Source organism: Streptococcus sp. SR4 (assembly GCF_000517725.1).
GTDB lineage: Bacteria > Bacillota > Bacilli > Lactobacillales > Streptococcaceae > Streptococcus > Streptococcus salivarius_F.
The window spans coordinates 57,672-151,279 of record NZ_AZYW01000046.1 but is presented as its reverse complement, the minus strand read 5'-3'; the positions used below and the strand labels follow the sequence as shown (position 1 = coordinate 151,279).

General features: G+C 39.8%; 83 protein-coding genes and 2 pseudogenes (1 of these 85 only partly in view). 68 read left to right on the top strand and 17 right to left on the bottom strand.

Features of this window, described 5'->3' with window-relative positions:
• Positions 1 to 251 precede the first annotated feature (251 nt).
• From cls (HMPREF1519_RS05440) to smc, 8 genes are all read left to right on the top strand, one after another.
• Positions 252 to 1,802, top strand: coding sequence for a cardiolipin synthase (gene cls, locus HMPREF1519_RS05440; protein WP_176550440.1), 1,551 nt, complete (start codon positions 252 to 254; stop codon positions 1,800 to 1,802).
• 80 nt (positions 1,803 to 1,882) lie between these two features.
• Complete coding sequence (locus tag HMPREF1519_RS05435; RefSeq protein ID WP_037611427.1) at positions 1,883 to 2,395, top strand: GNAT family N-acetyltransferase; 513 nt, start codon at positions 1,883 to 1,885, stop codon at positions 2,393 to 2,395.
• 134 nt (positions 2,396 to 2,529) lie between these two features.
• Positions 2,530 to 4,104: a cardiolipin synthase gene (cls, locus tag HMPREF1519_RS05430; RefSeq protein WP_037611426.1), complete on the top strand. Its 1,575-nt coding sequence runs from the start codon at positions 2,530 to 2,532 to the stop codon at positions 4,102 to 4,104.
• 15 nt (positions 4,105 to 4,119) lie between these two features.
• Complete coding sequence (locus HMPREF1519_RS05425) at positions 4,120 to 4,773, top strand: DNA alkylation repair protein (RefSeq protein WP_037611423.1); 654 nt, start codon at positions 4,120 to 4,122, stop codon at positions 4,771 to 4,773.
• A gap of 296 nt (positions 4,774 to 5,069) precedes the next feature.
• Complete coding sequence (locus HMPREF1519_RS05420) at positions 5,070 to 6,146, top strand: aspartate-semialdehyde dehydrogenase (RefSeq protein ID WP_013990424.1); 1,077 nt, start codon at positions 5,070 to 5,072, stop codon at positions 6,144 to 6,146.
• A 222-nt stretch (positions 6,147 to 6,368) separates the two neighbouring features.
• Positions 6,369 to 7,304, top strand: coding sequence for a 4-hydroxy-tetrahydrodipicolinate synthase (gene dapA / locus HMPREF1519_RS05415; protein WP_013990425.1), 936 nt, complete (start codon positions 6,369 to 6,371; stop codon positions 7,302 to 7,304).
• Between the two features lie 157 nt (positions 7,305 to 7,461).
• The gene (gene rnc / locus HMPREF1519_RS05410; RefSeq protein ID WP_002885331.1) at positions 7,462 to 8,151 is read left to right on the top strand and encodes a ribonuclease III; all 690 of its coding nucleotides are present in this window, start codon (positions 7,462 to 7,464) and stop codon (positions 8,149 to 8,151) included.
• Positions 8,152 to 8,153: 2 nt separating this feature from the next.
• On the top strand, positions 8,154 to 11,687 hold the full coding sequence (smc, locus tag HMPREF1519_RS05405) for a chromosome segregation protein SMC (protein ID WP_037611421.1): 3,534 nt from the start codon (positions 8,154 to 8,156) through the stop codon (positions 11,685 to 11,687).
• A gap of 392 nt (positions 11,688 to 12,079) precedes the next feature.
• Here the strand turns inward: smc and HMPREF1519_RS05400 are convergent, their stop codons facing one another.
• Both HMPREF1519_RS05400 and HMPREF1519_RS05395 read right to left on the bottom strand, forming a co-directional pair.
• The gene (locus HMPREF1519_RS05400) at positions 12,080 to 12,625 is read right to left on the bottom strand and encodes a DUF3278 domain-containing protein (protein ID WP_037611419.1); all 546 of its coding nucleotides are present in this window, start codon (positions 12,623 to 12,625) and stop codon (positions 12,080 to 12,082) included.
• A gap of 26 nt (positions 12,626 to 12,651) precedes the next feature.
• Positions 12,652 to 12,849, bottom strand: a complete 198-nt coding sequence (locus HMPREF1519_RS05395) for a helix-turn-helix transcriptional regulator (protein WP_037611417.1) — start codon at positions 12,847 to 12,849, stop codon at positions 12,652 to 12,654.
• 439 nt (positions 12,850 to 13,288) lie between these two features.
• Here HMPREF1519_RS05395 and pheS point away from each other — a divergent pair, with 439 nt between their 5' ends.
• From pheS to HMPREF1519_RS05370, 5 genes and pseudogenes are all read left to right on the top strand, one after another.
• On the top strand, positions 13,289 to 14,332 hold the full coding sequence (gene pheS, locus HMPREF1519_RS05390; RefSeq protein ID WP_022496471.1) for a phenylalanine--tRNA ligase subunit alpha: 1,044 nt from the start codon (positions 13,289 to 13,291) through the stop codon (positions 14,330 to 14,332).
• A gap of 16 nt (positions 14,333 to 14,348) precedes the next feature.
• Positions 14,349 to 14,867 (top strand): annotated as a pseudogene (locus HMPREF1519_RS05385) (GNAT family N-acetyltransferase).
• Positions 14,868 to 15,168: 301 nt separating this feature from the next.
• The gene (gene pheT / locus HMPREF1519_RS05380) at positions 15,169 to 17,577 is read left to right on the top strand and encodes a phenylalanine--tRNA ligase subunit beta (RefSeq protein ID WP_022496468.1); all 2,409 of its coding nucleotides are present in this window, start codon (positions 15,169 to 15,171) and stop codon (positions 17,575 to 17,577) included.
• A gap of 67 nt (positions 17,578 to 17,644) precedes the next feature.
• Positions 17,645 to 18,226 (top strand): hypothetical protein, encoded by a 582-nt coding sequence (locus HMPREF1519_RS05375; RefSeq protein ID WP_022496467.1) that lies wholly within the window; start codon positions 17,645 to 17,647, stop codon positions 18,224 to 18,226.
• A gap of 91 nt (positions 18,227 to 18,317) precedes the next feature.
• Positions 18,318 to 18,656: an ATP cone domain-containing protein gene (locus HMPREF1519_RS05370; protein ID WP_002891184.1), complete on the top strand. Its 339-nt coding sequence runs from the start codon at positions 18,318 to 18,320 to the stop codon at positions 18,654 to 18,656.
• A gap of 41 nt (positions 18,657 to 18,697) precedes the next feature.
• Here the strand turns inward: HMPREF1519_RS05370 and HMPREF1519_RS05365 are convergent, their stop codons facing one another.
• Positions 18,698 to 19,963, bottom strand: coding sequence for an aminotransferase-like domain-containing protein (locus HMPREF1519_RS05365; RefSeq protein WP_037611415.1), 1,266 nt, complete (start codon positions 19,961 to 19,963; stop codon positions 18,698 to 18,700).
• 159 nt (positions 19,964 to 20,122) lie between these two features.
• Here HMPREF1519_RS05365 and HMPREF1519_RS05360 point away from each other — a divergent pair, with 159 nt between their 5' ends.
• The 6 genes from HMPREF1519_RS05360 (at position 20,123) to nox (ending at position 26,018) form a co-directional block, all read left to right on the top strand.
• Entirely contained in the window at positions 20,123 to 20,653 is a 531-nt protein-coding gene (locus HMPREF1519_RS05360) for a DUF5067 domain-containing protein (protein WP_022496466.1), read from the top strand.
• A gap of 137 nt (positions 20,654 to 20,790) precedes the next feature.
• Positions 20,791 to 21,300 (top strand): ECF transporter S component, encoded by a 510-nt coding sequence (locus HMPREF1519_RS05355; RefSeq protein WP_004182063.1) that lies wholly within the window; start codon positions 20,791 to 20,793, stop codon positions 21,298 to 21,300.
• Entirely contained in the window at positions 21,301 to 22,158 is an 858-nt protein-coding gene (locus tag HMPREF1519_RS05350) for a pyridoxamine kinase (protein ID WP_022496465.1), read from the top strand.
• Positions 22,148 to 22,678: an ECF transporter S component gene (locus tag HMPREF1519_RS05345; RefSeq protein ID WP_022496464.1), complete on the top strand. Its 531-nt coding sequence runs from the start codon at positions 22,148 to 22,150 to the stop codon at positions 22,676 to 22,678. Before HMPREF1519_RS05350 ends, HMPREF1519_RS05345 begins: the two co-directional genes overlap by 11 nt.
• A gap of 138 nt (positions 22,679 to 22,816) precedes the next feature.
• Positions 22,817 to 24,355, top strand: a complete 1,539-nt coding sequence (locus HMPREF1519_RS05340; RefSeq protein WP_037611413.1) for an ABC-F family ATP-binding cassette domain-containing protein — start codon at positions 22,817 to 22,819, stop codon at positions 24,353 to 24,355.
• Between the two features lie 289 nt (positions 24,356 to 24,644).
• Positions 24,645 to 26,018, top strand: a complete 1,374-nt coding sequence (nox, locus tag HMPREF1519_RS05335; protein ID WP_037600755.1) for a H2O-forming NADH oxidase — start codon at positions 24,645 to 24,647, stop codon at positions 26,016 to 26,018.
• A gap of 90 nt (positions 26,019 to 26,108) precedes the next feature.
• Here the strand turns inward: nox and HMPREF1519_RS05330 are convergent, their stop codons facing one another.
• Positions 26,109 to 27,095, bottom strand: a complete 987-nt coding sequence (locus tag HMPREF1519_RS05330; protein WP_022496720.1) for an L-lactate dehydrogenase — start codon at positions 27,093 to 27,095, stop codon at positions 26,109 to 26,111.
• A gap of 220 nt (positions 27,096 to 27,315) precedes the next feature.
• Between HMPREF1519_RS05330 and gyrA the strand changes: the two genes are divergently transcribed.
• The 5 genes and pseudogenes from gyrA (at position 27,316) to HMPREF1519_RS05305 (ending at position 33,471) form a co-directional block, all read left to right on the top strand.
• A complete protein-coding gene (gyrA, locus tag HMPREF1519_RS05325) occupies positions 27,316 to 29,784 on the top strand; it encodes a DNA gyrase subunit A (RefSeq protein ID WP_037611411.1) in 2,469 nt (822 codons plus the stop codon).
• Positions 29,784 to 30,545: a class A sortase gene (locus tag HMPREF1519_RS05320; protein WP_004182361.1), complete on the top strand. Its 762-nt coding sequence runs from the start codon at positions 29,784 to 29,786 to the stop codon at positions 30,543 to 30,545. The genes gyrA and HMPREF1519_RS05320 overlap by 1 nt, the downstream gene beginning before the upstream one ends.
• A 37-nt stretch (positions 30,546 to 30,582) precedes the next feature.
• Positions 30,583 to 30,984, top strand: a complete 402-nt coding sequence (gene gloA2 / locus HMPREF1519_RS05315) for an SMU1112c/YaeR family gloxylase I-like metalloprotein (protein ID WP_022496718.1) — start codon at positions 30,583 to 30,585, stop codon at positions 30,982 to 30,984.
• A gap of 114 nt (positions 30,985 to 31,098) precedes the next feature.
• Complete coding sequence (locus HMPREF1519_RS05310) at positions 31,099 to 32,067, top strand: DUF1002 domain-containing protein (protein WP_004182053.1); 969 nt, start codon at positions 31,099 to 31,101, stop codon at positions 32,065 to 32,067.
• Between the two features lie 118 nt (positions 32,068 to 32,185).
• Positions 32,186 to 33,471: pseudogene (locus tag HMPREF1519_RS05305) on the top strand (NRAMP family divalent metal transporter).
• Between the two features lie 125 nt (positions 33,472 to 33,596).
• On the opposite strand, the gene HMPREF1519_RS05300 reads toward HMPREF1519_RS05305, so the two are convergent.
• The 4 genes from HMPREF1519_RS05300 to yghU form a co-directional block, all read right to left on the bottom strand.
• A complete protein-coding gene (locus HMPREF1519_RS05300; protein WP_003093591.1) occupies positions 33,597 to 33,839 on the bottom strand; it encodes a type B 50S ribosomal protein L31 in 243 nt (80 codons plus the stop codon).
• Positions 33,840 to 33,945: 106 nt separating this feature from the next.
• Positions 33,946 to 34,878, bottom strand: coding sequence for an FAD:protein FMN transferase (locus HMPREF1519_RS05295; RefSeq protein ID WP_037611409.1), 933 nt, complete (start codon positions 34,876 to 34,878; stop codon positions 33,946 to 33,948).
• Positions 34,865 to 35,809, bottom strand: a complete 945-nt coding sequence (locus HMPREF1519_RS05290; protein WP_004182107.1) for a DHH family phosphoesterase — start codon at positions 35,807 to 35,809, stop codon at positions 34,865 to 34,867. Before HMPREF1519_RS05290 ends, HMPREF1519_RS05295 begins: the two co-directional genes overlap by 14 nt.
• A gap of 80 nt (positions 35,810 to 35,889) precedes the next feature.
• A complete protein-coding gene (yghU, locus tag HMPREF1519_RS05285) occupies positions 35,890 to 36,678 on the bottom strand; it encodes a glutathione-dependent disulfide-bond oxidoreductase (RefSeq protein ID WP_022496714.1) in 789 nt (262 codons plus the stop codon).
• A 175-nt stretch (positions 36,679 to 36,853) separates the two neighbouring features.
• Between yghU and add the strand changes: the two genes are divergently transcribed.
• From add to dltD, 15 genes are all read left to right on the top strand, one after another.
• On the top strand, positions 36,854 to 37,864 hold the full coding sequence (add, locus tag HMPREF1519_RS05280) for an adenosine deaminase (protein WP_004182124.1): 1,011 nt from the start codon (positions 36,854 to 36,856) through the stop codon (positions 37,862 to 37,864).
• A 184-nt stretch (positions 37,865 to 38,048) separates the two neighbouring features.
• Positions 38,049 to 38,645 carry a thymidine kinase gene (locus HMPREF1519_RS05275; protein ID WP_021144015.1) on the top strand — a complete coding sequence of 199 codons (597 nt, stop codon included), beginning with the start codon at positions 38,049 to 38,051 and terminating at the stop codon, positions 38,643 to 38,645.
• A 37-nt stretch (positions 38,646 to 38,682) separates the two neighbouring features.
• Entirely contained in the window at positions 38,683 to 39,762 is a 1,080-nt protein-coding gene (gene prfA / locus HMPREF1519_RS05270; RefSeq protein ID WP_004182370.1) for a peptide chain release factor 1, read from the top strand.
• Entirely contained in the window at positions 39,759 to 40,592 is an 834-nt protein-coding gene (gene prmC, locus HMPREF1519_RS05265; RefSeq protein ID WP_022496713.1) for a peptide chain release factor N(5)-glutamine methyltransferase, read from the top strand. Before prfA ends, prmC begins: the two co-directional genes overlap by 4 nt.
• Positions 40,579 to 41,184 carry an L-threonylcarbamoyladenylate synthase gene (locus HMPREF1519_RS05260; protein ID WP_037611406.1) on the top strand — a complete coding sequence of 202 codons (606 nt, stop codon included), beginning with the start codon at positions 40,579 to 40,581 and terminating at the stop codon, positions 41,182 to 41,184. The genes prmC and HMPREF1519_RS05260 overlap by 14 nt, the downstream gene beginning before the upstream one ends.
• Positions 41,185 to 41,276: 92 nt before the next feature.
• The gene (gene glyA, locus HMPREF1519_RS05255) at positions 41,277 to 42,527 is read left to right on the top strand and encodes a serine hydroxymethyltransferase (RefSeq protein WP_002891158.1); all 1,251 of its coding nucleotides are present in this window, start codon (positions 41,277 to 41,279) and stop codon (positions 42,525 to 42,527) included.
• Between the two features lie 5 nt (positions 42,528 to 42,532).
• Entirely contained in the window at positions 42,533 to 43,510 is a 978-nt protein-coding gene (locus tag HMPREF1519_RS05250) for a nucleoid-associated protein (protein ID WP_037611404.1), read from the top strand.
• Position 43,511: 1 nt separating this feature from the next.
• Complete coding sequence (locus HMPREF1519_RS05245; RefSeq protein ID WP_037611402.1) at positions 43,512 to 44,123, top strand: lysozyme family protein; 612 nt, start codon at positions 43,512 to 43,514, stop codon at positions 44,121 to 44,123.
• 30 nt (positions 44,124 to 44,153) lie between these two features.
• Entirely contained in the window at positions 44,154 to 45,893 is a 1,740-nt protein-coding gene (locus HMPREF1519_RS05240) for an ABC transporter ATP-binding protein (protein WP_037611400.1), read from the top strand.
• Positions 45,883 to 47,631: an ABC transporter ATP-binding protein gene (locus HMPREF1519_RS05235; RefSeq protein WP_037611399.1), complete on the top strand. Its 1,749-nt coding sequence runs from the start codon at positions 45,883 to 45,885 to the stop codon at positions 47,629 to 47,631. Before HMPREF1519_RS05240 ends, HMPREF1519_RS05235 begins: the two co-directional genes overlap by 11 nt.
• A gap of 176 nt (positions 47,632 to 47,807) precedes the next feature.
• A complete protein-coding gene (locus HMPREF1519_RS05230) occupies positions 47,808 to 47,939 on the top strand; it encodes a teichoic acid D-Ala incorporation-associated protein DltX (RefSeq protein ID WP_002885174.1) in 132 nt (43 codons plus the stop codon).
• A gap of 8 nt (positions 47,940 to 47,947) precedes the next feature.
• Positions 47,948 to 49,498: a D-alanine--poly(phosphoribitol) ligase subunit DltA gene (dltA, locus tag HMPREF1519_RS05225; RefSeq protein WP_037611398.1), complete on the top strand. Its 1,551-nt coding sequence runs from the start codon at positions 47,948 to 47,950 to the stop codon at positions 49,496 to 49,498.
• Positions 49,495 to 50,742: a D-alanyl-lipoteichoic acid biosynthesis protein DltB gene (gene dltB, locus HMPREF1519_RS05220; protein WP_037611396.1), complete on the top strand. Its 1,248-nt coding sequence runs from the start codon at positions 49,495 to 49,497 to the stop codon at positions 50,740 to 50,742. The genes dltA and dltB overlap by 4 nt, the downstream gene beginning before the upstream one ends.
• A gap of 17 nt (positions 50,743 to 50,759) precedes the next feature.
• Positions 50,760 to 50,999 (top strand): D-alanine--poly(phosphoribitol) ligase subunit DltC, encoded by a 240-nt coding sequence (gene dltC, locus HMPREF1519_RS05215; RefSeq protein WP_002891149.1) that lies wholly within the window; start codon positions 50,760 to 50,762, stop codon positions 50,997 to 50,999.
• Positions 50,992 to 52,260: a D-alanyl-lipoteichoic acid biosynthesis protein DltD gene (dltD, locus tag HMPREF1519_RS05210; protein ID WP_037611395.1), complete on the top strand. Its 1,269-nt coding sequence runs from the start codon at positions 50,992 to 50,994 to the stop codon at positions 52,258 to 52,260. The genes dltC and dltD overlap by 8 nt, the downstream gene beginning before the upstream one ends.
• 147 nt (positions 52,261 to 52,407) lie before the next feature.
• Here dltD and HMPREF1519_RS05205 read toward each other — a convergent pair whose 3' ends face one another.
• Together HMPREF1519_RS05205 and pabB are read right to left on the bottom strand one after the other, a co-directional pair.
• Positions 52,408 to 55,044, bottom strand: a complete 2,637-nt coding sequence (locus tag HMPREF1519_RS05205) for a calcium-translocating P-type ATPase, PMCA-type (RefSeq protein WP_037611393.1) — start codon at positions 55,042 to 55,044, stop codon at positions 52,408 to 52,410.
• Positions 55,045 to 55,259: 215 nt separating this feature from the next.
• Positions 55,260 to 56,990, bottom strand: a complete 1,731-nt coding sequence (gene pabB / locus HMPREF1519_RS05200; protein ID WP_022496702.1) for an aminodeoxychorismate synthase component I — start codon at positions 56,988 to 56,990, stop codon at positions 55,260 to 55,262.
• 146 nt (positions 56,991 to 57,136) lie between these two features.
• Between pabB and HMPREF1519_RS05195 the strand changes: the two genes are divergently transcribed.
• The 3 genes from HMPREF1519_RS05195 (at position 57,137) to metF (ending at position 61,049) form a co-directional block, all read left to right on the top strand.
• On the top strand, positions 57,137 to 57,487 hold the full coding sequence (locus tag HMPREF1519_RS05195) for a hypothetical protein (protein ID WP_004182017.1): 351 nt from the start codon (positions 57,137 to 57,139) through the stop codon (positions 57,485 to 57,487).
• Between the two features lie 253 nt (positions 57,488 to 57,740).
• Positions 57,741 to 59,990, top strand: a complete 2,250-nt coding sequence (metE, locus tag HMPREF1519_RS05190) for a 5-methyltetrahydropteroyltriglutamate--homocysteine S-methyltransferase (protein ID WP_022496701.1) — start codon at positions 57,741 to 57,743, stop codon at positions 59,988 to 59,990.
• Positions 59,991 to 60,173: 183 nt separating this feature from the next.
• A complete protein-coding gene (gene metF, locus HMPREF1519_RS05185; protein ID WP_022496700.1) occupies positions 60,174 to 61,049 on the top strand; it encodes a methylenetetrahydrofolate reductase [NAD(P)H] in 876 nt (291 codons plus the stop codon).
• 138 nt (positions 61,050 to 61,187) lie between these two features.
• On the opposite strand, the gene HMPREF1519_RS05180 is transcribed toward metF, so the two are convergent.
• The 4 genes from HMPREF1519_RS05180 to HMPREF1519_RS05165 all read right to left on the bottom strand — a co-directional run bounded on the left by HMPREF1519_RS05180 (position 61,188) and on the right by HMPREF1519_RS05165 (position 64,810).
• Positions 61,188 to 62,906: a phospho-sugar mutase gene (locus HMPREF1519_RS05180; RefSeq protein ID WP_037611391.1), complete on the bottom strand. Its 1,719-nt coding sequence runs from the start codon at positions 62,904 to 62,906 to the stop codon at positions 61,188 to 61,190.
• An 81-nt stretch (positions 62,907 to 62,987) separates the two neighbouring features.
• The gene (locus tag HMPREF1519_RS05175; protein WP_022496698.1) at positions 62,988 to 63,560 is read right to left on the bottom strand and encodes an ECF transporter S component; all 573 of its coding nucleotides are present in this window, start codon (positions 63,558 to 63,560) and stop codon (positions 62,988 to 62,990) included.
• Positions 63,561 to 63,588: 28 nt separating this feature from the next.
• Positions 63,589 to 64,134, bottom strand: a complete 546-nt coding sequence (gene coaC / locus HMPREF1519_RS05170; protein ID WP_022496697.1) for a phosphopantothenoylcysteine decarboxylase — start codon at positions 64,132 to 64,134, stop codon at positions 63,589 to 63,591.
• Positions 64,127 to 64,810: a phosphopantothenate--cysteine ligase gene (locus tag HMPREF1519_RS05165; RefSeq protein WP_022496696.1), complete on the bottom strand. Its 684-nt coding sequence runs from the start codon at positions 64,808 to 64,810 to the stop codon at positions 64,127 to 64,129. The genes coaC and HMPREF1519_RS05165 overlap by 8 nt, the downstream gene beginning before the upstream one ends.
• A 194-nt stretch (positions 64,811 to 65,004) precedes the next feature.
• Between HMPREF1519_RS05165 and HMPREF1519_RS05160 the strand changes: the two genes are divergently transcribed.
• The 3 genes from HMPREF1519_RS05160 (at position 65,005) to HMPREF1519_RS05150 (ending at position 68,952) form a co-directional block, all read left to right on the top strand.
• Complete coding sequence (locus HMPREF1519_RS05160) at positions 65,005 to 66,675, top strand: formate--tetrahydrofolate ligase (RefSeq protein ID WP_004182072.1); 1,671 nt, start codon at positions 65,005 to 65,007, stop codon at positions 66,673 to 66,675.
• 197 nt (positions 66,676 to 66,872) lie between these two features.
• The gene (locus tag HMPREF1519_RS05155) at positions 66,873 to 67,547 is read left to right on the top strand and encodes a response regulator transcription factor (protein WP_022496695.1); all 675 of its coding nucleotides are present in this window, start codon (positions 66,873 to 66,875) and stop codon (positions 67,545 to 67,547) included.
• A complete protein-coding gene (locus tag HMPREF1519_RS05150; RefSeq protein WP_004182392.1) occupies positions 67,537 to 68,952 on the top strand; it encodes a sensor histidine kinase in 1,416 nt (471 codons plus the stop codon). Before HMPREF1519_RS05155 ends, HMPREF1519_RS05150 begins: the two co-directional genes overlap by 11 nt.
• 77 nt (positions 68,953 to 69,029) lie before the next feature.
• Here HMPREF1519_RS05150 and rpsT read toward each other — a convergent pair whose 3' ends face one another.
• Entirely contained in the window at positions 69,030 to 69,266 is a 237-nt protein-coding gene (gene rpsT, locus HMPREF1519_RS05145) for a 30S ribosomal protein S20 (RefSeq protein WP_004182129.1), read from the bottom strand.
• 69 nt (positions 69,267 to 69,335) lie between these two features.
• A complete protein-coding gene (gene coaA, locus HMPREF1519_RS05140; protein ID WP_022496694.1) occupies positions 69,336 to 70,256 on the bottom strand; it encodes a type I pantothenate kinase in 921 nt (306 codons plus the stop codon).
• A gap of 112 nt (positions 70,257 to 70,368) precedes the next feature.
• Between coaA and HMPREF1519_RS05135 the strand changes: the two genes are divergently transcribed.
• The 8 genes from HMPREF1519_RS05135 to HMPREF1519_RS05100 all read left to right on the top strand — a co-directional run bounded on the left by HMPREF1519_RS05135 (position 70,369) and on the right by HMPREF1519_RS05100 (position 78,101).
• Positions 70,369 to 70,959, top strand: coding sequence for a class I SAM-dependent methyltransferase (locus HMPREF1519_RS05135; protein WP_014633038.1), 591 nt, complete (start codon positions 70,369 to 70,371; stop codon positions 70,957 to 70,959).
• Positions 70,956 to 72,233, top strand: a complete 1,278-nt coding sequence (locus HMPREF1519_RS05130) for a pyrimidine-nucleoside phosphorylase (RefSeq protein ID WP_022496693.1) — start codon at positions 70,956 to 70,958, stop codon at positions 72,231 to 72,233. The genes HMPREF1519_RS05135 and HMPREF1519_RS05130 overlap by 4 nt, the downstream gene beginning before the upstream one ends.
• A 33-nt stretch (positions 72,234 to 72,266) precedes the next feature.
• A complete protein-coding gene (deoC, locus tag HMPREF1519_RS05125; RefSeq protein WP_022496692.1) occupies positions 72,267 to 72,929 on the top strand; it encodes a deoxyribose-phosphate aldolase in 663 nt (220 codons plus the stop codon).
• On the top strand, positions 72,916 to 73,314 hold the full coding sequence (locus HMPREF1519_RS05120; protein WP_022496691.1) for a cytidine deaminase: 399 nt from the start codon (positions 72,916 to 72,918) through the stop codon (positions 73,312 to 73,314). The genes deoC and HMPREF1519_RS05120 overlap by 14 nt, the downstream gene beginning before the upstream one ends.
• A gap of 67 nt (positions 73,315 to 73,381) precedes the next feature.
• Complete coding sequence (locus tag HMPREF1519_RS05115; protein ID WP_277619134.1) at positions 73,382 to 74,446, top strand: BMP family lipoprotein; 1,065 nt, start codon at positions 73,382 to 73,384, stop codon at positions 74,444 to 74,446.
• A gap of 98 nt (positions 74,447 to 74,544) precedes the next feature.
• A complete protein-coding gene (locus HMPREF1519_RS05110; protein ID WP_022496690.1) occupies positions 74,545 to 76,083 on the top strand; it encodes an ABC transporter ATP-binding protein in 1,539 nt (512 codons plus the stop codon).
• The gene (locus HMPREF1519_RS05105; RefSeq protein WP_004182077.1) at positions 76,076 to 77,143 is read left to right on the top strand and encodes an ABC transporter permease; all 1,068 of its coding nucleotides are present in this window, start codon (positions 76,076 to 76,078) and stop codon (positions 77,141 to 77,143) included. The genes HMPREF1519_RS05110 and HMPREF1519_RS05105 overlap by 8 nt, the downstream gene beginning before the upstream one ends.
• Before the next feature lies 1 nt (position 77,144).
• The gene (locus tag HMPREF1519_RS05100) at positions 77,145 to 78,101 is read left to right on the top strand and encodes an ABC transporter permease (RefSeq protein WP_022496689.1); all 957 of its coding nucleotides are present in this window, start codon (positions 77,145 to 77,147) and stop codon (positions 78,099 to 78,101) included.
• 92 nt (positions 78,102 to 78,193) lie between these two features.
• Here HMPREF1519_RS05100 and HMPREF1519_RS05095 read toward each other — a convergent pair whose 3' ends face one another.
• On the bottom strand, positions 78,194 to 78,829 hold the full coding sequence (locus HMPREF1519_RS05095) for an MBL fold metallo-hydrolase (RefSeq protein ID WP_022496688.1): 636 nt from the start codon (positions 78,827 to 78,829) through the stop codon (positions 78,194 to 78,196).
• Positions 78,830 to 78,924: 95 nt separating this feature from the next.
• On the opposite strand from HMPREF1519_RS05095, the gene HMPREF1519_RS05090 reads away from it, so the two are divergent.
• From HMPREF1519_RS05090 to whiA, 15 genes are all read left to right on the top strand, one after another.
• Entirely contained in the window at positions 78,925 to 81,411 is a 2,487-nt protein-coding gene (locus HMPREF1519_RS05090; RefSeq protein ID WP_022496687.1) for a bifunctional DnaQ family exonuclease/ATP-dependent helicase, read from the top strand.
• Positions 81,412 to 81,568: 157 nt separating this feature from the next.
• Entirely contained in the window at positions 81,569 to 82,051 is a 483-nt protein-coding gene (locus tag HMPREF1519_RS05085; protein WP_004182029.1) for a cell wall elongation regulator TseB-like domain-containing protein, read from the top strand.
• Positions 82,052 to 82,055: 4 nt separating this feature from the next.
• Positions 82,056 to 83,237, top strand: coding sequence for a pyridoxal phosphate-dependent aminotransferase (locus tag HMPREF1519_RS05080; RefSeq protein ID WP_022496686.1), 1,182 nt, complete (start codon positions 82,056 to 82,058; stop codon positions 83,235 to 83,237).
• Positions 83,238 to 83,273: 36 nt separating this feature from the next.
• Positions 83,274 to 84,620 carry an asparagine--tRNA ligase gene (asnS, locus tag HMPREF1519_RS05075; protein WP_002891115.1) on the top strand — a complete coding sequence of 449 codons (1,347 nt, stop codon included), beginning with the start codon at positions 83,274 to 83,276 and terminating at the stop codon, positions 84,618 to 84,620.
• Between the two features lie 26 nt (positions 84,621 to 84,646).
• On the top strand, positions 84,647 to 85,054 hold the full coding sequence (locus tag HMPREF1519_RS05070; protein WP_022496685.1) for a hypothetical protein: 408 nt from the start codon (positions 84,647 to 84,649) through the stop codon (positions 85,052 to 85,054).
• A 108-nt stretch (positions 85,055 to 85,162) separates the two neighbouring features.
• On the top strand, positions 85,163 to 85,543 hold the full coding sequence (locus tag HMPREF1519_RS05065; RefSeq protein ID WP_002891112.1) for a RidA family protein: 381 nt from the start codon (positions 85,163 to 85,165) through the stop codon (positions 85,541 to 85,543).
• A 173-nt stretch (positions 85,544 to 85,716) separates the two neighbouring features.
• The gene (gene queC, locus HMPREF1519_RS05060) at positions 85,717 to 86,370 is read left to right on the top strand and encodes a 7-cyano-7-deazaguanine synthase QueC (protein ID WP_037611388.1); all 654 of its coding nucleotides are present in this window, start codon (positions 85,717 to 85,719) and stop codon (positions 86,368 to 86,370) included.
• Positions 86,370 to 86,813, top strand: coding sequence for a 6-carboxytetrahydropterin synthase QueD (gene queD / locus HMPREF1519_RS05055; RefSeq protein ID WP_037611387.1), 444 nt, complete (start codon positions 86,370 to 86,372; stop codon positions 86,811 to 86,813). Before queC ends, queD begins: the two co-directional genes overlap by 1 nt.
• Positions 86,806 to 87,522, top strand: a complete 717-nt coding sequence (gene queE / locus HMPREF1519_RS05050) for a 7-carboxy-7-deazaguanine synthase QueE (RefSeq protein ID WP_004182409.1) — start codon at positions 86,806 to 86,808, stop codon at positions 87,520 to 87,522. The genes queD and queE overlap by 8 nt, the downstream gene beginning before the upstream one ends.
• 122 nt (positions 87,523 to 87,644) lie before the next feature.
• Positions 87,645 to 88,136 carry a preQ(1) synthase gene (gene queF / locus HMPREF1519_RS05045; RefSeq protein WP_037611386.1) on the top strand — a complete coding sequence of 164 codons (492 nt, stop codon included), beginning with the start codon at positions 87,645 to 87,647 and terminating at the stop codon, positions 88,134 to 88,136.
• A 256-nt stretch (positions 88,137 to 88,392) separates the two neighbouring features.
• Complete coding sequence (locus HMPREF1519_RS05040; protein ID WP_037611383.1) at positions 88,393 to 90,462, top strand: CAP domain-containing protein; 2,070 nt, start codon at positions 88,393 to 88,395, stop codon at positions 90,460 to 90,462.
• Between the two features lie 126 nt (positions 90,463 to 90,588).
• On the top strand, positions 90,589 to 91,359 hold the full coding sequence (locus tag HMPREF1519_RS05035; protein WP_037611382.1) for a DUF1003 domain-containing protein: 771 nt from the start codon (positions 90,589 to 90,591) through the stop codon (positions 91,357 to 91,359).
• Positions 91,340 to 92,230, top strand: coding sequence for an RNase adapter RapZ (gene rapZ / locus HMPREF1519_RS05030; protein ID WP_037611380.1), 891 nt, complete (start codon positions 91,340 to 91,342; stop codon positions 92,228 to 92,230). Before HMPREF1519_RS05035 ends, rapZ begins: the two co-directional genes overlap by 20 nt.
• Positions 92,227 to 93,201 (top strand): YvcK family protein, encoded by a 975-nt coding sequence (locus tag HMPREF1519_RS05025; RefSeq protein ID WP_002891102.1) that lies wholly within the window; start codon positions 92,227 to 92,229, stop codon positions 93,199 to 93,201. Before rapZ ends, HMPREF1519_RS05025 begins: the two co-directional genes overlap by 4 nt.
• Positions 93,198 to 93,608 carry the start of a DNA-binding protein WhiA gene (gene whiA, locus HMPREF1519_RS05020; protein ID WP_022496679.1) on the top strand. Its footprint extends 501 nt past the window's final position, so only the first 411 of its 912 coding nucleotides appear in the window; the start codon lies at positions 93,198 to 93,200; its stop codon lies beyond the right edge, outside the window. Before HMPREF1519_RS05025 ends, whiA begins: the two co-directional genes overlap by 4 nt.

The following is a 93,608-nucleotide window of genomic DNA, read 5'->3' as shown; positions in this document are numbered from 1 at the left end:
TCTCGACAATCCAAAGACAAATTGAGAGGCTAGGACTTTTGTCCCAGCCTCATAATTTTGAGAAACATTCGTAAAATCCATTTGTTTCGGTAATCCATTTCGTCCTATATGTTAGTTCTTTTCAGATAAATGTGGTGTTTATCTGAGCCTAACATAGATGGCTTTTTCTGTCTTGCTTAATTTTACAAATTTGGTTATAATAAGATTAATTAAAAAGGGAAAGGAGTCATGCTATCAAAAACGAAGCTAAAATTGAACGTCTTTATGATAAGAGTCGTCGTGGCTTTCTTCGTGGAATCTTTAGTCGTGCTACGATTATCTTCTTAATCATCTTACTGCAGCTTGTTGTTGTGGCCATGTCTTACCTCTGGTTGCATCAATATAGGATATACCTGCAAGTTACAGAAGTAGTCCTTCGTATTCTGGCCATTATTTATCTCTTTCAAAGTGATATGGAGTCGACGGCTGTAAATACATGGCTCCTGATAGTCTTGCCTTTCCCTATTATCGGAACCTTGCTCTTGGCTTATACGAAACTTGATATAGGTTACACAGGGATGAAGCGTGCTATTCAGAGCAATATTGACCGCAGTTCTGGTATTCTGAAACAAGATAATCAGGCCCTCGAAGAGCTTAAACAGCGTCACACCAGCAACTATAACTTGGTCCAATATCTTGAAAATGTGAACGGTTCCTTTCCAGTTTATCGTGACACGAAGACGACCTATTTCCCAAGTGGTGAAGCCAAGTTTGAGGAAATGAAGAAACAGCTCCTTAAAGCAGAGAAGTACATTTTCTTGGAATATTTCATCATTGGTGAAGGTGAAATGTGGGGTGAAATCCTAGCAATCTTGAAACAAAAGGTTCAAGAAGGGGTGGAAGTTCGAGTCCTGTATGACGGTATGAATGAATTTTCAACTTTGAGTTTTGACTATAAGAAACGATTGGAAAAAATTGGCATTCAATCTCGAGTTTTTGCATCGGTAACCCCTTTCCTGTCAACCTATTACAATTACCGTGACCATAGGAAAATCTTGCTGATTGATGGTAAGGTTGCTTTCACAGGCGGGGTTAATTTAGCTGACGAGTATATCAACAAGATTGAGCGTTTCGGTCATTGGAAAGATACTGCCTTGATGCTGGAGGGCCCAGCGGTTGATACTTTTTTAGTTCTCTTTCTTCAGATGTGGACCTATTCTAACGAAACTTTAGATGTTACGCCGTATATGGTTGAACATAAGGCGTTTGATACCCCTGGCTTTGTTGTTCCTTATGGGGATATTCCATTGGACAAGGATAAAGTTGGTGAGAATGTCTATATTGACATCCTTAACCATGCGCGTGATTTTGTTCATATCATGACACCTTATCTTATTTTGGATGGTGAACTACTCCATGCTCTCAAGTTTGCGGCTGAGCGTGGGGTAGACGTTAGTATCATCATGCCTGGTATTCCTGATAAAAAATCAGCTTACTACCTAGCTAAGACCTACTACCCAACACTGCTAGCCTCTGGCGTTAAAATCTATGAGTACACACCTGGATTTATTCATGCCAAGATCTTTGTAAGTGATAATAGTCGGGCTGTTGTAGGAACGATTAATTTAGATTACCGAAGTCTATATCATCATTTTGAGTGTGCGACCTATCTCTATAGGACTTCTTCGGTTCTTGCTATTGAGGAAGATTTCCAAGCGACAAAAGACCAGTGTCACCGAGTCAGCACGACTGACGTTGAAAAACTTCCATTCCATCAAAAGGCCTTAGGCTTATTGACCAAACTAGTGGCGCCATTGATGTAATGTCAATTTTTGTAAGAAGAGGGTTGAGCCCTCTTTTTTTATAGTATAAAATAAAGATAATGAAGTCGAAGGAGAAAATGATGTTAACCATTCGTCCAGCCAACTTGGCTGATGCACAAGCTATTCAGGTCATCTATGCACCCTATGTTGAGAAGACGGCCATTACCTTTGAATATGAAGTTCCCAGTGTTCAAGAATTTGAGAATCGTATCAATAAAACCCTTGAAACTTACCCTTATCTGGTCGCTGAAGAGGATGGACAAGTTCTCGGATATGCCTATGCTTCAACCTACTATGCCCGGACAGCTTATAATTGGACAACTGAATTGTCCATCTATTTGCATGAAGATGCCCGTGGTCGAGGTCTGGGAAGTCAGCTCTATGATGCTCTTGAAGAGGAACTTGAACAACGGGGCTTTTTGCGATTCTTAGCCTGTATTGCTGTTCCGAACGAGGCTAGCATTGCTATGCATGAAAAACGTGGTTATGTCCAAGTTGCTCATTTTCCAAAAGTGGGCTACAAGTTTGAGCAATGGCATGATATTGTCTGGATGCAAAAGACCTTAGATGGTCCTGTCAGGAAAATACGGTAGGAGGCTAGAAATGTCTAGTCAAAGTCGACAAATTGATTGTGTCATTTGCCCACGCCAGAATGATACTAATAATTGAAAAATCGTAGAAAAAGCTCTGAACTGTGAGCTAATTTCTTTGTACTAAAGGAGCCTATATGTCCCAAGAAATAAGTGCCCGGCTATTGCCTCAGAAGCCGTCTAAATGGGCTAAAATTCTACTTAATCGTAAGGTACCTATTTTCCTGTTTTTCTTACTAGAATTGGCCTTTCTTGTCTTTTCATATATTAGCCTACAAGAGCATTTCCCATCCATTATCTTATGGGAACACTTATTGAGTGTTTTTACCTTCTTTTATTTGCTCAATCGTTCCATGGACTCCCGTTCCAAACTTTCTTGGTTGATAATCATTGCCCTCTTTCCCATTTTTGGGACCGCCTTGCTCTATTTTTCGCTCGCTGATTTTGGTGTCAGACGTTTGAAAAAGCGTCTTGTGGAAGCAACAGTTCAGGCTTCAGACTATTTGGCTACCGAGCCAGAGGTTGAGGACTATCTGTCTCATAGCGATAGGCAACTGCAAAGACTGGCTTATTTTCTGGAGCATAGTCCTGCTCATTTTCCAATTTATAGAGATACTAAGGTGACTTATTTCCCACTTGGAGATGACATGCTTCCGTCCTTGTTAAAGGATTTGAAAAAGGCAGAGCGTTATATCTTCATGGAGTATTTCATCATTGATGAAGGCATCATGTGGGGAGAGATATTAGCCATCTTGGAGGAGAAGGCTAAGGCAGGACTGGACGTTCGTGTTATGTTTGATGGGATGAATGAGATGACCACCTTATCCTACGATTATATCGAGAGGTTACACAAGGTTGGTATTAAAGCTCAGACCTTCTCACCAATTAAGCCAGTTTTATCGACCTATTACAACTATCGAGACCACCGGAAAATAACAGTGATTGATGGTCAAGTTGGTTATACCGGTGGCGTTAATATTGCTGATGAGTATGTCAATAAACGAGAGCGTTTTGGTCATTGGAAGGATACTGCGATTCGATTAGACGGCTCAGCAGTACAAACTCTCAAGGCTCTCTTTTTGACCATGTGGTCAGTGACTGGAGTTGATGATCCAGCTGATATGGAGCGATATCTACAAGAAAAGCCTCAAAAAAGAGAGAGTCAAGGCTTTGTTCTTCCTTATGGTAATTCGCCATTGACTTATCACAAAGTCGCAGAGAATGTTTACCTACATCTTTTAAATACATCCACTAATTATGTTTATATTATGACTCCTTATCTGATTTTGGATGACGAATTGGTTCGGGCCATGACCTTTGCGGCCAGACGAGGTGTGGATGTACGTATCATTATGCCAGGGATTCCTGATAAACAGTATGCCTTTGATATTGCTACGACTTACTTTAAAGTCTTGTTGGATGCTGGTGTCCGCATTTTCCGCTATACGCCAGGTTTTGTCCATGCTAAAGTTTATGTTTCTGATGCCAACCAAGCTGTTGTAGGTACTATTAATACAGACTACCGTAGTCTTTATCAAAATTTTGAAAATGGGATTTATCTCTATAAAAATTTGGAAGTGATCAAAATTGAACAAGATTTTGAGAAAACGCAAGCTCTTTCAGAGGAAGTTACTTTGGAGAGTTTGTCTAAAATGCCTCTAGTTCATCGTTTGAGTGGTTATCTCTTTTCTTTGATAGGACCTTTGATGTAATATAGGAGAACTCATATGGATGCAAAAATCCTTTTAAAACTGTTAGAAGATCAAGCTGATCCAGCTAAAGTACCACACATGGAAGCCTATATGAAAAATAAATTCAGGTTTCTTGGCGTTCAAAAAACAATTCTCAGAAAGATTGAAAGAGAGTTTTTTAAGCCTTTCATTAAGGATCCAATTGATTGGAATTTTGTGGAAGAGTGTTGGCAGCAACCCTACCGTGAGTTTCAATATATTGCTATGGATTATCTGGACAAAAAGAAGAAGGAGCTTAGACCAGAAGTTTTTCCAAAGCTGAAACAGTTAGCTCAGACCAAGTCCTGGTGGGACAGCATAGATCAATTAGACCGTATTATCGGGGAGATTACTTTTCACTATCCAGAAACCAAGGATATCATGCGCCAATGGAGTCTGGATGAGGATTTTTGGTTGAGACGTATTGCCATTGACCACCAGCTTATGCGTAAAGAATTGACAGATACAGATCTCTTAGCTGAGGTTATTTGTAATAACTTTGGACAGACTGAGTTTTTCATTAACAAGGCTATCGGTTGGAGTTTGCGCAATTACTCAAAGGTAAATCCTGATTGGGTTCGGGCTTTTATTGATCAACATGCTAGTCAAATGTCATCTCTTAGCATTCGTGAGGGAAGTAAGTATTTATAGAAATCAAGAGCTTGACTCTGTCGTTCAATATGCTAGAATAGAAACATGCGATGAGTCGATTGGCTCTTTAGAGCCTTTTGCGCTGAGGAGGTCTACATTAGATTGTAACGCAGGAGCGGACCTTGAGTAGTTGTGTGAACCTGCTACTCTCATCGAAAGATGCCTCCTATCCCTTACCATTTGGTAGGGGATTTTTTCTTTATTCTTGGCGTTTTAACCCTTTTCAACTGGGCTTAAACGTAGTATAATAGATTCACTAAACTAAATTGATAGAAAATTCCGAAAGAGGTTTTACTATGGGATACACAGTTGCTGTTGTCGGTGCTACAGGTGCCGTCGGTGCTCAAATGATCAAAATGTTGGAAGAATCAACACTTCCAATCGATAAAATTCGCTACCTTGCGTCTGCACGTTCTGCAGGGAAAGTCTTGCAATTTAAAGGACAAGATGTGACTATCGAAGAAACGACTGAAGACGCATTTGAAGGTGTAGATATTGCACTTTTCTCAGCTGGTGGATCTACCTCTGCTAAATATGCACCATACGCTGTTAAAGCTGGTGCAGTAGTCGTTGATAATACATCTTACTTCCGTCAAAACCCAGATGTACCATTGGTTGTACCTGAGGTCAATGCACATGCACTTGATGCTCACAACGGTATTATCGCTTGCCCTAACTGCTCAACGATTCAAATGATGGTTGCCCTTGAGCCAGTTCGTCAAAAATGGGGCTTGGACCGTATCATCGTGTCAACTTACCAAGCCGTATCAGGTGCTGGTATGGGAGCAATCCTTGAAACACAACGTGAGTTGAAAGAAGTTTTGAATGACGGCGTTAACCCACGTGATGTTAAAGCTGAAATCTTGCCATGTGGTGGTGATAAGAAACACTACCCAATCGCCTTCAATGCCTTGGCTCAAATCGATGTCTTCACTGAAAATGACTACACTTACGAAGAAATGAAGATGACAAACGAAACTAAGAAAATCATGGAAGACGATAGCATTGCTGTATCAGCAACATGTGTGCGTATTCCAGTCTTGTCAGCTCACTCAGAGTCAGTCTATATTGAAACAAAAGAAGTGGCACCAATTGACGAAGTGAAAGCTGCTATTGCAGAATTCCCAGGTGCAGTCCTTGAAGACGACGTTGCTAACCAAGTCTACCCACAAGCCGTTAATGCTGTAGGTTCACGTGATACATTCGTCGGACGTATCCGTAAAGACTTGGATGCTGAAAAGGGTATCCACATGTGGGTTGTTTCAGATAACCTCCTTAAAGGTGCCGCTTGGAACTCAGTCCAAATCGCAGAAACACTCCACGAACGTGGTTTGGTTCGCCCAACCTCAGAATTGAAATTTGAATTGAAATAGGGAGCGAAATAGAAATCAGTAAGGAATCAGTGTTGTATTAAAATACTAAAATCAAGCTGAATCCTATAAAGCAGAGAGACTTCTCTCTGTTTTTTTTGTCTATTAGCCATCAAATGGAAACAATCAGTCCTCACGTTTTCAGAAAATTGTCAACTTATCTGTCTGACTTGTCAAAATTATGGTAAAATGGAAAGGATTAGAAAACGGTTGAAGGAGAATATTATGTCAATTGATCAATTAAGAGATGTCAAACTGATCACAGCCCTTATTACACCTTTCCACGAAGATGGCTCAATCAATTATGATGCCCTTCCAGAATTGATTGAGCATCTTTTGGCTCACCATACAGAAGCTCTTCTTTTGGCGGGAACAACGGCTGAAAGTCCAACACTTACTCACGATGAGGAGTTGGAACTCTTTGCGGCTGTTCAGAAAATTGTTAATGGACGTGTGCCATTGATTGCTGGTGTCGGTACCAACGATACACGCGACTCTATCGAGTTTGCTAAAGAAGTTGCCAAATTTGGTGGTTTCGCAGCTGGTCTTGCTATCGTACCTTACTACAACAAGCCATCACAAGAAGGTATGTACCAACACTTCAAAGCCATTGCGGATGCTTCTGATTTGCCAATCATCATTTACAACATCCCTGGTCGTGTGGTTGTTGAAATGGCTCCTGATACCATGCTTCGTTTGGCTGAACATCCAAATATCATCGGTGTTAAAGAATGTACCAGCCTTGCAAATATGGCCTACCTTATTGAACATAAACCTGAAGATTTCTTGGTTTATACCGGTGAAGATGGGGATGCCTTCCACGCTATGAACCTTGGTGCTAACGGTGTCATCTCAGTAGCCTCTCATACAAATGGAGATGAGATGCATGCCATGCTTGAAGCTATTGAAAATAGTGACCTCAAGACAGCAGCAGCTATCCAACGTAAATTCATTCCTAAAGTTAACGCTCTCTTCTCAGTACCAAGCCCTGCACCTGTTAAGGCTGTTCTTAACCATCTTGGTTTCGAAGTTGGACCACTTCGTTTACCATTGGTTGCATGTACTTCAGAAGAAGCCAAACGTATCATCAAGGTTGTCCTTGAAGAAGATGTCGAGGCAACACGTGAGACAGTTACAGGTGTCGTTCGTCCAGATTATTAAGAAAATGAAGTTGAGCAGCTTGCTCAGCTTTTTTTAGTTGAATAGATTAAATCTCACAAAATAAGCTGATATAGGGTCTAAAAGCAGTTTTCTATCATGAAAATTGGCTTTTTTTGATATAATTATAGTTAGTGTGCATAAAAAGAAAGGAAGTTTCATGAATCAACTTGAACAAAAACTTGAGCAGGATTTTGGTATTGTTTTTAGCCAAAAAGACCTCTTAGAAACAGCATTTACCCATACCTCATATGCCAATGAGCACCGCCTCCTAAACATTTCACATAATGAACGTTTGGAATTTTTAGGAGACGCGGCTCTGCAATTAGTCATTTCTGTTTATCTTTACAAACGCTACCCTAACAAGCCAGAGGGGGAAATGTCTAAGATGCGCAGTACTATTGTTCGTGAAGAGAGTTTGGCAGGTTTTACAAAGGCTTGCGGTTTCGAGCAGTATATCCGTCTTGGTAAAGGGGAAGAAAAATCTGGTGGACGTGAACGTGCCACTATCCTTGGTGACCTCTGGGAGGCCTTCCTCGGTGCCCTTTATCTGGATCAAGGTTTGCCTGCAGTTGAGAAATTCTTGAATCAGGTCATGATTCCTCAGGTTGAAAAGGGGAACTTTGACCGCGTAACAGACTATAAGACAGCCTTGCAAGAGCGTCTTCAGGTCAATGGTACGGTTGATATTACTTATACCGTTATCGACGAGTCTGGACCAGCTCATGCCAAAGAATTTACTATGCAGGTAGCTGTTGATGGTAAGGAGCTCAGCACAGGTCTTGGAAAATCTAAGAAATTAGCTGAACAGGCAGCGGCTAAGGCTGCCCTTGAACAACTAGGAAATTAAGCATGTATTTGAAATCAATTGAAATGCAGGGCTTTAAATCCTTTGCGGACAAGATGCAAGTCGTCTTTGACAAGGGAGTAACAGCCGTTGTAGGTCCAAATGGATCGGGAAAATCAAATATTACAGAAAGTCTACGCTGGGCATTGGGTGAATCATCTGCCAAGAGTTTGCGTGGAGGCAAGATGCCTGACGTTATTTTTGCAGGGACAGAGGTTCGTAAGGCTCTCAACTATGCGGAAGTAGCGGTCACACTTGATAACAGTGATGGCTTTATCGCGGGTGCTGGTGAAACCATTCGTGTGGAGCGTCACATTTATCGAAACGGTGACAATGATTACTTGATTGATGGTCGCAAGGTTCGTCTACGTGATATTCATGACCTCTTCATGGATACAGGTCTCGGCCGTGATTCTTTTTCCATTATTTCTCAAGGTCGTGTTGAGGCTATTTTTAATGCCAAGCCTGAAGAGCGCCGTGCTATTTTCGAAGAAGCCGCAGGTGTTCTCAAATATAAAACACGTAAGAAAGAAACGGAAAGCAAGCTTAATCAAACTCAGGATAATCTTGATCGTTTGGAAGATATCATCTACGAGCTAGATGGTCAGGTTAAACCCCTTGAAAAGCAAGCAGCGACTGCTAAACGTTACTTGGAATTAGATGAGGAACGTAGACAGACTCAGCTTAATCTTTTGGTCCACGATATTGAAGTTGGCAAATCTGACTTGACCCAAACGCAAGAAGATTTGGCAGAGGTCAAGGACAAATTAACCAGCTACTATGAAGAACGTCATCGTTTAGAGACGGAGAACCAAGAACTCAAGCAAAAACGTCACCAAATTTCAGAACAAATTTCTTCTGACCAACAAACCTTAGTGGATGTCACACGACTTATTAGTGACTTTGAGCGTCAAATTGATCTTTATACCATGGAGAGTCAGCAGCGTTCAGAGAAAAAAGAAGAAACTGAAGCTCGTCTCAGTGAGCTAGAGCATTTGAAAGCAGAGGTAAGAGAATCCCTTGATAAGGTTAATCAAGGCCAAGTTGAATTGAATGCTGAGTTGGATAGCCTTGCCAAAGAGTTGATTGCTATTCAAAAAGAACTAGAGCAATTTTCTGATGATCCAGATACACTTATTGAACGTTTACGTGAGGATTATGTTGGTCTGATGCAGGAGGAAGCCAAGGTTTCCAACAGTTTGACTCAGGTCACTCACGACATGGACAGTCAGACTCAAGCGCTTGAGGCACAAGCTGAAGAATATAAACAAGCTCAAGTTGATTTGCTCTCCGCTCAGGAAGTGGCCAGCGAAGCCCAAAAAGCTTATCAAGCAGCCCAAGAGAGTCTTCAAAACCTCCTAGCTAGCTACAAAGAAAAGGCTCAGACTTATCAAGCTCTTGATAAGGACTACCAAGAGGCTCAAAAGCAGATGTTTGACCTCATGGATTATCTTAAAAGTAAAGATGCTCGTCGTCAAAGTCTAGAATCTATTCAGAAAAATCATTCTAATTTCTATGCAGGGGTGAAGGCTGTCCTTCAAAATGCCCAATTCATTCAGGGAATTATTGGTGCAGTCAGTGAACACTTAACCTTTGACACGCGTTATCAGACGGCTCTTGAAATTGCTATGGGAGCTAGTGGGCAAAATATTATTGTGGAGGACGAAGCGGCTGCTAAGCGTTCGATTGACTACTTGAAACGAAATCGTCAGGGACGTGCGACCTTCTTGCCTTTGACCACTATTAAGCCACGTCAACTTAATGAACAATTTGCTCAAAGTCTTGCCAATGCACCAGGTTTTATAGGTATGGCTTCCGATTTGGTTACCTATGAGGACCGCTTATCTAATATTTTCCAAAACCTCCTTGGGGTTACGGCAATCTTTGATACCATTGACAATGCCAATAAGGCGGCTCGAGCGGTTCGTTTCCAAGTGCGTATGGTTACTCTTGATGGCTCTGAGATTCGTCCAGGTGGTGCCTTTGCTGGTGGTACCAACAAACAAAATAATAGTCTCTTTATCAAGCCTGAACTAGATGCATTGACTGCTGAAATTAACCAGATTAAGGCTCAATTAAGTGATAGTGAAGCCAAAGTTGAAGCCCTTAAGGTTAAACGTAAGGCTCTACAGAAAGAGCTAGAAGACCTTAAGGTAGATGGTGAAAATGCTCGTCTTCAGGAGCAAAAACTAGACCTAGAACACCAACAAGCCTTGGCAGAGGTGGAGAAAAATCAAACCCTAGTGGATAGTTTCAAACAGGATTCTCAGGGAACTGAAGGTGCAAATCTTCAAGATAAGGCTGAGCAACTTAAAGCTGAGTTAGCACAAATTGCATCCAAGCGTGAGGCCATTAACGACCGTATTGAGGCAATTAAGGAAGACAAAGATGCTCTTGGTCAACAAAAACAGGTTCTCCTAGACAAGCAATCTGAACTTCAGTTGAAGGAACGTGACTTGCAGGCAGAATTGCGTTTTGCGAAGACAGAAAGCAATCGTCTTCAAGCTGACTTATCTGAGTTAATGAAAGAATCGGATAGTCTTAAGGCGCTCCTTAACAACCAGGTTGATGAAGACCAAACTGACCGCCTTCCCCATCTGCAAGCGCAGCATAAAGAGGCTGTTCAACGTAAAGACGATTTGGAACAAGCTCTTGTCCGTGCCAAGATTCAGGTGCAAGATTACGAAGGTCAGTTGGAAGACTTGGAGGAGCGCTTGGCTAAAGCTGGCAATCGTAACGAGGACTTGATTCGTCAGCAGACTCGTTTGGAAGAACGTGAAAGTCAGATTAGTCAATCGCTTCGTAAGTTTGCGACTCAGTTGGCTGAAGATTACCAGATGACACTTGAAGTCGCCAAAGGTCAGGCTAGCCCTCTTGACAATGTCGAACAAACACGCCAGAACCTGCAAGGTCTTGAGCGTTCAATCAAAGCTTTAGGTCCGGTCAATGTAGATGCTATTGCCCAATTTGAAGAGGTTAAGCAACGTCTTGATTTCTTGAACGGACAAAAGGATGATTTGCTCGAAGCTAAGAGCCTCCTTCTGAATACCATAAATGACATGGATGATGAAGTGAAATCACGCTTTAAAGCAACCTTTGAGGCTATCCGAGAAAGCTTTAAACAGACCTTTACCCAGATGTTTGGTGGAGGTTCAGCAGACTTGATTTTGACCTCAGACAATCTCCTAGAGGCTGGAGTAGAAATTTCTGTGCAGCCACCAGGTAAGAAAATTCAATCGCTAAACCTTATGTCTGGTGGTGAGAAGGCCTTGTCAGCTCTTGCCCTTCTCTTTGCCATCATTCGTGTTAAGACTATTCCATTTGTTATCCTTGACGAAGTAGAAGCAGCTTTGGATGAAGCCAATGTTAAACGCTTCGGTGACTACCTTAATCGTTTTGACAAGTCTAGTCAGTTTATAGTGGTTACCCACCGTAAGGGAACGATGTCTGCAGCAGACTCTATTTATGGGGTAACCATGCAGGAATCAGGTGTCTCGAAAATCGTTTCGGTCAAACTAAAAGACCTTGATTTAGACTAAAAATAGATTATATTTTCATGAAAGATAGTTGATAGCTTTATCACTATCTTTTTTCATAGTCTCAAAAAATTTGTAAGGACTTTCAGAAAAACATTAAGTTTGCGCTTTCAAAATTACGCAATCGATTGCGTAAAATGGCTTAACAAAGGCTATGATTAGGATTTTAGGGTTTAAGAGAGAGAGGGCGACTTGTCATTTCCCACTGACATGTTACAATATTTAAGGAAATGTCATATGGGGATATGGTGTTTTTTGAAGTTAGTTATAGTGTATGTGTTAAGATACGATTTTCTGGACACATTTAGGCTTCGCGTATACAAGTCTAAGAAGTCTTCTTTCAAGCAAAAAATCCAGGCTGGGAAACCTGGATTTTTTTCTTTGTCTTTTTGAGTTTATTGGTCATCTTTATCAGCTTGAGATTTGGCTTGTTTGATACGAGCATTTACAAAGCCTTGCATGATAGCCCCAAAAAGGATAGCCTCAAAAATGCCTGACAGGATATTTCGGACTGAGAATAATTCTGTCAAATAGTCTTTATGATTAACTAGTAATTGAATCAGGGGCATGCCTAAGAACATAAAAACGCCAAAGAATAAACCTGACTTAAGCCCCACGTGCTTAAGTTGTTTTTTCTCTTTCTCAGTCAGTTCTTCCTCGTCAATAGCGTTAACAGCACTCATCTTAAACTTATAAGTAAGGATGCTGCTAACTAACAGAATGATAATCAAGAGGAGGATAGGATAAATACGAGCCACAAGTTCGGGATACTTAGAGCTTAGAAGAAAGGCAATACAATTACCAAAAATTAAAATATAGAAGAGAACAACGAAAGCCATGTTACCCATTCGATCAACCTGTTGGCGCTTTTGTTCATCTAAAGGTCCAGTAATACCGTAAAAACGTTTGATTAGTTTATCAGTGAAAGTTTCTTTAACCATAATTTACCTCTTTCTATCTTATATTTCTATTCGCAATTTCCATCCCAAAAGAGACTGTTAAGATCAGTATCTAGTGCTTTAGCTAGATTAAGACAGAGCTCAAGTGTTGGGTTATACTTGTTATTCTCAATCATGTTAATGGTCTGTCGGGAAACACCAATAGACTTTGCAAGTTCTAATTGCGAAAGCCCTAAATTCTTTCTAAATTCCCTGACATGATTCATAATGGGCCTCCTTCTGAAAGACAAGCTAATGTGTTGCTGTAAGTCGCAATTTATCAATTATGTCAACTATATCTGACATAATTGTAGCAAATTTATATAGGTATGTCAATTATCTTAGACATATTTTCCATTTTGGCATTAACTAAAGGATTCTTTGTCAGCTCTTGAAAGCTTTTTGTTTTTTTGGTAAAATTGATAGTAATTGAATAGAAGTCGTAGAGACTAGTAACCTTATGGAAATTGACAGGGATTGGAGGTCATGGACTGGAAGCCTCCTCAAGGGAAGTTCGGCGAATTCACTCATGAAAACGACTGACGAATCAAGGTCTGGGTAACCAGATAAAAAACGGATGGTACCGCGTGTCAACGCTCCGGGTTGGAGTTTTGGCATGTGGTTTTTTGTTTGCGATTCGAAATTGTTACATCAGAAAGGAATCTCATGGATTTACAAACACAATTGCAAGAGTTGAAAACATCAACGCAGGCTAAATTTGCTGAAATGCGTGGTGAACACTCTAAAGAATTACAAGAATTGCGAGTTGCAGTTTTGGGTAAAAAAGGATCTTTGACAGATCTTTTGAAGGGACTTAAAGACCTTCCAAATGAAGAACGCCCTAAAGTTGGTAAAATGGTCAACGAAGTTCGTGACGTTTTGACTGAAGCTTTTGACGAAGCAGCTAAAGTTGTTGAAGCCGCTAAAATTCAAGCCCAACTTGACTCTGAAAGTCTTGACGTAACCCTTCCTGGACGCCAAGTCAAACTTGGAAACCGTCATATTCTTAGCCAAACAGCTGAAGAAATCGAAGACATTTTCTTGGGGATGGGCTTCCAAATCGTTGATGGTTTTGAAGTTGAGACTGACTACTATAACTTTGAACGTATGAACTTGCCTAAGGACCACCCAGCGCGTGACATGCAAGATACCTTCTACATTACGGAAGAAATTTTGCTTCGTACACACACAAGTCCTGTTCAAGCTCGTACACTTGATAAACACGATTTTTCTAAAGGTCCACTTAAGATGATCTCACCAGGACGTGTTTTCCGTCGTGATACAGATGATGCGACTCACAGTCACCAGTTCCACCAAATCGAAGGTTTGGTCGTTGGTAAAAACATCTCAATGGGTGATCTTAAGGGAACGCTTGAAATGATTATCCAAAAAATGTTTGGTGCAGAACGTCAAATCCGTTTGCGTCCATCTTACTTCCCATTCACTGAGCCTTCAGTTGAGGTTGACGTGTCATGCTTCAAGTGTGGTGGTAAAGGATGTAACGTATGTAAGAAGACAGGTTGGATTGAGATCCTGGGTGCTGGTATGGTTCACCCACAAGTGCTTGAGATGTCTGGTGTCGATTCTGAAGAATATTCAGGTTTCGCCTTTGGTCTTGGTCAAGAACGTATTGCCATGCTTCGTTATGGTATCAACGACATTCGTGGTTTCTACCAAGGGGATGTTCGTTTCTCAGAACAGTTTAAATAAGGTTTAGGAGGTTGTCATGTCAGTCGTTATTCGTAAGGTTCTTCCGGAAGAAGTAGCAGAATTAAAAGTTATCTCCGAAGATACCTTTAGAGAGACTTTTGCTCATGATAATACCGAAGACCAGTTGCAAGGTTACTTTGATACCGCACTTTCTGAGGAAGTTCTCTTAGATGAAATCACTCATGAAGAATCGCGTTACTTTTTCATTCTCGTTGATGGTGAAAAGGCAGGTTTTCTAAAGACTAATGTAGGTTCTGCTCAAACAGAGTAGCACTTGGATAATGCCTTTCAAATTCAACGTATTTATATCAGTCAGGCCTTCCAAGGCATGGGCTTGGGTAAGCAACTCTTTGAGTTTGCCTTACAAGAAGCTCGTGATCTAGGTTGTGATTGGGCCTGGTTGGGTGTTTGGGAAAGGAATTTCAAAGCACAGATATTTTACGATAAATATGGCTTCGAAAAATTCGCAGAACACGATTTTCCAGTTGGTGATGGTAAAGTTGACCGCGACTGGTTGCTTAAATTAAAACTATAAACCTATTATTAAGTTGATAGAGAGGAGTTTAAAAGGCGATTAAACGTGTTAGTTCGTCTTCCTCTTATATCAGATATACATATTCCTAAATTACAGAAAGGATTTGAACCCGCTTAAGTAGAGGTTTGAACTCTTCTCTCATTTATCAGTTGAACTGATAATTTTACAGAAAGGATTTGAATACGACCTCAAAGTTCGAGATTTAGATAAGTCGCTACTGAAATCAGGATTTCAGGCTACTTCCTAAAATCTTGTCACTTTGGTCCTTGCTTTGCAAGGACACGGTCTTAATATCATAATTATGCTAGTTAGTTATAAATGGTTAAAAGAGTTGGTTGATGTGGATGTTACCACTGCCGAACTCGCTGAAAAAATGTCGACGACAGGTATTGAAGTGGAAGGTGTTGAGACACCTGCTGAGGCCTTGTCAAAATTGGTTGTTGGTCATGTCTTGTCATGTGAAGATGTGCCTGAAACACACTTGCACTTGTGTCAAGTAGATACAGGAGATGCCGAAGGTCCACGTCAAATTGTTTGTGGTGCTCCAAATGTCACTGCTGGCATCAAGGTAATTGTTGCCATTCCTGGTGCCCGTATTGCAAACAATTACAAAATCAAAAAAGGTAAGATTCGCGGCATGGAATCTCTCGGGATGATCTGTTCTTTGGCAGAGCTTGGACTTCCAGATAGCATTATTCCTAAGGAATTTGCGGATGGTATCCAAATTTTGCCAGAAGATGCCGTACCTGGAGATAGCATCTTCCCATATCTTGACCTTGATGATGAAATCATCGAATTGTCAATCACACCTAACCGTGCGGATGCTCTTTCTATGCGTGGTGTGGCACATGAAGTCGCTGCAATCTATGGAAAATCTGTTCACTTCCCAGAAAAAACGGTTACTGAAGATAGCAAACCAGCTTCTGATAAGATTTCAGTAGCCATTGAAAGTGATAAAGTGGCTACTTATGCTAGTCGTGTGGTTGAGAATGTTAATGTTCAACCAAGTCCACAATGGTTGCAAAACCTTCTTATGAATGCTGGTATCCGTCCAATCAATAACGTGGTTGATGTGACAAACTATGTTCTTCTTTACTTTGGACAACCAATGCATGCCTTCGATTTGGATAAATTTGAAGATTCACGTATCGTTGCCCGTGATGCCCGTGATGGGGAAAAATTAGTCACTCTCGATGGTGAAGAACGTGAATTGACTGCTGAAGATATTGTTATTACAGTTGCTGACAAACCAGTTGCTCTCGCAGGTGTTATGGGTGGCGCTTCAACTGAAATTGACAACAATTCTAAAAATGTCGTTCTCGAAGCTGCTGTTTTTGATGGAAAATCAGTTCGTAAGACAAGTAGCCGTCTCAACCTTCGTTCAGAATCATCATCACGTTTTGAAAAAGGTATCAATAACGATACTGTCCTTGAAGCACTTGATTTTGCTGCAGCTATGTTGCAAGAATTGGCAAATGGAACGGTGCTTGCAGGCCGTGTTCAAGCGGGATCTGTTGACACAGAGCCAGTTCAAGTTTCTACAAGCCTTGACTACGTGAATGTTCGCCTTGGTACAGAATTGACTTTTGCGGATATTGAAGATGTCTTTGCAAAACTTGGTTTCGGTTTGACAGGTGATGCAGATAAATTTACAGTTTCTGTACCACGTCGTCGTTGGGATATCAGCATCCAAGCAGACTTGGTTGAGGAAATCGCACGTATCTACGGCTATGAAAAATTGCCTACGACACTTCCAGAGGCAGCAGGAACAGCTGGTGAATTGACTGAAACACAAGCGCTTCGTCGCAAGGTTCGTACCATTGCTGAAGGTGCTGGATTGACTGAAATCATCTCATATGCTTTGACAACACCTGAAAAAGCTGTGGAATTTGCTGTGACACCTACTAACTTGACTGAGTTGATGTGGCCAATGACTGTTGACCGTTCAGCCCTCCGTCAGAACATGGTCTCTGGTATGCTTGATACTGTTGCTTACAATGTTAACCGTAAGAATAGTAACGTTGCTATTTACGAAATCGGTAAGGTCTTTGAACAAAATGGTAATCCAAAAGAGGAATTGCCAAATGAAATCAATACCTTTGCCTTCGCTATTTCAGGTCTTGTAGCTGAAAAAGACTTCCAAACCAAAGCAACACCAGTTGATTTCTTCTATGCCAAAGGGATTGTTGAAGCTCTCTTTGATAAACTTGAAGTTTCAGTTGACTATGTACCGACAAAAGATCTAGCAAGCATGCACCCAGGTCGTACAGCTGCTATTGTCCTTGATGGTCAAACGATTGGATTCCTTGGTCAAGTTCACCCACAAACTGCTAAAAACTACGGTATTCCAGAAACTTATGTGGCTGAAATTAACCTTAGTGCTGTAGAAGCAGCCTTGCAACCGGCTCAACCATTTGTTGAAATCACAAAATTCCCTGCAGTATCACGTGATATCGCCCTTCTTCTTAAGGCAGAAATCACACATCAAGAAGTTCTTGATGCTATCTACTCTGCAGGAGTCAAACGCTTGGTTGCTGTTAAACTCTTTGACGTTTACGCAGGTGAAAAACTTGGTACTGGTATGAAATCAATGGCTTATAGCCTTACCTTCCAAAATCCAAATGACAACCTTACAGATGAAGAAGTTGCCAAATACATGGAAAAAATCACCAAAGCCCTTACTGAGAAAGTCGAAGCAGAAGTACGTTAATAGTTAAAAATCCATCTGAGAAGATGGATTTTTAAGTGACTAGACTATATTACAAAAAGGAGTTAATTTGTTTTTAGAGTTTTTTGATGGGATATTAGGACATTACACTTTTGAATCTGATAAAGTCAATGTTCTGATTGATGGTTTACCCAGTTTTGCTTATCCCTTGGGTCAACTGACATTTTTAGTACTAGCCTATTGGTTATTTATTCATCGATACTTGAAAAAGTTTAAGAAAATGTCACCTCAGGATATTTGGGCTTGGCATAAAGAGACGTTCCGCAAAAGTAAATTATCTTTCATTGTCGTCCCAATAGTTTATCTGTTCGTTTTCGGAATGACCTATGTCTTAGTTGAAGATGTTTTGGCTACCGTCACTATTTACAAAGACTATAGAGGCCCTATAGCTAAAACCATTGATGGTCAAGTGGAAAAAATAGATATTAGTCATGTTGGGACAAAAACGAGTAGTGCTAGTATCAGTGCTCACTTTGTAAGCTCTGACGGGCAGACTTATGACATTCACCTGATAAACGGTGATAAGAGAATCGCTAATTATATGCGCCATCATAAGTCAGAGTCCTACACGGCAACCCTTTCCTTTGATAAAGATGGCAAACCAGTTTACATTTCTAAATTCTGGGAATAAGCAGTCTGGATAGCTCTTTCAGGGATTCGCACTTGACAAATATGTAAATTCTCTGCATAATAAAAGAAAAAGCCATGAAAAGAGGGTAGCCATGCAAATTATTAAACGTAATGGTCAAGTTGCTGAATTTGATCCTGATAAAATCTACCAAGCCATCTTAAAAGCAGCACAGACTGTGTATGTTCTTGATGATACTTGGCGCCAAAACCTTGCTCAAGTCACTAAAAAAGTAGTGCTTGATCTTCAAGATGCTCAGGTGGAACGCCCAACCATCAACATGATTCAGTCATTGGTTGAAAATCGTCTCATGGAAGCCGGATTTATCAATATTGCTGAACATTATATTTCATACCGTTTGCAACGTGATTTGGAACGTAACGGTTATGGAGATAAGGTAATCGTACATCTACGCTTTGAACAGACAAAATAAGAAAAAAGCCATCCAGCGATGGCTTTTTGTGTAGTCAATTTTTACTCAGTCTTTTTCAGGAGTTTCAGAAAGTAATTGAGTTCTTTCCCATGGCCTATCTGTAGATAGGTTTCAGAAGTAGGGCTGATAAAGGAGGATTCCAAAAAGCGAATCTGTTTTTTTGCCTTGAATTTTTCTAGAGAGAGTCCTTTAGGAAGCTGCCAGGTAATATGTCTAGGAGAAATCTGATAAGGAGTAGAAATCTTGGCATTCTCAATGCTTTCTCGACTTTTTTCCATAGTTTGCTGAAAGAGGTCCCGAAGTTTCTTAATATTTTTTTGAAACATGCCATTATCTAGATATACTGAAAGAGCCCTTTGCATGATAAGGTTGGTATCATAATCAATGAGTCCCTTATGGGCTAAGAAAGTTGCTTTGAGATTAGGTGGTAAGACGACACTACCTAGGCGCAGACCTGGAAAAAGGGCCATGGAAAATGATTTGATATAAATGACTCGATTCTGAGTGTCATAGTAGTGAATTGGTAGATTTTTACTATCACTAAAGTCACCCATATAGTCGTCCTCGATAATATAAACATCGTACAGACTGGCCAGTTGTGCCAGCTTTTCTTTTTCTTTAGCGGTATAGCTTAGTCCAAGAGGGTTTGAGTAACGACTAATTGTATAAAAGAACTTAATCTGTCCAGACTTAAAGTGCTCTTCCAGTTTATCAAAATCCAGACCATCAAAATTACGCGTAATGGTTTCATAAGGTAAATTTTGGCGGTTGATTAGTTGGTTCATGCGGTGATAGGTAGGTTGCTCGATGAGAATTTTATATCCACCATTACCAAAATCTATTTGCGACAGAATGTAGAGGGCTTGTTGGCTTCCTGATGTAATGACAATCTGATCTGAATTGACGTAAATATCGTCAGCTGCAAGTCGGTTCTGTAAGGCTTTTACCAATTCTTTAAGTCCAGCTTGTTCATGGTAATAGTTAAAGAGGTAGTCCTGATGACCTGCTAAACTTTCATCGAGACAAAGCTTAAAATCTTCGTAGGCCAATTGATTGTAGTCGTTAAGGTTGAGGAGGGCTTTATCGTCTGTCTCGTTATACCCTTCGAGAACATAATAGCCACTTTTAGGAACGGCATAAATATAGTTCTGATATTTTAGGTCCAGGAGTGCTCTTTGTGCCGTATCCTTACTACAGACATAGGTCTGGCTAAGCTGTCGGATAGAAGGTAACTTACTTCCTTTTTCTAAGCTCCCATTTTTAATATCCTTAATAATAGACGCGACAATATCTTGGTAAACACTCATAACTGACCCCTCACAGATTTTTTATTATTGTACCCTACTTATCTTCTCTGAGCAAGTGAGCTAGGGGGATTTGACAAGATTATTAGATTTTGACATAATAAAAAGGTTGTAAGGTAAAACTAAATTCCCCTTTCAAACAAGTTTAAGGAGATTATAAGAATGACTTTAAAGAAAATCTTAGGACTTCTCGCTCTTGCTTGCTTAACAATCATCGGTTTGTCAGCTTGCACACCTGAGAAGGAACCTACTTGGACCTACGATAAAAACAAAATGCTATTTACGGGACAAGATGCTAGCGTACAAGTTCTTTCTGCAAATAAAATCGAATCACCTGAAGGTCAAAAAGCTGTACGCGTTCACTATAAACTTAGCAACTCAAGTAAAGAAACAATGAATGCCTACACTCTTTTGATGAAAGTTGTCCTTGATGTGAAACAAGAAAAGGAAGAAGTAAAGGTTGCTACAATGGTCTTTTCTCAGGATGATGACCGAGATAAGATGGCTAATAAGACCAAGATTGCACCTAAGGAAGTCAAAGAAGTCGTTGTTGACTATGCCGTTGAAGACTTTGATCATGATTTGGTTATTGATTTCTCAGACTACGGTACAGAAGCGAATGCGACTGCTAAACTTTCACTCCAAAATCTTGAGAAGGCACCTGTAAAATATTTTGATAAGAAAGCTCAATAAGATTTATCACCACATACTTGTGTGGTGTTTTTTGTTGTCTAAAATCTGTACCCGGACAGTAGCTAAAATACTATCTTGTTTAATCGTCAGAATTTTCATAAACTTAGACTATATTTATTTATCAAGGAGTTTTAGGTATGTCAGCAAAACGTTTAACCCTCTCTGCTTTTTTCATGGCACTTGTGATTATTTTGAGTTCTAGTCTCTTATCCATCCCTGTACCGGGTGGTCATTTCTATTTTAATGGGATTGTTATTTTCCTAGTTGGTTTAATTTTCCCACCTACAGAAGCAGTGATTATTGCAGGTATAGGTTCCTTCATCGGAGATTTTCTCTTTTACCCTCTTCCTATGTGGGTAACTCTAGTGACCCATAGCCTTCAAGTTCTTGCTATTGCACTTGTCGTTGGTGGTCGTTTAGGTAAATTGAGTAAATCTAGGGCTGCTCTTGGTCTCTTGCTCGGGGCTATTATTGATTTAGTTGGTTATGGTTTGGGAAGAGCCTTTATCTATGGAACACCAGCAGTTGCTATTATGAAAATTCCTTTTGATGTAATTGCTGCGATAATTGGTTTGGGCTTGGCCTATTATATTTATTTCCATACCGGATTTGTTAAACAGTTTAAAAAAGTTTGGGACGAAAAATAGATGGCTACAGTGATTGTTGCTAATGACCTTGTTGGGGTGGGTAAGGTTGCTTTGACTAGTAGCCTCCCTATCATGTCAGCCTGTCAAACTGAAGTCCTTCCTTTACCAACAGTTCTTTTATCTTCGCATACAGGGGAGTTTGAGAATATCTATATGCGGGATCTTACGGATGACCTGAAGGGATTCTATAAGCAGTGGGAGCACTTGGATTTTACAGTAGATGGCTTAGTAAGTGGTTATTTTAAGTCAAGAGAAGAACTAAAAATTGTAGGTCAATTGGCTCGTGATAAACGGATAGCTCTCTTTGTTGACCCTATTATGGGTGACAATGGTCGTCTCTATCAAGGTTTTGATATGGAATATGTAGAAGCTATGAAAGATTTTTGTCAGCAGGCAGATGCTATCATTCCCAATCTGACAGAAGCCTCTTTGTTAACGGATTCTCCCTATCTAGAAGTAGGTTCCTATGATGAGGCCACTATTGAAAAGCTTCTGAGAGAGTTGAGCAAGCTTGGACCTCGAAAAGTTATTTTGACAGGTATCTCATTTAAGACAGATAAAATTGGGCTGGCTTATTTTGATAAAGAGACCAATAAAACGACTTATCTTATGAGGAAAAGCTATAAGTCTCACTTTTATGGCAGTGGAGATCTTGTAACAGCTATCTTGGCATCAGGCTATTTTCATCATCTGAATTTACTAAAAGTAGCTAATCTTGCCTTAGATTTCATGGATCAGGTCTTGTCTTCAACCCTAGCTAGTGGTCGTCCTTTAAAATATGGTCTCTGCTATGAGCCCCATATCGGTTATTTATTTAATGGCATTAATGAGCTATTGGAGGAGAAAAATGAAAAATGATAAAACTCGTGAATTAGTTGAATTGAGTTTGTATGCAGCCTTAATTATTGTTAGTGTACAGTTTATTCGGATTCCTTTTGGACCACAATTTGTCCATTTGGGAAATGCCCTAGTTGTGATTGCTGTTTTGATTTTTGGTTCAAAAAAAGGTGCTCTTGTAGCAACAGTAGGATTAGGACTATTTGATATTTTTAATGGATATGCTGCTGAGGTCTGGATTACTATTTTAGAATCCTTAATAGTCTGTCTGGTGCTCTATCTTGTTTTTGAAAAGCTACTAAAATCAAATGACAAAATGGCTAATATCATAATCATTGGAGTTATAGCTGCAGTAACCAAAATTATTTTGAATTTTATTAAGTATACGATTATTAATAGTATCGTTGCGGCTCTACCACTCAATGCAGCCATGGTATTGGCACTTACTAAAATTGGTGGGACCTTTGGAACATCAGTAGTGACTATCATTGCGGTCCCTCTCCTATATCCTGTCTTCAAACGTATTTTACAGAGAAACTAAAGATTTAGCAGGTTAGTCTTGCTTTTTCTTTTTAATTTTCCAAAAGCAGAGGTCCAAATTTTCACTAAAAAATGGTAAAATAGTAGAGTTAATGTCAAGAAAGGAAAGGGCTGAAGACTGTTTTAGCCCAGATATGCTATGTCTATTTTAGAAGTCAAAAATCTTAGTCACGGATTTGGTGACCGTGCAATTTTTGAAAATGTCTCATTCCGTTTGCTCAAAGGTGAGCATATCGGTCTTGTCGGTGCTAACGGTGAAGGGAAATCAACCTTCATGTCTATCGTTACTGGGAAATTGCAGCCAGATGAAGGTAAGGTAGAGTGGTCTAAGTACGTTACAGCGGGTTACTTGGATCAGCATGCTGTTCTTGAAAAGGGGATGACCGTTCGTGATGTCCTTCGTACGGCTTTTGATGAGCTCTTTAAAACTGAAGAACGCATCAACGAGATTTACATGTCTATGGCTGACGAAGGAGCCGACGTTGATGCTCTGATGGAAGAAGTAGGTGAGCTTCAGGATCGTTTGGAAACGCGTGATTTCTATACACTAGATGCTAAGATTGATGAGGTTGCCCGTGCACTAGGTGTCATGGATTTTGGTATGGATACAGATGTAACGGACCTTTCAGGTGGTCAACGTACCAAGATTCTCTTGGCTAAGTTATTGCTTGAAAAACCAGATATCTTGCTTCTTGATGAGCCAACCAACTATTTGGATGCTGAACACATCGCCTGGCTTAAACGCTATCTCCAAGAGTATGAGAATGCTTTTGTTCTCATTTCGCACGATATTCCGTTCTTAAACGATGTGATTAACATTGTCTACCATGTTGAAAATCAAGATCTGGTTCGCTATGCAGGTGATTATGACAATTTCCAATCTGTCTATGCAATGAAGAAAGCTCAATTGGAAGCAGCCTATGAACGTCAGCAAAAGGAAATTGCAGACCTTCAAGATTTTGTTAACCGTAACAAGGCGCGTGTAGCTACTCGAAATATGGCCATGTCTCGTCAAAAGAAATTGGATAAGATGGAAATTATCGAGTTACAGGCAGAGAAGCCAAAACCAGAATTCCATTTCAAGGAAAGTCGTACACCTGGACGCTTTATTTTCCAAACCAAAGATCTCGTTATTGGTTACGACCGTCCGTTGACCAAGTCTCCATTGAAGCTTACATTCGAACGTAATCAAAAGGTAGCTATTGTCGGTGCCAATGGTATTGGTAAGACCACTTTGCTTAAGAGCCTGCTTGGTATTATTCAACCACTCGAAGGAGAAGTTGAAACAGGTGATTTTATTGATCTAGGTTATTTTGAACAAGAAGCAGAAGGCTCACGTCAGACACCTCTTGAAGCGGTTTGGGACGCTTTCCCAGCTCTAAATCAAGCTGAGGTTCGTGCAGCTCTAGCTAAATGCGGATTAACCTCTAAGCATATTGAAAGTCAAATTCAGGTGCTTTCAGGTGGAGAACAGGCTAAGGTTCGTTTCTGTCTCCTTATGAATCGTGAAAATAATGTCCTTGTTCTGGACGAACCGACCAACCACTTGGATGTTGACGCTAAGGATGAATTGAAGCGTGCCCTTCAGGCCTTTAAAGGTAGTGTCCTCATGGTATGTCACGAACCCGAATTTTATGAAGGTTGGACAGATGTTTGGGATTTTAATGAGTTAGTATAGTGATAAAAGAGTGTTGGAATTCTCTAAAGAGAGACTTGCTCACTCTTTTTTTATGTTAAAGAGCCGAGTAGACTTACTAAGATTTGATAAGACGGAGATGGTGTAGAGGAAGGTCGTCATCATCATAAAGTGTTTTTCTACAGATTTTGTCGTGACCTATTTGGGTTTTGAGCATACAAATTTAATTTGTTCAAAAAGTAACAAAGTCTGAGCATAAAAGGTGTAACCGTTTTCTGATTATGGTAGAATAAAATAGTAAACTATTATCAAAAGAAAGTTGGACAAACTTATGTCAAAAATCGTAGTTGTTGGTGCTAACCACGCTGGTACTTTTAGTATTAATACTATTCTCGATAATTACGGAGACCAAAATGAAGTAGTTGTTTTCGACCAAAACTCTAACATTTCATTCTTGGGTTGTGGTATGGCCCTTTGGATCGGTAATCAAATCTCAGGTTCTGATGGTCTTTTCTATGCCAACAAAGAAGGACTTGAAAGCAAGGGCGCTAAAGTTTATATGAACTCACCAGTTGAGTCTATTGACTTTGATGGTAAAACTGTTACAGCCCTCGTAGATGGTAAAGAGCATGTTGAATCATATGACAAATTGATTTTGGCTACAGGTTCTCAACCAATCTTGCCTCCAATCGAAGGTGCTGAAATTAAAGAAGGTAGCCGTACTTTCGAAGCTACGCTTGAAAACCTTCAATTCGTTAAACTTTTCCAAAACGCTCAAGAAGTTATTGATAAATTGAACGACAAATCTCAAGATATCAAACGTGTAGCGGTTGTAGGTGCTGGTTACATTGGTGTTGAATTGGCTGAAGCTTTCCAACGTCATGGAAAAGAAGTTATCCTTATCGACGTTGTTGATACATGTTTGGCAGGTTATTACGACCATGACTTGACTGACCTTATGGCTAAAAATATGGAAAGCCACGGTATTAAATTGGCATTTGGTGAAACTGTTAAAGCAGTAGAAGGTGAAACTAAGGTAGAACGCATCGTTACAGATAAAAATGCTTACGATGTCGACATGGTTGTTCTTGCTGTTGGTTTCCGTCCTAACACAGCTCTTGGTGCTGGTAAATTGGAAACATTCCGTAATGGCGCTTACCTTGTTAATAAGAAACAAGAAACATCAATCAAAGATGTATATGCAGTTGGTGACTGTGCTACCGTTTATGATAATGCCCTCGATGATGTGAACTACATTGCCTTGGCTTCAAACGCTGTTCGTTCAGGTATTGTCGGTGGTCATAATGCCGGTGGTGGCGATGTTGAATCAAACGGTGTTCAAGGATCAAATGGTATCTCAATCTATGGTTTGAACATGGTATCAACTGGTTTGACAGAAGAAAAAGCAAAACGCTTTGGTTTCAATCCAGCAGTAGTATCTTCAACAGATCTTCAAAAAGCCGCCTTTATGGAAGATGAAAATGAAGACGTTACAATCAAAATCGTCTATGACAAAGACACACGCAAAGTTCTTGGTGCTCAAATGGTATCACGTATGGACATCTCTATGGGAATCCACATGTTCTCATTGGCTATCCAAGAAGGTGTAACTATTGACCGTCTTCAATTGCTTGATTTGTTCTTCTTGCCACACTTTAACCAACCGCTTAGCTATATTGCTAAAGCAGCTATCTCAGCTAAATAATCTTAAACAGCTAATTCAGTCGAATTAGCTGTTTTTTTTTTAATACGAAAAAAGCCTCCTACTGGAGACTTTTATTTAACTAATGTTAGATTAGTTTTTTGAAGCTTCTTGGAAGTCAGGGTTTTTCCATGCTTCATCAATGATAGCTTGCAATTCGTCAGCAGAAGCTTTCATTTTTTGTTGTTCCGCATCGTTCAATGGGATGTTAACTGGACGTACGATACCATGTGCACCTACGATAGCAGGTTGACCGATAAAGACGTTGCTTACACCATATTGACCTTCTTGGAATACAGACAATGGAAGTACTGCATTTTCATCGTCAAGAATAGCTTTAGTGATACGAGCAAGGGCAACGGCGATACCATAGTAAGTAGCACCTTTTTTGTTGATGATTGTGTAAGCGGCATCACGAACACCTTCGAACAATTCAACCAATTCAGATTCTTGAACATTTTGAGTGTCTTTAAGGAATTCTTCAAGGTTTACACCGGCGATGTTAGCGTGTGACCAAACGGCAAATTCTGAGTCACCGTGTTCACCCATGATGTAGGCGTGAACTGAACGAGCATCAACGTCAAGTTTCTCAGCAAGTGCTTGACGGAAACGAGCTGAGTCAAGTGAAGTACCTGAACCGATAACGCGTTCTTTAGGGAATCCTGAGAATTTCCATGTTGAGTAAGTCAATACGTCAACTGGGTTAGCTGCTACAAGGAAGATTCCTTTGAAGCCTGATTCAACAACTTGAGTAACGATAGATTTGTTGATAGCAAGGTTTTTACCAACAAGATCAAGACGAGTTTCACCTGGTTTTTGTGGAGCACCAGCAGTGATAACTACAAGGTCAGCATCCGCACAGTCTTCGTATTTAGCTGCGTAGATTTTTTTAGGTGAAGTGAAAGCAAGCGCGTGGCTAAGGTCAAGCGCATCACCAACAGCTTTTTCGAACAATTGTGGAATTTCGATGATACCAAGTTCTTGAGCGATACCTTGGTTTACAAGTGCGAAAGCGTAAGATGAACCTACGGCACCGTCACCAACGAGGATGACTTTTTTGTGTTGTTTAGTTGCAGTCATGGGTCTAAACATCTCCTTATTTTTTAATTGGGTTACCCCATACACTGCTTATTCTACCACTTTAAGTGATGGATGTCACGAAATAATAAGGAAATAATAGATGAAAGCGTTTACACAACTGAAAAATAAAGCGTTTTATGGTATAATATTATAGAAATTTTCTATACTCTTTTATTAGAGTTTGGAATGATTTGAATGAAAGAAAAGAGGCATTTTTAGAGTGCAAGATAATAATTTAATTGACGTTAATTTGACGTCTGAGATGAAGACGAGCTTTATCGATTATGCCATGAGTGTTATCGTGTCTCGTGCTCTTCCAGATGTTCGTGACGGTTTAAAACCTGTACAACGTCGTATTCTATATGGAATGAATGAGCTTGGGGTGACACCTGATAAGCCACATAAAAAATCTGCCCGTATTACCGGGGATGTCATGGGTAAATATCACCCACACGGAGACTCATCTATCTATGAAGCCATGGTTCGTATGGCGCAATGGTGGAGCTACCGTTACATGTTGGTTGACGGTCACGGGAACTTTGGTTCTATGGATGGTGATGGGGCTGCCGCTCAGCGTTATACTGAGGCGCGTATGTCTAAAATCGCCTTGGAAATGCTTCGTGATCTCAATAAGAATACCGTTGATTTTCAAGATAACTACGATGGATCGGAACGTGAGCCAATCGTTCTTCCGTCACGTATTCCAAACCTTCTTGTCAATGGTGCGACAGGGATTGCCGTTGGTATGGCGACTAATATCCCACCACACAATTTGGCTGAAACAATTGATGCTGTCAAATTGATGATGGATAATCCTGAAGTCACAACACGTGAACTTATGGAAGTTCTTCCTGGACCAGACTTTCCAACTGGTGGTTTGGTCATGGGTAAATCTGGTATTCACCGTGCTTATGAAACTGGTAAGGGCTCTATTGTCCTTCGTTCGCGTACTGAAATTGAAACAACTAAATCAGGTCGTGAGCGTATTGTCGTCACTGAGTTTCCTTATATGGTCAATAAGACCAAGGTTCATGAACATATCGTTCGTTTAGCACAAGAAAAACGTATTGAGGGGATTACAGCAGTCCGTGACGAGTCTTCTCGTGAAGGCGTACGCTTTGTCATTGAAGTGCGTCGTGACGCTTCTGCCAATGTTATTCTGAACAATTTGTTCAAATTAACGCAACTTCAGACTAACTTCAGCTTCAACATGTTGGCCATTGAAAAGGGTGTTCCTAAAATCCTTTCTTTGCGTCAAATCTTGGCTGACTATATTGCTCACCAACAAGAAGTTGTGGTTCGTCGTACACAGTTTGATAAAGACAAGGCTGAAGCACGTGCCCACATTTTAGAAGGTTTGTTGATTGCCCTTGATCATTTGGATGAAGTGATTACGATTATCCGTAACAGTCAAACTGATGCTGAGGCTCAAGCTGAGTTGATGGCTCGCTTCGAACTCACGGAACGTCAAAGTCAAGCTATTCTTGATATGCGTTTGCGTCGTTTGACAGGTTTGGAACGTGATAAGATTCAAAATGAGTACAATGATCTTTTGGCTCTGATTGCTGATTTAGCTGATATTTTGGCAAAACCAGAACGTGTCATTGCTATCATCAAGGAAGAATTGGACGAAAGCAAGCGTAAATTTGCAGATGCTCGCCGCACAGAGCTTATGGTCGGAGAAGTTATTTCTCTTGAAGATGAGGACCTCATCGAGGAAGAAGATGTTGTTATCACTCTCTCAAATAAAGGGTATATTAAACGTTTAGCCCAAGACGAGTTCCGTTCACAAAAACGTGGAGGACGTGGTGTTCAAGGTACTGGTGTTAACGATGATGACTTTGTTCGAGATATTGTCTCAACAAGCACTCATGATCACCTTTACTTCATGACCAATAAGGGACGTGTATACCGTCTCAAAGGGTATGAAATCCCTGAGTATGGTCGTACAGCTAAAGGCTTACCTATTGTCAATCTCTTGAAGTTGGACGAAGGTGAAACCATTCAAACAGTCATTAACGCTAAGAGCGATGAAGCTTCTGAAAATAATCACCTTGTCTTTGTAACTCGCCAAGGTCTGGTTAAACGTACCAAAGAAGCAGAATTTAAGAACATCCGTCAAAACGGTTTGATTGCCTTGAAATTGAGAGAAGGTGACGAGCTAATCAATGTCTTCTTGACTACTGGTAATGAAGAAATTGTCATTGGTACCAAATTTGGTTACAGTGTACGCTTCAAAGAGGACACTATTCGAAGCATGAGCCGTATGGCTGCCGGTGTTAAAGGGGTAACTCTTCGTGATGGTGACCAAGTTGTTGGTGCAGCTGCCATTACAGAAGACCAAGAAGTCTTGATTATCACTGAAAAAGGTTACGGTAAGCGTACCTCAGCTACTGAATACCCAACGAAGGGACGTGGTGGTAAAGGTATCAAGACTGCTAATATCACAGAGAAGAATGGTAACCTAGCAGGTATTGTCACAGTGTCTGGTGATGAGGATATCATGGTCATCACAGATACAGGTGTTATCATCCGTACTGCCGTTGCTAATATCTCTCAAACTGGTCGTGCCACTCAAGGTGTTAAGGTCATGCGTTTGGATGACTCTGCTCGTATTGTAACCTTTGCTTTAGTTGAGCCAGAAGAAGTTGAACAAGCTTCCGAAGACCAAGAAAGTGGTGACAACTAATGAGCAAAGATAAGAAAAATAAAGCAACAAAAAAACGCCGTAAGTGGCTGGATATTCTTCGCTGGGTGTTGATTGTTGTTCTCTTGGTTGTTGGTTTAGCCTTGATTTTCAATAAGTCTATTCGAAACACAGTAATTGCTTGGAATACCAATAAGTATCAAGTGAGCAAGGTTTCTAAAAAGACTATTGAGAAAAACAAGGAAGCTAAGACGAGCTTTGACTTTGATACCGTTAAATCAATTAGCACAGAGTCTGTCTTACAAGCACAGATGGATGCTCAAGAACTTCCAGTTGTTGGGGGTATTGCCATTCCAGAGGTGGGTATCAATCTTCCTATTTTCAAAGGACTTGGCAACACAGAGTTGACTTACGGTGCAGGAACTATGAAAGAAGACCAAGTCATGGGTGGTGAAAACAACTATTCACTAGCTAGTCACCACGTCTTTGGTATTGCTGGTGCATCTGACATGCTATTTTCACCACTAGATAAGGCTAAGGAAGGCATGAAAATTTATCTTACGGATAAGAATAAGGTCTATACTTATGTCATTAGTGAGGTCAAGGTTGTTCAACCAACTGAAGTAGCAGTGGTTGATGATACACCAGGCAAGTCTGAAGTTACTTTGGTAACTTGTACGGATGCTGAAGCAACTCAGCGTACAATCGTCAAAGGTGAATTGAAATCACAGGTAGATTTTGACAAGGCAAGTTCAGATATTATTGAGGCCTTTAATAAGTCATACAATCAATTTCAAAGTTAAGAAAGGGGCCTTAGGGCCTTTTTCTATGGAGGAAAATATGTTTTTTAATACAGTGCACCATGTTGCTATTATTGTTTCTGATTATGAGTTGTCTCGAGATTTTTATGTCGATAAACTTGGTTTTGAGATTATTCGGGAAAATCACCGTCCAGAACGTCATGATTATAAGTTAGACCTACGTTGTGGGGATATAGAACTTGAAATCTTTGGCAATAAGACCAGTGATCCGAACTATGTGGAGCCACCTAAACGTCCGTCTTATCCTGAGGCCTGCGGCTTACGGCATTTAGCTTTCAGAGTGACTAATATTGAAGAGGTTGTCAAGAGTTTAGAAGCAAAGGGAATTTCCTGCCAACCTATTCGCAAGGATACTTTTACCGGTGAAAAGATGACTTTCTTTGCTGATCCAGATGGTCTTCCCTTGGAGTTACACGAGTAGTTTTTTTGACCTTAATTTTTTAAGTCATGGTATAATAAATTCACGATTGGACTCATAGCCAGTCGTCCTTTAGGAGATTATGGAATAATATTCTATTTTCGAAAGGAAACACACATGAAATTGAAAAAACTTCTTGTTACTGGGATGGCTTTATTGGCTTCAGTAACAGCCTTCACCTCGGTTGCTCAAGCAGCAACATCATCACAAGTCCAAAAGGTTATTGATGAATCTTATGTTCAACCAGACTATGTGATGGGTTATTCATTGTCGGAAGAGCAGCGTAATGAAACCTTGAATTTGTTAGGGTATGACAGTAGTAAGGATACTAATGTCAAGACCTTGACGACATCTGCATATGCGAATATCATGAACGTTGCTGACGATTCTAGTCTTCAGCTATATTCTTCAGTTAAGATTGCTAAGCTAGGTGCTAAGGAAACCTTGAGTGTAGAGATTGTGACACCGCAAAATATCACGAAAATCACTCCAGATATGTACCGTAATGCTGCAACGACACTTGGTATCGAACATGCTAAGATTACCGTAGCAGCACCAATCGCAGTTACTGGAGAAAGTGCCTTGGCTGGTATTTACTATTCCCTTGAGCAAAATGGGGCTAAGGTCTCAGATGAAAGCAAAGAGCTTGCACAAGAGGAACTTAAAACCCTTTCTCAAATTAATGAGGAAAATTCAGGCAAGAGTGACTATGATGCAGACAAGCTTAATGTAGCTATGACTGATATTAAGTCAGCAGTTGCTGATAAAGGGGATAAGTTGACTGAAGACCAAGCTAAAACGATTGTTCAGCAGACAATCAATAATTACAACTTGGATCTTTCTGATACGCAAATTAACCTTCTGGTGAATTTTGCTATGAATTTATCTAAGTCTTCAATCATTGACAGTGCTAGCTTTAAGTCAAGCTTGAGATCACTTAAAGATTCTATCGTTTCCAAAGCTGGTAATACCTTCTCTGGAATCAACCTAAACTTTAATGCCAACAAAGCAGTTGAGAACAGCAAAAATATCTTTGCACAAATTTGGCAAGCTATCGTAGATTTCTTTACGGGACTTTCTAAATAGTAAAAGAGCTATCCGTTTGGATGGCTTTTTTCTATTTTTCAGAAAATATGTGAAACACTATTGAAATTATTCCAACAATTGTGTAAAATGGTAAACATCAATTCAGATTATTCTGAAAATTTGTTTTAGGAGATTCTCTTATGTCACAAACAAGTGTAACTAGTCAGTCTACCTGGCGTAGTAAAATAAAAGCAATGGGACCTGGTATCCTTATGGCTTCAGCGGCCGTAGGTGGTTCCCATATCGTTTCATCAACCCAAGCTGGTGGTTCTTATGGGATGGGCCTTGTTAGGCTTGGTTATTCTAGCTAACCTCTTCAAATACCCATTCTTCCGTTTTGGTGCTGAGTATACCGCAGATACAGGTAAAACCCTTGTTGAAGGTTATGCTGAGAAAGGTAAATTCTATCTTTGGGTATTCTTCATTTTGAATGTCTTCTCAGCCTTGGTTAATACTGCGGGAGTTTCTATTCTTTGTTCAGCTATCATTGCTAGTGCCTTTCCAATGCTTGGTTTGAGTATTACCACATGGTCAATCATTTTGGTTGCAATCATTTGGGGTATGTTACTCTTTGGTGGTTACAAACTTCTTGATGGCATGGCTAAATGGATCATGTCAGCCTTGACTATCGCAACAGTAGCAGCAGTTATTATTGCAGCAATCAAACACCCAGAGTATAGTGCTGACTTCGTTGAAAAAACACCATGGCAGTTAGCAGCCCTTCCATTTATCGTTTCACTTCTTGGATGGATGCCAGCTCCAATTGAAATTTCAGCCATTAACTCACTTTGGTCAGCAGAGAAAAAGAAAACGGTTGATTTTAACACTGATGATGCCCTCTTTGACTTTAACGTTGGTTTCATCGGAACAGCTATTCTTGCAGTATTCTTTGTAGCACTCGGTGCTCTTATCCAGTATCCAACTGGTAAACCAGTAGAAGCAGCATCAGCTAAGTATATTGCTCAGTTTGTTGGTATGTATGCCTCAGTACTTGGTGAGTGGTCACACTATTTGATTACCTTTATCGCTTTCTTGTGTATCTTTGGTACTGTGATTACTGTTATCGATGGTTATTCACGTGTTAACGAGATTTCTCTTCGTCTTTTGTTTAACCAAAAAGAAAAAAATCAAACACCATTGAATGTTTGGATGACATTGACAGCTATTCTTGGTCTCATCATTATTTTCTTCTTCCAAGGTCAAGTAGCAATAATGCTTCGTTTTGCCATGATTGGTTCATTCCTTACAACACCTTTCTTCGCGCTTTTGAATTATGTACTTGTTACAAAAGCAAAGAGAGACCTTCCAACTTGGTTGAAAGGACTTGCTATTGCAGGTTTGATTTTCTTGTTCGGATTTGCCCTCTTCTTTATCTGGGCTTTGGCTATTGGTAAAGCAGGTTAATAGGATTAAACGGTTTACATATGGAAGCTGTTTTTTTATTTTAAAGGAGGGGAGTAGGAGAGATTATAGCCAAGAGAATACAAAAAAACCATTCCAATTGGAATGGCTTAACAACAAGATGTTGCTTATTTGAGACCGTATTTTTTGTTGAAACGATCCACGCGTCCGTCTGCTTGTGTGAATTTTTGACGGCCAGTGTAGAATGGGTGTGAATCTGATGAAATTTCTACACGGATAAGTGGGTAAGTTTCACCTTCGAATTCAACTGTTTCGTTTGAGTGTTTAGTTGAACCGCTAAGGAATTGGTAACCAGTAGTTGTGTCCATGAATACTACTTGACGGTAATCTGGATGGATATCTTTTTTCATGTTAAAATATTTCCTTTCTGCCATGGTACTTTCCGCACCATAGTTTTTTTTAACTATTTTAGTTTATCAAAAGGTGGTCTACTTGACAAGTCTTTTTTACTATTTTTTAGGAAATTCGCATTTTGTAAATGCCACCTGTCTGAAAGCAGTGATTGTCTTTATCAACGATGATTGCTTCAAGCTCAGCTTGTGAACTAACTTCTTGGAATATGTGTTCGAGACTAGAGCCAAATAAGCGGGTTGTCCAAATTTCACCGTCCACTGAGAGGGATGAAATAATGGTAAGGCTGGCTAGGTCACTGGAGACTGGATAACCAGTTTGGCTATCAAAAATATGATGGTAGGTTTTGCCATCTATCTCAAAAGTACGTTCATAGATTCCCGAAGTGACAACAGACTGGTCTCTTATAGCAAGCACCATAAGATTTGTGTTTCTTGTCTCCTTAGGATTTTGAATACCAATGCGCCATTTTTGGTCAGGATTATGGAGAGCTGGTCCAAAGGTTAGGACATTACCTCCGAGATTGATTAGGGCGCTGGTTACTTTTTTAGCTTTAAGAAAATCTGCAATACGATCTGCAATATATCCCTTTGCCAGAGCACCAAGATCAATTTTCATCCCTTTTTCTTTGAGAAAAACACTTTGATTTTCCTCGGATAGAAGAATGGCGTTGGGATTGATGATATCTAGGAGCGGACGAATTTCTTCAGGAAGAGGCAGCTTAGCATCAGAAAAACCAATGCGCCAAGTCTGAATGAGAGGCCCGATAGCAATATTAAGGTGACTTCCAGGTTGGCAGCTATGCCATTTTCCAAGAGAAATAAGTTCAAAAAGCTCTGGGTGAACTGTCACTGGATGTAAGCCTGCTGCCTTGTTAATTTTCATGAGTTCGGAACTGTCGTCATTGGCTGAGAAGCGCTTATTGTAGGTATGTAGAAGTGCTTCAACTTGGTCTAGCAGGGGTTCTGGTTCTTTATGATAGATAGAGACGTCAATCACAGTTCCCATGAGACGTACACGACGATTAGTGAGTTGCATGGGCAACTGTATCCTTGATTTCTTGATAGATTTGTTCGTTTTCTTCTAAGCTGTAGGAATTTGCCCCACTAGCTAGTGGGTGGCCGCCACCATCATGGCGTTTGGCAATCTCGTTGATGACAATGCTTTTACTACGTAGACGGACACGGTAATGTCCTTCAGGCTGCTCTACGAAAATAGCCCAAGATTCGACACAATCAATACGGCCTGGAGTTCCAACAATGGCAGAACTTTCAGCATCAGTGACATTGAATTCATCCAAAATCTTTCGTGTCAAGACAACTCGAGCTGCACCATTTTCATCGACTTCTAGATTATCGAAAACATAACCTTGTAGTTTAGCAATTTTGAAAGGAAAACTGTCCATACGACGAGCCATTGCTGCAAAATCAAAGTCGTATTCACGAAGTTTAGCCGCGATTTGAAGTGTTTTAGGAGTAGTAGATGGAAAGAGGAAGCGACCTGTATCGCCAACAATACCATTGTAGAGAACACGCGCAGCAGCATCTGACAAGGAAAGGCCAAGGCTGAGGGCCCAGTCTGTCACAATTTCGCTGGCGCTTGAAGCAGTCGTATCAACAAGTAGAAGGTCACCGTAGGCATCATCGTTAGGATGATGGTCAATTTTGATAAGGAAGTCACCTTTATCATAACGATCGTCGTCGATACGAGGGGTGTTGGCAGTATCGGTAACAATAACAAGTGCCCCTTCATAGTCTTGATCAGCTACCTCGTCCATCTCAGCAATCCAAGATAAGGTAGGTTCATTGACACCTGTCGCAAGAACCTTTTTATCTGGAAAGTTTGTTTTTAAAATTTCCTTCAGTCCTACCTGACTACCAATGGCATCTGGGTCAGGTCTTTGGTGGCGGTGGATAATAATAGTGTCGTAGGCTTTGATTTTTTCTAAAATAGCTTGAAATACAGTCATGAATGTCTCCTTGTGATTTTGCTTCTATTATATCATGAAACAATAGAAAAACGGTTAGCCTAGGCAAACCGTTATAAAAATTAGATCTCTTTATAGTCGACTTCAAGTCCTCGTTTAACTGCTGGACGGTCGGCAATTTTTTCAGTCCAAGCTTGAAGATGCTTGTATTCTTTAACATCAAGGAAAATACCAGCCTTATCCCAAATCTTATCTTGAGCAAGACGGCCATACCAAGACCAGATAGCGATATCAGCGATAGTATATTCATCGCCAGCAATATAAGGTTTGGTTGCTAATTCTTTATCAAGCAAATCAAGTTGGCGTTTGGCTTCCATGGCAAAACGGTTGATGGCATATTCGATTTTTTCAGGTGCATAGTGGAAGAAGTGACCAAAGCCACCACCTAGAAAAGGAGCAGCACCTGTTTGCCAAAAGAGCCAGTTGAGAACTTCCGTACGTTTTGCGTGATCAGTTGGAATGAGTTTGCCGAATTTTTCAGCCAAGTAAAGGAGGATGTTAGCTGATTCGAAGACACGAACTGGTTGGTCTTCAGAGTAATCCATCATGGCTGGAATCTTTGAGTTTGGATTGATTGAAACAAAGTCTGAGCCGAATTGATCACCGTCACCAATCTTAATACGATAAGCGTCATAACCTGCTTGAGTTACACCAAGTTCTTTCAATTCTTCCAGCATGATAGTTGCCTTGATACCATTTGGTGTCGGAAGAGTATAGAGTTGGAAAGGTTGGTCACCTTTAGGTAAAGTTTGTTCAAAACGTGCACCAGCTGTAGGTTGATTGAGGCCACCCCAGGCACCTCCCATAGAGGTTGGGTTTTCCCAAACTTCTGGTAAAATATAGTCAGACATAAAGTTTCTCCTTGTATTCTTGATAGTTACATCCTAACAAAATGCTAATGGCATTTCAAGAATCTACTACGTCCTATTAGGAGCGGCACCTTGACTTTTTCCATAAGAATGATAAGATAGTAAAAATTAATTTTTATCTGATAAAAAAACATATTGTTTAGAGAGGAAGAAAAGAATGACTGCTATTGATTTTCATAAGTTGGCTAAAACAGAACTACACTGCCATTTGGATGGTTCTCTATCATTGGAAACCATTCGTCACCTAGCTGACTTGGCACAGATTGAGTTACCTGAGGACGATGCGGAGCTCAAACATCATGTGACAGCACCGGCTACCTGTGAGAGTCTCCTAGATTATCTTGAGGCTTTTGATTATATTCGTCCTTTGCTTCAAACAAAGGAAGCCTTGACTATTGCGGCTTATGATGTCGCAAAACAGGCTGCTCTTGAAAATGTCATCTATATTGAAGTGCGTTTTGCTCCAGAATTGTCAATGGATAAGGGATTGACTGTCGCTGAGACCATTGATGCTGTTTGTCAAGGCTTACGTCAAGCTCAAGAAGAATTTGGTATTGTAGCCAAGGCCCTAGTTTGTGGCATGCGCCAATCAGATCAAGAATTAACGGCTCGTATTCTTGATGAAGCAAATGAAGTTGAAAATAGTGACTTTGTTGGTTTTGATTTTGCTGGAGATGAACATCATTATGGACCTAAAGCGATTAAACCTTTGATTGAACAAGTCCAAAGTTACAACCGTCCGATGACTTTTCATGCTGGTGAGTGTGGTTGCCCTGCCTTTTTGGCTGAGTCGATTGCCATGGGAATTAAGCGTAATGGCCATGCAACGATTTTGGCTCAAGAACCCGAGCTTTTGGAAGAGTTTGTCAAAAATGGTGTCACAGGAGAGTTATGTTTAACAAGTAATCTCCAGACCAAGGCAGCTGTTACAGTTACTGATTTTCCTTATCTAAAAATGAAAGCGGCAGGGGCTAATATTACTATTAATACGGACAATCGTACCGTTTCTGATACAAACCTGACCAAAGAGTACGAACTCTATCACAAGCATTTTGATAGCTCAGTTCAAGACTTTTATGCTCATAATAAGACGGCAATCGAAGCTTCATTTGCTAGTGATGAGGAGAAAGAAGAACTCCTTGAAAAATTGGCTAAAGCCTATTCATAAGAAGTAAATAGACTGGTAAAACTTTATAAAGGTGATAAAATTGAGCCATTTGGAACATCAGTCAAACCTATCATAAAAATAGGGGAGAGAGGCGAACTTTTTTCAAAAATTGTTCAGTCTCCCTCCCTTTTACGCTTGGAATTATGATAAAATAAGTACAATACATATTTTAGAGGAGACTGGTTTGGCACAACTTTATTTTCGCTACGGCACCATGAATTCTGGGAAATCCATTGAGATTCTTAAGGTTGCCTATAATTACGAAGAACAAGGAAAACCAGTAGTATTGTTGACCAGTCGTTTGGATAATCGAGATGGGGTCGGCTATATCTCTAGTCGTATTGGCATGAAACGGAAGGCCTATCCTATTGGTGATGATACGGATATTTTTGGTTACATTGCTAATATGGATCCACGACCTTACTGTGTTTTAGTTGATGAGGCTCAGTTTTTGACCCGTGCGAATGTCTATGATTTGGCACGAATTGTTGATGAGTTAGATATCCCAGTGATGGCTTTTGGTCTCAAAAATGATTTTCAGAACAATCTCTTTGAAGGTTCTAAATATCTCTTGCTTTTGTCTGATAAGATTGATGAGATTAAGACCATTTGTCATTATTGCTCGAGAAAAGCAACCATGGTCCTTCGTATGGAGGATGGGAAGCCAGTTTATGAGGGAGCACAAGTTCAAATTGGAGGACACGAGAGTTATATCTCCGTTTGCCGAAAGCACTGGTTTAATCCACCTCAAGAAAACATAATCCCTTTGAATAAGGCCTAAAAACGACTATTAGTTATATAAGGAGTAAAGATAACAAATGAACATTTATGATCAGTTACAAGCGGTTGAAGACCGTTATGAGGAATTGGGTGAATTGCTTAGTGACCCTGAAGTCGTTTCAGACACTAAACGCTTCATGGAGTTGTCACGTGAAGAGGCAAATACTCGTGAAACGGTGACAGCTTACCGTGAGTACAAGCAAGTTATTCAAAGTATCTCAGATGCTGAAGAGATGATTAAGGAAGCAAGCGGTGACCCTGATTTGGAAGAAATGGCTAAGGAAGAACTCAAAGAATCCAAAGCCGCTAAAGAAGAGTATGAAGAACGCTTGAAAATTCTTCTCTTGCCAAAAGACCCTAATGATGACAAGAATATCATCCTCGAAATCCGTGGAGCCGCAGGTGGTGATGAAGCTGCCTTGTTTGCAGGTGACCTTTTAGCTATGTACCAAAAATACGCAGAAACACAAGGTTGGCGCTTTGAGGTTATGGAAGCATCTTACAATGGTGTTGGTGGTATCAAAGAAGTGGTTGCCATGGTTTCAGGACAATCAGTCTACTCAAAACTCAAATATGAATCAGGAGCACACCGTGTACAACGTGTGCCTGTGACTGAGAGCCAAGGTCGTGTTCATACCTCGACAGCAACTGTTTTGGTTATGCCAGAAGTTGAAGAAGTAGAGTACGAAATTGATCCTAAGGACCTTCGTGTCGATATCTATCACGCATCTGGTGCTGGTGGTCAGAACGTCAATAAGGTTGCGACTGCGGTTCGTATGGTTCACATTCCTACTGGAATCAAAGTAGAGATGCAAGAAGAACGTACGCAACAGAAGAACCGTGATAAAGCCATGAAGATTATCCGTGCGCGTGTTGCGGACCACTTTGCACAAATCGCTCAAGATGAACAAGATGCTGAGCGTAAATCTACTGTTGGTACAGGGGACCGTTCAGAACGTATCCGTACTTACAACTTCCCACAAAACCGTGTAACGGATCACCGTATTGGTTTGACCCTTCAAAAATTAGATACGATTTTGGCTGGGAAAATGGATGAAGTCATTGATGCTCTTGTTCTTTACGATCAAACTCAAAAATTGGAAGAGCTTAACAAATGATTCTAGCGGATGTTCTGGCTGACTATGAGAAGCAGCTTGAGGCAGTTGGAGAAGAGCCAGAGGCCCTTTCCTTTGTTTATCGTGGTTTGAAGCAGTGGGACTTGACTCATTTTGTTCTTCAATTGCGTCAGGAAGTTTCAGAGGAAGATGCTGAGCTATTAGCTCATGTATTTAGCCAACTAAAGAATCACAAGCCTGCCCAGTATATCTTGGGCTATGAAGACTTTCATGGTTTACGTTTTCAGGTTGATGAGCGTGTCTTGATTCCACGTCCTGAAACTGAAGAACTAGTGGACTTGATTTTAGCGGAAAATCCAAGCACAGATTTTAAGGTTCTTGATATTGGAACTGGGAGTGGTGCTATTTCGGTATCTCTGAAAAAGAGTCGCCCCCTTTGGCAAGTAACAGCTAGTGACTTGTCAGCTGATGCCTTAGTACTTGCTAAGGAGAATGCTAAGCTAAATCAGGTAGCCATCAGCTTTGTTCAATCAGATGTTTTCAAAAATATTTCTGGTAGTTTTGATATCATTGTGTCAAACCCTCCCTATATTTCTGAAAACGATAAGGACGAAGTTGGGGTCAATGTCTTGGCGAGCGAGCCAAAGATGGCCTTGTTTGCTGATGAAGAGGGACTTGCCATTTATAGACAGATTATTGAGGAGGCATATAAGTATTTGACTCCTAGTGGAAAGCTCTACTTTGAAATCGGCTATAAGCAGGGAATGGATTTGAAAAAGCTCTTGTCTCTACATTTTCCAGATAAGCGAGTGCGTGTCCTTAAGGACCAATTTGGACAAGATAGAATGGTCGTGATGGATGATGAAAAATAAGAAAGTGTTAAGAGAAATCTTGTCTGACGGTGGCGCAGTCGTTCTTCCTACAGAGACTGTCTATGGTTTATTTGCTAAGGCTTTGGATGAGAGTGCTGTGAACCATGTCTATGAGCTGAAAAATCGTCCTAGAGATAAAGCCATGAATTTGAATGTCGCTTCTTATGAAGATATCCTGTCTTATTCGAAAGAGCAGCCCGACTATCTCAAAAAAATTTATGATGCTTTTTTGCCTGGACCTTTGACTATAATTTTAAAGGCTAATGACCAAGTACCCAAGTGGATTAATTCAGGATTGGCGACGGTTGGCTTCCGTTTGCCAGACCATCCTGTTACTAGAGAACTGATTCAAGCAGAAGGGCCTTTGATTGGTCCCTCAGCCAATAAGTCTGGGAAGGCTAGTGGTCGTTATTTTGACCAAATAAGAGACCAATTTGATTTTCAGGTGACTGGCTATCAAGATGATGATGCCTTGTTAGGTGTAGATTCGACAATTTTGGATTTGTCGGTCTCACCTGCTAGGATTCTCAGACAAGGGATGATTACAAAAGAAGACCTATTGGCGGCTCTACCCGAGTTGACCATAGAATAAATGACTAACAGAGACCTATGGAAGTGTGAGATAATTTCCGACTGTATGTGGGTGAGTTGATTGAACCCCATTAGACCTCAAAGGAGACCTCTATGATTTTTGATAAAGAAGATTACAAAGCATTTGACCCGGAACTTTGGAACGCCATCGATGCTGAGGCAGAACGTCAGCAAAACAATATTGAGTTGATTGCCTCTGAGAACGTGGTATCTAAAGCTGTAATGGCTGCTCAAGGAACACTCTTGACTAACAAGTATGCAGAAGGCTATCCAGGTAAACGTTACTATGGTGGTACAGACGTGATTGATGTGGTTGAGTCACTTGCTATTGAGCGTGCCAAAGAACTTTTTGGAGCAAAATTTGCCAATGTGCAACCTCACTCAGGTAGCCAAGCTAATGCAGCAGTTTACATGTCTTTGATTCAACCAGGTGATACGGTTATGGGAATGGATTTGTCAGCGGGTGGTCACTTGACACATGGTGCACCAGTTAGCTTCTCTGGTAAGACCTATAACTTTGTGGCTTACAACGTTGATAAAGAAACTGAACTTCTTGATTACGATGCTATTCTGGCTCAAGCTAAAGAAGTACAACCAAAACTCATCGTGGCTGGGGCTTCAGCTTACTCACGTATCATTGATTTTGCTAAATTCCGTGAAATTGCTGATGCTGTAGGTGCCTACCTCATGGTAGATATGGCTCACATTGCTGGTCTTGTAGCCTCTGGTCATCATCCAAGTCCAGTTCCTCATGCACATGTGACAACAACAACAACCCACAAGACACTTCGTGGTCCTCGTGGAGGTTTGATTTTGACTGATGATGAAGATATCGCTAAGAAATTGAATTCTGCGGTTTTCCCTGGTTTGCAAGGTGGACCATTGGAACACGTTATTGCTGCTAAGGCTGTTGCTCTTAAAGAAGCACTTGATCCTGCCTTTAAAGAATATGGGGAAAATGTTATCAAGAATGCTGCTGCCATGGCTGACGTTTTCAATCAACATCCAGATTTTCGTGTTATCTCAGGTGGCACAAACAATCACCTCTTCTTGGTTGATGTTACTAAAGTTGTTGAAAATGGTAAGGTAGCACAAAACGTTCTTGAAGAAGTTAATATTACTTTGAATAAGAATGGTATTCCATATGAGCAATTGTCTCCATTCAAGACATCTGGTATCCGTGTTGGTAGTCCAGCCATTACAAGTCGTGGTATGGGTGAAGCTGAGAGCCGTAAAATTGCTGAATTAATGGTTGAAGCTTTGGAAAATCACGATAAACCTGAAGTTTTGGAACGCATTCGTGGAGAAGTTAAAGCTCTTACAGATGCCTTCCCACTCTATTAAAAACTATGTTAGATTTATATATTAAACGCATTATCATTCACCAGTTTTCGCCAAATGATACGGAGCTGGCTTTAGCTGAAGGGCCTCTTGAAATAACGCCACGCTTAGATGAGTATTTTCGAAAGAAACTCTCTAAAGTTTTCTCAGATGAGGCTAAACGTGGCTATTTCGATGCAGAGAATGTTTTCATCAGTCATCTAGGAGATGACTTGATGGAAAGCTCAGTCAAGATTGCCCAACTTTGGAAGGAAGAATTTGTCATTTCTGAAGATCAAAAGACCAATGATTTGGTCTTTATTCAGTTTGACAAAGAAGGGCAAGAATATTTTGCTTTCTTGCGTATTGCACTCAAGGATAGTTTGATTCATTCTTTGGGAGATAGCCAACATCCTATTCAATTGTCACAAAATAATTTGCCTTCTGCGGCCCAGACACCTGATGAAGCTTTGGTAATCAATCGTAGTAGTAAGCAGTATTATTTGATTGAAAAGCGAATCAAACATAATGGAAGCTTTGCCAATTATTTCTCTGAAAATCTGTTGCAAGTCCAGCCTGAACAATCTGTCAAGAAATCGATTAAGATGGTTGAAGATACTGCCCAGAAGATTGCCGAGAATTTTAATCAGGATGACTTTAACTTCCAAGGGAAAATGAAATCTGCTATTTTCAATAATTTGGAAGAAGACCAAGAGTTATCACCTGAAAAATTGGCAGACCAGCTCTTTGATAATAATTTGACAGCTCGTTTGACCTTCGTTGATGAGCTCAAAGAGGCCATACCTGAGCCTATCTCGGTATCAGATATTGACCATTCGCGTCAAATTAAGAAATTGGAGAATCAAAAATTATCGTTATCAAACGGAATTGAGTTAATCGTGCCTAATAATGTGTATCAGGATGCTGATAGTGTTGAGTTTATTCAAAATCCTGATGGTACCTACTCTATTCTCATCAAAAATATCGAGGATATCATCAATAAATAATATGTTTAAATGGATAAGACGTCTGGCGGTTTTTGTCGTAGTCCTCATCATAGGTATCCAATGCTATCGAATCCATGCCAATATTCAACATGTCTTAACCTATGAATCCATGGTTAAGGAGGTTTTGGCAGAGGACGACATTGATAATACAACCAATGTCGATTTGGTTCTGGCTATGATCTACACAGAAACCAAGGGGAAGACAGATGACGTGATGCAGTCCAGTGAAAGTTCTACAGGGGTGACCAACTCCATAACAGATCGAAAAGAAAGTATTCGTCAAGGGGTGACGGTGCTGTCGGAAAATCTGGAAGAAGCTGCCCACCATAAGGTGGATCCTTGGACAGCAGTACAAGCCTATAATTTTGGTAAGGCCTATATCGATTATGTGGCTGATAATGGTGGAGTGAACACCGTCGAACTCGCAAAGGCTTACTCTAAAAATGTCGTTGCTCCGAGTCTAGGAAACACTAGCGGGAAAACATACACCTATTACCAACCAGTTGCCATGTACTACGGCGGCGGAAAACTTTATACAAATGGCGGAAATATTTACTACGCTAAGGAAGTACAGTTTAATCTCTTTTTAATGCGTATGTTCTCACGCCTCTAAGAGTGAGGACGTTAAATTTAGGAAAGACAAATGAAAGCATTATTAGTTTATTTTAGAGGATACGTCAAAGACAGTATCTTGGGACCCGTTTTTAAATTAATCGAAGCCAGTTTCGAACTCTTGGTCCCTCTAGTAATTGCTGGAATTGTCGACACAACTATTCCAAATAAAGACCAAAATCATCTGTTTATGATGATTTTTCTCTTGTTCGGACTTGCCGTTATTGGGGTTGTTGTTGCTATTTCAGCACAGTATTTTTCATCCAGAGCAGCCGTTGGCTATGCCCGAGGTTTAACCAATGATTTGTATGCGAAAATCATGCGTTTATCAAAGGAAAAGCGGGATGAGATTGGAACGTCAAGTTTGGTGACACGTTTGACTGGTGATACCTTTCAAATCCAAACGGGCATCAATCAATTTTTGAGGCTCTTTTTGAGGGCACCAATTATCGTGACAGGAGCCATTATTATGGCATTCCGAATCAGTCCACGCTTGACCCTATGGTTTCTTGGCATGGTCTTGGTATTGACTCTTATTATTGTACTAGCCAGTCGCATCGTCAATCCTTTATATGCCAAGATTCGAGTGATTAATGAATCGATTGTTACCAATACGCGTCAACAACTTGAAGGTATGAGGGTTATTCGGGCTTTTGATCAAAGTGAGCGTGAATTAGATAACTTTACTGCCGTCAACAAAGACTTGAAGAAGTGGCAGCTCAAAACAGGAGTGATAGCAAGTCTCATTAGTCCTTTGACTTTCTTGGTTGTTAATATGACCTTGATTGCTATCCTTTGGCAAGGAAATCTGCAAATTCAAGTTGGTCTTTTGTCCCAAGGTATGCTGATTGCTCTGGTCAATTATCTCTTGCAAATTTTGACGGAGCTCCTTAAATTGGCCATGATGTTGACTAATCTGAATCAAGGTTTTATTTCAGCGAAACGGGTACAAGCTATTTTTGAACTCCAAGATGAGGATATTGAAGCACCTTTAGAAGTCCGAACTTCTAGTCAGGCTTCCACAGTGCTAGCTATTGATCAGATGACCTTTACCTATCCTACGGCTAGTCAGCCATCACTTCAAGAGATTCATGTAAGTCTTACTCAAGGTCAGTCACTAGGTATTATTGGTGGTACAGGTTCGGGTAAATCGACATTGGTGAACTTAATCATGAACTTATATCAGCCTCAGATTGGTTCATTAGCTATTTTCAAAGATCAAAAATCACCAAAAAACCTTAAAGAGTGGCGTTCTTGGGTTGCCTACGTCCCGCAAAAAGCTGAGCTATTTAGAGGAACCATTCGTTCAAACTTATCATTAGGACTTGACCACGAACCGAGTGAGCAAGAACTCTGGCATGCTCTTGACATGGCTCAGGCTGCTGATTTTGTTAAAGACAAAGATCTTGGTTTAGATGAGCCAGTTGAGTCATTTGGCCGTAATTTTTCGGGGGGTCAACGTCAACGTTTGACTATTGCGCGTGCGCTGATGAGACCAGCACCATTCTTGATTTTGGACGACTCCACTTCAGCCCTAGATTACTTGACTGAAAGTCGTCTACTAGCGGCTATCAGAGACAATCTTAAATCAACGAGTTTGATTATTATTTCGCAAAGAACAAATAGTCTAAAAGCTGTTGATCAAATTTTGGTGCTTGATAAGGGACATCAAGTTGGCTTAGGTAATCATGAAGAATTGCTTGCCACAAATAAACTCTATCAAGACATTCATTATTCTCAACATCAAAAGGAGGTCGCTGATGAAGGCTAGAAATAATAAATCAACGCTTAAACGTTTAAGTAGAGATATCTTAAGTCAGCGTTACCTCTTTGCCTTAGCAACTGTTGGGACCATTATTCAAGTTGCCTTAACGGTTTACTTACCTATCTTAATTGGTGATGCAGTGGACGCTGTTCTTAAGATGAACTCCGTTCTATTGATGTCACGTTTAATTTGGCAGATGCTTGTAGTTATCTTAGCTAATAGTGCAATCCAGTGGCTTAACCCTTTGATTTATAATCGATTGATTTATTCATATAGTGAAAGTTTACGTGAACGAGTCATGATTAAAATCCATGCTATGCCACTTAGTTACCTTGATCGTCAAGGAACTGGAGACATGGTTAGCCGTGTGACTACAGATAGCGATCAGTTAAACAACGGACTTCTCATGGTCTTTAACCAATTTTTCGTTGGGCTTTTGACTATCTTTGTCATAATCATTACCATGGCTCGCTTAGACTGGTTCATGATGCTCTTAGTTCTAGTGATGACGCCTTTGTCAATGCTTGTGGCACGTTTTATCGCAAAGAAAAGCTATCAACTCTATCGCAATCAAACTAAATGGCGAGGCATGCAGACTCAGTTGATTGAGGAAAGTTTGACTCAAGAAGCTTTAGTACAAAGTCTAAATGCTCAAGAACAGATGGTTAGGAGTTTTAAAGACGTCAATGGTAAGTATGCTGATTATTCACAGGGTGCTATCTTTTATTCGTCAGCGGTTAACCCAGCTACACGTTTTGTTAATAGTCTGATTTATGCACTCATTGCTGGTGTCGGAGCCTATCGTATCATGTCGGGTGGTGCCTTTACAGTGGGACAATTGACTACCTTCCTAAATTATGTCACCCAGTATACGAAACCTTTTAATGACATTTCGTCTGTACTTTCAGAACTTCAAAGTGCTTTGGCCTGTGCTGATCGCCTTTATATGATATTGGATGAAGAGGAAATAACAGAAACAGGTAAGGTGGTCTTGGAAGAAGCAGATGTGCAGGGACGTTTTCAATTTGATCATGTCCAGTTTGGCTATTTGCCTAATAAACCTCTTATCAAGGATTTGAGTATTGATATCCCTGCAGCAAGTACTGTTGCCATTGTTGGCCCTACAGGAGCGGGAAAATCTACCTTGATTAACCTACTAATGCGTTTCTATGATTTGGATAAGGGGAACATTCTACTGGACGGTAGACCTATTACAGATTATACCCGTGAGAGTCTTCGGAAACAGATTGGGATGGTCTTGCAGGAAACTTGGCTTGAGGTTGGCACTATTCATGATAATATTGCCTATGGAAATCCAGAAGCCAGTCGTGAAGAAGTCATAGCAGCGGCCAAGGCTGCCAATGCTGATTTCTTTATTCAGCAGTTGCCTCAAGGTTATGACACCTACTTGAATGATGCGGGACAATCCCTTTCTCAGGGACAACGTCAGCTTTTGACCATTGCCCGCATATTTGTCAATGTGCCTAAAATCTTAATCTTGGATGAAGCCACTTCTAGTATCGATACCCGTACAGAGCTCCTCATTCAAGAGGCCTTCGCTAAATTAATGAAAGGTCGAACAAGTTTCATCATTGCCCATCGATTGTCTACCATCGAGAATGCGGACCTTATTTTGGTCATGAATAATGGGGATATCGTTGAACACGGAACCCATGAACAACTGATGCAAGCTAAGGGAATGTACTATCGTATGCAGACGGCCCAAAAGACACAAAATAGTTAAATCCGACAGAGCTTTTAAGCTCTGTGTTTTTATGATTTTAGCCAATCATTTATCACGGAAACTTATTAATGAAAAAGAAATGAAATTTAGTTATTTTTTCTTTTTTATTGGAAAAAATACTGATAAGATGGTAAACTAAAGAGGATATTATATAAAAAAAGGTATCGAAAATTAGAATGTTAAAACATAAAAACGTCCTGGTATTTTTAGGACAAACCTTGCTTTATTTCGCCATTTTTATGGCCCTAATTTATCTCTACAATTACCTAGGACAAGGTCAAGGTAATTTTATCTATAACGAATTTTAGGAAGAATAATGACGAATACAAAAATTAAAGATATGATCGAAACGATTGAGCAGTTTGCCCAATCACAACCTGACTTTCCTGTTTACAATATTTTAGGGGAAGTTCACACTTACGGTGACTTAAAAGCTGATTCGGATAGCCTAGCTGCTAAGATTGATAGTATTGATATTCCAGAAAAATCACCTGTTGTGGTTTATGGCGGTCAAGAGTATGAAATGTTGGCAACTTTTGTCGCTTTGACTAAATCTGGTCACGCTTATATTCCAATTGATAGTCACTCAGCTCTTGAGCGCGTGACGGCAATTGTTGAAGTAGCAGAGCCTAGTCTGATTATTGCTATTAACGACTTCCCGCTTGAGGATGTCCAAGCTCCAATCCTAACATTGGATCAAGTGACAACAGCTTTTGAAAGCAAGACTAGCTACGAAGTGACTCATCCTGTTAAGGGGGATGATACTTATTACATCATCTTTACATCAGGAACTACAGGTAAGCCTAAAGGGGTACAAATTTCACACAATAATCTCCTCAGTTTCACTAACTGGATGATTACGGACAAGGAATTTGCAACTCCAAAACGTCCTCAAATGCTGGCTCAACCACCTTATTCATTTGACCTATCGGTAATGTACTGGGCACCAACATTGGCACTTGGAGGAACACTTTATGCGCTTCCTTCAGCCATTACACAGGACTTCAAGAAGCTCTTTGAAACGATCTTCTCACTTCCAATTGCTATTTGGACATCAACACCATCTTTTGCAGATATGGCAATGTTGTCTGAAGACTTCAATGCAGAGAAGATGCCAGAAATTACGCATTTCTATTTTGATGGAGAAGAGTTGACTGTCAAGACTGCTCAAAAGCTTCGCCAACGTTTCCCAGAAGCACGTATTATCAATGCTTACGGACCAACTGAAGCAACTGTCGCCTTATCAGCAGTAGCAGTAACTGATGAGATGCTAGCTAACCTAAAGCGTTTACCAATTGGTTATACCAAGGAAGATTCACCGACTTATATTATCGATGAGGATGGCAATATCCTTCCAAATGGTCAACAAGGTGAAATCATCGTCTCAGGACCAGCAGTTTCAAAAGGTTATATGAATAATCCTGAAAAGACTGCGGAAGCCTTCTTCGAGTTTAATGGCCTCCCTGCTTACCATACTGGTGATGTAGGAACGATGACTGATGAAGGGCTCCTTCTTTACGGCGGACGTATGGACTTCCAGATTAAATTTAATGGGTTCCGTATTGAGCTAGAGGATGTTTCACAAAACCTTAATAAGTCTAAGTATATTGATTCAGCAGTAGCTGTGCCACGTTACAATAAAGACCATAAGGTTCAGAATCTCTTGGCTTATGTGATTCTTAAGGATGGTGTTCGTGAGCAGTTTGAACGTGAAATTGATATCACCAAGGCGATTAAGGCTGACTTAGAAGATATCATGATGTCTTACATGATGCCTACTAAGTTTCTCTATCGTGAGAGCTTGCCTTTAACACCAAATGGGAAAATCGATATCAAGGGTCTCATCAGTGAGGTTAACAACCGATGATAGACTTCTTGAAACAGCTCCCCCATTTAGAAGCCTACGGTAATCCCTTCTATTTTATCTATCTTGGATTAGCTCTATTGCCAATCTTTGTGGGTCTCTTCTTTAAAAAGCGTTTTGCGATTTATGAATGTTTGGTCAGTCTAGCCTTTATTGTTCTCGCTCTGACAGGAACACATGCTAGCCAATTACTAGCCTTACTCTTCTATATCGTTTGGCAAATCATCTGGGTTTATTCCTACAAACATTACCGCAGTCAAAAGGACAATAAATGGGTTTTCTATTTACACTCATTTCTTGTAGTTCTTCCTTTGATTTTTGTTAAGGTAGAGCCTGCGATAAATGGTACTCAGTCACTCTTAAACTTTCTTGGCATTTCTTACTTGACCTTCCGATCGGTTGGTATGATTATCGAGATGCGGGATGGTGTCTTAAAAGAGTTTACACTTGGAGAATTCCTCCGATTCATGCTCTTTATGCCAACCTTTACGAGTGGTCCTATTGATCGCTTCAAACGCTTTAACGAAGATTACCAAGCGATTCCTGAGCGAGACGAGCTGATGAATATGTTGGAGCAAGCTGTAAAATATATCATGCTTGGTTTCCTCTATAAGTTTGTTTTAGCTCAGATTTTCGGAAGTATGCTCTTGCCTTCACTGAAAGCACAAGCTTTGGCTCAGGGTGGTATCTTTAATTTAGCAACACTTGGTGTCATGTATGTTTTCGGTTTTGATCTCTTCTTTGATTTTGCAGGTTACTCGATGTTTGCCTTGGCAGCATCAAACCTTATGGGGATTAAGAGTCCAATCAACTTTGACAAACCTTTCATCTCACGAGACTTGAAAGAATTTTGGAATCGTTGGCATATGAGCTTGTCTTTCTGGTTCCGTGACTTTGTCTTTATGCGTTTGGTTATGGTTTTGATGCGAAACAAGGTTTTCAAAAACCGTAACACGACATCAAATGTGGCCTATGTCATTAATATGATGGTTATGGGATTCTGGCATGGAGTTACTTGGTACTACATTGCTTATGGTATTTTCCATGGTATTGGTCTAGGAATCAATGATGCCTGGTTACGTAAGAAGAAGACTATTAATAAAGAGCGTAAGAAAGCAGGTCTTGAGCCAATTCCTGATAATAAATGGACGAAGGCTTTGGGAATCTTTATTACATTTAACACTGTTATGTTGTCATTCTTGATTTTCTCTGGATTCTTGAATGACCTCTGGTTCACTAAAAAATAAGTAAAGGAATTATAAAAATGGATGTAAAATCAGAAGTTATTGAAATTATTGATGAACTCTTCATGGAAGATGTTTCAGACATGATGGATGAAGACCTTTTCGATGCTGGTGTTCTCGATTCAATGGGAACAGTTGAGCTTATCGTTGAATTGGAATCACGTTTCGATATTCGTGTGCCAGTTTCAGAATTTGGTCGTGATGACTGGAACACAGCTAATAAGATTGTTGAAGGGGTAACGGAGCTTCGCAATGCTTAAGCGTTTATGGCAAATTTTTGGCCCTATAATCTGTGCCTTAGTCTTGGTAGTAGTAGTTATTTTTTCCTACCCTCAAGGCAGAAAACATAATTATGAGGTTGAAAAACGTAACGCAGTAACCTTGACAACTGAGAACTTTAAGAGCCGTATTAATAAGACGACAGCTCTTTCTGATAAGAATCATCGATTTGTCCCTTTCTTTGGGTCTAGTGAGTGGTTGCGTTTTGATGCCCTTCATCCAGCTGTTTTAGCTGAAAAATACGACCGTAACTATCGCCCATATTTTATTGGACAACGTGGGGCTGCCTCTCTAAACCAATATTTGGGAATGCAACAAATGCTTCCTGAATTGAAAAATGGGACAGCAGTCTACGTCTTGTCACCACAGTGGTTTACTAAAAAAGGTTACAATTCTGCGGCTTTCCAGCAGTTCTACAATAACGACCAACTTAGTAGTTTCTTAAGTCAAAATCAGACGGATGCAAATTCTCAATATGCTGCTCAGCGTATCTTAGAGATGAAACCTGAGATTACTATGAAATCTCAACTTTTTAAAGTGGCTAATGGACAAGATTTAAATTCTCTTGATAAGACTTATATTCAATTTATGGCAGAGCTTAATAAGCGAGAAGATGCCTTGTTCAGTCCTTTTGCAGCATCAAATAATGCAAATTACGACAAGAAGGTTCTTCCTTATCTTAAAGAGTTGCCAGACAAGTTCTCTTACGAGGCACTTGACCAGGTTGCCGTAAGAGATGCAGAAGCTCATACCAAGTCAAACGACTTTGGTATCGATGACCGTTTCTATAAGAAACGTTTGGCTAAAAAGATTGGTAAACTTAAAGGTTTCCAAAAGAATCTTTCGTATGAAGTTTCACAAGAATACGGTGACCTACAGTTAGTCTTAAATCAATTTGCGAAGTCAAATACTAACGTTATCTTTGTCATCCCACCTGTTAATAGCAAGTGGATGGCTTATACGGGACTAAGTCAAGAAATGTATGACGCTACGGTTTCTAAAATCCGTTATCAATTGGAAAGTCAAGGCTTCACCAATATTGCTGACTTCTCAAAAGATGGAGATCAACCTTACTTCATGCAAGATACCATTCATATGGGATGGAAAGGTTGGGTGGCCTTTGACAAGGCTGTTGATCCATTTGTAAGTAATCCAACACCCGCACCTAGCTATAACTTGAACGACCGCTTTTATAGTAAGGATTGGGCAGGTTATACAGGGGCTCCTAGTCAGTTTAAGTAGCATTACTTAATAAATCAAAAAGGCTTGTTAAAGCCTTTTTATGTTATGATCTTTCCACGGTATTACCTTCGGAAATTATTAAAAAGGATTGGGATAACTCCCAATCCTTTTTATCCTTTTAAGTTTTATAATACGTTATACAGATAGTTATTTGTTTTTAGTTAGAGCTTTTCGAATTAAATCTGCAGGGATGATCAAAACCGCGATAAGAAGTGCAACAATATAGTGTTGAACGTCCATTGGAACGGTACTAAATACTTTACCACCGAATTGAATAATCAAGGTTTGAACGACAGCAATAGAAATCATTACAATTGAGAATTTCTTGTTTTCACCGATATGTTCAAAAACATTGAATCCATTACTACGTGTATTAAGTGAGTTGAAGATGACAGCATAGATAAATACTGTAAAGGTGAATGTTGTTACCATTTCAAAGTTGCCAGTTCCATTTGTGATAAAGTCTTGGATACCACCAACATTTTTAAGAATAGCTAAACATACAAGAGTAATGAAGACGCTGGCTACACCGATAGCAGATTTCATATAGCCAGTAAGAATATTTGCCTTCTTAGCAACTGGTTTTTCATTCATGTAACGATCTAGCGTAGGTTCTTCACCAAAGGCAAGGGCAGCAAGTGTGTCCATGATAAGGTTAATCCAGAGAATTTGGATAATTGTAAATGGTTCTTTGAGGCCCAAGAGTGGTGAGAGAAGTGACATAGCAATTGTAGTCACGTTTACGGTTAACTGGAAGATAATGAATTTACTTACTGACTTACTCATAGTACGTCCATAGAGGACGGCTTTCTCAATCGAAGTCAATGAGTTATTCAAGATAACGATATCTGAGGCTTCACGTGCGACTTCAGTACCATCACCCATTGAGAATCCGACATCAGCTGATTTGAGGGCAGGTGAGTCATTGACCCCATCACCTGTCATACCAGCGACCATATCGAGGTCTTGAGCTGCTTCAATAAGACGTTTTTTATCCATTGGAAGGGCACGACTGACCACTTTTAAGTGAGGTAATTGTTGTTTAAGTTCTTGATCTGAAAGGGCAGAGAGTTCATCGTGAGTAAGGACAAGGTCATTTTGACCAGTAACGATACCGGCTTCTTTAGCGATAGCAACAGCGGTTTCTTTACGGTCACCAGTTACCATAACTACTTGAACACCTGCACGGTTCATTGTTTCAACAGTTTGTTTAATTGAAGAACGAACGTTATCACGGATACATATGATACCAATCAAGACTTTATCATTTCCATCTGTATTTAGGATAGCAAGCAAACGCATTGAACGGTTAGCTTGTTCCAATGATAAATCTTGAAAGCGAGCTTTAATATCATCTGTAAAGTTTTGTTTATTACCATCTTTATCAAGATAGTAGTAGCAGTCATTTAGGATGAATTCTGGAGCACCTTTGATGTAGGTTTTTCCATTATTAGTCGTTACACTTGCAAATTTTGTTGCTGAGTTGAATTGTTGCTTTTCAGCAATTGTATTAGTATCGAAATCAAGTTGAGAACGTCCAATCAAGAAATCAAGAAGTGCACGGTCAGTGGCGTTACTACCAACAGCACTGCCATCAGCTACCATGGCATCGTTGTTAAGACCGATACCATTAATCATTTCAGCCTTAAGGCTATCTGACATTGTGTCAAAATCAGGAGCATCAGTTTCACCAGTAGCTACATAAAGTGTACCATCAGCAAGGAAGAAGTCAACTACAGAAAGTTTACCTTCTGTGATTGTACCAGTCTTATCGCTGAAGAGGATATTCATGTATCCAGCTGTTTCAATAGTATCAGGATGGCGAACAAGGATATTTTGAGCCAAAAGTCGACCTGAGTTCATTGAAGAAACGAGTGCCAACATCATTGGGAGACCTTCTGGAACGGCCATGATGATGATTGTAACCGCAAAGAGAATTGTTTCAATGATAAGAAGGAAGATTGAACCACCATTGAGGTTATTAGCTTTATTGAGGGCAATAAAGCCTAAAACAAGGTTGATTACTGAATATGCAGCACCTGCACTATAACCGAGGACACCGATATTACCAGCAAGCTTGTTAAGTTTCTCTTTAGATGGTGAATCTTTACTATCTTCTTGAAGTGAAGTATTGATACTTCCAAGAACGGTGTTATCACCAATTTGTGTAGCTTCCATAACGGCTTCGCCTGAAGTAACAACTGTACCACGGAAGATTTTGAGCTCTGTAAAGAGGTCTGAAGAGTCTGGTTCTGCTTGATCACCAAGAGGAAGTTTCTTAGCATCTTCACTTTCACCATTAAGGACAGCTTGGTTTACTTTTAACTCACCTTCCAGTATGATACCGTCAACTGGAATCTTGTCCCCTGATTGAAGGAGAATTTGATCACCTTTTACAATATCATCAACAAGAACTTCTTTAAGTTTACCATCACGATAAACCTTAGCATTAGTTTTTGAAGCCTCTTCTTGAAGAGTGTTGAATTTTTGCTCATTTCGGTATTGTGAGACTGCTGAGAATCCTGTAGACATCAAAATGGCGAAAATTAGTGAGATAGCCTCATACCAGTTGGCTTCACCAATAGCAGGGAAAATCATTCCAACAAAGTTGAAGATGATTTTTAATCCTAAGGCAGCCAAGAGGATAAGAATCCATTGATCTTGGAAGGCTTCGATAAAGATTGAGAGGAGCGAGTTAGCCTCTTTACTAGATAGCCTATTATCGCCATGGGCATTTATACTTGCTTGAACTTCAGCAGAAGTCAAGCCTTTAAATTTTTTCATTTAAGGTTTGTATCCTTTCTAAATTATTACTGAATTTTAAGGCTAGTAAATTAGAAGCCAAAAAGCTTATCATTACAGTCACGATAACTGAATAACTATCAGTAAGTATTATACTTTATTTTACTATTAAATTGTTGATTTTTTACCAATAGAATATTGAAGTTTCTTTTGTCTTTAGCAAGAGTAGGGGAGAACAAAAAACTTGTATTTTTTCGTTAAATATAATTATATCCTTCCACCTTCAATTCATACAAGCCTCTCACCGCATTGCATCCGTAGATGGCCTGAGCCTGTTCCATATCTTTTACGGTCAAGACTTTTTCTTTAAGCTTATTATCAGCAATTAGGCTTTGTCTGTAGATGCCATTTAAGAGGCCGAGGTGAACGGGTGGTGTGTAGAGTTGGTCCTCGATTTTAAGCACAATGTTACCGATAGAGGTTTCTAGGAGTTGCCCCTCATGATTATAATAGATTTGTTCGTGAGGTTCGATACTAAGGTGAGGACGGTAACTTGTTTTGAAGAAGGTATAGGGGCTATCCAACGTATGCCTTTGCTCAACTAACCTTGCTTGGCAGAAGTCATTGGATAAGTTTGTTAATTGGGTATGTTCAAACTTCAGTTCACCATCTTTTGCAAGTGACATTTTAAGACGGTAATCTTTGTCAAAGTCTAGTGATTGGCACAGAGCTTCGACTTGATAGTGAGCTTTTTCTGCATTGAAAGGATAGTCAAAGTAGCGACTACTCTCTTGCAAGCGTTTCATATGCTCCTCAAGAAATAGCAGTTTTCCTTGGTGGACACGAGCAGTTGAAATGAGATCGAATTTGGGGTTCTGACGGTATAGAACAGCAGCTTTTTGCTTTGTTTCTTCATATTCAGCTTCCCAGTTGCTGTCCCAGGTAATACCTCCTCCGGCACCATAGATAGCCTTGGTTCCTTCCATTTGTAGTGTCCGAATGGCCACGTTAAAAATACTAGGTCCCTGTGGCACCAAGATACCAATAGCTCCACAATAAACACCTCGAGGCTGTTTTTCAACCTTCTTAATAATCTCCATGGTTGCTATTTTTGGGGCACCTGTAATCGATCCGCATGGAAAAAGGGCTTGGAAGACATCATTTAAACGACTATTTGGTAGGAGTTGCGTCTCAATAGTTGAAGTCATTTGCCAAACCGTAGAGTATTGTTCAACTTGGCAAAGGCTCTTGACATCTTCACTTCCTATTTTTGAAATACGATTCATGTCATTTCTAAGTAGATCGACAATCATCATATTTTCAGAGCGATTTTTCTGATCCTGAGCTAGCCAATGGGCTTGTTTGAGGTCAGTTTCAGTTGTTAAACCACGATTGGTGGTACCTTTCATTGGACGAGTGGTCAGTCTATCACCATCTTTTTTAAAGAAGAGTTCTGGACTTATGGAAATGATAGAAACATCATCGTGCTGAATAAAGGCATTGTAATGTGCATTTTGCTCAACAACCAATCGGTTATAGATGGCAAAGGGATCAGCTGTCAGCTTCTGTTGAAGTTGAACAGTATAATTAACCTGATAAGTATCACCTTGTCGAATATGGTGGTGTATTTGCTCAATAGCAGCCTTGTATTCCTCTGCAGAAGTTAGCTCTTGCCAAGATTCTGGTAGGGAAATTGGCTCATAAGTAAGTGGAATAGGCTCTGTTTGAACAGTTTCATGAATAGTGAAGTAGAGGAGATACTCTGACATTAATGGACCATCAATAACCTGAAATTTTGTCTCGAAGGCAGGGGCAGCTTCATAGGAAACATAACCTACTGCATAATAGCCCTTATTTTGATAGGCTTCGACTTCAGCTAAGAGATGCTTAACTTCCTTAATGTTCTTTGTTTTTAGTTCTTTAATGGCGTCTGTAAAAATTTGTCTGACACCAAGTTCTTTAAAATCAATAACAGTTTTCTTATGCATACTTAGAGTATAACATAAGAAGTTTCCCTCTGGTTCTTTTTCATGTTTTAATTCTCTTTCTCAAAATTCTAACCAAAAATGAACTTTTCAGATAGTTTTACATATGTTATAATGATAGGGACTAAAAGAAGATTTTAGAGGGAAATATGACTGAAAAAAATAACTTTGAGAAAGGCAACAGCAGTCTTTCAAACCATAAAATGAAAAAAGGCACTTCTAAGAATTCATGGAAGCATCAAATGTATGAGCTAGAAATTGCCATTGCTAAAGAGTCAAGTAACAAAAAAAGAAATGAACTCATTAAAATCCATAATGGCTATATGAGTGAGTATGATAGCTTAAAGAAACAAATCATCTGGTTAGCCGTATTAGGAATTTGTTTCTTATTAGTATTGGTAGTTTTTGGTTATTTTATCTGGAATAGTTACAATAGTGAGAATATGTCTTATACATCATCTTGGCTTCAAGAGAAAGTACTGAGCACTTATAGAGCTTAGTGTCCTAATCCTAGTAAATAATAGAGTCTCTAGACAAAAGTCTAGGGCTTTTTTTGTTATAAAAAAGGATTTATCTGGTTGATATATATTTATTAGCTATAACAATATCTAAACAAAAGGAGATAACGGTAGCTAGAAACCCTTTATTTTATAGGTTATAGTCAAAAACTATATATAGAGAAAACTAATAGCAATTATACAGCCACCCATTTCTTTGGTAAGATAAGTTCAACAACAAAGAGGAGGACACAAGATGTCAACTACTATCATTGGTTTCCCACGTTTGGGTGAATTCCGCGAATTAAAATTTACAACAGAAAAATACTTTAGAAATGAAATTACTGCAGATGAACTTTTAGCAGCAGCCAAAGACTTGCGTGCAAAACACTGGAATATTGTTAAAGAGAAGGGTATCAGTGAAATTCCTTCAAATGATTTTTCACATTACGATAACTTCCTTGATGCAGCTTTCCTTTTCAACGTCGTACCTGAATCTGTTCAAAACTTGAATTTGACAGATCTTGAACGTTACTTTGCTTTGGCGCGTGGTTACCAAGGTGAAAAAGGGGATGTACGTGCCCTTCCTATGAAAAAATGGTTTAATACTAACTACCATTACATCGTTCCTAAATTTGAAAAAACAACAGAAGTTAAACTTGCTGGTCACAAGATTTTTGATGAGTACCAAGAAGCAAAAGAATTGGGTCTTAATACACGTCCAGTTGTGGTTGGACCATTCACATTCCTTCAATTGTCTGACTTTGAAGATGGTGTAAAAGCTGAAGACTTCGTAGATAGCTTTGTTTCTGCATACCAAGATGTTTTTGCAAAATTGGCAGAGCTTGGTGCTACTCGTATTCAACTCGATGAGCCAGCTCTTGTTAAAGATTTGACATCTGAAGAAAAAGCTCTCTTCTTGAACCTCTACAACAAGCTCTTGGCTGATAAGAAAGGCCTTGAAGTTTTGATTCAAACTTACTTTGGTGATGTTCGTGATATCTACAATGACCTTGTGAACTTGCCAGTTGATGGTATTGGTCTTGACTTTGTTGAAGGTAAGAAAACTCTTGAATTGGTTAAAGGTGGTTTCCCAGCTGATAAGATTCTCTATGCCGGTATCGTCAATGGTAAAAACATCTGGCGTAACAACTACGAGAAGAGCCTTGCAATTCTTGAACAAGTTCCAGCTGAAAATGTTGTTTTGACAACCTCTTGCTCACTTCTCCATGTACCATTTACAACTGCTAATGAAGATTTTGAACCAGCTATTTTGGACCACTTCGCCTTTGCGGTTGAAAAATTGGGTGAATTGCGTGACTTGGATGCCATCCGCAATGGTCAAGGTGCAGAAGCCCTTGCTGCTAACAAAGAACTCTTTGCGACTGAGCGTGTTGGTGAAAATGCTGAGCTTCGTGCTCGTATTGCAGGTTTGACTGAAGCTGATTACACTCGTTTGCCAGCGTTTGCAGAACGTGAAGCGATTCAAAAGGATGCTTTCAAACTTCCATTGCTTCCAACAACAACTATCGGTTCATTCCCTCAAACTAAGGAAGTTCGTGCTAAACGTTTGGCTTTCCGTAAGAATGAATTGTCACAAGAAGAATACGATGCTTTCCTTGCTGAAATCACTGATGAATGGATTAAATGGCAAGAAGAAGTTGGATTTGACGTTCTTGTTCATGGTGAGTTTGAACGTAATGACATGGTTGAGTACTTCGGTCAGAACTTGTCAGGTTACCTCTTCTCTAAAAATGGTTGGGTTCAATCATACGGTATGCGTGGGGTTAAACCACCAATCATTTGGGGTGATGTCACTCGTCTTAACCCAATCACTGTTAAATGGTCTAGCTACGCACAAAGCCGTACAGACAAACCTGTTAAAGGTATGTTGACTGGACCTGTAACTATCCTTAACTGGTCATTCCCACGTGAGGACATCTCTATTAAGGATTCAACTCTTCAAATTGCTCTTGCAATCAAAGACGAAGTGCTTGACCTTGAAGCTGCAGGCGTGAAAATTATCCAAATTGACGAAGCTGCTCTTCGTGAAAAATTGCCACTCCGTCGTAGTGACTGGTATGAGGATTACCTCGACTGGGCAATTCCAGCTTTCCGTTTGGTACACTCAACTGTAGCACCAGACACACAAATCCACACTCACATGTGTTACTCAGAATTTACAGATATCATTCCAGCCATCGACAACTTGGATGCTGACGTTATCTCATTTGAAGCTAGTCGTTCAAATCTTGAAATCTTGGATGAACTTAAAGCACAAAACTTCCAAACAGAAGTTGGACCTGGGGTTTACGATATCCACTCACCACGTGTCCCACAAGACGGTGAAATTGACCACACTATCGAAGCAATCTTGGCTAAAGTACCAAGTGGTAAAGTCTGGATTAACCCTGACTGTGGTTTGAAGACTCGCGGAATCAAAGAAACTAAAGAAAGCTTAATCAAGCTTGTAGAAGCTGCAAAAGCAGCTCGCGAAAACTTGTAAGCAGAAGTTATCATACGTTGAAGACCTTCTTCCTTAAGTGTAGAAGGTTTTCAATAGCTAATAATATTCTAAAGATTTTTGCAAGCAGGCTATGATTAACAAGTGTACGCTACTTATGAAGTCAGTAGGCACTTAAAACTGCTTTTGTCTTAACAAAAATCTAAAAAGAAGAAGGTATAAAATATGACAAGCCAAACACCATCACTCTCTTTTGAAGTATTTCCACCCAACCCAGCAGTGGGTAATGAAAAAATTCTACGTGCCCTCGAGGATATGCAAGGATTGGCCCCACACTTTATCAGTGTGACAGCTAGTAATAACAAATATAATATCAAAGAGACGACGGTTCCTTTGGCAGATCATATTCAAAATGACCTAGCTATCCCAACGATTGCTCACCTTCCAGCTATCTATTTGAGTAAAGAAAAGGTTGCTGATACCTTACGTGACTTGGATGCTGTTGGTGTACACCGTATCTTAGCCCTACGTGGCGATATTATCCCAGGTGTTGAACCTCTTAAAGATTTTAGATATGCAACTGATTTGATTGAGTTTATCAAGGACCAAGCTCCTCAATTTGATATCATCGGTGCCTGCTATCCTGAAGGGCATCCCGATTCAGCAAATCAAATCTCTGATATCCAAAACCTCAAGAAAAAGGTTGATGCAGGTTGTTCTAGCCTTGTAACCCAACTCTTCTTTGATAATGAGCGTTTCTATGATTTTCAAGATAAATGTACCTTGGCTGGCATTGACGTACCAATTCATGCTGGAATTATGCCTATCTTGAATCGTAACCAAGCTCTACGTTTGCTTAAGACTTGTGAAAATATCCATTTGCCACGTAAGTTCCGTGCCATTTTGGATAAGTATGAACATGATCCTGAGTCACTTAGAGCGGCAGGTCTTGCCTATGCTATTGACCAGATTGTCGACCTTGTTACTCAAGATGTTGCAGGCGTTCACCTCTATACCATGAATAATGCAGAAACTGCTCGTCATATTCATGAAGCTACTCATTCCTTGTTTAAGCATCATTCACAAGTTGGCGCTCTATAATTGAATCATAAAAATACCCCCTATAGATCAATCTATAGGTGGTTTCGTAGTTTTAGTATGAAAAAGGTGACTTGCTTACGTAATCCTAGTATTGTCATGTATAAAAAAGACTTAGAGCTTAGCTCTAAGTCTTAAGTATTATTCGCCTACGAAAGCATTGATTTCTGCTTCGATGTTAGCAATTTTTTCTTTAGCATCTGCTTCAGATTCACCAACTGTAGCAATGTAGAATTTGATTTTTGGTTCTGTACCTGAAGGACGAACGGCAAACCATGAATCATCAGCCAAGATGTATTTAAGTACGTTACTTGGAGGAGTTGTTAATTTTTCAACGCCGTCAGCAGTAGTAGCTGTTTGTTCCAAGAAGTCTTCTGTCTTAGCAATGTCTGTGTTGTTGAATTGTTTAGGAGCATTGTCACGGAATTTATCCATGATTTTCTTGATTTCAGCAGCTCCGTCAACACCTGAAAGGGTAACAGAGATAGTTTTTTCTGCGAAGTAACCATATTGTTTGTAGATTTCTTCGATACCGTCTGCCAAAGTCATGCCACGTGAACGGTAGTAAGCAGCGATTTCAGCAACGATAAGAACAGCTTGGATAGCGTCTTTGTCACGTACGAATGGTTTGATGAGGTAACCGAAGCTTTCTTCGAAACCAAGCATGTAAGTGTGGTTGTGTTGTGTTTCAAATTCATGAATTTTTTCACCGATAAATTTGAAACCAGTCAAGACGTTAAACATAGTTGCGCCGTAGCTTTCTGCAATCTTAGTAACCAACTCAGTTGATACGATTGATTTACAGAGGGCAGCATTGGCAGGAAGGGTACCAGCTGTTTTGTGAGCTTCAAGAATATATTTAGCAATGATAGCTCCGATTTGGTTACCAGAAAGGTTGAGGTAAGAACCATCTGGTTGGCGGATTTCAACACCAAGGCGGTCAGCATCTGGGTCAGTTGCAACCAATACATCAGCGTCTACTTTGCGACCAAGTTCTTCAGCAAGAGCAAAGGCAGCTTGGCTTTCAGGGTTTGGAGATTTAACGGTTGAGAAGTCAGCATCTGGAACGGCTTGAGCTTCAACAACTTGAACTGCTTCAAATCCAGCTTGGGCAAGGGCACGACGAGCCAACATTTCGCCGGTACCATGAAGTGGTGTGTAGACAATCTTCATGTCGCGACCGTATTCATTGATCAAGTCTTGGTTGATGTTAACGCCTTTGACTTCTTTCAAGTATTCAGCGTCGACGTTTTCACCGATAACTTCAATCAAGCCGCTAGCTTTGCTTTCTTCAAGGTCAGCCAATTGGACAGTGAATGGATTTTCGATAGCGCGGATGTAATCTGTCAAAGCATCGGCATCTGCAGGTGGCATTTGTCCACCGTCTTCACCGTATACCTTGTAACCATTAAATGGAGCAGGGTTGTGGCTAGCTGTTACCATGATACCAGCAAATGTGTGGAGATGACGAACAGCAAATGACAATTCAGGTGTTGGACGTAGGCTTTCAAATACATAAGATTTGATACCGTGAGCAGCCAAAACTTGAGCAGATTCAAAAGCAAACTCAGGAGAGAAGTGACGGCTATCGTAAGCAATAGCAACACCACGTTTTTTAGCTTCTTCCCCTTTTGAGTCAATCAATTGGGCCAAACCTTCAGTTGCTTGGCGAACAACGTAAATGTTAATGCGGTTAGTACCGGCACCAATCAATCCACGCATACCAGCTGTACCGAATTCAAGGTTGGTATAGAAGGCATCTTCTTTCGTTTTTTCATCCATTGCGACCAACTCATCACGAAGGTAAGCAGGCAATTCAGCAAAGTCGAGCCATTTTTGATAATTTTCAGTGTAAGACATAGCAATCTCCTTTATATTTTTAAACGCTTACATTATACCATAATTAAAGAAAAAAAACATGGTAATTACCATGTTTTTTCTTTATTTTTTCAATCGCAGTAACACTGGTGTGATACTTAGAGTTAACAGACCGGCGATAATCATTTCAGCAATCGAATTTGTTGTGAAAATGGTTGCCATCAGTGTTTTGCCACCTGCTGTGTAGAAGTTAGGGATTAGGAAATAGATGCCGAGAAGTACGAAAAATGTATTTGTGAAAGCACCTAAAACCCCAGATAGCATCAGACCTAGACGGTTTTGAAGTAATTTGTAGACAAAGTAAGGGAAAATACCGATCAGGATACGAGGAACGATGGCAATGACTGCAGATGCCCAAGTTCCCCCTTCAACAAAAGGACTAAAGAGATAGCTACTAACCGTATAGATAACAGTGTTTCGAATAATACTCATAATTCCCATGAAGCCACCCAAATAAGCTCCAATTTTAGGACCGTAGACGATGCTAGCGATAATAACTGGGATATGGGTTAGGGTTGGTTTGATTGGAAGTACAAAAGCAGCAAAGATGGTTTGACTGAGTACTTCGATTACAACCATTGTAGCTATCAAGAGGGATAACTGAGCCGTTTGGTTTGCTTTATTTTTCTTATTCATCATAAACTCCTTTTTATTCTCTGCAAGGCTATTTTGTTAAAGCATTGTCAATGGATTCAATAATGTCATCAATATCAGCTAAGGCACCACGTCCTGTATCTCCACAAGCCAGTAAACCTGATTTTGGAAGAATTTCTTGGTAGCCAAGGTCATGCAAAGTATTTAGATTCTTCTTAGTCAGTGGATTTTCATACATTTTCGTATTCATTGCAGGGGCAATTAGTTTTGGGGTGGTGCTAGGTAAAGCTAAAGCAGTAGCAGTAAGCATATTATCGGCTAGACCATATGCTAATTTGGCAATGGTATTTGCTGAAGCTGGAGCTACAACAAAGAGGTCAGCTTCTTTACCTAAGTCAATATGATTAATACGTTCAGCCAATTTTTCTTCCATGACATCAGTGTGAACAGGGTTCTTCGAAAGGACTTGAAGTGTCAGAGGGGTGATAAAGGCTTGAGCAGCTTCAGTCATAATGACGTGAACGTCATAACCTTTTTTCTTTAACCTACTTGTTAGATCAGCTGCTTTATAGGCAGATATTGATCCTGAAACAGCAAGGATGATACGTTTAGTCATGGCATATCCTTTCAAATAAGGCTCGAGCAATCGCAGATTTAGTCGTAACTTTCTCCTCGTTTTTTTCGTCAACAAGATAGGCAATATGCTGATTTGGAGTAATGTCACTCAAGTCGTTGGCAACAATAATATCAGCTTTGTTGTGTTTCAGACTTGCACGAGCAACCTCAAAAAGCTCTTCTTTACTTACATTAACCAAAAGTTTGAAGCCAATCAATTGAATATCAGGATTCCATTGTTTGACGAGGCTAATGACCTTCGGTGTTTTTTTAAGAAAAAGAACCTGATAATCAGAAGCCGATGATATCTTGCTTTCAGTGTTAGATTTATGCAAGAATTGAGCGAGATCTTCGGTGTCCTCCAGTTCAGCAAAATCCGTCATATAAATAGGAGTATAATCAGAGACTGCCATACTATGTATAAGAACATCGTGCTCTTTGACGAGTGGCTCCATCTTTTTGAGAAGACTTTCTACGTTCGTAATTTCTGTAATCTTTAGATTTTCTTTCGGTTCTGGTTTAACCGCTGTCTTGGTCGTTACTAAGGTTACTTGGTGACCCTTAGCCAAGAAAAGTTCAGCGATTTCCTTTCCTAGATAACCTGTTGAATGGTTTGTGATTCCACGTACAGCATCAATCTTTTCAGTGGTACCACCCGATGTAATCAAAATTTTCATAGTAGTATTGTACTAAAAATTGGGTCTTTAGTAAATAAAAAGTAAGTATTTTTGAGGCGTACCCCTATAAATTAAAGTTATAACGATTTATAACAAAACAAAAACCGAACATTGAAAAGTAATTAACCAAAAATAATGCGTTTTTTATCAAACTCTGATATAATAGATTCTAGAAAAATATAGAGGAGTGTCTCATGAAAACAGATATCGAAATTGCTCAAAGTGTAGAATTAAAACCAATCACAGAAGTAGTTGAAAAAGTTGGAATCGGCTTTGACGATTTGGAACTCTACGGAAAATATAAGGCAAAATTGTCATTTGATAAAATCAATGCTGTCAAAGACAATAAGCCAGGAAAATTGATTTTGGTGACAGCTATCAACCCAACACCAGCTGGTGAAGGGAAATCAACCATGTCAATTGGTCTTGCAGATGCTCTTAACAAAATTGGTAAGAAAACAATGATTGCCCTTCGTGAACCATCACTTGGTCCGGTTATGGGAATCAAAGGTGGTGCTGCAGGTGGTGGTTACGCTCAAGTGCTTCCGATGGAAGATATCAACCTCCACTTCACAGGGGATATGCACGCTATTACTACAGCGAATAATGCTTTGTCAGCCCTTCTTGACAACCATATTCATCAAGGAAATGCTCTCGGCATTGACCAACGCCGTATCATTTGGAAACGTGTGGTTGACCTTAATGACCGTGCGCTTCGTCATGTAAACGTTGGTCTTGGCGGACCACTTAATGGTATTCCACGTGAAGATGGTTTTGATATTACTGTTGCGTCTGAAATCATGGCGATTCTTTGCTTGGCTACTGATATTAATGACCTTAAAGAACGTTTGGCAAATATTGTAGTTGCCTACCGTTATGATCGTACACCAGTTTATGTACGTGATCTTGAAATTGAAGGTGCGCTTACCCTTATTCTTAAAGATGCCATCAAACCAAACTTGGTACAGACAATTTATGGGACACCAGCCTTGGTACACGGTGGTCCATTTGCCAACATCGCTCACGGATGTAACTCAGTTCTAGCTACAGCTACAGCTCTTCGTTTGGCTGATTATACGATTACTGAAGCAGGTTTCGGTGCTGACCTTGGTGCTGAAAAATTCCTTGATATCAAGACTCCAAACCTCCCAACAACTCCTGATGCCGTTGTTATTGTTGCAACACTTCGTGCTCTCAAAATGCACGGTGGGGTAGCCAAAACTGACCTCTCTGAAGAAAATGTTCAGGCCGTTCGTGATGGCTTCGCAAACTTGAAACGTCATGTAGAAAACGTTCGTAAATTTGGTCTTCCAGCAGTCGTTGCTATTAACGAGTTTGTTGCTGATACAGAAGCTGAAATTGCAGCCCTTAAAGAACTTTGTGCAGAAATCGATGTTCCTGTTGAATTGGCTAGCGTTTGGGCTAATGGTGCTGATGGTGGTATTGACCTTGCCAACGCAGTAGTTGATGCTGTTGAAAATGGTAATGCCGACTATAAACGTCTTTATTCTGATGATGATAGCTTGGAAGAAAAAATCACTAAGATTGTTACTGAAATCTATGGTGGTAAATCAGTTGTCTTCGAGAAAAAAGCTAAGAACCAACTCAAACAATTTGCAGAATTCGGTTGGGATAAATTGCCAGTATGTATGGCTAAAACACAATATAGCTTCTCAGATAACCAATTCTTACTTGGAGCACCAGAAGGTTTTGATATCACTATCCGTGAATTTGTTCCTAAAACAGGTGCTGGATTTATCGTAGCTCTTACAGGAGACGTCATGACAATGCCTGGTCTTCCAAAAGCACCAGCAGCCCTCAAGATGGACGTAGCTGAAGACGGAACAGCTGTTGGTTTGTTCTAAGAAGAAATATCGATATAAACAGTACCTATTGGTGCTGTTTTTTTGTTAGAGTTATGAAAAACTTAAGGAAAGTTTAGTAGACTAAATCTAAATAAAATAAGATCAAAGCACTAGATGATTACGTCTATTTTAGATATAATGATAAAACTTAGTCAAAGTGTTATTTGTATCTTTGACACCTAACAAGGGGGATAACTATGATTAAAATACTACTAGTAGAAGATGATTTGAGTTTGTCGAACTCAGTTTTTGATTTTTTAGATGACTTTGCTGATGTGATGCAAGTCTTTGATGGAGATGAAGGTCTCTACGAAGCTGAAAGTGGCGTCTATGATTTGATTCTTTTAGACCTTATGTTACCTGAAAAAGATGGTTTCACGGTTCTTAGAGAATTACGTGAAAAAGGTGTAACAACTCCTGTACTTATCATGACGGCTAAGGAAAGTCTAGATGATAAGGGTCATGGCTTTGAACTGGGTGCAGACGACTATCTAACCAAACCTTTCTATTTAGAAGAGTTGAAGATGCGTATTCAAGCACTTTTGAAACGATCTGGTAAATTTGACCAAAACACACTTTCTTTTGGTGATGTTCGTGTCAATCTTGCTACAAATTCAACCTTTGTGGGGGATAAAGAAGTAGAACTTCTTGGTAAAGAGTTTGATTTATTAGTTTACTTCTTACAAAGTCAAAACGTAATTTTGCCTAAGTCACAAATTTTTGACCGTCTTTGGGGATTTGATAGTGATACCACAGTATCAGTTGTTGAGGTTTATGTTTCTAAAATTCGTAAGAAACTTAAAGGAACAGACTTTGCTGCCAATCTCCAAACCTTGAGAAGTGTGGGGTATATTTTGAAGAATGCTGACTAAATTTTTCAATTATCTCTTTAGGAGAATCAAGTCAGACGGATTTAAGTCGTTCATTCATTTCTTTGCCACTTTTTCTGGTATTTTCCTTATCATGACTGTCATGATTTTGCAGATTCTGAGTTACGGCGTTTATTCCAATGTGGACTCTAGTCTGAAAATGGCAGCCACTAAAACCAATTCTTATTTAGAAATGGAAATGCTAAAACGGGAACTTTTTCTGACTTCTGAGGTAGATCAAAATAATACGACAACCATTTACCAAGCCTATGATACTAAAGAGTCGACAGCTGAAACACCTGACTCGAGTGGCTCTAAGAAAGAGCCTAAGAAGAAATCAAAAATTGAAGATACCCCTCACGATTTATCTGTTGCGGCAAATACTAGTGTCTTGGTACTTGATAAGAATGGAAAAGTCCTTAATGTTGTTGATAAATTTTCAAGCTTATCCAATTTACCAATAGACAAAAATAACATTGATGTTATCAGCAAGGGAAGTGCTCAGAATTATTTCGATCAAACGGAAAAGTACCGTCTGATTACTGAAAAAGTAGATAATAGCCTCTATCCTGATGCTAAGTACCTTGTTATTGCGATTAATACAACTCAATTGGAAGAAGCCACTGAACGTTATGTTAAGCTAATTGTCATCATGATGAGTTTCTTCTGGCTTTTATCTGTTGCGGCTAGTATGTATTTGGCTAAGTGGTCAAGACGTCCTATCCAGGAAAGCTTGGAGAAGCAGAAGGCTTTTGTTGAGAATGCTAGCCATGAGTTACGGACACCGCTTGCTGTGATTCAAAACAGATTAGAAGTTCTTTTCCGCAAGCCTGAGAGCACCATTCTAGATAATTCAGAGAATATTGCTTCAAGTCTTGATGAAGTACGCAACATGCGTCTTTTGACGACTAATCTTTTGAACTTGGCTCGTCGTGACGATGGTATTAAACCAGAAATCGAAACCTTAGAACCTGCTTTCTTTGATACAGTCTTTACCAACTATGCCATGATTGCAGAAGAAAATGAGAAAGGTTTCACGGCTCAAAACCAAGTTGGTCGTCCAATCCAGACTGATAAAACGTTATTGAAACAGTTAATGACCATCTTATTTGATAATGCGATTAAATATACGGAAGATGACGGACATGTTACCTTTACTGTCCGCACTAATGACCGGCATCTTTATATTTCTGTAGCTGATAATGGTCCTGGAATATCAGATAGTGATAAGAAAAAAATCTTTGATCGATTTTATCGCGTAGATAAGGCTAGAACCAGACAAAAAGGTGGGTTTGGACTTGGCTTATCCCTAGCGCAACAAATTGTTTTAGCCCTTAAAGGAACAATTGTTGTTAAAGATAATCAACCAAAGGGAACGATTTTTGAAGTTAAGATCACCGGAGTTTAATTAATAAAGAAAACCTGCTAGACGATAATCTAGCAGGTTTTTTAGGTAATAAAAAAACTCCTAAATGGAGCTTTCAATTAGTTAGCCAATTTAGCTGCAAGACGTGATTTATCGCGGCTTGCTTTGTTTTTATGAATCAAACCTTTAGAAGCGGCTTTATCGATGCTAGCTGATGCAGCACGGTAAGCTTCTTCAGTTGGGTTAGCGTTGAATGCTTTAATAGCAGTACGCAAAGCTGATTTTTGAGCTGAGTTTTTTTCGTTTTGTTTAACGTTAAGTTCAGCGCGTTTGATAGCTGATTTAATATTTGCCAATGTTTTCACCTCCAAAATTTATCTAACTATGTCATTATACGTTATTTTAGGCCCCTTGGCAAGCTTTTTCTATTTTTTTAAGTGGATGAAGTCGATTTTATGATTGTCTCCCTTGTGAAGAATCAGTTCAGCTCGACTTCGTGTAGGTTCGATATAATTTTCCAGGTTAACCAAATTGATATCACGCCAGGTTTTTTGTGCTAAAGATAAAGCTTCATCCTTACTAAATTTAGTAAAACTATGGTAGTAGTTGTTTTCATCTTTTTTGGCAAGCTCAAGAAGGGTTTGAAAACGTTCAAGATACCAGGATTCGATATTATTAACTTCAGCGTCAATGTAGAGAGAAAAATCAAAATAGTCACTCATGTAAAGTCGTTGGTTAATAGGGTTCTGGAAAACATTAATCCCTTCGACAATTAGAAAATTGGGCTGTCTGATTTCTTGGGTAAGTCCTGGTACAATATCATAAATTTCATGAGAGTAAACAGGAATATTGACATCACCACCATTTTTTATAGTATCTAAAAAGTTGAGAAGAAGTGGCATATCGTAGGACTCAGGGAAGCCCTTACGATTAAGGATGCCTTTTTCTTTCAAGGTTTGGTTAGGATAGAGAAAGCCATCAGTTGTCACAAGTTCAACATTAGATTGGGGAAAGGTACGCTGCAACAAGAGTTGAAGCAAACGACTGGTAGTGGATTTGCCAACAGCAACTGAACCAGATACCCCAATAATAAATGGACGGTTAGTCTGTGATTTTTGTAAAAAGATACTTTTAGAAAAGGTCAGATCATTGGCAGTTTTCTGATAGATACGAATAAGATTGATAAGAGGAAGATAAATGTCACTAACTTCTTGCACATCGATCTTATCATTAAGGCTGCGAATGGAATCCAGTTCTTCTGCAGTCAATGGGGCATTGTCCTCTTTATGAAGGCGTTGCCATTCCTTGCGTGATATCGTTTCGAAATTGATAAATTCATTTAACATAAATAACATTATAGCAGAAAAAAAGGTCGAATGTAAGCCTTGTCATTTCACTAGCCTTACTTTTCTATTTATGATACGATAGAGAAAAAGTACTATCTAGAAGGAAAAAACAATGTCAAAAATGTATTATGCTGAGACGCCAGATGCGGCTCACGATATTCACGATTTAAAGGTAAACTTATTAGGAGAAAGTTTTCAGTTTTATACAGATGCTGGGGTTTTCTCTAAAAAAATGATTGATTTTGGGAGTCAAGTGCTTTTGAGTGCATTAGATTTGGAAGCTGGCAAAACGCTTTTAGATGTGGGTTGTGGCTATGGTCCTCTCGGTATCAGTTTAGCCAAGGTCCAAGGAGTTAAAGTCACTATGATTGACATCAATAGTAGGGCGATTGATTTAGCTAGACAAAATGCTCAACGAAATAAGGTTGAAGCTACTATCTTCCAATCAAATATCTATGAAAATGTCACTGGAAGTTTTGACTATATTATTTCTAATCCACCTATCCGTGCGGGCAAGAAAGTGGTTCATCAAGTTATCGAGGAGGCATATGATTATCTCAATCAAGGTGGTAACCTAACTATTGTTATTCAGAAAAAACAAGGTGCTCCGTCAGCTAAGGCTAAGATGGAGGATGTGTTTGGTAATGCTGAAGTCGTTAAAAAGGCTAAAGGATATTATATCCTTAGAAGTGAGAAATTATGAGAACAGTTGATTTAATTGAAAAGAAAAGAGATGGTGGCGAGTTAAGCACAGAGGAAATTTCATATCTCATTAATGGCTATGTGTCTGGGGAAATACCAGACTATCAGATAGCTGCTTTGGCGATGGCGATTTATTATCAAGGTATGTCTATTCGTGAAATCCATGATTTGACCACTGATATGGTTGCTTCAGGCGAACAATATGATTTGTCAGAAATTCCAGGTATTAAGGTAGATAAACATTCGACCGGAGGCGTTGGTGATAAGGTAACCATCATTCTGATGCCGCTTGTAGCTAGCTTTGGCGTTCCAGTGGCTAAGATGAGTGGTCGTGGTCTCGGACACACAGGTGGAACAATTGACAAATTAGAGTCTATCAAAGGTTATCAGGTTGAGCGTAGCAAGGAAGAGTTCATTCGGCAAGTTAAAGACATTGGGATTTCCCTTATTGGTCAGTCTGAGCATTTGGTTAAGGCTGATAAACTTCTTTATGCCTTGCGTGATGTCACTGCAACAGTAGATTCCATTCCTCTAATCGCAAGCTCTGTTATGTCCAAAAAGATTGCAGCAGGCGCTGATAAGATTTTACTGGATGTTACTGTTGGTCAAGGCGCTTTCATGAAAAATATGTCTGACGCTGAGAAGTTGTCTGAGACCATGGTTGCACTAGGGCATGAGGTCAATCGTGAAACGATTGCAGTTATTACAGATATGAGTCAGCCACTAGGTAAAGCTATTGGTAACCGTTTAGAAATCACTGAGGCTATTGAGATTATGCAAGGTAAGGGACGTGAAGATATCACTGACTTTATCTGTGAGTTGGCTGAGATTCTATTAGATTTGGTTCAGGTTGAAGCTAGTCAGGAAGAGATTCGTCAGCACTTAGTGGGAGGACAAGCCCTTGCTAAGTTTGAAGAACTCATCCAAGCTCAAGGTGGTGATTTGACCGATCTTTATCGTCATAGCAGTGCGCCTGTCGTGACAGATATTCATGCTCATGAAACAGGTTACATTAAAGAGTTACCTGCTATGGCATTTGGAAAATTCGCTATGCAATTAGGAGCAGGTCGAGCTACGAAGTCAGATAGTCTTAATTATGAAACAGGAATTGTATTTGAAAAGAAAGTTGGCGATTCTGTGACTCAAGGAGACCTTATTGCCAAGGCCTATAGCCAAGAAATTTTATCTGAAAAAATGCTGACTGAATTCGAAAAAAATGTTATTATGGGTAGTGAATGTAAAGAAACGACAGAAATATTAAAGATAATTCGCTAACCCTTAATTTAATTCTAATCAAGGAGTTTGTTTATGTCTGTTAATAGCTATATTGACCATACCTTACTAAAAGCTGATGCTAATAAAGAACAGATTCTTTCCTTAATTGATGAGGCTAAGAAGTATGAGTTTGCCAGCGTCTGTGTTAATCCAACTTGGGTCAAAACGGCAGCTGAATTGCTAAAAGATAGTTCTGTTAAAGTTTGTACGGTTATTGGTTTTCCTTTGGGAGCATCGACCTCAGCAGTTAAGGCTTTTGAAGCCAAGGATGCTATTTCCAATGGGGCGGATGAAATTGATATGGTAATCAATATCGGTGCTCTTAAATCTAGAAATCTTAAATTAGTTGAAGACGATATTAAAGCTGTTGTTGAAGCTAGTGGAAGTAAACTTGTAAAGGTTATCATTGAAACTTGTCTATTGACTGATGAAGAAAAGGTCGAAGCTTGCCAATTAGCAAAACTGGCAGGTGCAGATTTTGTGAAGACATCTACAGGTTTTTCTACTGGTGGTGCTACCATTGAAGATATTGAACTTATGCGAGAAGCTGTGGGTCCTACTATGGGAGTCAAGGCATCTGGTGGAGCACGTACACTTGAGGCGGCTCAAGCCTTTATCAGAGCTGGTGCAACCCGTATTGGTACTTCGTCAGGAGTGGCCATAATGAAAGGGCAAGAAAGTCATGACAGTTATTGAAAAAGAGCAAGTGATAAATGCAGCACAAGAGGCAGCTGAAAATGCCTATGTTCCCTACTCTAAGTTTAGAGTTGGTGCGGCTTTGATTACAAAAAATGGAGAAATCTTTCAAGGCTGCAATATAGAAAATGCCTCTTTTGGATTGACCAATTGTGCAGAAAGAACGGCTATTTTTAAAGCGGTATCTGAAGGACACCGTGATTTTGAGTGTCTCGCTGTTTACGGTGATACCAAAGAGCCTATATCACCATGCGGTGCATGTCGCCAAGTGATGGTTGAATTTTTTAAATCCGATTCTAAAGTGATTCTTATCGCTGAAGATAAATCGACAGTCGAGATGACAGTCGGAGAGTTGTTACCATACTCTTTTACAGACTTACAATAGTCTAGTTGTTTTATTCTTTATTAAGCAAGTTTTCTTGCAAGTTATAGGAGGAGTGTTCAAGATGAAATTGAACAAGAAAATTATCGGTCTTGGCCTTGTTGCTGTAGCAGCACTTGGTCTTGCAGCATGTGCTCGTGGCGGACGCGGTGGATCATCAGCTGATTCTAAAGTTAAAGCTGCTATCGTTACAGATACTGGTGGGGTAGATGATAAATCATTTAACCAATCAGCATGGGAAGGACTCCAAGAGTGGGGTAAAGCTAACAAACTTAAAAAAGATTCTGGCTTTACTTACTTCCAATCAAACTCAGAGTCTGACTTTGCAAACAATATGTCAGCTGCTCAAAGCCAAGGTTACAACCTCATCTTTGGTGTTGGTTTTGCCCTTCATGATGCTGTTTCAGATGCTGCTAAGGAACATGAAGATGTTAACTACGTAATCATTGATGATGTCATCAAAGACCAAAAGAATGTTGAGAGCGTTTTGTTTGCTGATAACGAAGGTGCTTACCTTGCAGGTATCGCAGCAGCAATGCAATCAAAAACAAATAAAGTTGGTTTCATTGGTGGTCAAACATCAGATACAATTACACGTTTTGAAGCTGGTTTCACAGCAGGTGCTAAATCTGTAAAACCAGACATCGATGTACAAGTTCAATATGCTGAATCATTCTCAGACGCTGCTAAAGGTACAACAATTGCTTCAACTATGTACGCTTCAGGCGTTGACGTAATCTATCAAGCAGCTGGTGGTACTGGTACTGGTGTCTTCACAGCAGCTAAAGAAGTTAACGAAAAACTTGATGCTGACAGCGATAAGAAAGTTTGGGTAATCGGTGTTGACCGTGACCAAAATGCAGAAGGTAACTATACATCTTCAGACAAGAAAAAATCTAACTTTGTTTTGACTTCAACAATCAAAAAAGTTGGTACAGTTGTTAAAGATATCGCTAACGGACAACTTAAAGGCGATAAATTTGAAGGTGGTTCTACTAAGACTTATGGTATCAAAGATGGTGGTGTTGACATCGTAACATCTAAGCTTCCTTCTGATATCAAGGATGCAGTAGAAAAAGCTAAAGAACAAATCAAGAATGGTGAATTGAAACCAACTGATGGTCTTAGCAAATAATCCATAATATCTAAACTGGGACAATTTTTGTCTCAGCAAAGGGAAGCAGTTTATATTTCCCTTTGCTGATATAAAAATAATTCTTGAAAGGAGATTGTATGACGAAGCCAAATATCATTGAGATGCACGATATTACCAAAAAATTTGGTGAATTTGTGGCAAATGATCATATCAATCTTGATGTGAGACCAGGAGAAATCCATGCCCTCCTCGGTGAAAATGGTGCTGGTAAGTCAACCTTAATGAACATGCTTGCAGGTCTTTTACAGCCAACAAGCGGGATTATTAAGGTTAATGGACAAGAGGTGACGATTGATTCACCTTCGAAAGCAACGAAATTGGGGATTGGGATGGTTCACCAACACTTTATGTTGGTTGAAGCTTTTACAGTTGCTGAGAATATCATCCTGGGTAGTGAGGTAACCAAAGCTGGTGGTGTCCTTGATATGAAGAAGGCTATTAAGGAAATTACTGAGCTCTCTGAAAGATATGGTCTTGCGGTAGATCCAACAGCTAAGGTGGCAGATATTTCTGTTGGTGCTCAACAGCGTGTTGAAATCCTTAAGACTCTGTATCGTGGTGCTGATATTTTGATTTTCGATGAACCGACTGCGGTATTGACTCCGTCTGAAATTACTGAACTTCTAAACATCATGAAAACCTTGGTCAAAGAAGGCAAGTCAATTATCCTTATCACCCATAAATTGGATGAGATTCGTGCGGTTTCTGACCGTGTCACAGTTATCCGTCGTGGTAAATCAATTGATACAGTGACAATTGAAGGATCAACAAATGCTGACTTGGCCGAAATGATGGTTGGTCGTCATGTCTCCTTTAAAACAGAAAAAATTCCTTCAAATCCAAAAGAAGTTGTTCTTTCTATTAAAGATTTGGTGGTTAATGAGAACCGTGGTGTTCCTGCCGTTAAGAACTTATCTTTAGATGTTCGTGCGGGTGAAATCATCGGTATTGCCGGTATTGATGGTAACGGTCAAACAGAGCTTGTTCAAGCGATTACTGGACTACGTAAAGTTAAGTCTGGTGACATTACTATCAAGGGTGAATCTATTATTCATAAGACAACTCGTCAGATTACAGAGATGAGTGTTGGTCATATTCCTGAAGACCGTCACCGTGACGGTATGGTTCTTGAAATGACAGTAGCTGAAAATATTGCCCTTCAAACCTACTACAAGGAGCCAAATTCGAAAAATGGTATCTTGAACTATAATGTTATCAATGCTAAAGCTCGAGAATTGATGGAAGAATTTGACGTTCGTGGTGCTGGAGAGTTGATTGCTGGTGGTGACTTGTCTGGTGGTAACCAACAAAAAGCTGTTATCGCCCGTGAAATTGACCGTGACCCAGAGCTTCTTATTGTCAGTCAACCAACTCGTGGTCTTGACGTAGGTGCCATTGAATACATTCGTAAACGTATTATCGCTGAGCGTGATAAAGGTAAGGCTGTTATTGTAGTCAGCTTTGAATTGGATGAAATTCTTGATATGTCAGACAGAATTGCAGTTATCTACGATGGTGCAATTCAAGGTATCCTAGATCCTGCTGAAACGAATAAGCAAGATCTTGGTATCCTAATGGCTGGTGGACAATTGAATAAGGAGGAAGCAAATGTCTAAGAAAACACAAAATTGGGCAGTTCCTTTGATTGCTGTCCTCTTGGGAATGTTGATCGGGGCTGTATTGATGTTAATCTTTGGTTACGATCCATTCTGGGCTTACTATGATCTCTTCAGTACAGCCTTCGGTTCTTTGAAAAATATTGGTGAAATTCTTCGTGCCATGAGTCCCTTGATTCTTATCGCACTCGGATTTTCTGTAGCATCTAAAGCTGGTTTCTTTAACGTTGGTTTGCCTGGTCAGGCTTTAGCAGGTTGGACTTCGGCTGTATGGTTTGCATTATCATTTCCAGAATTACCAAAAGTAGTTTCAGTTTTCTGTACAGTAATCATCGGTCTAGTAGCTGGTGGTATCGCTGGTGCAATTCCGGGTATTCTTCGTGCTTACTTGGGAACTAGTGAGGTCATTGTTACCATCATGATGAACTACATCATTTTGTATGTAGCAAACAATATTGTTCGATTTGGTTTTACAGCCGACATGTTGCGTTCATCAGAAGCATCTAATAAGGTCGCAGCCTCTGCAAGCTATCAAACAGAATTCTTATCCTCTCTAACCGGTGGCTCACGTTTTAATATTGGTTTCTTCCTTGCTCTTGCAGCAGTTTTCCTTGTTTGGTTCATGCTCAAGAAAACAACAACTGGTTTTGAAATTACATCTGTAGGTCTTAACCCTCATGCATCTGAATATGCAGGGATGTCATCAAAACGTGTTATTATCATGTCTATGATTATTTCAGGTGCCCTTTGTGGACTTGGAGGAACAGTAGAAGGACTTGGTACCTTCCAAAATGCCTTTGTTCAAAACTCTTCATTGGCAATTGGTTGGAACGGTATGGCGGTTGCTCTTTTGGCTACTAATTCACCTATTGGTATTCCGTTTGCTGCCCTTCTTTATGGTGTCTTGTCTGTAGGTAAGAGTGGTATGATTGGTGTGCCTCCTGAAGTTATCGACGTTGTATCTGCTTTGATTATCTTCTTTGTCGGTGCTAACTATATTATTAGATATTGGGTTCGCCCTCGTCAAAAGTCAGTGAAAGCTAAAGGAGGACAAAACTAATATGGACTTCATTACAATTTTAGCCTTGATTGTTGCCTCTATGCTGAAATACTCAGCACCATTGATTTTCACAAGTATCGGTGGTACTTTCTCTGAACGAGGCGGTATCGTAAATGTCGGTCTTGAGGGAATCATGGTTATTGGAGCCTTCGCAGGTGTTCTCTTTAACTTGAATTTTGCAGATAGTTTTGGTGATGCAACTCCTTGGATTGCCGCAATTGTAGCAGGTCTTATTGGTCTTGTTTACTCATTGCTCCACGCGGTTGCGACCATTAATTTCCGTGCGGACCATGTTGTCTCTGGTACAGTGTTGAACCTTATCGCACCATCTTTGGCGGTATTCTTGACACGCGTTATCTATGGTGCTGGTCAAACACCTGCTATTAGCCATAACTTTAAAACTGTATCATTTCCAATTTTGAGCCACATTCCAGTCTTGGGTAAAGTCTTCTTTACGAACGTTTCCTTGATTGCATATGTAGCGATTTTGGTTTCAGTTGTGTCTTGGTGGGTTATCTTCAAGACTCGCTTTGGTTTGCGTCTTCGCTCAGTAGGTGAGCACCCACAGGCAGCGGATACACTTGGTATTAATGTTTACCGTATGCGCTACTATGGTGTCATGATTTCAGGATTCCTTGGTGGTGTTGGTGGTGCAGTTTATGCTCAATCCATCTCTAACAACTTTGCTATTACGACGATTGCAGGTCCTGGTTTCATCGCCTTGGCTGCTATGATTTTTGGTCGTTGGAATCCAGTTGGAGCTATGCTCTCAAGTTTATTCTTCGGTTTGTCACAATCATTGGCAATTATCGGGAAACAACTTCCGCTTATTTCACATGTACCAAACGTCTACTTGCAAATTGCACCATATGTCTTGACAATTATTGTCTTGGCTGCATTCTTTGGTAAAGCAGTAGCACCAAAAGCTGATGGTGTTAACTATATCAAATCTAAATAAATACAATCTAGTATTTCAAGTAAGAAGGTCTTTAGACCTTCTTTTTTATGCATGTAAAAAGCCCAGCTTTATAGTTTGCTGAGCTTTTATTCTTATGAAAAATGTGGGTTAAAGTTTTTTTCGTGGCCTATAGTAGTGTCCCAACCGTGTCCGGGGAATACCTTGTAGTGGTTAGGAAGGGTGAAGAGTTGCTCTCGAATACTAGTGAGTAACTGATCGTGGTTTCCTGTTGGGAGGTCCCAGCGTCCAATTGTTTCTTTAAAGAGGGCATCACCAGAAAAGACGATTTCTTCTTCATCGAAAATTAAAGAAATGCCCCCGATAGAATGTCCTGGGGTTGGAACAACTTTAAACTGGAAATCCTCGATGTTATAGTCCTGAGTGAAATCGAAGTAGTATTCTGCTGGATTGACAATAACGTCTTCCATATCGTCATGACGTGGAAGTCCCGATAAATTATCAATAGGATTCATCAACCAGTCTTTTTCAGCCTCTGCAACATAAACAGGAGGGTAATTATAAGCTTGACGGACTGCCTCAACACTCATAATGTGATCGTAGTGTGTATGTGTCAAGAGGATAGCAGCAACAGGTTTATCACTTGCTTTAAGCTCAGCTAAGATAGCAGAAGTATCACTTCCTGGATCAATGACTAGACAGGCTGTATCGTTTTCTAAAATATAGGTGTTTTCCTGGGCAACAGGATTTAAAATTCGTCTTATTTTCATAGCTCTAGTGTAGCACGAATTTCAGGCTTTTTCCAATATCAGAATGATGGCTTTGTCTTTTTTTGGGGCTTTGGATATGCTATAATAAGGTCACTATGAGTGAAAAAAACACGAATAAATATGCTATTGTTGACTTGGAAGCGACCTCCGCTTCGTCAACGGCTAGTATTATACAGGTGGGAATTGTCATCATGCAAAATGGTCAGGTGTTTGACGAATTTGCGAGTGATGTTAACCCACACCAAGAACTAGATGATCACATTATTCATTTAACAGGGATTACTGATCAGCAGTTGGCTCAAGCCCCAGATTTCTCAGAAATTGCTAGAACCATTTTTGAACTGATTGAGGACTGTATTTTTGTTGCCCATAATGTTAAATTTGATGCCAATTTGCTTGCAGAGGCACTTTTCATGGAGGGCTTCGAACTAAGGACTCCTCGTGTGGATACTGTCGAATTGGCTCAGGTCTTTTATCCGACACTGGAACAATATAAACTCTCCCATTTATCCAAGGTTCTTAATCTTGACCTAGCTCAGGCCCATACCGCTATTGAAGATGCGAGAGCGACCGGACAGCTTTTATTTCATTTGATGGATAAGATTGCCAGCTTACCTAGACAGACCATTGAGATGCTTTTGACCTTTTCAGATAATCTTCTTTTTGAGACTGAGTTGGTTATTCGTGATGCTATAAGAGGTCAAAATTTAGGCCTTTCAAAAGAATATGTCATGCTTGAAGAATCTGGAATTGTTCTTCGTAGACCTTTGACTTATAAGTCTGAACGAAAACTGTCTCAAGATTTTGATACCAATATTGCACTCTTAGATTTGGAATCAAGGCCTAAACAAAAAGAGTTTGCTGAGGCAGTAAGAAGGGAGCTTGATAATACTGATATTTCCATGATTCAGGCGCAGACTGGAATCGGAAAAACTTATGGCTATTTGCTTCCTTTGTTGGCGCAATCTGATGTAGATAAAGTGGTAGTGGCTGTTCCGACCAAGCTCCTTCAAAATCAGATTATGAATCAGGAAGCTACAGCCTTATCGGATGTCTTTAATATTAACTTCCATAGTCTCAAAGGACCTCAGAATTATATCAAGTTAGATGCCTTCTACCAAACCTTACTTCGTCAGGATAGTAACCGTTTGATTAATCGTTACAAAATGCAACTTTTGGTGTGGTTGACTGAAACAGAGACAGGGGATCTTGACGAAATCAGACAAAAACAGCGCTATATGGCTTATTTTGATGAGATTAAGCACGATGGTAAGTTAAAAGCTGATAGTCTTTTTGCTGAATATGATTTTTGGCAACAGTCCTACCAAAAAGCCCAGGAAGCTAAGGTAGTTGTGACCAACCATGCTTATCTGTTGACGCGTATGGAAGATGATCATGATTTTGTTCGAGGAAAAACTCTTGTGATTGATGAGGGGCAAAAGATGGTTCTGGCTTTGGAACAATTTTCACGTCATCAAGTCAATCTTACTGTCCTGTTGCAACATATTCATCGAATTCTTGATAGTGGTAGTCAAAGCTTGCTTCAACAACGATTGCTCGAAAATCTGCAGTTTGAAGTTAGCCATCTAATCCAAGAACATCAACAATTTCCTCAGAAGCAGTATAATCGCCAGCAATTAGATCGTTTGCTACAAACCATTTCTGAACTGGAAGGTGAAAGTGATTTTATGGAGATGTTGTCTCCACTGAAGACACCGCTTTACAGCCATTTCTGGCTTGAAACAGATTATTATCAAGAACATCGTGTGACTTATTTAAAGGCGTCACGCAAAGAGCTCTTAGAGCTTTCTGCTTATCTACCAAGTGCCCAAAAAGTGATAATTGTTTCAGCAACTATTGATGTGGGACCTGATGTAGATGTGGCTGATTTGTTGGGCTTAGATCAGGTACGCAAGGTTAGCCTCCCAATGGACACTTTACCCAATCAAGCTATTTGGATTGATCAAAGTATGCCTATGATTGGTGTTTCTTCTGAGGAAGAGTATGAAGTTGCTCTTGCAAAACGTCTCCAGAAGCTATCTGAAATGGAATATCCAATTTTAGTACTATTCACGTCTCGAAAGAGTATGATGGCTGTTTCAGATTTATTGGATCATAGGGAAGTTCGTCACCTAACTCAAGAGAAAAATGGGACTGCTTTTAATGTCAAAAAACGTTTTGATAGAGGTGAGACCAATCTCCTTCTTGGTATGGGGTCGTTCTGGGAAGGTGTTGACTTTGCCCAACAAGATAGGGTAATTGAGGTTATTGCACGTCTGCCGTTTGACAATCCTAAGGATCCATTCTATCAAAAGATTGAATCTTGGTTTTCTAAGCAAGGAAAGAGCACCTTTGATAGTTACAGTCTTCCCATGACGGTTTTACGTTTTAAACAAGCTATTGGACGTGCTCAAAGACGTCCAGAACAGCGCTCGGCTATTCTTCTTATGGATAATCGCCCGCTCGTTAAGAGTTATGGAAAACTATTTCTAAAAGAAGTGACACAAGAAGTTGCGCTTAAGCCCGCTAAGTTCGAGGAAGTCAAAGAGGATATTCAGGATTTCTTAGAACAAGAAAGTTAACTTTTTAAAACCAACCTTTTCTAAGATTACTTAGGTTTTATAAATTTTACTGACTTATAAAAAAGATAGACTTAATTGCTCAATACTAGCTATATTGCTATGTAAAGATTTATCATTTTCTGATATAATAAATTCAGAAACTTTTTTAGGAGGCATTATGCGTAAACAACGTTCACCCTGGACCAAAAAGCAACAGTTCATTTTTGGAATAATTGTAATCGTTGTGACCTTAATTGCCTCTTTGACTGCTATTCTTATTGTAGCGACTAAGCCTTACGTAGATGCTGAAAAGAAGGTTATTGCCATAGCAGAGAGCAAAGCAGATATTAAGACTGTTACTGAATTTGATATCTACCATGGTGAGGCTACCTATTACGGACTTCTTGGAAAGTCTGGTCAAGGTGAGAAACTGGCTGTTATCGTGAGTCATGATTCAGGTGAGGTTGATATCTACAAGCAATCGGATGGTATTAGTAAGTCAGTGGCTAAGAAAGCTGCTAAAGCCTATGGTGCTAAGGATATATCCTATGTCCACCTAGGAAAGTATGGCAAAACTCCTATTTGGGAAGTGAAGTCAGGAACCCAGTATTATCTGGTTGATTTTATCTCAGGTCAGGTTATTAAAGTGGAAGGACTATAATGAAATGACAAAATTATCAAATCGTGTATTACAAATGGAAGAAAGTGTTACTTTAGCTGCCAGTGCGCGTGCTAAAGCTCTTAAAGCTCAAGGACGTGATATCTTGAGTTTGACACTTGGTGAACCAGATTTTGTAACACCTAAGAACATTCAAGATGCTGCCATTGCCTCTATTGAAAATGGTAAGGCAAGTTTCTATACCGTAGCTTCTGGACTTCCAGAACTTAAGGATGCGATTAGCACTTACATGGAAAACTTCTATGGCTATGCTGTAAAACCAAATGAGGTTGTTGTCGGCACTGGTGCGAAGTTTATCTTATATGCTTTCTTTGCTACGGTCATCAATCCTGGTGATGAAGTCATTATTCCAACACCCTGCTGGGTTTCGTATGTAGACCAAGTTAAAATGGTTGAGGGTGTTCCAGTCACTTTCCAAACGACTGAAGCTAATCACTTTAAAGCAACTGTTGAACAACTTGAAGCTGCTCGCACTGAAAAAACTAAAGTTGTCTTGCTTAATTGTCCATCAAATCCAACAGGAATGATTTACAGCAAGGAAGAATTGCAAGCAATCGGTGACTGGGCGGTTGAGCACGATATTTTGATTTTAGCAGATGATATCTATGGCCGTTTGGTCTATAATGGCAATACCTTTACTCCAATTTCAAGTCTTTCAGATGCCATTCGTAAGCAAACAATTGTGATTAATGGTGTTTCCAAGACCTATGCTATGACAGGTTGGCGTGTTGGTTTTGCTGTCGGAGATCCAGAAATTATTTCAGGTATGGCTAAGATTATCAGTCAAACGACATCAAATCTTACAGCAGTTTCTCAATATGCTGCTATTGAAGCCTTAACAGGTGATCAATCTTCTATCGAAGAAATGCGTCAGGCCTTTGAGGAACGTTTGAATACGATTTATCCACTCCTAGCTGAAGTGCCTGGCTTTGAAGTCATCAAACCTCAAGGTGCCTTTTACCTCTTCCCTAATGTTAAAAAAGCGATGGAAATCAAAGGCTACACAAATGTTAATGATTTTACAAACGCTATTCTTGAGGAGGCTGAAGTCGCTTTGGTAACAGGTGCAGGATTCGGCGCGCCTGAAAATATTCGACTTAGCTATGCAACAGACTTGGATACTTTGAAAGAAGCAGTCCGCCGAATCAAAGCCTTTATGGAAAAATAGAATTAATATAGATCAAAAGAAAAGAGAAGTAATTACATGTCTAAACAATTAGTTTCAATTATTGATGTGCCTAAACACGTGGGCGAAGAAATCACTATCGGTGCATGGGTAGCTAACAAATCAGGTAAAGGGAAATTGGCCTTTCTTCAATTGCGTGATGGAACTGCCTTCTTCCAAGCGGTAGCTTTCAAACCTAACTTCATCGAAAAATACGGTGAAGAAGAAGGTACTGAAAAATTTGATACTGTTAAACGCCTTAGCCAAGAAACATCAGTTTATGTGACTGGTGTGGTCAAAGAAGACGAACGTTCAAAATTTGGTTACGAGTTGGATGTGACAGCAGTAGAAGTCATCGGTGAATCACATGATTATCCAATCACACCAAAAGAACACGGAACTGACTTCTTGATGGATAATCGTCACCTTTGGTTGCGTTCACGTAAACAAATGGCTGTCCAACAAATTCGTAATGCGATTATTTACGCAACTTACGAATTCTTTGATAAAAATGGTTTCATCAAATTTGATAGTCCAATTTTGTCAGGAAATGCAGCTGAAGATTCAACAGAATTGTTTGAAACGGATTACTTTGGTACACCTGCTTACCTAAGCCAATCTGGCCAGCTTTACCTTGAAGCTGGTGCCATGGCTCTTGGTCGTGTCTTTGACTTTGGTCCTGTTTTCCGTGCCGAAAAATCTAAAACTCGTCGTCACTTGACTGAGTTCTGGATGATGGATGCTGAGTATTCATTCTTGTCACATGATGAGTCACTTGATTTGCAAGAAGCTTATGTTAAAGCTCTTATTCAAGGTGTTATTGATCGTGCGCCACAAGCTCTTGAAATCCTTGAACGTGATGTAGATCTTCTTAAGAAATACATTGCTGAGCCATTCAAGCGCGTGTCATATGATGAAGCTATCGATCTTCTTCAAGCACATGAAAATGATGAAGATACTGATTACGAGCACCTCGAACATGGAGATGACTTTGGTTCACCACACGAAACTTGGATTTCAAACTATTTTGGTGTTCCAACATTCGTTGTTAATTATCCAGCAAGCTTCAAGGCCTTCTACATGAAACCAGTTCCTGGTAATCCTGAGCGCGTTCTTTGTGCAGACCTTTTGGCTCCAGAAGGTTATGGTGAAATCATCGGTGGTTCAATGCGTGAAGATGACTACGATGCTCTTGTAGCTAAAATGGATGAACTCGGAATGGATCGTTCAGAATACGAATTCTACCTTGACCTTCGTAAATATGGTTCAGTACCACACGGTGGTTTTGGTATCGGTATTGAACGTATGGTTACTTTCGTAGCTGGAACAAAACACATCCGTGAAGCTATTCCATTCCCACGTATGTTGCACCGTATCAAACCATAAGAAAAATTCTTTAGGAGTGCAAAAGTATGAAAAGATGGTTACTTGGTCTGTTGGTCTTGCTTTGTATGGTTTCAATGGTAGCTTGCAGCAAGTCTGCTCCCTCACTAGAGGGTGAATGGCAGGCACAAGATGCCTTAAAGAAGGATTATACGATTGTCTTCAAGAAAGATAAGGTCAAGATTGGTGAGCAGGATTATAACTATACAGTGGATGGTCCCAAGTCTAAAGATGACTTTACCTATTATTCGCTAAAAGTAAAAGATCAGGGAAAAGAAACGTCTTATACATTATTTTTCCCAACTAAATCCAAAGAGGTTGCTCTTTTTCTACAACCAAATGATGAGAAAGAACCCATTAAGGGTCAAATGCTCTTTGCACTTAATAAAAAAGACAAACCAGACTATTATAGCTATGTCAAAAAGTATCTGAAATAGTAGGAGAAGAATTAGCCTAGCGCTGATTCTTTTCTTTTTAGAATTATATGTTTCAATTTTCAGAATATTTTGTTATAATAGCAACATATTAGTCAAAGGAGAACTATCATGGCAAAAACTATTCATACTGATAAAGCACCAGCAGCAATCGGACCTTATGTTCAAGGTAAAATCGTAGGCAATCTTTTGTTTGCTTCTGGTCAAGTGCCATTGTCACCAGAAACAGGTGAAATCATTGGTGAAACAATTCAAGAACAAACAGAACAAGTTCTTAAAAATGTTGGTGCTATTTTGGCAGAAGCAGGTACAGACTTTGATCACGTTGTTAAAACAACTTGCTTCCTAAGTGACATTAACGATTTCGTTCCATTTAATGAAGTGTATGCAACTGCCTTTACATCTGATTTCCCTGCACGTTCTGCGGTAGAAGTGGCACGTTTGCCAAAAGATGTTAAAATTGAAATCGAAGTTATCGCTGAGATTGATTAATGAAGAGAGCCTTGGCTCTTTTCTTTTTTTCTCAACTATGATAGACTATTAAGGATAAATCATTTTCGATGTTTGGGAGACACCATCGCTAAAAAAAACCATTACTGGCGTTTTTTGGCTCCCCCAAGGGGCCTTTTTATGTGTCTCAGACATCACGAATAAAGAGGAATATTATGAAACGTCAATCAGCTTTGGTCGTCTTTAGTGGCGGTCAAGATTCTACTACTTGCCTATTTTGGGCTCTTAAACATTATGAAACAGTTGAATTAGTTACTTTTGCTTATGGCCAACGTCATAGCTTGGAAATTGAAGTAGCTAAAGAGATTGCGCAAGAGCAAGGGCTTAAACACCATGTTTTGGATATGTCTTTGCTTGGTCAAATCACTGAAAATGCGTTAACATCTGATATTGAGATTGAGGCAGAAGAAGGTGAAGTTCCTAATACCTTTGTGGACGGGCGTAATCATCTTTTCCTTTCTTTTGCAGCTATTCTAGCTAAGCAACGTGGTATTACTGATATTGTTACGGGTGTTTGTGAGACAGACTTTTCTGGTTATCCAGACTGTCGTGATGTTTTTGTCAAATCGCTTAATGTCACACTTAATCTTGCCATGGCCTATGATTTTGTTATCCAAACCCCTCTCATGTGGTTAGATAAGGCTGAGACTTGGGCTTTGGCTGACCAACTTGGAGCTTTTGACTATGTTCGTGAAAAAACGCTAACTTGCTATAACGGTATTATTGGAACTGGTTGCGGGGAATGCCCTGCCTGTCACTTGCGTCAAAAAGGTCTTGAAAAATATCTAGCAGAAAGAGGAGAAGCTTAATGTTCTTTGCACCGAAAGAAATCAAGAAAGAAACAGGTGAGTCCTTGGTTTATAATCCTCACCGTACAATGGTTTCTAAAGAGTTTACTTTTGATGCTGCCCACCATCTCTTTAATTACGAAGGAAAATGCAAGTCACTTCATGGCCATACCTATCATCTTCAAATTGCAGTTAGTGGCTACTTGGATGAGCGTGGCATGACCTACGATTTTGGTGACCTTAAGCGCATTTATAAGGATCATTTGGAACCTCAGTTAGATCACCGTTATCTCAATGAGACTCTGCCTTATATGAATACAACTGCGGAAAATATGGTTTTCTGGATTTTCCAGACGACGAGTCAACATCTGCCAGAGGAGAGAGGACTTCGTTTGGAATATGTGCGTCTTTATGAAACACCAACAGCCTTCGCAGAGTTTAGACGGGAGTGGTTGGATGACTAGAGAACGTGTACTCAAACTGCCAGTGCTTGAAATTTTCGGACCGACTTTTCAAGGGGAAGGCCGAGCTATCGGTCAAAAGACCATGTTTGTAAGGACAGCAGGATGTGATTACCATTGTGATTGGTGTGATTCTGCCTTTACTTGGGATGGGTCAGAGAAGCCAACACGTATGACAGCTGATGAAGTTATTGAGGCTTTAGATGCGCTAGGAACTTATGACTATGTTACTCTGTCTGGAGGAAACCCAGCTCTTTTAGCGGCAAATATGGCTGAACTCGTTTCAAAACTCAAGGCTAGAGGAGTGACTTTGGCCGTTGAAACTCAGGGTTCTCGCTGGCAGGAGTGGCTCAAGGATATTGATCAAGTAACCTTAAGTCCTAAACCACCATCATCCAAGATGGAAGTCAATATGGAAACCCTTGACTTTATTGTTTCACAACTTGATCCTGATAAAGTTACCTTCAAAGTTCCTGTTTTTGACGATGATGATTTAGCCTTTGCTAAAATGATTCAGGAACGTTATCAGCCAGATGTCATGTTTCTTTCGGCTGGTAATCCTGAACCGAAAGCAGAAGGTAATATTGTCCAACATCAATTAGATCGCCTCAAAGAGCTCTGGGAGACAGTAGCTGCTGATGACTCGTGGGGAAATGTGCGTGTTCTCCCTCAGCTTCATACCCTACTCTACGATAATGAGCGCGGTGTCTAATCTTCACATTCTATAAGCTTAGAATTGATAGTATTTTTACTTTTTTAATGATTAACATTAGAAATTTAGATTAAAAATTGACCATATAAAGGTCTAGAAAAATTAACAACAAAGGAAGAAAAATGTCACAACAAGAAGAAATGAAAAACCTCACTCTCCTTGGTAATAAGGAGACACCTTATATTTTTGAATACTCTCCACAAGTCTTGGAGTCTTTTGATAATCGTCATACTGATAATGATTACTTTATCAAATTCAACTGTCCAGAATTTACATCACTTTGTCCTATTACTGGGCAACCTGATTTTGCAAGTATTTATATTTCTTATATTCCAGACCAGCTCTGCGTTGAGTCTAAATCTCTAAAGCTTTATCTCTTTAGTTACCGTAATCACGGAGACTTCCATGAAAACTGTATTAATACCATTGGTAAAGATTTAGTGAAACTTTTGAACCCTCGTTACTTAGAAGTTTGGGGTAAATTTACACCTCGTGGTGGTATTTCGATTGACCCTTATTATAATTACGGTCGTCCTGAAACAAAGTATGAGAAGATGGCCGAGCAACGTCTCTTTAATCACGATCTTTACCCAGAAAATATTGATAATCGTTAATGTTACGCTAAAAGTCCTTATACAAATAGAGGGCTTTTTTGTTTAAACACTTGCCTTTAAGCCCTAAAAGAGGTCCGCCTAACCGTTTTTCACAAAGAAAGTTAGGTCTTTGTTAGTCTTCTATTGGTTTAGTCTGAGAAACTTCTATTATTAAAATAATTTGACAATAGAAGTTTTATTTCTTACAATTAAAGTGTAAATGGAAATGTAAGCGATTGCTTATAAAAGGTATATTTTTTTAAAAGGGGAAAAGACAATGAGAAAGAGTTTACGATTATTTTCATGTGCTGTCCTAGGGGCAGCTATTTTAGCACCAACGGTAGTTGGCAACAATCATGCACAGGCCGATAGTTATTATGGACGTGGTTATTCTAATAACTATAGTTATAACTCATGGTATAACAACTATTATCCAAACTATGGTTATAACTACGGCTACAATGGCTATTATCCAGGCTATACTTACAATTATGGCTATAACTACGGTTACAATAATTACTATCCAAACTATAACTATGGCTATAATTATAACTATAATTATGGCTATAACAACTATAATCCTGGTTACAACAACTACAACGAATCAGGTACTTACCGCTATAGCAATGGTTATTTGTACTACATTTTGAGTGATGGTAGCTACTATGTTAACTATAACGGTCGTTGGGTTCGTGGTGGTGACTATAATAACAACAATAGTGGTTCTAACAATACACCAACGACAGGTTATGAGGTTTTGAGAAATGACCCTCACTACCGTTATGAAAATGGTACTCACTATTATTTGAAAGATAATGGCGATTATTACTATTATTCAAATGGTAAGTGGGTGCTTGTTAAGGCTTCAAGCACAGATTCTGAAGCTCCAACAACTTCAACTGTAGATTCAACGTCATCAGCAAGCTCAGAAGCACCATCAATGGTTGATTCAACGTCATCAGCAACTTCAGAAGCACCATCAATGGTTGATTCAACTTCGTCTGCAACTTCAGAGTCACCATCGATGGTTGATTCAACGTCATCAGCAACTTCAGAGTCACCATCGATGGTTGATTCAACGTCATCAGCAACTTCAGAAGCACCATCAACAGTTGATTCAACATCATCAGCAACTTCAGAGTCACCATCGATGGTTGATTCAACGTCATCAGCAACTTCAGAAGCACCATCAACTGTAGATTCAACGTCATCAGCAACTTCAGAAGCAGTATCAACTGTTGACTCAACTTCATCAGCAAGTTCAGAAGTAGCGTCAACTGTAGATTCAACCTCTGCCACAACTTCAGATGCTGCTTCAACAGGTAATTCAACTTCAGTAATCACCTCAGACTCAGTTGCTACTTCTGAGACAGGTTCAACATCAGAAACAAGTTCTGAAGCTCCTGAACTTGAAAAACCACCGTATGCGCCTGAAACAAACATTGACTATGATAAGTTGCCAAAACCAACATTGCCACCAACAGATTATCGCATGTATTCAGATCCACGATTTGTAGATGACAACGGTACCTATTACTACCGTGTGGCATTGACAGATGAAGATAATGCGCGTGGTATCGATGGTTACTACAAATGGGTTGATGGTAAATGGAAACTCTACAATGGTACTGCCAATGATGACCCTGAGCTTGATCCAGATTTCCATAAACCAGCAGGAAACGACGAATACATGTACGATGACAATGCATCAAGTGTTAAGTTGTATTCTGAAAATGTAGTTGGTACTGGTAAAGCTGGTGAAGCTCTTCCATTCCAAAATGTAGATGAATTCAAAGATTATGTTATTAAGAATTTTGCTCCAAAATTCTTAGATAATGCTGGCTGGGATTGTAATGTCACTTGGGAAATTGAAGATGTTGACAACTTCAACGCTTCTAAGGGCAGTGCTTGGGCACGTGACTATGTTATTACAGCTAATCTCAAGAGCGGTGTTGACGACAAAAAATATAGTGATGTTGAATTTGGTTATGTTAAATTTGTTTATCATGTAGAACCAACTGAAAACTCTGATTATGTTGAAGTTGACTCAGCTAAGGCTGCCTTTAATGAAATCAATGCGCAACGTACAGCTGCTGGTTTGCCAGCACTTACATGGTCTGATGATCTTTACAATAGCACAACCCTTCCACATGCCAAAGATATTTCACACACTTACAACAGTGATGGTATTGTTTACCGTCGTGAATCTGATGGTTCAGTTGTAGCCAATAAATGGTTGAGTAGTGGTATTCGTGAACTTCTCATGAGTCCAGATGCTACTCAAGCAGCAGTAGCTTGTGTTGTCGCTGGTGACGGTACTTACTACTGGACTTTAAATTACCAATAAGAAGAGTTTAAATTAATTGTCCCAATAATTGAGGAGTCTGAGGTTAGTCTTGGACTCTTTTCCTTTATCTATTGAACGTTTAAGCTTTCAATATGGTATAATAGAGCCTAGAAAGAAGGCGAAAATATGCAGGTTAAGAGAGTTCAGGATTATATCTCTAAAGAGTGGTTCGATGAAACCGATGGCTCTTATTTCGAACGTCTAAATAGTCGTTTGCAGGTGCTTTTGAAAAAAGATTACCCTGATTTACAAGGACATGATTTTATTAGTAATATCAGTCTTTTGGATTATAGGTTGGTTTTTCTTGATGAAGTTATTGCAAATGCTAATGAGAAAAACGAACATGTTCGGGAAACCGTTCACGATGTGACCAAGAGTTTATTGTACGAGGATCAAGACATCCAGGAACAATTGGATAGTAGGATTACTTTTGGTCAAAAAGTGGCGGATGAAGTGGCCCGATTTGGTGGATCTTGGACTTTTATCTTGTCATTCGTTGCTTTTATGGCTATTTGGATGGGGCTGAATGTTGTTCAACCCTTTGGGATTGCCTTTGATAAGTATCCATTTATTCTGTTGAATCTGGCCCTGTCTACTCTAGCGGCCGTTCAGGCACCATTGATTATGATGAGTCAGAATCGAGCATCGGATTATGACCGTTTACAAGCGCGTAACGACTATCACGTCAATACCCAGTCTAAGGAAGAAATCCGACTTTTGCATCAAAAAATAGACCACTTGGTTCAACAAGACCAATCAGATCTTCTGACAATTCAAAAATTGCAGACAGAAATGATTATGGGGGTTAGCCAACAAGTTGAGAAGATGTCAGACGATATTCGTGTCTTGAAAGAAGAAAGACTAGAAAGGGAGTCTCATGGGAACGAAAAAAATTAATTTAGTTGTTGTAACAGGGATGAGTGGTGCAGGTAAGACTGTAGCAATTCAATCTTTTGAGGATATTGGATACTTCACCATTGATAATATGCCCCCCTCTTTGGTACCTAAGGTTATCGAATTGGTAAAACATAGTGAAGAGACAGACAAGATTGCTCTTGTTGTTGACATGCGTAGTCGCTTGTTCTTCGATGAGATTAACGATATTCTGGATAAATTGGAAAGTAATGAGGAACTTAATTTCAAGATTCTATTCTTGGATGCCACTGATGGTGAATTGGTTTCTCGTTATAAAGAGACACGTCGTAGCCACCCATTGGCGGCAGATGGTCGTGTTTTGGATGGCATTAAGCTTGAGCGTGAGCTTTTGTCACCGCTTAAGAGCTTAAGTCAAAACGTGGTTGATACGACAGAATTAACTCCACGCCAGTTGCGTAAGGCTATTTCTGAACAGTTCTCATCTGAACAAGACCAATCTTCTTTCCGTATTGAAGTTTTGAGTTTTGGTTTTAAATATGGATTGCCATTAGATGCAGATCTAGTTTTTGATGTCCGTTTCTTGCCAAACCCTTATTATGATCCTGCACTTCGTAACCTCACAGGTTTGGATAAAGAGGTTTTTGATTACGTCATGAACCATAAGGAATCGGAAGACTTTTACAATCATTTGACACAGCTTATTAAACCAATCTTACCTGGTTACAAAAAAGAAGGTAAGTCTGTTCTTACCATTGCTGTTGGCTGCACAGGTGGTCAACACCGTAGTGTAGCCTTTGCACATCGTTTGGCTCAAGATTTGAAAAATGATTGGACAGTCAATGAAACACATCGTGATAAGGATCGACGTAAGGAGACAGTGAATCGTTCATGAAAAAACCAAGAATTACAGTAATAGGTGGGGGAACTGGTATCCCAGTCATTCTTCGTAGTTTGCGTCATAAGGATGTTGATATCACTGCTGTGGTAACTGTAGCTGATGATGGCGGTTCTTCGGGAGATTTGCGTGATATCATGCAACTGACACCTCCAGGGGATTTGCGTAATGTTTTGGTAGCTATGAGTGATATGCCTAAACTTTATGAAAGAGTTTTCCAATATCGTTTTGATAAAACCGATGGTGCTTTGGCTGGTCATCCACTCGGAAACCTAATCATCGCTGGAATTTCAGAAATGCAGGGCTCTACCTATAATGCCATGCAGCTTCTGACGAAGTTCTTCCATGTTACAGGAAAGATTTATCCAGCTAGTGAGACAGCCTTGACGCTTCATGCCGTTTTTCAGGATGGTCATGAAGTAGCAGGGGAGAGTAGTATTGCCCAGTACGATGGCATGATTGAACGCGTTTATGTGACCAATACCTATAATGATGAAGAGCCTAAGGCCAGTCGTAAGGTTGTTGATGCTATTATGAATAGTGATATGATTGTTTTGGGTCCTGGATCTCTTTATACATCGATTTTGCCCAACCTAGTTATACCAGAGATTCGTCAGGCCCTTATTGAGACCAAGGCTGATGTGACTTACATTTGTAATATTATGACTCAGTACGGAGAAACGGAACAATTCTCAGATGCCGACCATGTGGCTGTTCTTAATCGTCATCTTGGCTCTGATGTGATTGACAATGTCTTAGTTAACATCAAGAAAGTGCCTAAGGAATACATGGCTAGTAATAAATTTGATGAATACCTTGTTCAGGTTGAGCATGATTTTGAGGGCTTACGTCGTGAAGCTAAAACAGTTGTGTCTTCTAATTTTCTGCGACTTGAAAATGGTGGTGCCTTCCACCATGGTGACTTGGTAGTGGATGAGCTCATGCACCTAGTGAGGAACAAGTCATGAGTTTCACAATTAAGGTTAAAGAAGAGATAATTGCTGCTTCAACCAAAGACAAGGCTGAATTGTCAGCATTGATTAAGATGTCTGGTTCAGTTGGATTGACCAATCAAGGTTTGACTCTTTCCATCTCAACAGAAAATGCAAAGATTGCGCGACATATCTACCAATTAATGGAAAGTCGTTATCAGAGTAATCCTGAATTGAGACATCACAACAAGACCAATCTCAAGAAAAATCGTGTTTACACGGTTTTTGTCGCTGACCATGTCAATGATATTTTGTCCGATTTACAATTGGCGGATTCTTTCTTTGGCTTTGAAACAGGTATTGAAACATCAGTAATGGAAGATGACGAAGCTGGAAGATCCTATTTACGAGGCGCTTTTTTGGCGACTGGAACAGTACGTGAT

Coding starts and splice junctions, on each gene's coding strand:
- coaC (WP_022496697.1), bottom strand. CDS start 64,134: ATGACTAAACGTATCATCCTTGCTGTTTCAGGATCAATATCTGCCTAT.
- HMPREF1519_RS05230 (WP_002885174.1), top strand. CDS start 47,808: ATGTTAAAACATAAAAACGTCCTGGTATTTTTAGGACAAACCTTGCTT.
- HMPREF1519_RS05100 (WP_022496689.1), top strand. CDS start 77,145: ATGGACTTCATTACAATTTTAGCCTTGATTGTTGCCTCTATGCTGAAA.
- HMPREF1519_RS05160 (WP_004182072.1), top strand. CDS start 65,005: ATGAAAACAGATATCGAAATTGCTCAAAGTGTAGAATTAAAACCAATC.
- HMPREF1519_RS05290 (WP_004182107.1), bottom strand. CDS start 35,809: ATGACTGTATTTCAAGCTATTTTAGAAAAAATCAAAGCCTACGACACT.
- prfA (WP_004182370.1), top strand. CDS start 38,683: ATGAACATTTATGATCAGTTACAAGCGGTTGAAGACCGTTATGAGGAA.
- HMPREF1519_RS05320 (WP_004182361.1), top strand. CDS start 29,784: ATGAGCAAAGATAAGAAAAATAAAGCAACAAAAAAACGCCGTAAGTGG.
- HMPREF1519_RS05150 (WP_004182392.1), top strand. CDS start 67,537: ATGCTGACTAAATTTTTCAATTATCTCTTTAGGAGAATCAAGTCAGAC.
- HMPREF1519_RS05340 (WP_037611413.1), top strand. CDS start 22,817: ATGTCTATTTTAGAAGTCAAAAATCTTAGTCACGGATTTGGTGACCGT.
- HMPREF1519_RS05400 (WP_037611419.1), bottom strand. CDS start 12,625: ATGGTTAAAGAAACTTTCACTGATAAACTAATCAAACGTTTTTACGGT.
- HMPREF1519_RS05300 (WP_003093591.1), bottom strand. CDS start 33,839: ATGAAAAAAGATATCCATCCAGATTACCGTCAAGTAGTATTCATGGAC.
- glyA (WP_002891158.1), top strand. CDS start 41,277: ATGATTTTTGATAAAGAAGATTACAAAGCATTTGACCCGGAACTTTGG.
- HMPREF1519_RS05130 (WP_022496693.1), top strand. CDS start 70,956: ATGAGAACAGTTGATTTAATTGAAAAGAAAAGAGATGGTGGCGAGTTA.
- HMPREF1519_RS05240 (WP_037611400.1), top strand. CDS start 44,154: ATGAAAGCATTATTAGTTTATTTTAGAGGATACGTCAAAGACAGTATC.
- HMPREF1519_RS05355 (WP_004182063.1), top strand. CDS start 20,791: ATGTCAGCAAAACGTTTAACCCTCTCTGCTTTTTTCATGGCACTTGTG.
- dltB (WP_037611396.1), top strand. CDS start 49,495: ATGATAGACTTCTTGAAACAGCTCCCCCATTTAGAAGCCTACGGTAAT.
- HMPREF1519_RS05365 (WP_037611415.1), bottom strand. CDS start 19,963: ATGAGTGTTTACCAAGATATTGTCGCGTCTATTATTAAGGATATTAAA.
- gloA2 (WP_022496718.1), top strand. CDS start 30,583: ATGTTTTTTAATACAGTGCACCATGTTGCTATTATTGTTTCTGATTAT.
- asnS (WP_002891115.1), top strand. CDS start 83,274: ATGTCTAAACAATTAGTTTCAATTATTGATGTGCCTAAACACGTGGGC.
- dapA (WP_013990425.1), top strand. CDS start 6,369: ATGTCAATTGATCAATTAAGAGATGTCAAACTGATCACAGCCCTTATT.
- cls (WP_037611426.1), top strand. CDS start 2,530: ATGTCCCAAGAAATAAGTGCCCGGCTATTGCCTCAGAAGCCGTCTAAA.
- HMPREF1519_RS05085 (WP_004182029.1), top strand. CDS start 81,569: ATGCGTAAACAACGTTCACCCTGGACCAAAAAGCAACAGTTCATTTTT.
- dltA (WP_037611398.1), top strand. CDS start 47,948: ATGACGAATACAAAAATTAAAGATATGATCGAAACGATTGAGCAGTTT.
- HMPREF1519_RS05120 (WP_022496691.1), top strand. CDS start 72,916: ATGACAGTTATTGAAAAAGAGCAAGTGATAAATGCAGCACAAGAGGCA.
- HMPREF1519_RS05135 (WP_014633038.1), top strand. CDS start 70,369: ATGTCAAAAATGTATTATGCTGAGACGCCAGATGCGGCTCACGATATT.
- HMPREF1519_RS05080 (WP_022496686.1), top strand. CDS start 82,056: ATGACAAAATTATCAAATCGTGTATTACAAATGGAAGAAAGTGTTACT.
- HMPREF1519_RS05155 (WP_022496695.1), top strand. CDS start 66,873: ATGATTAAAATACTACTAGTAGAAGATGATTTGAGTTTGTCGAACTCA.
- HMPREF1519_RS05095 (WP_022496688.1), bottom strand. CDS start 78,829: ATGAAAATAAGACGAATTTTAAATCCTGTTGCCCAGGAAAACACCTAT.
- HMPREF1519_RS05040 (WP_037611383.1), top strand. CDS start 88,393: ATGAGAAAGAGTTTACGATTATTTTCATGTGCTGTCCTAGGGGCAGCT.
- queF (WP_037611386.1), top strand. CDS start 87,645: ATGTCACAACAAGAAGAAATGAAAAACCTCACTCTCCTTGGTAATAAG.
- HMPREF1519_RS05435 (WP_037611427.1), top strand. CDS start 1,883: ATGTTAACCATTCGTCCAGCCAACTTGGCTGATGCACAAGCTATTCAG.
- nox (WP_037600755.1), top strand. CDS start 24,645: ATGTCAAAAATCGTAGTTGTTGGTGCTAACCACGCTGGTACTTTTAGT.
- HMPREF1519_RS05260 (WP_037611406.1), top strand. CDS start 40,579: ATGATGAAAAATAAGAAAGTGTTAAGAGAAATCTTGTCTGACGGTGGC.
- pabB (WP_022496702.1), bottom strand. CDS start 56,990: ATGCATAAGAAAACTGTTATTGATTTTAAAGAACTTGGTGTCAGACAA.
- HMPREF1519_RS05360 (WP_022496466.1), top strand. CDS start 20,123: ATGACTTTAAAGAAAATCTTAGGACTTCTCGCTCTTGCTTGCTTAACA.
- HMPREF1519_RS05180 (WP_037611391.1), bottom strand. CDS start 62,906: ATGTCTTACACTGAAAATTATCAAAAATGGCTCGACTTTGCTGAATTG.
- queC (WP_037611388.1), top strand. CDS start 85,717: ATGAAACGTCAATCAGCTTTGGTCGTCTTTAGTGGCGGTCAAGATTCT.
- HMPREF1519_RS05235 (WP_037611399.1), top strand. CDS start 45,883: ATGAAGGCTAGAAATAATAAATCAACGCTTAAACGTTTAAGTAGAGAT.
- HMPREF1519_RS05310 (WP_004182053.1), top strand. CDS start 31,099: ATGAAATTGAAAAAACTTCTTGTTACTGGGATGGCTTTATTGGCTTCA.
- HMPREF1519_RS05345 (WP_022496464.1), top strand. CDS start 22,148: ATGAAAAATGATAAAACTCGTGAATTAGTTGAATTGAGTTTGTATGCA.
- HMPREF1519_RS05370 (WP_002891184.1), top strand. CDS start 18,318: ATGCAAATTATTAAACGTAATGGTCAAGTTGCTGAATTTGATCCTGAT.
- dltC (WP_002891149.1), top strand. CDS start 50,760: ATGGATGTAAAATCAGAAGTTATTGAAATTATTGATGAACTCTTCATG.
- HMPREF1519_RS05195 (WP_004182017.1), top strand. CDS start 57,137: ATGACTGAAAAAAATAACTTTGAGAAAGGCAACAGCAGTCTTTCAAAC.
- HMPREF1519_RS05330 (WP_022496720.1), bottom strand. CDS start 27,095: ATGACTGCAACTAAACAACACAAAAAAGTCATCCTCGTTGGTGACGGT.
- rapZ (WP_037611380.1), top strand. CDS start 91,340: ATGGGAACGAAAAAAATTAATTTAGTTGTTGTAACAGGGATGAGTGGT.
- deoC (WP_022496692.1), top strand. CDS start 72,267: ATGTCTGTTAATAGCTATATTGACCATACCTTACTAAAAGCTGATGCT.
- metF (WP_022496700.1), top strand. CDS start 60,174: ATGACAAGCCAAACACCATCACTCTCTTTTGAAGTATTTCCACCCAAC.
- HMPREF1519_RS05035 (WP_037611382.1), top strand. CDS start 90,589: ATGCAGGTTAAGAGAGTTCAGGATTATATCTCTAAAGAGTGGTTCGAT.
- HMPREF1519_RS05070 (WP_022496685.1), top strand. CDS start 84,647: ATGAAAAGATGGTTACTTGGTCTGTTGGTCTTGCTTTGTATGGTTTCA.
- HMPREF1519_RS05350 (WP_022496465.1), top strand. CDS start 21,301: ATGGCTACAGTGATTGTTGCTAATGACCTTGTTGGGGTGGGTAAGGTT.
- queE (WP_004182409.1), top strand. CDS start 86,806: ATGACTAGAGAACGTGTACTCAAACTGCCAGTGCTTGAAATTTTCGGA.
- HMPREF1519_RS05175 (WP_022496698.1), bottom strand. CDS start 63,560: ATGAATAAGAAAAATAAAGCAAACCAAACGGCTCAGTTATCCCTCTTG.
- HMPREF1519_RS05425 (WP_037611423.1), top strand. CDS start 4,120: ATGGATGCAAAAATCCTTTTAAAACTGTTAGAAGATCAAGCTGATCCA.
- HMPREF1519_RS05250 (WP_037611404.1), top strand. CDS start 42,533: ATGTTAGATTTATATATTAAACGCATTATCATTCACCAGTTTTCGCCA.
- HMPREF1519_RS05395 (WP_037611417.1), bottom strand. CDS start 12,849: ATGAATCATGTCAGGGAATTTAGAAAGAATTTAGGGCTTTCGCAATTA.
- HMPREF1519_RS05205 (WP_037611393.1), bottom strand. CDS start 55,044: ATGAAAAAATTTAAAGGCTTGACTTCTGCTGAAGTTCAAGCAAGTATA.
- prmC (WP_022496713.1), top strand. CDS start 39,759: ATGATTCTAGCGGATGTTCTGGCTGACTATGAGAAGCAGCTTGAGGCA.
- HMPREF1519_RS05105 (WP_004182077.1), top strand. CDS start 76,076: ATGTCTAAGAAAACACAAAATTGGGCAGTTCCTTTGATTGCTGTCCTC.
- pheS (WP_022496471.1), top strand. CDS start 13,289: ATGGATTTACAAACACAATTGCAAGAGTTGAAAACATCAACGCAGGCT.
- rnc (WP_002885331.1), top strand. CDS start 7,462: ATGAATCAACTTGAACAAAAACTTGAGCAGGATTTTGGTATTGTTTTT.
- smc (WP_037611421.1), top strand. CDS start 8,154: ATGTATTTGAAATCAATTGAAATGCAGGGCTTTAAATCCTTTGCGGAC.
- queD (WP_037611387.1), top strand. CDS start 86,370: ATGTTCTTTGCACCGAAAGAAATCAAGAAAGAAACAGGTGAGTCCTTG.
- HMPREF1519_RS05295 (WP_037611409.1), bottom strand. CDS start 34,878: ATGCAACTCACTAATCGTCGTGTACGTCTCATGGGAACTGTGATTGAC.
- HMPREF1519_RS05165 (WP_022496696.1), bottom strand. CDS start 64,810: ATGAAAATTTTGATTACATCGGGTGGTACCACTGAAAAGATTGATGCT.
- HMPREF1519_RS05420 (WP_013990424.1), top strand. CDS start 5,070: ATGGGATACACAGTTGCTGTTGTCGGTGCTACAGGTGCCGTCGGTGCT.
- coaA (WP_022496694.1), bottom strand. CDS start 70,256: ATGTTAAATGAATTTATCAATTTCGAAACGATATCACGCAAGGAATGG.
- metE (WP_022496701.1), top strand. CDS start 57,741: ATGTCAACTACTATCATTGGTTTCCCACGTTTGGGTGAATTCCGCGAA.
- pheT (WP_022496468.1), top strand. CDS start 15,169: ATGCTAGTTAGTTATAAATGGTTAAAAGAGTTGGTTGATGTGGATGTT.
- HMPREF1519_RS05090 (WP_022496687.1), top strand. CDS start 78,925: ATGAGTGAAAAAAACACGAATAAATATGCTATTGTTGACTTGGAAGCG.
- dltD (WP_037611395.1), top strand. CDS start 50,992: ATGCTTAAGCGTTTATGGCAAATTTTTGGCCCTATAATCTGTGCCTTA.
- add (WP_004182124.1), top strand. CDS start 36,854: ATGACTGCTATTGATTTTCATAAGTTGGCTAAAACAGAACTACACTGC.
- HMPREF1519_RS05065 (WP_002891112.1), top strand. CDS start 85,163: ATGGCAAAAACTATTCATACTGATAAAGCACCAGCAGCAATCGGACCT.
- yghU (WP_022496714.1), bottom strand. CDS start 36,678: ATGTCTGACTATATTTTACCAGAAGTTTGGGAAAACCCAACCTCTATG.
- HMPREF1519_RS05110 (WP_022496690.1), top strand. CDS start 74,545: ATGACGAAGCCAAATATCATTGAGATGCACGATATTACCAAAAAATTT.
- HMPREF1519_RS05025 (WP_002891102.1), top strand. CDS start 92,227: ATGAAAAAACCAAGAATTACAGTAATAGGTGGGGGAACTGGTATCCCA.
- HMPREF1519_RS05245 (WP_037611402.1), top strand. CDS start 43,512: ATGTTTAAATGGATAAGACGTCTGGCGGTTTTTGTCGTAGTCCTCATC.